The following is a 115,343-nucleotide window of genomic DNA, read 5'->3' as shown; positions in this document are numbered from 1 at the left end:
TCCATCCCGCTCTGGTACTACAAGGTCAACGCGGGCTACTCCGAGAAGGTTTCGGGCGTGGCTTACGGTCAGGACGGCGACCCGATCCTGACCGGCGTCGAGGTCAAGAAGTAATCACCCAAGCGTAGTCCGCCTGCCGATGCGGGGCTGACGGGATGTCAGCCCCGCGTTCGGCGCCTTACGTATGTGGCTGGGGGGCCCTTCCACGACATTCGCGTGCCCGTTTCGGGTCGCGGTTGCCGAGGGAGGGCCCGTCGGTTGCTGCTGTCATATTTCAACGGAGGCATGATGGGGCGCTATGTCGCACGACGACTGCTCCAGATGATCCCGGTATTCCTCGGGACCACCCTGCTGATCTTCCTCATGGTCTACAGCCTGCCCGGCGACCCCGTGGCGGGTATGTTCGGGGACAAGGGCGCTGACCCCGCGACCCTCGCGAAGATCAGACACGATCTGGGACTGGATCTGCCGCTCTGGCAGCAGTACTGGAACTACATGACCGACATCATCCTGCACTTCGACTTCGGGAACCAGATCCGCAACGGTCGCCCGATCACCGAGGTTCTGGGTGAGGCGTTCCCCGTCACTCTGCAACTCGCCGCCCTGGCGTTCGCGTTCGAGCTGGTCTTCGGCATCGGCCTCGGCATCATCGCCGGCCTGAAGGCGGGCAAGCTCGCCGACAACGCGATCCTGATCTTCACGCTGCTGATCATCTCGATCCCGGTCTTCGTCCTCGGCTTCATCATCAAGATGGTGTTCGCCTTCGAACTGGGCTGGATCGAACCGAACGTCAGCAACGACCAGTTGGTGTCCGAGATGCTCGCTCCGGCCATTGTGCTCGGCGGTCTCTCCCTCGCCTATGTGGCCCGGCTCACCCGGACCTCCATGGCGGAGAACCTGCGCGCCGACTACATGCGTACGGCCGTCGCCAAGGGTCTGCCCCGGCGCCGCGTCATCGGCGTGCACCTCATGCGCAACTCGATGATCCCCGTGGTCACCTTCCTCGGCACCGACATCGGCGCCCTCATGGGCGGTGCGGTCGTCACCGAGCGCATCTTCAACATCAAGGGTGTCGGTGGCCTCATCGCCGAGTCGATCACCCGGCGTGAAGGTTCCACCCTGGTCGGCCTGGTCACCATTCTGGTGATCATCTACCTCGTCACCAGCCTGCTCATCGACCTGCTGTACGCGGTCCTGGACCCGAGGATCCGTTATGCCTGACGTGACCAAGACCGTCCCCGCCGTCGAGGACGCCGCCGCGCTCCCCGCCGACGTCACCGCGCCGGCGAAGCAGGAGAAGGCCCGCAGCCTCTGGGGCGACGCCTGGGTCGACCTGCGCCGCAACCCGTACTTCCTCGTGGCGTCGGTGCTGATCTTCTTCCTGCTGCTGATCGCCGTCTTCCCGAGCTTCTTCACGAGCGCGTCGCCGACCAAGGGCGACCTCGTGAAGCACTTCCTCGGAAAGCCGGAGCTGGGCAGCATCGGTTCCGAGGGCTGGCTCGGCTACGACGGCCAGGGCCGCTCCGTGTACGCCCGACTGATCTACGGCACCCGTGCCTCGATCATCGTCGGCGTCGCCGTCACCGCGATCGTCACGCTCGTCGGTGGTGTGATGGGCATGCTCGCCGGATACTTCGGTGGCTGGATCGACGCGCTGCTCTCGCGCCTGACCGACATCTTCTTCGGCATCCCGTTCCTGCTCGGCGCCATGGTCGTCCTGCAGTCCTTCGTCGAGCGCACGGTCTGGGTGGTCGTCTTCGCCCTGGCGTTCCTCGGCTGGACCCAGATGGCCCGCGTCATGCGCGGCGCCGTGATCACGGTCAAGCAGGCCGACTACGTGCACGCGGCCAAGGCGCTCGGCGCCGGCACGACCCGCATCCTGCTCCGGCACATCCTGCCGAACGCCATGGCTCCGGTGATCGTCGTCGCCACCATCGCCCTGGGCGGATACATCTCCGCCGAGGCCACCCTCTCGTACCTGGGTCTGGGCCTCGCCGCCCCGACCGTCTCGTGGGGTGTGGACATCTCCACCGGTGTCGACCAGATCCGAGTGGCGCAGCACATCCTGCTGTGGCCCTCGATCATGCTCAGCATCACCGTTCTGGCGTTCATCATGCTCGGCGAAGCCGTACGCAACGCCCTCGACCCGAAGCTGCGCTAGGAGGGCGTAAAGGTGACCATCATCGACAACACCGCGACGGTCCCGTCGCCCCGCGACGGCGGCGACCACACCGGGCCGCTGCTCGAAGTCCGTGATCTGCACGTCGAGTTCCACACCCGTGACGGTGTGGCCAAGGCGGTCAACGGCGTCAACTACTCGGTGAACGCCGGCGAGACCCTCGCCGTCCTCGGCGAGTCCGGCTCCGGCAAGTCCGTGACCGCGCAGGCCATCATGGGCATCCTCGACATGCCGCCCGGCAAGATCCCGCAGGGCGAGATCCTGTTCCGCGGCCAGGACATGCTGAAGATGTCCGAGGAGGAGCGGCGGAAGATCCGCGGCCGGAAGATCGCGATGATCTTCCAGGACGCGCTGTCCTCCCTCAACCCGGTCCTCAGCGTCGGCTACCAGCTCGGCGAGATGTTCCGGGTGCACCAGGGCCTGTCCAAGAAGGCCGCCACGCTCAAGGCCATCGAGCTGATGGACAAGGTCAAGATCCCCGCCGCCAAGGCGCGGGTCTCCGACTACCCCCACCAGTTCTCCGGCGGTATGCGCCAGCGCATCATGATCGCCATGGCGCTCGCCCTGGAGCCGGACCTGATCATCGCCGACGAGCCCACCACGGCTCTCGACGTGACCGTCCAGGCCCAGGTCATGGACCTCCTCGCGGAGCTCCAGCAGGAATACAACATGGGCCTGATCCTGATCACCCACGACCTCGGCGTCGTCGCCGACGTCGCGGACAAGATCGCCGTGATGTACGCCGGCCGGATCGTCGAGCAGGCGCCGGTGCACGAGCTGTACAAGCGCCCGGCGCACCCCTACACCAAGGGTCTGCTGGAGTCGATCCCGCGCCTGGACCAGAAGGGCCAGGAGCTCTACGCGATCAAGGGCCTCCCGCCCAACCTGCTTCGCGTGCCCACCGGCTGCGCCTTCAACCCGCGCTGCCCCAAGGCCGACGACATCTGCCGCACGGAGATCCCGGCCCTCGTGCCGGTCACCGAGCAGAACGGCGCGGATCTTCCGGGCCGTCAGAGCGCCTGCCACTTCTGGAAGGAGACGATCCATGGCTGACCTCAGCAAGAACGACGAGGCCGTGGCCACCGTGGGCCGCGGTGAGCCGATCCTCCAGGTGCGCAACCTGAAGAAGCACTTCCCGCTGACGCAGGGCATCGTCTTCAAGAAGCAGGTCGGTGCGGTCAAGGCCGTGGACGGGGTCTCCTTCGACCTCTACCAGGGCGAGACCCTCGGCATCGTGGGCGAGTCCGGCTGTGGCAAGTCCACGGTCGCCAAGCTCCTGATGAACCTGGAGTCGGCCACGGCCGGCGAGGTCTTCTACAAGGGCCAGGACATCACCAAGCTGGGCGGCCGCGCGCTCAAGGCCGTGCGCCGCAACATCCAGATGGTGTTCCAGGACCCGTACACCTCGCTCAACCCGCGCATGACGGTCGGCGACATCATCGGCGAGCCCTTCGACATCCACCCCGAGGTGGCCCCGAAGGGCGACCGGCGCCGCAAGGTGCAGGAGCTGCTCGACGTCGTCGGTCTGAACCCGGAGTACATCAACCGGTACCCGCACCAGTTCTCCGGCGGTCAGCGCCAGCGCATCGGCATCGCCCGAGGCCTCGCGCTCAACCCGGAGATCATCATCTGCGACGAGCCGGTCTCGGCCCTGGACGTGTCCGTCCAGGCGCAGGTCATCAACCTGATGGGGAAGCTCCAGGACGAGTTCAACCTCTCCTACCTCTTCATCGCGCACGACCTGTCGATCGTCCGGCACATCTCGGACCGCGTCGGCGTCATGTACCTCGGCAAGATGGCCGAGATCGGTACGGACGAGCAGATCTACGAGCACCCGACGCACCCGTACACCCAGGCGCTGCTCTCCGCGGTGCCGGTGCCGGACCCGGAGGCCCGCGCGCACCGCGAGCGGATCATCCTGACCGGTGACGTCCCCTCGCCGGCGAACCCGCCGTCGGGCTGCAGCTTCCGCACCCGTTGCTGGAAGGCGCAGGAGAAGTGCTCGCAGGAGACGCCGCTGCTGGCGATCCCGCAGCGCTTCGACGGGCTCAACACCCCGGCCGCCCACCTCTCGGCGTGCCACTTCGCCGAGGAGAAGCAGGTCGTCCCGGTGCACTGACGCACCGAGTTCACCACGCGCGAGGGCGCCCCGGTCCACTACGGACCGGGGCGCCCTCGTCGTGCGGTGGCCGTCAGTAGGTCGTGGGGATGTACCGGTTGCAGGTGTCGAGGTAGGCCTTGCCCGCTTCCAGGATCATGTCGCCGGTCTTGGGGCCGACGATGCCGTCGACCTCGCCGGCACCCAGCCAGGCGTTCTGCATGTACCGGACGGCCTGGTCGGTCTTGGGGCCGAACGAGCCGTCCGCGGTGAGCAGTTCGTAGTCGAGGCCGTACCACATGATGGCCGAGTTGATGTTCTTCTGGACGCACCACACGGCGGTCCAGTTGTTCGTCTGGCCGTAGCCGACGTACGAGGCGCCCTTGGCGGCCTGGGCCGATCCGGGCAGGGCGAGCGCGGCCAGGGCCGTCGCGGCGACGAGTACACCGGTGCGGGAGACAAGCGTCTTGAGCATGGCGGCAGGAGCCTTTCGTGGAGGGGCGAGGGGTGCCGATCGGCGGGTTCACGCTCGTCGGCGGTTCGAACTCTAGGACTGCGGAAGGCTGTTGGGGTGTCCCATTCGTCCCTGGGACGTCAGGCCGTGGTGGGACGCGGGTGGCTGCTCGTAGCGTGCTGGCGAGGGGTGGTCCCTCAAGGAAGGGATGTCATGCGCACACCAAATAGAGGTCGGGGCAGACGGGGGGCCCTCGCCGCCCTCGCCGCCCTGACCCTGTGCACCGGCGCGAGCGAAGGGGTGTCGGTCGCGGCGACATCCCCGCCCGCGCCCCCGAACACCCAGGCCCCGTCGGCGGAACAGACCGAGCCCGGCCCCGGCCGCGACCGCTCGTACGTCCCCGGCGCGGACCGCGACCGCGTCCTCGGCGACGGATGGGAGACCTCCAAGGACCGGGCCTGGACGACCTCGGGCGACGCGGAGGGCTTTCACGTCCTGGTCGCCGACGAGGGCGCCGGCTTCGGCTGGCGCACCGCCGCGACCCTCATCGAGCCCGGTTTCGACGCGGACATGTGGATCGGCAACGCCTGCGTCACCGAGTCCGGCAAGCGGGCCGTCGTCGTCTACGCCCCGCGCACCTTCACCAACAAGGGCGAGCTGTTCGACCGGGGCGGCTTCACCGCCGTCGTCGACCTCGACACCGGCGCGATACGCAAGCTCCCGCTCCAGACCTCCCTCGCGTACTACAACCCCGGCTGCGGCCTCGGCGAGACCGCGGCGCTGACCCAGGGCGGCTCCCAGGACAAGGGCAAGACCCGGCTCGTACGCCTGGACGCCGTCACCGGACGGCTCGGCGGACGCACCGAGGTCGCGGGCCAGCTCACCTCCGCGATCCCGATGAAGGACGGCTCCTACGCGGCCGCCGACAGCGGCCGCGTGGTCGGCATCGGCACCGACGGCAGCAGGACCACCCTCGCCCGGACGGGCGGGATCCCGCTGCGCCTCGCGCAGGACGCGGACGGCGGCCTCGTCTTCATGGACAAGGCCAAGGACGGCAAGGCGAAGATCTCCCGCGTCGCCCCCGGCGCGAAGAACACGCTCACGCTGGCCTCCGGCCCCTGGGGCGAGCTCGGCCTGGCCCGGGGCGCCCACGGCCGTGCCTTCATCACCGGCGAGACGGCGACGGCACCCGCGAAGCTGCCCGCCGCCGTGCAGCGGCTCGCCGGGACGCCCAAGGACGCACAGGTGTCCACCCTCGGCGGTGCCGTGGTGACCCGCTCCGCCTGGGCCGACGGCAAGGACTCCCGGGCGGTCGCCCCCGCCCCGGACGGCGGCCGTGCCGTCGCCGTCGACCTCCTCGTCCGCGAGACGGGGAAGACGGCCTCCTTCACCGTCGAACCGGAAGCCGACCCCGGCCGGAACGGGGAGCAGGGCCGCGCCCTCTCACCCTCGCTGGGCAACGCGTCGGCCGCGCCCGCGAAGTCCCGGACCTCGGCGAAGTCCGGGGCCCCCACCGCCACAGCGGCAGAAGCGGCCGAAGGCTCCCCGAGCGCCACGGTCGAGGACGAGCGCTTCTGCTCGGTGCCCCGCAACGACCCGCGCAACCAGGCCGTGCAGCCCAAGCCGCGCCAGGTGGAGTGGGCCGTGGACCACGCGGTCCTCGGCAGCCTGAACAAGTACGTCTCGCGGCCCGCGAACTGGAAGAACCAGGGGATGCCGGCGTACCAGCCGCAGTCCCTCTTCCCGCCGCTGGCCCTGGAGGGCGGCGGCCGGGTCCCGGCGCAGGTGATGCTGGGCATCACCGCCCAGGAGTCGAACATGTGGCAGGCCTCGCGCGTCGCGGTGCCCGGTGTCACCTCCAACCCGCTGATCGGGAACTACTACGGCCGCCGCCTCTACAACCGTGAGGACCGCGACGACTGGGACATCCACTGGGACGAGGCGGACTGCGGCTACGGCGTCACCCAGATGACCGACGGCATGCGGCGGGCCGGACACGCCAAGCCCGGCGAGGTGCTCCTGCCGTACGACACGCAGCGGGCCGTCGCGCTCGACTACACCGCCAACATCTCCGCGGGTCTGCAGAAGCTCCAGGAGAAGTGGAACGAGACCTACCGGGCCGGCCTGAAAGTCAACAACGCCGATCCGTCGAAGCTGGAGAACTGGTACTTCGCGATCTGGAGCTACAACTCCGGCTTCTACGGGAACAAGGGCTGCTGCGAGCCCTGGGGCGTCGGCTGGACCAACAACCCCGCCAACCCCGAATACCCCAGCGACCGCAGGCCGTTCATGCTGGACACGGCCATGGACGCCGCGCACCCGCAGGACTGGCCGTACCCCGAGAAGGTCCTCGGCTTCGCCGCCAGCCCGCCGTCCCTCCTGGAGTCCCCGGGGAAGATGGTCGCCGCCTACCGGCAGGCCTGGTGGAACACCACCGCCGCCCGTGAGGCGGTCAAGCCGCCGGTGGCCACCTTCTGCGACGAGCGGAACTGGTGCGACCCCACCAAGATCCCGCTCGACCAGGGCACGAACGACCAGTACGGGCCCTGCCGCCACCAGGACGCCGACGGCGTCTGGGACTTCAAGTGCTGGTGGAACCAGCCGGTCACCTGGAAGAAGGACTGCTCCTACAGCTGCGGCAACGAGGGGATGCGCTTCGACGGCGTCCTCGCCGAGGAGCCCGACGGCACCGCCTATCCGCCCGCCTGCACCTACGGCACACTGCCCCCGGGCACGGTGGTCGTCGACGACGTCCAGGGCCAGCCGTCGGCCCGCCCGAACTGTCCGCAACCCGCCCAAGGCGGCACCTTCAGCCTGGACTTCGCCCCCGACGCGAAGGGCACCTACCGCTCGAAGGTCGACTTCCACCAGATCGGCGGCGGATACGCGGGCCACTTCTGGTTCGCCCACGGCACCACGAAGGAGGACTTCCGCGTCACCGGCACCTGGAAGCCGACCGACGCGATGCACGGCTGGACCCGCATCAAGGTGCACATCCCCGACCACGGCGCCTGGAACCGCCAGGCCGACTACGTGATCGACCTCGGCAACGGCCAGACCCGACACCGGGTCGTCAGCCAGGGCTGGAAGGCCCACACCTGGGTCGACCTCGGCGCCTTCCCGCTCGACGGCCAGGCAAGCGTCCGGCTCAGCAACGTCACCCTCGACGGCCAGGGCGAGAACGTCGCCTTCGACGCGGTCCAGTTCATCCCGACCACCAAGCCGCAGATGTCGTACGTCGCGCTCGGCGACTCGTACTCGGCCGGTGAGGGCGTCGAGAAGTACGACGGCAACAGCGACTGGAACAACAACGGAGCCAAGGACGCCTGCCACCGCTCCACGAGCGGCGCCTACTCCCGGCTGATCAAGCAGCCCGGACACACCCAGACCGTCGAGCAGGAGTCCAGGGCCGGAGCGGGGACGACGAACTTCGCCTTCATCGCCTGCTCGGGCTCCATCACCACCAGCGTCGCCGACGAGGCCGTCAGCGCCCCGCCGACCGCCGCCGACCTCGCCCGGCACACCGACTGGGGCACCGCCGACCACCACTTCGGCGAGGTGCCGCAGGTCGACCAGGGCTGGATCGACCAGGACACCACCCTGGTCACGATCTCCATCGGCGGCAACGACTCACGGTTCACCGATGTCCTGCGCGGCTGCCTGATGACGGTGAACGACTGCGAGGGCCCCGCGTACAAGCTCACCCGGCTGAACGGCGCCGTCGACCCCGAACCGCTCGTCACCTACGAGCCCAAGGTCATCAAGGAGATGCTCCCGCCGCACCTCAAGGCCGTCTACCGGGCCATCCACGCCAGGGCACCCCAGGCCCGGATCGTCGTCCTCGGCTATCCGCAGCTCTTCGACGACGAGCCGTTGCAGGGGTGCGCGGGCATCGGCGTCTCCAACCAGAAGTTCATGAACCGTCTGGGCACCGACCTCACGGACTCGATCCGCGGGGCCGTCCACGCGGTGGCGGTCGAGGGGGTCGACATCTCCTTCGTCGACCCGACCCCGTCCTGGCGGAACCACTGGGTCTGCTCGCTCAGCGGTACCGAGTGGACCAACGCGGCCGTCGCCTGGTCGCAGTCCGGCAGCTCCGGAGACGACAAGGAGATACCGGGCGCCGGCAGCTTCCACCCCAAGGCCGCGGGCCACACCGAATTCGCCCGGCTCATCAACGAGCGCATCGCCGGCGTCAGCTGACCCGGTCCGGGGGCAAGGGCCGTCCCGTACGTCCCAGGGTGCGTACGGGACGGCCCGCGACGGGATCGGCCTTGTCCACGGATCGGGCCGGTCCCTAGCGTCTGCCCCCGTCCCGGACGTCCGGACGTCGTACGAGGAGAGGTCATCGTGAGCATCAAAGCAAGAATCGGCATGGTCGTCGCCATCATGTGCACCGCACTGATGTCGCTGATCGCGGCACCCGGAGCGGCCTTCGCCGCTGTCTGCTACGACTACGGCTGCGACGGCGTCAACCCCGACAACCTGGCCTGGAACGGTACGGCGGTGACCCGCCTGGGCCCGGCGAGCAACGGCAGCGGTGTCTCGGTCGAGCTGCGCTCGGGCACCTACAACGGCAAGGTGTACGTCTGGGGCCGGATGAAGTACTCCGGGGGCAGCGACGCGCACCTCGTCCGCATCTCCGTCGACCGCTGCACCGCGGACCGTTCGCAGTGCAGCTACAACATGGGGTCGAAGGCGGGCGGCACCGAGGGATGGTCCGGGAACGTCGCGACCAACACGTACTCGACCTGGACGGGCGTCTACTACGACTCCGCCCTCATCGCGCGTGCCTGTGTGTACGACACGACCGACGGTTCCACCGCCTGCACGGGCTGGTGGTAGTCCCCCGCGCTGAAACAGCGACGGCCGGCCGAGGCGGAGCACGCCACGGCCGGCCGTCGCCGTTCGCCGCCGCCGTCGCACCGATGGGCGCCGACAACATGCATGCCTTCTGATTTCGGGTCATATTGAGCTCTAAGTCACACTTAGGGACATATGGGAGGCACTCCATGCGCGGAGCCACGCACGCCAAGTGGGCCGCTCTGGCCACAGCCGTCGCCCTCGCGGCGACCGCTTGTGGCGGCGGCGACGACAGCGGTGGTGGCGGAGGGGCCGACGGCATCGTGAGTTCCTCGTGGGGCGACCCGCAGAACCCGCTGGAGCCCGCCAACACCAACGAGGTCCAGGGCGGCAAGGTCCTCTCCATGATCTTCCGGGGGCTCAAGCAGTACGACCCGAAGACCGGCGAGGCGAAGGACATGCTCGCCGAGAAGATCGAGACGACCGACTCGATCAACTTCACCATCACGGTCAAGGACGGCTGGACATTCTCCAACGGCGAGAAGGTGACCGCCAAGTCCTTCGTCGACGCGTGGAACTACGGCGCCGATCTGAAGAACAACCAGAAGAACGCCTACTTCTTCGGCCAGATCGAGGGCTACGACAAGGTCCACCCCGAGAAGGGCGAGCCGTCCGCCACGTCCATGTCCGGCCTCAAGGTCACCGGCCCCCAGACCTTCACGGTCAAGCTCACCCAGAAGTTCTCCACCTGGCCCATCACCCTCGGCTACGCGGCCTTCTCACCGCTGCCCCAGGCCTTCTTCGACGACCGCGCGGCCTGGCTGTCGAAGCCGATCGGCAACGGGCCGTACACCGTCGACTCGTACTCCAAGGGCTCCCAGATGGCCCTGAAGCGCTGGGACGGCTACCCCGGCGCCGACAAGGCCCAGAACGGCGGCATCACCCTCAAGGTCTACACCGACAACAACACCGCCTACACCGACCTGACGGCCGGGAACCTCGACCTCGTCGACGACGTCCCCGCCTCCCAGCTCAAGAACGTCGAGGCCGACCTCGGCGACCGGTACATCAACGTCCCCGCCGGCATCATCCAGACCCTGTCCTTCCCGTTCTACGACCCGGCCTGGAACAAGCCTGGACAGGAGAAGCTCCGCCAGGGCCTCTCCATGGCCATCGACCGCAACCAGATCACCGAGACGATCTTCCAGAAGACCCGCACGCCGGCCGTCGACTGGACCTCCCCGGTGCTCGGCGAGGACGGCGGCTTCAAGGACGTCTGCGGCGACTTCTGCAAGTTCGACGCGGCCGAGGCGAAGAAGCTCGTCGCCGAGGGCGGCGGCATCCCCGGCGGCACGATGACGATCTCGTACAACGCCGACACCGGCTCCCACAAGGAGTGGGTGGACGCCGTCTGCAACTCCATCAACAACGCCCTCGGCAACAACCGGGCCTGCGTCGGCAACCCGGTCGGCACCTTCGCCGACTTCCGCAGCCAGGTCAGCACGCAGAAGATGAAGGGCCCGTTCCGGGCCGGCTGGCAGATGGACTACCCGCTCATCCAGAACTTCCTGCAGCCGCTCTACTACACCAACGCCTCGTCGAACGACGGAAAGTACAGCGACCCGGAGTTCGACAAGCTCGTCAACCAGGCCAACGCCGAGTCCGACATCGCCAAGGCGGTCGGGATCTTCCAGCAGGCCGAGGGCGTCCTCCGCGACGACATGGGCGCCATCCCGCTCTGGTACCAGAACGGCAGCGCCGGCTACTCCGAGCGCGTCTCCAACGTGACCCTGAACCCCTTCAGCGTCCCCGTCTACGACCAGATCAAGGTCAACTGACGCAGCTCGTCGGCGTACGGCCCGGCCTGGCGATCACGCGCGAGCCGGGCCGTACGCCTTCCCCACACCCCCCGGAGCCCCTCATGGGACGTTATGTGATCCGGCGTCTGTTGCAGATGATCCCGGTCTTCATCGGCGCCACCCTGCTGATCTTCCTGATGGTGAACGTGATGGGCGACCCCGTCGCCGGCCTCTGCGGCGACCGGGCCTGCGACCCCGCGACCGCCGCCCAGCTGGAGAAGGAGTTCGGCCTCGACAAGCCCGTGTGGCAGCAGTACCTGATCTACATGGGCAACCTGTTCACCGGCGACTTCGGCACTGCCTTCAACGGCCAGCCGGTGACCGAGCTGATGGCGAACTCCTTCCCCGTGACCATCCGGCTCACCATCGTCGCCATCCTGTTCGAGATCGTCATCGGCATCAGCCTCGGCGTCCTCACGGGACTGAAGCGCGGGCGGCCGATCGACAGCACGGTGCTGGTGCTGACGCTGGTCGTCCTCTCCATCCCGACGTTCGTCACGGGTCTGCTGCTCCAGCTGCTGCTGGGCGTGGAGTGGGGGTGGATCAAGCCCGCCGTCTCGCCGGAGGCCCCCTTCAGCGAGCTGATCGTCCCCGGTTTCGTCCTCGCCTCGGTCTCCCTCGCGTACGTCACCCGGCTCACCCGCACCTCGATCGCGGAGAACAAGCGCGCCGACTACGTCCGTACCGCCACCGCCAAGGGACTGCCCCGCCGCCGGGTCATCATCCGCCACCTGCTGCGCAACTCGCTCATCCCCGTGGTCACCTTCATCGGCGCCGACATCGGCGCGCTGATGGGCGGCGCCATCGCCACCGAGCGGATCTTCAACATCCACGGCGTCGGCTATCAGCTGTACCAGGGCATCGTGCGCCAGAACACCCAGACCGTCGTCGGCTTCGTGACCGTCCTCGTCCTGGTGTTCCTGCTGGCCAACCTCCTCGTCGACCTCTTGTACGCCATCCTTGACCCGAGGATCCGCTATGCCTGAGCCGTTTGAGCCGTTCGACGACGGACGCGCCATCGACCACACCGGGGCGGGCGGTCCCACGGACCTCGCCATGGAAGAGGCCGAGTCGCTGGAGAAGACTCCGGGCGGACCGCTCGGCACCGGCCCCGCCGGCAAACCCCGCTCGCTGTGGTCCGACGCCTGGCACGACCTGCGGCGCAACCCCGTCTTCATCATCTCCAGCCTGATCATCCTCTTCCTGGTGATCATCGCGATCTGGCCCCAGCTGATCGCCAGTGGGGACCCGCTCCAGTGCGATCTCTCCAAGGCCCAGGAGGGCTCTCAGCCGGGCCACCCGTTCGGCTTCAACGGGCAGGGCTGTGACGTCTACACGCGCACCGTGTACGGCGCCAGGGCGTCCGTCCAGGTCGGCGTGTTCGCCACCCTCGGCGTGACGATCATCGGATCCCTGTTCGGCGGCCTGGCCGGCTTCTACGGCGGCACCTGGGACGGCGTGCTCTCCCGCGTCACCGACGTCTTCTTCGCGATTCCGGTCATCCTCGGCGGCCTGGTCCTGCTCTCCGTCGTCACCAGCACCACCGTCTGGCCCGTGATCGGCTTCATGGTGCTGCTCGGCTGGCCCCAACTCTCCCGTATCGCCCGAGGCTCGGTCATCACCGCCAAGCAGAACGACTACGTCCAGGCGGCACGGGCGCTCGGCGCCTCCAACTCCCGGATGCTGTTGCGCCACATCACCCCGAACGCCCTGGCGCCGGTCATCGTCGTCGCGACCATCGCCCTCGGCACGTACATCTCGCTGGAGGCGACCCTGTCCTTCCTCGGGGTGGGCCTCAAGCCGCCGACCGTCTCCTGGGGCATCGACATCTCCTCGGCCTCGCAGTACATCCGCAACGCCCCGCACATGCTGCTGTGGCCCGCGGGCGCGCTCGCCATCACCGTGCTCTCGTTCATCATGCTCGGCGACGCCGTCCGCGACGCCCTCGACCCCAAGCTGAGGTAGGGACCCATGCTGCTCGAAGTGCGCGACCTGCACGTGGAGTTCCACACCCGGGACGGGGTCGCCAAGGCGGTCAACGGCGTCGACTACTCCGTCGACGCCGGAGAGACGCTGGCCGTGCTCGGCGAGTCCGGCTCCGGCAAGTCCGTGACCGCCCAGGCCGTCATGGGCATTCTCGACATCCCCCCGGGCAAGATCACCCAGGGCGAGATCCTCTTCCAGGGCCAGGACCTCCTGAAGCTCAAGGAGGAGGAACGGCGCAAGATCCGCGGCGCCAAGATGGCGATGGTCTTCCAGGACGCGCTGTCCTCCCTCAACCCCGTCGTCAGCGTCGGCGACCAGCTCGGCGAGATGTTCCAGGTCCACAAGGGCATGTCGCGGAAGGACTCCAGGGCCAAGGCCGTCGAGCTGATGGACCGGGTCCGCATCCCCGCCGCCAAGGAACGCGTCGGCCAGTACCCCCACCAGTTCTCCGGCGGCATGCGCCAGCGCATCATGATCGCGATGGCGCTCGCCCTCGAACCCGAACTGATCATCGCCGACGAGCCCACCACCGCCCTCGACGTCACCGTCCAGGCCCAGGTCATGGACCTGCTCGCAGAGCTCCAGCGCGAGCTGAACATGGGCCTCATCCTCATCACCCACGACCTCGGCGTCGTCGCCGACGTCGCCGACAAGATCGCCGTCATGTACGCCGGCCGGATCGTCGAACGCGCCCCCGTCCACGAGATCTACAAGGCGCCCGCCCACCCCTACACCAAGGGCCTCCTCGAATCGATCCCGCGCCTGGACCAGAAGGGCCAGGAGCTGTACGCGATCAAGGGTCTGCCGCCCAACCTGCTGAACATCCCGCCCGGCTGCGCCTTCAACCCGCGCTGCCCCATGGCCCAGGACGTCTGCCGGACCGACGTGCCCCCGCTGTACGACGTGACCGACTCCCCGGTGCCGCGCGCCAGCGCCTGCCACTTCTGGAAGGAGTGCCTCCATGGCTGAGGCGATTCTCGAAGTCCGGGACCTGCACAAGCACTACCCGCTCACCCAGGGCATCCTCTTCAAGAAGCAGGTCGGCGCCGTCAAGGCGGTCGACGGGGTCGACTTCGACGTCGCCGCCGGCGAGACCCTCGGCATCGTCGGCGAATCCGGCTGCGGCAAGTCGACGGTCGCGAAGATGCTGGTCAACCTGGAGCGGCCGACGTCCGGCACGATCCGCTACAAGGGCGACGACATCACCACCCTCTCGCCGAAGGCCCTGAAGGCCGTCCGCCGCAACATCCAGATGGTCTTCCAGGACCCGTACACCTCGCTCAACCCGCGCATGACCGTCGGCGACATCATCGGCGAGCCGTACGAGATCCACCCCGAGGTGGCCCCCAAGGGCGACCGGCGCCGCAAGGTCCAGGACCTCCTGGACGTCGTCGGCCTCAACCCCGAGTACATCAACCGCTACCCGCACCAGTTCTCCGGCGGCCAGCGCCAGCGCATCGGCATCGCCCGCGGCCTCGCCCTCCAGCCCGAGATCATCGTCGCCGACGAGCCGGTCTCCGCCCTCGACGTCTCCGTCCAGGCGCAGGTGGTCAACCTCCTCGCGAGCCTCCAGTCCGAGTTCTCCCTGTCGTACGTCTTCATCGCCCACGACCTGTCGATCGTCCGGCACATCTCCGACCGGGTCGGCGTCATGTACCTCGGCCGGATCGTCGAGATCGGCAGCGACGCGCAGATCTACGATCACCCGACCCACCCCTACACCCAGGCGCTCCTCTCCGCCGTCCCGGTCCCCGACCCCGAGGCCCGCGCCCACCGCGAACGCATCATCATCACCGGCGACGTCCCCTCCCCGGCGAACATCCCCTCCGGCTGCCGCTTCCGCACCCGCTGCTGGAAGGCCCAGGAACGCTGCACCCTGGAAGTCCCCGAACTGGCCGTCCCCGCGGTCTTCCGCCTCACGGACAGCCCGGCGAAACACGACTCGGCCTGCCACTTCGCCGAGGAGAAGCACGTCGTCCCCTCGGAGGACGACACGGACGGACCCGAACCCCCTCCGCAGAACGGCTTCAGGAAGCCCGAATCGCCTTAACGCGCAGGCAACTTGACGGAAGCCGTTCCGATATACGGACACGCCAAGGTGAACAACGTACGGCCGTGCGGGTGCCGTGAACCGGCCGGGGCGCACCATGTCGCCCCGGCCGGTTGCACGCGCCCCACAGGTTCCGCGGAATCGCTTGTTTCGGTTGATGGCAACCGTGAGTATCGGAATCGTGACTGTGACACGACCGGCACGTCTCACGGGCGCCGCGCTCTGCGCCGCGCTCGCCCTCATCACCGCCGTGTGGATCCTCAAGGACCTCGCCGCGCTCGGCTCACCCGTCGACCTCGCCTGGTACTGGGCGGGAGACCACCACTTCCTCATCCGGGGACGGTCCTCCACCTCCCTGATCGACCCCGTGCTGCTCGTCGTCTCCGCGGTCGCCGTCGTCGCCGCCGTCCGCTCCCGGCACGCGGCCTCCGCGCTCACCGCCGTCGGCGCCGTCACCCTCGCCCTGCGCCTGCCCGGCCTCTGGGCACCCGACAGCGGGGCCCTCGTCACCGCGCTCCTCGAACTGGCCCTCGCCGCCGGTCTGGTCATCACCGCGGCCGTCGGCCGCCGCCCCGCCACCGCCTCGTACGAGCCGCTCCCCACCCGCCCGCGCACCGGCCCCGCCGTCGCCGCCGGAGTCCTCCTCGCGGTCGGCGCGCTCGTCGTGACCCTGTGGGAGCTGTACTGGGCCGGCGAACTGCCCCTGGAGATCACCGTCGACCGGTTCATCGGCGGCCGGTCCGTCATCAAGGCGGTCCTCGCGCCCCCGCCCGGCTGGCTGTCGCTGACCCTCGTCGCCCTGTACGGCACCGCCGCCGTCTCCGCCTTCGCACGGGCCCGCCACAGCCGGGCCTTCGGACTGCTCGCCGGGGTGGTCATGACGATCGGCGGCCTCGCCGAGGTCGCGCGGACCACCCGGTACGAACTGGTCGGCCAGTTCCCGGACATCCCGACCGCCGACCAGCTGGGCGTCCTCAGCGCCTTCTTCGAGGTGCTCGCGGGCATCGCGGTGCTCGTCCTCCTCGCCGGACGCGGCGCCCCCGCCGCCGCGCCCGGTCCCTACCCGCCGACCGGGATGATGCCCCCGGCCCCGCCCTACCCGCCGCCGCCCGGCTGGTGACCCCTCAGCCCGACGTCACCCCCAGGGACCGCTTCAGGAAGTCCACCTGGAGCAGGAGCAGGTTCTCCGCGACCTGCTCCTGCGGCGTGATGTGGGTGACCCCCGACAGCGGCAGCACCTCGTGCGGCCGGCCCGCCGCGAGGAGCGCGGAGGAGAGCCGCAGCGCGTGCGCGACCACCACGTTGTCGTCCGCGAGACCGTGGACGATCATCATCGGCCGCGCGGGCACCTCCGGCGCGGAGAGCCCGTCGTCGGTGAGCAGCGACTGCGCCGCGTACACCTCGGGATCGTCCTGCGGGGTGCCGAGGTACCGCTCCGTGTAATGGGTGTCGTACAGCCGCCAGTCCGTCACCGGCGCCCCCACCACGGCCGCGTGGAAGACGTCCGGCCGCCGCAGCACCGCCCGCGCCGCCAGATAGCCGCCGTACGACCAGCCCCGGACCGCCACCCGGTCCAGGTCCAGCGGGAAGCGTCCGGCGAGGCCCTGGAGCGCGTCCACCTGATCGTCGAGGGTCGGCCCGAAGTCCCCTGCGATCGCCTTCTCCCAGGCGGGGGAGCGGCCCGGCGTGCCCCGCCCGTCCGCCACGACCACCGCGAAGCCCTGGTCGGCGAACCACTGGGAGGTGAGGTGGGCGTTGTGCGCGGCGAGCACCCGCGGCCCGTGCGGACCGCCGTACGGATCCATCAGGACCGGCAGCGGACCGTCCCCCTCCTCGTACCCCGAGGGCAGCAGCACCGCGCACGGGATCCGCCGCACCCCGGCCTCCGTGAGCCGCACCCGCGCACCGATCACCGGCTGCTGGGCGTACGAGGCCACCACCGCGACCTGTGCGCCGTCCCGCAGCACCCGCGCCACGCTTCCCGGCGCGTCCGGCCGCGCCGACACCAGGACCGTCACCGCCCCGGAGCGCACCGCACCGTGCACACCGACACCCTCGGACAGCCGCTCCGCTCCCCGGCCCGTCACCCGGTACACATGCACCTCACCCGTCTCGGGGAGAGCCGCGTCCACGCCCGCCGACGCCGAGACGAGCACGTCCTCGGCCCCGATGTCGAGCACCGCCCTGACGTGCAGCGCGGCATCGGTCAGCACCTGGTCGCCCACCGCCAGCACCCGGGCCCCACCCTCGTCCGTGAGTCGTACGAGCCGCCCGTCCGGCGCCCACGCCGGGACCCCCGGCAGCAGCTCCAGCCACACCGGATCCCGCTCCGCCCGCACGGTCGTCGTCTCCCCGGACTCCGGGTCCACCGACAGGAACAACTGCTCCCGCTGGTCCCGCGACTGGACGAGGAGGAGCGGCGCCCCGGCCCCCGACCAGTGCACGCGCGCGAGGTACGGATACCGCTCCCGGTCCCACTCCACCTCCGTGCGGGATCCGGCGAGATCCATGACGAAGAGCCGGACGTCCGCGTTGGCCGTACCCGCCGACGGGTACGCCACCGGCTGCGGCTCCCGGTCCGGATGTGCCGGGTCCGCGATCCACCAGCGCCGTACCGCCCGGTCGTCGGCGCGGGCCACGAGCAACCGGTCCGAGGCGGGGGACCACCAGAATCCTCGGTCCCGGGTCATCTCCTCCGAGGCGATGAATTCGGCCAATCCGTAGGAGACGTGCGCGTCTTCCGGAACGGCCAGTTCCCGATCGCCCGAACCGTCCGCGCCCACCACCCGCAGCGCGCCCCCCGTCACGTACGCCACCAGGCGTCCGTCCGGCGAGGGACGGGGGTCGATCACCGGCCCCGGCACCGGCAGCTCCCGCGCCGTCCCGGCACGCAGCTCCGCCGTGAACAGCCGCCCCGACAGGGCGAAGGCCGCCAACTCCACCGCCCCGTCCACCGCGTACGCCACCACGCCGGCCGAGCCCTCCCGGCTCCGCTCCCGGCGCGCCCGCTCCTGCGGCGACAACTCCTCCTCCGCGCCCGCGAGCAGCACCTCGGGGTCGGCCGCCACCCGCTCCACGGGCGCTCCGCCGTCGCGGGGCAGGTCGAGGACCCAGAGCCGGTGCGAACGGTCCACACCGGACGCGGCCCTGACGAACACGACGCGCTCCCCGTCCGGGGAGACCGAGAAGGCACGCGGAACCCCCAGGCCGAACCGCTGGGTCCGGGCGTGCTGGCGGGGAAAGGAGAGTCCGGCCGAGGGTGTGGCCGGCTGCTGTCGAGACGAGGTCATGCGGCTGAAACTAGCGCTGTGCGCCCCCCTCGTGCCTCCGTCCGCCGATCGATGCGGCCGCACGGATAGTTATGATCCGTAGCGCTAGGTGGGTATGCATCCGACGGGCATGCCCTCTGGCACATGCTGATCGACCGAACCACTCGAATATCCGACCGAAGAAGTGTGGAGGTGAACCGCCGTGGCACTCTCGATCTCCGTGGTGGTGCTGCTGGCGATCGTCGTCTTCCTTCTGATCCGGAAATCCGGGTTGAAGGCTGGACATGCGGCGGTCTGCGCGCTCCTGGGCTTCTACCTGGCGAGCTCGTCCATCGCCCCGTCCATCAGCACCCTCACCACGAACGTGGCGAACATGGTCGGCGGCCTCAAGTTCTGAAGGCCGCGGCCAAGCGGCCGTGGCCCCGGGGAGTGCAGCACGAGAGGTCACGGTCCGGTCGCTCCCGTGCCCCGACCTCGTAGGGTGGGGACATGTCCGATCTCCCCGCCCGCCGTCTGCTGCTCGTGCACGCGCACCCGGACGACGAGTCGATCAACAACGGCGCCACCATGGCCAGGTACGCGGCCGAGGGCGCCCTCGTCACCCTCGTCACCTGCACGCTCGGCGAGGAGGGCGAGGTCATCCCGCCCGGGCTCGCCCATCTGGCCCCCGACCGGGAGGACCGGCTCGGTCCCCACCGCGTCGGCGAACTCGCCGCCGCGATGACCGAGCTGGGCGTCACCGACCACCGCTTCCTCGGTGGCCCGGGCCGCTTCCGCGACTCCGGAATGATGGGCGCCGAGCAGAACAAGCGCGACAACGCCTTCTGGAACACCGACGTCGACACCGCCGCCCCGTACCTCGTCGAGGTCATCAGGGAGACCCGCCCGCAGGTCCTCGTCACCTACGACCCCGACGGCGGCTACGGCCACCCGGACCACATCCAGGCCCACCGGGTCGCCACGCGCGCCGCCGAACTGGCCGCCGACCCCGCCTACCGCCCCGATCTGGGACCGGCCCACACGATCGCGAAGACCTACTGGAACCGGGTCCCGCGCACGGTCGCCGAGGCCGGATTCGCCCGGCTGCGCGCCGAGGGCTCCGCCTTCCCGGCCGTCGCCGCGATCGACGACGTCCCCGGCGTCGTCGACGACGACCGGATCACCGCCGAGATCGACGCGGGCCCCGAGCACACGGCCCGCAAGAGCGCGGCGATGGCCGCGCACGTCACCCAAGTCGCGGTCGACGGTCCGTTCTTCGCCCTCTCCAACGACCTGGGCCAGCCGATCTTCACCACGGAGTACTACGAGTTGGTGCGGGGCGTCCCGGGCGCCCCCGCGGGCACCCGGGAGACGGACCTCTTCGCCGGGGTGACCGCATGAGTCCCAAGCCGCCCGCGAAGCCCACCGCACCGACCGCGCCCGCCGCGTCCACCGTCTCCCGCAACGCCCGAATCGCCTGGTACGCGGGCCTGGCCGTCCTCGGCGTGCTCGTAGGGACGGCCGGCGCCCTCGTCCAAGCCGCCTGGCTCCCCCTCGGCCTGATCCTCGCGCTCCTGGCGACCGCGGGCCTCTTCTACGGAGGAATGCGGGCGACGGGCACCCAGGTCGGCGTGGCCGTCGGCGGAGTCGGCTGGCTGGTCGCCGTCATCCTGCTCAGCCTCGGACGCCCCGAGGGTGACGGGGTGTTCGGCGGAGGCGTCGGCGAGCTGCTGTACCTTTTCGGCGGAATGGCGATCGCTGTGATGTGCACCACGCTGTCCCGGCTGTCGCGACCGACCCCGTGAACAGGACGACTTGACTCCGGGGACGCCCTGACTTCGGCCGGATTGCCCGTCGTCCGTCCCCCGGGGATCAGGTACGAGACGGCGGCGGCCAGTATGGTGGTGCGCGCCGCCGAACCGCCCGGGTTACACGAGCATCAGCAAGAGCGGGCGGTGGAGCCAACCGGGAGATCCTGCTTTGAGTCGTGAAACTGGTCGAGAGACTGACAGTTCGTCCTCCGGCGCCCAGGGGCGCGGTGGAGCCGCGTACCCCTCGGGTACACCGCCGTACGGATCCCGCCAGTATCCGTCGCTCCACCCCTCGCAGGACGGGCCGGAGGAGAGTTCCGCCGCGCCCGCACTGCCGGAGGAGCCCAAGACCGAGACGACGCTGACGACCCGGATCCGGATCAACATCCCGGGTTCGCGTCCGATCCCGCCGGTCGTGGTCCGCACCACGGTCAACAACGAGACGCCCGCGCCGCCGCCGGAGCCCGCGCCGGAGCCCGCTCCCGCCGCGGAGCCGGAGCCGGAGCCGGTCGCGGCCCCCGAGCCGCCGCAGGCCGAGGAGACGCCGAAGGCGAAGGAGACGAGCGACTGGTTCGCGCCCCGCAAGGCGGCGCCCCAGAGCCCGGCCCCCGCGCCCGCGCTGCCCCCGGCACCCACCCCGACCCCGAAGCCCGCTCCGGCCGCCGCCGGACCGGACGACCGGGGCACGGGCTTCGCTGGCTCCGCGACGTCCGGCGTCCCGACGGTCGGCAACACCCCGTCGAGCCGCCCGGTCACCCCGGGCAGGCCCACCGCGGGCAACCCGCTGTACGAGAGCGGCACGCCTGCGGGCGGCACACCGATGTACACGGGCACGCCTGCGGGTGGCACGCCGATGTACACCGGTACGCCCGCGAACGGGACGCCGATGTACGACGGCACGCCTGCCGGCGGTTCGCCGATGTACGACGGCACGCCCGCCGCCGGAACCCCGATGTACACCGGGACGCCGGCCGGCGGCACGCCCGCGTACCGCGGCCCGGCCGCGCCGACCGGTCCCACGACGGGCCCGGTCACCGGCACTGCCTCCCTGGGCGGCCCGCGTACGGACCCGTTCCAGGGCCGGGGCGGACGAGGCGGCCAGGGCGGCCCCGGCCAGGGCGCGGGCTCCCCGTTCCCCGGCGGAGGCCCCGGCGGAGCCCCCCGCATGTCCGACGACACCGCGATCCTCACCCCGCAGGCACCCGCGCCCACCCCCGGGCGGGGCGGACCCGGCGGACAGGGCAAGCCGGCCGACGGCAGCGGCCACGTCTCCGGGGACACGCTCACCAGCGGCATCCCCGTCGTCCCGCCGAAGGCGGCCCGCCCGAACCTCACCCCGCGCATCGAGGAGCAGACGGCCCCGGCCCCCGCGCCGCGCCCCGCCCCGGCTCCCAACCGTGCCGCCCCGGCGAAGAAGGGCCGCTCCAAGCTGGTCCTCGTCGCCGTCGGAGTCGTCGGCATCGCCGGCGTCGCGTACGGCGCCGGGCTGCTCCTCAACCACTCCGACGTCCCGAAGGGGACCACCGTCCTCGGCGTGGACATCGGCGGCGGTACGAAGGAGGAGGCCGTCAACAAGCTGGACGCGGCTCTCGGCAAGCGCGCCGGGACCCCGCTGCAGCTCGGCATCGGCGGCAAGAAGGTCCAGCTGGCCCCGGACAAGGCGGGCCTGGCGCTCGACAGCCAGGAGACCGTCCGCGCCGCCGCGGGCAGCGACTACAACCCGGTGTCGGTCATCGGCTCCCTCTTCGGCGGCGAGCGGGTCGCCAAGCCGGTCTTCCCGGTCGACGAGGAGAAGCTCGCCGTCACCCTGACCGACCTGGCCGGCACGTCCGCGTCGGCGACCGAGGCCACGATCCTGTTCGCCCCGAACAAGGTGACGCCCGTCGAGGGCAAGCCCGGCAAGGGCCTCGACGTCCAGCGCTCGATGATCTCCGTCCGGGACGCCTTCCGCGCCCAGGTGGAGACCGGCCAGATCAAGCTGGTCGAGCTGCCGGTGACGAACCGCCAGCCGAGCGTCGGCAAGGCCGAGGTGGACCGGGCGATGAAGGAGTTCGCGACGCCCGCGATGTCCGACCGCATCACCATCAGGGCGGGCGGCAGGGAGATCCAGTTCGGCCCGGCGCGGTCGCTGCCGCAGATCCTCTCCATGAAGGCCGTCGACGGCCGCCTGGTCGAGGTCTACGACACGAAGGCGATCGAGCGGCTCCTCGACGGCGCCTTCACCGGCGTCATGATCACCGAGACCGACGGCAGCAAGCACGAGGTCTCCGCCGACGACGTGGCCTCCGTGATGCGCGAGGCGCTGCTCGGCAAGACCAAGGCCGAACGCACCAAGACGATCGACCTGAACGCCAAGGGCTGACGGGCCCGAGCGGCAACGCGATCCGAGCCCCCGCCCGACACGCGTCGGCCGGGGGCTCGGCGCGTGGAACGGGCGGGGCGGGTGCCGGGGGCGGGGCGGTCACCACTCGCCTCCGTATCGTTTCTGCCTGGCGTGCAGCCAGGCCTGGATCTCCCTGGTCTCGGTGGGGGAGGCGGTGCGGAGGTCGTCCGCGCGGATCGTCGCCACGAAGTGCGTGAACCGCACCCGTCGGTGGGCGCCGTCCACGGAGATGACCTTGCCGGGACCGTAGACATCGGTGCCCGTATGGGCGACGAAGGCGCCGGGGCCGTGAGGGGTGTGCATCGCGAGCCTTTCACTCTGTGTGTTGTTCAGGTCACACAGGGGCGTGGCTCACGTTAGTCGCGACGGGGAAGCGCGCGCGACGACGCGACCGGCACGCGGTGCCGGTCATGCCGCCCGGCCCTGGCGGAGAGCCGTTCAGTAATGGGCGACGAGGACGGCGGAGAGTGCGAGGGCGCCGGGCAGGGCCTGGGCGAAGAGGATGCGGCGGTTGGCGGTGGCGGCGCCGTAGAGGCCGGCGATGACGACACAGGACAGGAAGAAGACCCGGACGTCGAAGGAGGTCGGTTCGTCGGCGATCAGACCCCACACGAGCCCGGCGGCGAGAAAGCCGTTGTAGAGCCCTTGGTTGGCGGCCATGGCGGCGGTCTCGCGCGCCATCCCGGCGTCGAACCCGGAGAAGCGACGACCGGTCTCCTTCTCCCACAGGAACATCTCCATCACCAGGATGTAGGCGTGCAACAGGGCGACGAGGGCGACGAGGATGTCTGCGGTCATCGGCATGGCCGCATTCTGCCGCCGGGGAGCCGCGGGTTGGTGCGCGTCGCCGAAATCCCCTCGTGTCTCCGCCCCTTCACCCTTTAAGATCACCCCAAGGGCGGGGTCGTAGCACAGAGGTAATGCGCCGCGATGACATCTCGGAGGACGCCGGTTCGAATCCGGCCGCCCCGCCCCCCTACACCTCGGAGGCGGCGCCCGTGCGGGTACGGATGGCCCAGGGCGTGGCGCTGCTCTCCACCGGGCTGCTCACCGGAGCGTTCGGATACGGCGCGGCCAACCTCGTTCCGACCTTCCGTGCCGTGCCCCTCGACATGCGGCTGGACTTCCACACCCGGCTGATGACGATGAACGGCATCACCATGCAGACGGCGATGGCGCTGTCGATTCTCAGCTCCCTGACACTGGCCGCCCTCACCCGGGGCCGCGCGCGGCTGGTGGCCGGCGTCGCGGGGCTGCTGGCTCTGGCGTCCTTCCTGATCACCCGGTTCGGCAACGTGCCGATCAACGGCAGGATCAAGCAGTGGGCCGCCACCTCCGCCCCGGCCGACCACGCGGAGATCCTGCACCGCTGGGAGCTCTTCAACCTCGCGCGCACGTTCACGGCCCTCGTCGCCTTCGTCCTGCTGATCGCCCTCGTCGTGAACGGGCCTCGCGCGGGCGACGCCGGTCGTCCGTAACCGGCCCCGCCGCCGCCCCTGCCCCGTCGCTCCGCCCCGCCCGCGCCCTCCTCAGGACGCGCTCGGCATCGCCGCCACCGCAGCCTCCGCGATCTTCTTCGCCTCCTGCTCGCAGGTCTCCGCCGGGTGGCGCTCGCCGCCCAGGGACACGAACACCACCAGGTTTCCCTTGCGGACGTACAGCGTGCACGTCGTCTGAGCGTCGCTCGGGCCGTCCCAGAAGGCCTCGTCCGCGAAGGCGAGGCCGGTTTCCGGGCGTTCGCCCTCCGCGTCCTCGGCGAAGTCCTGCTCCTGGCGGCGCGTGCCGTTCTCGTCCGTGCCCGCGCTGCGGCGCAGGTCCCAGCGGACCATCGCGTGCGCGTAGAAGTTCCAGCCGTCGGACTGCGGCTCGTCCTTGTCGTTCCAGGAGCAGCTGGTCTCGGCTCTGTCCGAGTAGTCGGAGTAGCTGTCCTGGTCCGGTCGTCGTTCTCCCGGTACCGGGAGTTCCGCGGCCGTCTCCGAGCAGATCGGCATCGTGACGTACAGGTCCGGCGGCCCGGAGCCCAGCCCGCCGTCCGCCTGGTACCACCACGCTCCGGCGCCGAGCACGGCCAGGGCGACCCCGGCGGCGACGAACCGGCCGGTCCGGCGGGGGCGAGGGGGCGGGGCAGCGGCCGGCTCGGTGACCCCCACCGCCATCCGCGTGGCCACGGCCGTCGGGCCCGCGCCGCCGCCCGGCGGCAGGACCACCGTCCGCTCGTGGTCACCCACCTCCCCGCCGGCGATCAGTCGGTCGATGCCCCGCTGCTGTTCCGCGATCGCCGCGTGCACCGCCGGCGGCCACTGCCGCACCACCGGCGCCGCCGCGCCCAGCGCCGCGAGGAGCTGAGCCGGGGTCGGGCGGGCCGCCGGGTCCTTGGCCAGGCACCACGTCACCACAGCGCGCAGTTCGGGCGGCACGGAGGCGAGATCCGGCTCGGTGTGGACGACGTTGTAGAGGGCCAGGAAGGTCGACGGTCCGGCGAAGGGGCTCGCCCCGGTCGAGGCCAGGGCCAGGACCGAGCCGAGCGAGAACACGTCGCTCGCCGGGGTGAGTTCCTTCCCCTCGGCCTGCTCGGGCGACATGAACGCCGGCGAGCCGACGACCAGCCCCGTCCCCGTCAGCTCGGTGAGGTGCCCGGCTCCCGCGCCCGCCCCCGCCTCGGCCGCCCTCGCGATCCCGAAGTCGATGACCCGGGCCCCGTCCTCCGCGAGCAGCACGTTCTCGGGCTTCAGGTCGCGGTGGATCAGCCCGCCCCGGTGGATCTCCTCCAGCGCCGTCGCCAGCTGCACGGCGAGCCGTCGTACCGTCTCGACGGGCAGCGTGCCGGACCGTTCCACCGCCGCGCCGAGCGACGGCCCGGCGACGAAGACGGAGGCGAGCCAGGGCGTGGCGGCCTCGGTGTCGGCGTCCATGACGGCCGCCGTGCACGCGCCGGACACCTTCCGCGAGGCCTCCACCTCGCGCCGGAACCGGGCGCGGAAGCCCTCGTCGGCGGCGAGCCGCGCGTGCACCTGCTTCACGGCGGCGAGCCGCCCGTCCGGCGCGGCGCCGAGGAAGACGCGCCCCATGCCGCCGCGGCCGAGTTCGGCGAGCAGCCGGTACGGGCCGGCCGCGCGCGGATCGGAGGGTCCCAGGGGTCGGGTCACCGGGCCGCCCCCGTCTTCGCGGCCGTCTTCGACGCCGTCACCGCGACGGCCTGCTGCGCGGCGGCCTCGGTGAGCGCCTCACACGTGCCCACGGGATAGTGGGGGCCCTTCACCAGGGCGAAGAGGTCGAGGTTGACGTCCCGGGCGTACAGCACGCAGCGGTTGCCGTCGGGCTTGTACCAGAGCGCCTCCTCCACGTAGCCGAGGGTGAAGACGCGTTCGGTGGAGCCACGGTTGTAGAACTCCTCGTGCCTCTCCTTCGCCGTCTCGGCGCCGGTGGGACCGCCCGCCTTCCCCCGGAAGAGGTCCCAGACGACGACGATCTGGTCGCCGGACCGGGTGCTCCAGGTGCACTGGTTCGACATCTTGCCGTCGGAGGCGGTCGTGGGCGGCCCGCCGTCCTTGACCGGCGTCGGGGTGAACCCGTCCGGCACCTTGAACGTCGCGGTCATGTCCCGGCAGCTCGGGAGCGTGCCCGTGTACTTGTCGGCGACCTGGCTCAGCGGCACGTTCCCCGGCGTCGGTACGGGTTCCGGCACGATCGAGTAGTACACCTCCGCCGCCCAGCCCGTCGCGGCGAACACCGCCCCGGTGACGGAGAGGACCCCGGCGGTCACGGCGGCGGCGATCCACCGGCGACGGCGCCGGGGCATGGGCACGGGTGCGGGTGCGGAAGAGCCGGCGGAGGAGTCCGGCGGAGCGGCCGGGAGCGGGTCCGGCGGAATCGTGCTCACCAAGCGCTCGATCTCCGCCGCCTGGTCGGCGATCCGCCGCTGTACGCCCTCCGGCCAGGGCCGCCGCAGCGGGGCCACCGGGCCGATCAGGGCGAGCAGGTCCTGCGGCGAGGGGCGCAGGCCGGGTTCCTTGGCGAGGCAGGCCTCGACGATCCCGCGCAGGCCCGGCGGGACTCCGTCGAGGACAGGGTCGGTGTGGGCGATGCTGTGCATGAGCGCCGGGACCGAACCGCCGTTGAACGGTGTGCTTCCGGTACAGGCCACGACCAGGGTGGCGCCGAGCGCGAACACGTCGGCGGCGGGGGTCGGGGCCTCGCCCCGGACCTGCTCGGGTGCCATGAACGCGGGGGAGCCGATGAGCGCGCCCGTGTGGGTCAGCTTGGTCACCTGGTCGGCGGCGCGTGCGATGCCGAAGTCGATGACGCGGACGCCGTCGTCGGTGAGCAGCACGTTCGACGGCTTGAGGTCGCGGTGGACGAGCCCGGCCCGGTGGATGTCGGCGAGGGCCTGCGCGAGACCGGCGCCAAGGCGCCGTACGGCCTCCTCGGGCAGGACGCCCGTCGCCGCCACCGCCTCGCTCAGCGAGGGCCCCGGCAGGAACAGCGAGGCCAGCCAGGGCGTCTCCGCGTCCGGATCGGCCTCGACGACCGGTGCCGTGTAGGCGCCGGACACCCGGCGTGAGGCGTCGACCTCCCGCCGGAACCGCGACCGGAACCCGGCGTCGTCGGCCAGATCGGCGTGCACCTGCTTGACGGCGACGAGCTGCCCGTTGGCCGCCATCCCGAGCAGGACCCGGCCCATCCCGCCCTGCCCGAGCACCGCGACCGTACGGAACGGCCCCACCTGCGACGGGTCGTTCGGCCCCCATGGCTGCATGCTGTCGTCACCCTCCCCCGAGAACGCCAGGGGAGTCTAAGGGGTATGCGGGGGAGGCGACTTGGGCGGTCTCCCCGCAGCCATCGGGCCCCGCGCCGGCCGGCTGCTCGGACTACATCTGCACCGGCAGCGCACTGCCCCGGGAGGGGAACACCATCGAGGCCTGAGTCGACGATCGGGCACCGAGGGGAGACCGGGTGGCGTGGCTCAGTTCAGCCGCGCCCGCGCCGCCTGGGCGCGGCGGCGGATCGTCGTCGCCGAGTCCGGGTCGACCGCGTCCATGATCTGCGCGTACGCCTCCATCTCCGTCGCCCCCGTCAGGAACGCCCCGCGCTGGACGAGCAGCTCGGCGCGTTCGTAGCGGAGTCTCGCCGGGTGCGAGGGGAGCAGCAGGGAGAGTTCCACCGCCCACAGGGCGACGTCGGAGCGTTCCGGGCGGGGGGCCGCCCAGGCGCGGATGTTGTTGAGGACCCGCAGCACGATGGCGCCGGGCTCGGCGGGCCGGAGCATCGAGCGGTCGAGTGCCTCGCCCGTCGCGCTCGTGACCAGGAGCTCCGCGTCGGTGCCGGTCATGGCGCGGCCGCCCGCGAAGGGGTCGGCGAGGTCGAGGTCGGCCGGGTCGCCGAAGCCGACGACGAAGTGGCCGGGCAGCCCGAGCCCGTACACGGGGGCCCCGGCCCGCCGTGCGACCTCCATCCAGACGACGGAGAGGAGGATCGGCAGGCCCCGGCGGCGCCGGAGCACCTCGTGAAGGAGCGAGGACTCCAGGCGCTGGTAGTCGGCGGGCACGCCCTCGAAGCCCTGGTGACGGCCGAGGAGCTCGGCGAGCGCGGTGGCCCAGTCGCCGGTGATCCGGGTGGCGTACGGGACGAGCCCGGCGAGGCGGTCGAGTTCGATCTCGGCCTCGTCCATGGCGTGCCGGGTGACGGTGGGGTCGGCCACCGCTCCGATCAGCAGGCAGAGCCGGGCGAGGTCGGGCCGCTCCGACCGCGCCTCCTCGGCGAACTCGCGGCGCCAGTCGGGCGGGCTGGCCGCCTCGAAGGAGCCCCCTGGCCCGATGCCCCCGGGCCCGTCCCCCTCCGGCCCGTCGCCTTCCCGATCGTCCGGCCTCCGATCGTCCGGCCTCCGACCGGCCGGTCGGCCCTCCGGCTCGTCCTCCGGCCGGTCCTTCGAGCCGTCTCCCGGCCTGTGTCCCGGTCCGTCTCCAGGTCCGTCTTCCGACCCGTGCCCCGGTCCGTCTCCCGGTCCGTCCGGTGGTGGTACGTCCTCCGTCACGCCTTCGTCACGCCTCCGCCCATCGGTAGTGGTGGTAGTGGTGATGCGGCGCGAAGCCCATCCCGTCGTACAGCGCCCGCGCGCCGTCGTTGTCCGCCTCCACCTGGAGCCAGGCCGCCGACGCGCCCTCGTCGAGGGCCTGCCGGGCGAGCGCGGTCATGACGGACGTCGCGAGGCCGCGGCGCCGCTGCTCCGGGTCGACCTCGACGGCCATGAAGCCGGCCCAGCGTCCGTCGACGACGCACCGCCCGATCGCCGCCGGTACCTCTCCCGTGCCCGCCACGGACGCGAACCACACACTCGGCCCGGACGTGAGCACCGACCGTACCGCCGGGCTCGGCTCGCCGAAGCGCTGGTAGCGGCGCAGCCACGTCTCGTCGACGGTCCGGGAGAGGCGTACGGCGGAGACGTCCGCGTCCAGGTCGCCGATCGGGGCGAGCGCCGCGATCCGCACCTCGGCGGAGACCTCGCGCCGCCAGCCGTGCCGGTCCAGGGCCGCGCAGAGCAGCTCCTGGGTGCCCTCGGCCCCGGTGGCGGTCTGCACGTACGCGGGAAGCTTCCTGGCCTCGTACCACGCGCGTACGTGCGTCAGGGCGTCGGCGATCGGCAGCCCCGGATCGCCGAGCGGGAGCACGGAGTTGGCGCGGCGGGTGAATCCGTCGGAGGCCCGCAGGGTCCACTCGCCGAGCGTCTCGCTCTCGACCGGCTGCCACGCGCGCGCGGTGGCCCGGGCCAGCTCGGGGAAGGTGGCGGAGGGGCCGCGCCGGCGGGCCGGGGCGGGCGGGACGACCTTCCCCGCGACCAGCGTGGATTCCGCGATCCGGACGCTCTCGCCGCTCTTTCGTGTGATCAGCAGCACAGAGTTGTCCCATGATGTGAGAACTCCGACCGCGTCGGTGAACCTGCCCCCCGCTGCGGGCGACTCCGTCACGTACCGAACGGAGACACGTTTTCCCACGTCAGCGCCGGTAATTCGGACCTCAAGGCGCCCTCCGCCGGTGAATTCCACAGCTTCTCCGCCCCTCCTGTTCGGATCGCCCCCAAGAACGGAGATACTAGGTGCGGGCATCGACGACGCCGCGCTCCCGCGCAGACCAGCCCTATCGAGGAGGAACGACAGCGTGACCTACGTCATCGCGCAGCCTTGTGTCGACGTGAAGGACAAGGCGTGCATCGAGGAGTGCCCCGTCGACTGCATCTACGAGGGCAAGCGGTCCTTGTACATCCACCCGGACGAATGCGTCGACTGCGGGGCCTGTGAGCCGGTCTGCCCGGTGGAGGCGATCTTCTACGAGGACGACACCCCGGAGGAGTGGAAGGACTACTACAAGGCGAACGTCGAGTTCTTCGACGAGCTCGGTTCGCCCGGTGGTGCCTCCAAGCTCGGCGAGATCGAGCGTGACCACCCCTTCATCGCCGCCCTGCCGCCGCAGAACGGCTGATCGACCGCATCTGGTCGTATCCGGTCCCGTACGGCGTCGGCCGCCGTGCGGGACCGAGGCGTTTCCCGACGCCTCCCCCGCGTACGTACAGGAAGTGAGAGCCAACCCGTGAGCGCAGTCTCTTCGCGCCTGCCCGTCTTCCCCTGGGACAAGCTGGAGCCGTACAAGAAGACGGCCATGGCGCACCCGGACGGGATCGTGGACCTCTCGGTCGGCACGCCCGTCGACCCGGTCCCCGCGCTGATCCAGGAGGCCCTGGTCGCGGCGGCGGACTCGCCGGGCTATCCCACGGTGTGGGGCACGAAGGAGCTGCGGGACGCGCTCACCGGCTGGTGCGGGCGGCGCCTGGGCGCGGTGGACTTCGCCCACGAGAACGTGCTGCCGGTGGTGGGCTCCAAGGAGCTGGTGGCGTGGCTGCCGACGCAGCTGGGTCTCGGCGCGGGCGACACGGTCGCGTACCCGCGCCTCGCGTACCCGACGTACGAGGTCGGCGCGCGGCTCTGCGGCGCGACGCCCGTCGTCTACGACGACCCGACGGAGCTCGACCCGGCCGGGCTCAAGCTGCTCTGGCTCAACTCCCCGTCCAACCCGACCGGCAAGGTCCTCTCCAAGGACGAGCTGACCCGGATCGTGGCCTGGGCGCGCGAGCACGGCGTCCTCGTCTTCTCCGACGAGTGCTACCTGGAGCTGGGCTGGGAGGCCGACCCGGTCTCCGTCCTGCACCCGGACGTCTGCGGCGGTTCGTACGAGGGCATCGTCGCCGTCCACTCGCTGTCCAAGCGCTCCAACCTGGCCGGCTACCGGGCCGCGTTCATCGCGGGCGACGCGGCCGTGCTCGGTGAGCTGCTCCAGATCCGCAAGCACGGCGGCATGATGACCGCGGCGCCGGTGCAGGCGGCGACGGTCGCGGCGCTCGGCGACGACGCGCACGTGGCCGAGCAGCGGGAGCGGTACGCGGCCCGCCGGGCGGCGCTGCGGGCGGCCCTGGAGGCGCACGGCTTCCGGATCGAGCACAGCGAGGCGAGCCTGTACCTGTGGGCGACCCGGGACGAGCCGTGCTGGGAGACCGTGGCCTACCTGGCGCAGAAGGGCGTCCTGGTCGCGCCGGGCGACTTCTACGGCGAGGCGGGGGAGCGGTTCGTGCGGGTCGCGTTCACGGCGACGGACGAGCGCGTCGACGCGGCGGTCAAGCGGCTCGGCTGACCGTCCACGACATGCGGAAGGGCCCGGGGAGCGGATGCTCCCCGGGCCCTTCCGCATGAGGGTTTCCCGGTCGGGTCAGCCGCCGAGCGGCAGACCGCCGAGCGTCTGGCCGGTCGGCAGGCCGCCGAGGCCGCCGCCCAGGGCGCCGCCGGTCGGGCCCTCCGCGCTCTCCGCGGCGGCGCCGGCCGTCTTGCCGACGACCTCGCCCGCGCTGCCGGCGGTGTCCCCGGCGACCTTCTGGGCGGCCGGGGTGGCGGTCTTGCCCGCCGCGCCGAGGCTCTTGCCGGCGGCGGGGACGGCCGTGCCGACGGCCTGGCTGCCGGTGGCGCCGACGACGCCGGTGGCCGTCTGCGAGGCGCTGTCGACGGCGGTGCCCGCACCGGCGGCGTCCAGGGCGGTGAGGCCGCCGAGGTTGCCGGTCGGCGCGATGCTGTGGTCCAGGGCGCTCGCGGAGCCGGCCGCACCGACCACGGGGGCTGCTCCGGCCGCGATGATGAGGGCGGCGCGGGCGATCCGACGGGTCAGGGGGAGGGTCATGGTGCTCCTTCGACGAGGTGCGAGGTGGTGTTCGGACGCAGTGACAACCGGCCCTGGGGAGGGAGAGGTTGCGGCGGTCTAAGGTAAAGACTTGGTAATGCGTCGTATTGTCGGGTGGGGAGGAAAATGGACGAACGTGTCATTGCGCGGGCAGCTGCCGAACCGTCACTTCCCTTGCCCCGCAAGGGGATTGGGAGTGCGGGGCGCACTGCGGAAAAGGCGGCGCGGAAGGGTCGCGAATTTCTTGGGGCGGGGACCGGTGTCATGCCACGGGCGGGTGAATTGCCGTACGGGTGATCGGTCTGTGATCGGCCGGTGATCGGCAGTCGACCGACAGTCGATCGGTCGTCGGCCGGTAGTGGACCGGCGTCGATCGGTCGTCGGCCGGTAGTGGATCGGCGTCGATCGGTCGTCGACCGACTGCCGAACGGTCACAGGCTTCCGAACGGTTACTGAGCGAGTCGCATGCGGACGCTTCCGGCGCCCGCGGCAGCCGCCCCCGAGACCTTCGACCAGCCACCGCCGGCCTCGCCCGCGCGCCACACCCGGTCCCCGTACGCGACCTCCGTGATGCGCAGCGTGTCCGCCCGCGCCACGGCCCACTGCGCCAGCTCCCAGCCGCGCCGCTCGGCCGGCCCGGCGCCCGTCGCCGTCCCCGACCCGCCGGTCGCCCGCACCGGCACCACGAGCACCGGCGGCTCGGCCGCCGACCGGCCCGCGCTCGGGCCGCCCGTCACCGCCTTCGGCGCCGCCTTCTCGCCGAAGGCGCGCACCAGCTCCGCGCGGACCTGCTCGGGATCGCCCGGCCGGCCCTCGGCGTCGCTCGACGTACAGGAGAGGGCGGCCGGAGAGCGGCCCGTCAGTGCGGCCGAGAGGAGCGTGGCGTCCGGCTCGTGCTTCGCGTACGCCTGCGGGAAACCGCTCTTCTGCACCTTCTGCGCCGCCACCGTCAGCGGCAGCCGCGAATACCCGCGGACCTTCTCCAGGCCTTCGTAGAACTTCCCCGACGAGTACACCGGGTCCATGATCTGCGCCGGCGTGCCCCAGCCCATCGAGGGCCGCTGCTGGAAGAGGCCGAGCGAGTCCCGGTCGCCGTGCTGGATGTTCCGCAGCGCCGACTCCTGGAGCGCCGTCGCGAGCGCGATGGTCACCGCCCGCTCCGGCAGGCCCCGGGTGGTGCCTACGGCGGAGATCGTCGCGGCGTTCGACGCCTGCTCAGGAGTGAATTCGTACCGGTTGTCCCCGGTACCCACAGTGCACCGGGGCGTGCCCGTACTCCCCGTCATCTGGTGGAAGGCCACGTACGAGGCGAGGCCGAGGAGCGCGGCGAAGGCGGCCGCGGAACGGGCGAGGCGGCCGCGACGGGCGGGGCGGGTGGGCTCGGACACGGGGCCCACCGTACTGGAGGCCGCGTTAGGGTCGGCACATGGCTGACATCACCCCGCTCGACACGCCCCTCGACCTGTCCCAGGACGGGGCCGCGCTCACCGCCGCCCTCGTCGACTTCCCGTCCGTCAGCGGGACCGAGCAGCCGCTCGCGGACGCCATCGAGCAGGCCCTGCGCGCCCTGCCGCACCTCACCGTCGACCGGTTCGGCAACAACGTCGTCGCCCGCACCCGGCTCGGCCGCGGCGAGCGGGTCGTCCTCGCCGGCCACATCGACACCGTGCCGATCGCCGACAACGTGCCCTCGCGGCTCGACGAGGACGGCATCCTGTGGGGCTGCGGCACCTCCGACATGAAGTCCGGGGTCGCGGTCCAGCTGCGGATCGCCGCCACCGTCCCCGAGCCCAACCGCGACCTCACCTTCGTCTTCTACGACAACGAGGAGGTCGCCGCCCACCTCAACGGCCTCGGGAAGATCGCCGACGCGCACCCCGACTGGCTGGAGGGCGACTTCGCCGTCCTCCTGGAGCCCTCCGACGCCCAGGTCGAGGGCGGCTGCCAGGGCACGCTGCGCGTGATCCTGCACACCGCGGGCGAGCGGGCCCACTCCGCGCGTTCCTGGATGGGCTCCAACGCCATCCACACCGCCTCGCCGATCCTCGCCCGCCTCGCCGCGTACGAGCCGCGCAAGCCGGTCATCGACGGCCTGGAGTACCACGAGGGCCTCAACGCCGTCGCGATCCAGGGCGGCGTCGCCACCAACGTCATCCCCGACGCGTGCACGGTCACGGTCAACTACCGGTACGCCCCCGACCGCTCCCCGGCCGAGGCCCTGGCGTACGTCCGGGAGTTCTTCGCCGACTGCGACATCGCCGAGTTCGTGATCGACGACGAGAGCCCCGGCGCCCTGCCCGGCCTCTCCCACCCGGCGGCGGAGGCCTTCATGAAGGCCGTCGGCGGCAGCGCCCAGCCCAAGTTCGGCTGGACCGACGTGGCCCGCTTCAGCGCCCTCGGGGTGCCCGCGGTCAACTACGGCCCCGGCGACCCCATCTACGCGCACAAGCGGGACGAGCACGTCCCCGTCGACCGGATCCACCACTGTGAGGCCCGGCTCCGCGACTGGCTGACCGCCTGACCGCCCGACTTCCCTCGTCCCGACTCCCGTAATTTCGCATTTCGTCACCTCTGTGGTCCTACGCTGACCGGACCAGAAGATCGTTGGATCGACGGAGGGAGCAGGCCATGGGTATCCCTGAAGGGGAGACGAAGCCGGAGGAGCAGCGGCTCGGGCCGGTGCTCAGGCGCAGGGACCAGGTCCAGCCGGGCACCACGGACCAGCGGCTGCTCGACACCGAGGGCGACTCGGAATGGGTGCACACCGACCCCTGGCGCGTCATGCGCATCCAGTCCGAGTTCGTCGAGGGCTTCGGCGCCCTCGCCGAACTGCCGAGCGCGATCAGCGTCTTCGGCTCGGCCCGCACGAAGCCGGACTCGCCCGAGTACGAGGCGGGCGTACGGATCGGCAAGGCGCTCGTCGAGGCCGGCTTCGCGGTCATCACGGGCGGCGGCCCCGGCGCCATGGAGGCGGCCAACAAGGGGGCCCGGGAGGCCAAGGGCGTCTCGGTCGGCCTCGGGATCGAGCTCCCCTTCGAGCAGGGGCTCAACCAGCACGTCGACATCGGCGTGAACTTCCGCTACTTCTTCGTCCGCAAGACGATGTTCGTGAAGTACGCGCAGGGCTTCGTCGTCCTGCCCGGCGGTCTCGGCACCCTCGACGAGCTCTTCGAGGCGCTGACCCTGGTCCAGACCCGCAAGGTCACCCGCTTCCCGATCGTCCTCTTCGGCACGGAGTACTGGAAGGGCCTCGTGGAGTGGCTCCGCGACTCGGTCGTCGCCGGAGGCAAGGCCTCGGAGCGCGACCTGCTCCTCTTCCACGTCACGGACGACGTGGAGGAAGCGGTGGCACTCGTCACGAAGGAGACGGGCAAGTAGAGGCCCACGGGGCGGGGCGGCGACGGTCTTCCGTCCCTGCCCCGCCCCCTTCGCGTGCCCGCCCGGCTACGCCAGCCCGCGCCGCGCGACGGCCGGTGCCCGGTGCCCGGCGATGGACGCCACCATGTCGAGCACCTGTCGCGTCTCGGCGACCTCGTGCACCCGGTACACCTGGGCGCCCAGCCAGGCGGAGACGGCGGTGGTCGCCAGGGTCCCGAGGACCCGCTCCTTCACCGGCCGGTCCAGGGTCTCCCCGACGAAGTCCTTGTTGGAGAGGGAAACCAGCACCGGCCACCCCGTCTCCGCCATCTCGCCGAGCCGCCGCGTCGCCTCCAGACTGTGCCGGGTGTTCTTCCCGAAGTCGTGGCCCGGGTCGATCATGATCGCGTCCCGGCGCACCCCGAGCGCGACCGCCCGCTCCGCGAGCCCCACGGTCACCCGCAGGATGTCGGCCATCACGTCCTCGTACTCGACCCGGTGCGGCCGGGTCCGCGGCTCGGCGCCACCCGAGTGCGTGCACACGAGCCCCGCGCCGTACTTCGCGGCGACCTCGGCGAGGCCGGGGTCGACCCCGCCCCACGCGTCGTTCAGGACGTCCGCGCCGGCCTCGCAGACCGCCTCGCCGACATCCGCCCGCCAGGTGTCCACGCTGATGACGACATCGGGGTGGCGCCTGCGGACCTCGGCGACGAAACCGACCGTGCGCCGCGCCTCCTCCTCGGCCGTCACCTCCTCGCCGGGGCCCGCCTTCACCCCGCCGATGTCGATGATCGCCGCCCCTTCGGCCACGGCCTGCTCGACCCGGGTGAGCGCGGGCTCGTCCTTGAAGGTCGCGCCCTGGTCGTAGAAGGAGTCCGGGGTCCGGTTCACGATCGCCATGATCACCGGCTCGTGCGGCCCGAATTCACGCCGTCCCAAGCGCAGCATCCCTTTTGTCCTCCCTCGTGTCCGTTCGCCTGCGACCCTAGCTGTCGGTGGCGCATGGCACGATCGGCACGGGACGTTTTCCACTCCGGGGAGAGGCACGCAGGTGTTCTGGTTTCTGCTCATCACGATGGTCGTGGTCGTGGCCGCGGTGACCCTGGCGGTGGTCGGCGGCGGCGACAGCGAGGTGCTGCCCGACGTGGCGCCCGAGCAGCTCGTCGACCCCCTCCCGGAGGCCCGGCCGGTCGACCGCGCCGACGTCGAGGCGCTCCGGCTCCCCGTCGCGGTCCGCGGCTACCGGATGGCGGACGTGGACGACGTCCTGGTCCGCCTCGGCGCCGAACTCGCCGAGCGGGACGCGCGGATCGCCGAGCTGGAGGACGCGCTCGCGGGAGCGGCCGCCGCCGGTGACGAAGAGGACGGCCGGGCATGACGGCCGGCGGGGCGGTCCCGGGCCCGGACGGGCGGCTGCGCTGCCCCTGGGGCCTGTCGGCCGAGGACTACGTGGCGTACCACGACGAGGAGTGGGGCCGCCCGGTCCACGGCGACGACGCGCTGTTCGAGCGGCTCTGCCTGGAGGCGTTCCAGTCGGGCCTGTCGTGGATCACGATCCTGCGCCGCCGTGAGGGCTTCCGGAGCGCGTTCGACGGCTTCCGCATCGCCTCCGTGGCCGGTTTCGGCGAGGCCGACCGCGAGCGGCTCCTCGTGGACGAGGGCATCATCCGCAACCGCGCGAAGATCGACGCCACCCTCGCCAACGCGAAACTGCTCGCCGACTGGTCCCCGGGCGAACTCGACGCCCTGATCTGGTCGTACGCCCCCGATCCGGCGGGCCGCCCCGTCCCGCGTACGGTCGCGGACGTCCCGGCGGTCACCGACGAGTCCACGGCCCTCTCCAAGGCCCTCAAGAAGCGCGGCCTCCGCTTCATCGGCCCCACCACGGCCTATGCGTTGATGCAGGCGTGCGGGCTGGTCGACGACCATGTGAAGGGCTGCGTGGCCCGGGGCGGCAAGTAGCCCCCGGGCCACTGATCCGTCCGGATCAGAAGGTGTGGACGGAGGGGGCGGTGGTGTCGTACCCCGTCTCGAACGTCGGGGCGCCGAGACCGCCGGCGCCGTCGTTCTCGTACACGTACAGCGACGAACCCTCGATCGTCCGCATGATGTCGCCGAGGCCGTCGCCGGTCACATCGCCGGTGGCGAGGAGCGGGGTGCCCGACGGCCAGGCGTACGGCAGCCTGATGCGGGCGCCGAAGGCGCCCCGGCCGTTGCCCGGGTAGAGCCAGAGGGCGCGGGAGCCGTCGCGGGCGACCAGGTCCGACCTGCCGTCCCGGTTCATGTCGCCGGGGGCCGCGAGCGCGTTCATGACGCCCCAGCCGCCGCCGACCTTCGTACGGGAGCCGAACCGGCCGCGGCCGTTGCCGGGGTAGGTCCAGAGGACACCGGCGGTGTCCCGGGCGACGAGGTCCCGGCGGCCGTCACCGGTGATGTCGCCGACCGCCTCGATCTCCTTCATGGCGTTCCAGCCGCCGCCGATACGGAGGCGGGGCTTGAACCAGCCCTTGCCGTTGCCGGGGTAGAACCACAGCACACCGGCTCGGTCGCGGGCGTAGACGTCCTCGTTGCCGTCGCCGTCGTGGTCGCCGTGGCGGACGAGCGCGTTCATGGCGTTCCAGCCGCCGCCGACCAGGGCGCCCTTGGTCCTGCCCTCGGCGTCGCGTACGCCGTCGAGGAACCAGAGCCGACCGTCCCCGCCACGTTCGAGCAGGTCGGCGACGCCGTCGTTGTCGAGGTCACCGAAGCGGGACTGGGCCGGGAGGCCGTCGGGGCGGGGTGTGGTGGCGGTGTCCCAGTCGATCCACGCCTGACCGGTCTCGACCTCCCACTGGGTGCCCCCGACCCGGATCGAACTGATCGCGTTGTCGGCACCGTACGAGGAGCCCGGGCCGAGGTCGGCACCGGCGTACTGGTGGGGGCCGACGGTCAGCCGGCGCTCCCCCGAGTAGTCGGCGTCCAGGTAGACGATGGCCCACTTGTCGCTGCGGTTGAAGTAGGACGAGATCGCGTTGTTCCAGGTGCCCAGGGAGGGCTGGCTGGTCGACACGATCTTCATCTGGCCGCCGAAGCCGGGGTCCCGGAAGACGCAGAAGCTGCCTGCGGGGCAGCGGTACTCGTCGGCCGACGCGGTCGGCGCGGAGGTCAGCATCGTGGCCAGGGCGGCCGCGGTGGTCACGGCGGCGGCGAGCGCGCGCCGGATTCCGGAGGAGCGCGTCATGGCGCGTGGTCCGTTCATGAGGAGAGTCGTAGGCGGGTCAGAAGACGAAGGTGCCGGTGCGGAGCTGGCCGAAGGACAGCGGGGCGCGGAGACTCCCGTCGCCGGTGCCGGGGTAGACCAGCAGGTAGGTGTGGCCGTCCCAGCCGAAGGGGGCGCCCGAGACGTGTGCGACCAGGTCGGGCCGGCCGTCACCCGTGATGTCGCCGAGGCCCGCCAGTTCCTTGTGGGCGTTCCAGCCGCCGCTGCCGATGAGCTTGCGGGTACCGAACCAGCCGCGGCCGTTGCCCGGGTAGAGCCAGAGCCTGCCCGCCGTGTCGCGGGCGACCAGGTCGGCCTTCTTGTCGGAGTTCATGTCCCCGGCGCCGACGAGTTCGTCGATCGCCTTCCAGCCGCCCCCGACCTTCCTGCGGGCGTCGAACCAGCCCTTGCCGTTGCCCGGGTACGTCCAGAGGACTCCGGTGGCGTCGACGGCGAGCAGATCGCCCTTGCCGTCGCCCGTCAGGTCGCCGGTCGCGGTCAGCTCCCGCAGGGAGTTCCAGCCGCCGCCGATGAGGCGCCGGGGCTTGAAGGCGCCCTTGCCGTCGCCGGGGTAGAGCCAGAGGGAGCCGGCCCCGTCGCGGGCGTAGACGTCCTCGTCGCCGTCGCCGTCCTGGTCGCCGTGCCGGGTCAGCTTCGTCATGGCGTTCCAGCCGCCGCCCGCGAGCCGGCCGGTACTCGGACTGTGCGGGACCGAGCCGTGTACGGACCACAGCTGGCCGAACGGATTGCGGCCGAGTACGTCGGCGTACCCGTCGCGGTCGATGTCGCCGAAGGCGCCCGTCGCGGGCAGGGGCGTGGGCCGGGCCTCCAGGGCGTCGGAGAGGGTCGGGTAGCGGCTCTCCCACCCGCAGAAGTCGTCCGCCTCGGCGCCGATGTCGATGGAGCTCACCGTCTTGTCGAGCTCGGGGTTCTGGCTCTCGTCGAAGGAGGCCGCGTTGTAGAGCCAGACGGAGCCCTCGGGGTCGAGGCCGGGCTTCGGGTAGAAGCACACGGCGTGCGCGTCCCACTGGTTGTTGACGAAGGACCGGATGCGGTTGTCCCAGGCCCCCAGCGACATCATCGGTGCCTTGACGATGAGCATGTCGCCCTGGAACAGCGGCTGGCTGAAGACGCAGACGGCGCCCTCCGGACAGCGGTCGGCGCCGTCGGCCGCCCGCGCCGGCGAGGACAGGACGGCGGCGGACAGGCCCAGGGCCAGACCCGCCGTGAGCGCGCCGCGCAGAAGGCGCGCGGAAGGAGAAGGACGCACGGAACCCCCCAGGTATGTGCGTACGAATGGTGAGCGGATCCTATAGACACGCCCACCACTCGTACGAAGGGGTTCCGGGGCCCGTCAGCGGCCCAGGTACGTGGGCTTCTCCTTGGCGATGAAGGCGCGGACCGCGATCGTGTGGTCCTCGGAGGAGCCCGCCAGGCTCTGGAGTTCCTCCTCCTTGTCCAGCGCCTCGGCCAGCGAGTGGTCCGCGCCGTACGCGAGGGATTCCTTCAGGGCTGCGTACGCCACCGTCGGGCCCTCCGCGAGCTTGCGGGCCACCTTCTCGGCCTCGGCCGCGAGGTCGGCCGCCGGGACCAGGCGGTTCACGATGCCCAGTTCGTACGCCTCCTGGGCGGTGATCGAGCGGGGGAAGAGCAGCAGGTCGGACGCCCGGCTCGCGCCGATCAGCCGGGGCAGCGTCCAGGACACGCCCGAGTCGGCGGTCAGCGCGACCCCGGCGAACGAGGTGTTGAACGAGGCGGTGTCCGCGACCACCCGGTAGTCCGCCGCGAGCGCGAAGCCGAAGCCGGCGCCCGCCGCGACGCCGTTCACGCCCGCCACGACGGGCTTCCGCATGCCCGCGAGCGCCTTGGTGATCGGGTTGTAGTGGTCCCGGACCGTGTTCATGGTCTCTCGGGTGCCGTTCTCGTGGTCCGCCATGAGCAGACCCACGTGTTCCTTCAGGTCCTGGCCGACGCAGAACGCCCGCTCGCCGGCCGCCGTGAGCAGCACCGCACGTACGGCGGGGTCCGCCGCGGCGGTCTCGGCCGCGTCGCGGAGAGCGACTTTCGCCGCCACGTTCATGGCGTTCATGGCCTCGGGGCGGTTGAGCGTGATGGTGGCGAGCCCGTCGCTCACCTCGTACAGCACCGTGTCGGCCATCGGGTTCCCTTCGCGTCTTTGCGTGGTTGACCAGCACAGCATGGCGGACATCACCCGCCCCGCCCATGTGAGCTGCGTCAAAGATTTGAAGGCCTCGGCCGGACGCCGAGCGGCGAAGTATCGCAGGCCGATCGCCGAAATGTGGGGTTTTGAGAGAGCGCGTTGCGCAAGCGATGCCATTCGATGTTGGTCATCGGGTCCTGCCATGCGGGATAATGACCTGGAAGCAATGTGTTCGAAGCCGGTGACGCGTGCTCCAGGTCATGGAGCTGCCCGGCCGACAAAGAGCTGGTTTCAGGAAGGGGAACAAGCATGGCGGCCATGAAGCCGCGGACGGGTGACGGCCCGCTCGAGGTGACCAAGGAGGGGCGGGGCATCGTCATGCGCGTTCCGCTCGAAGGCGGCGGTCGGCTTGTCGTCGAGCTGACCCCGGACGAGGCCGAGGCACTCGGCGACGCCCTGAAGAAGGTCGTCGGCTGACCCGACTCACCCTCGCATCCTGACCACTGCCCCGGTACGGCACGCCCGTACCGGGGCAGTGGTGTGTCCGGCGGCGGTTCGCTCACGGCGGCGGTTCTCGTACGGGGAGGTGGGGCAGGTGGGGGCGGGCGGCGCGGCGGGGGCGTCAGCCCCGGCGGACCGCGCACAGCAGGCCGTCGCCCACCGGCAGCAGGGACGGGACGAGCTCCTGGCTCTCCCGGACCGTGCGCAGCAGTTCACGGACCCGCTGGACCTCGGCCGGCTGGGCCGCCGAGTCGACCGTACGGCCGTCCGCGAAGACGCCCTCGAAGCAGACGAGACCGCCCGGTCGCAGCAGGCGCAACGATTCAGCGAGGTAGTCCAGGTACTCGAGCCGGTCGCCGTCGCAGAACACGAGGTCGTACCCGCCGTCCGCGAGCCGCGGCAGTACGTCCAGGGCCCGGCCCGGGATGAAGCGGGCCCGGTTGCCCGCGAAGCCCGCCGCGCGGAACGCCGTCTTGGCCAGCTGCTGCCGCTCCGGCTGGAGGTCCACCGTCGTCAGGACGCCGTCCGGCCGCATCCCGAGCAGCAGATAGATGCCCGACACGCCCGTGCCGGTGCCGATCTCCGCCACCGCTTTCGCGTCCGCCGTGGCCGCGAGCAGGCGCAGCGCCCCACCGGTGCCCGGCGACACCGAGGGCAGCCCTGCCTCCCGGGCCCGCTCCCGGGCCCAGCGCAGAGCTTCGTCCTCGGCGACAAAGGCGTCGGCGAACGACCAGCTCGTCTGCCGGTTGGCGGTAATGGCCCTCTCCTGTCCCCGTAGTTGACGCAACGGTGACTGTATCCGCTGTCAGCGGGAACCCGCAGATGGGACCGGGCGTTCACCAGGGGCAGGACGCGGCAGGAGGAAGCCGGGGGACCCGGTTCCAAATTCGCGTAAAGATTCTTATCCGGAGCTAACGGGCGAGGTGGCTATGGTAGGGGCTCCACTGGACACCACCAGAGCCGATAGGGGAGGTGCGGCTGCGCCTGTGGATCGGGGAGGAGTGCTTCGGCGTCTTCTCAGGTCGGCGGGTGAGCCGAAATCCGTGACCGACACCGCTGACCGACTCCGCACCACCGACTCCGCTCCCACCACCGCGACCTTCGCATCGGATGCGGAATCGCAGGCGTGGACTCCACCCACCTGGGAGGAGATCGTCAGCACGCACAGTGGCCGGGTCTACCGCCTCGCCTACCGCCTCACGGGCAACCAGCACGACGCCGAGGACCTGACGCAAGAGGTCTTCGTCCGCGTCTTCCGCTCGCTGTCGACGTACACGCCGGGCACCTTCGAGGGCTGGCTCCACCGCATCACCACCAATCTCTTCCTCGACATGGTCCGCCGCAAGCAGCGCATCCGTTTCGACGCGCTCGCCGACGACGCCGCCGAGCGGCTGCCCAGCCGTGAGCCCTCGCCGCAGCAGGTGTTCAACGACACCCACTTCGACGCCGACGTGCAGCAGGCCCTCGACACCCTCGCGCCCGAGTTCCGCGCCGCGGTCGTCCTCTGCGACATCGAAGGACTGTCGTACGAGGAGATCGCCGCGACCCTCGGCGTGAAGCTCGGCACCGTCCGCAGCCGGATCCACCGCGGACGCTCCCACCTGCGCAAGGCCCTCAAGCACCGCTCGCCCGAGGCACGGGCGGAGCGTGCCCTGGCCTCCGTCGGATGGGAGGCAGGGACAGCGTGAGCGGCACACGTCCCTCGTCACCGACCCCCGCGGAGCACCACCTCGGGGACCGGCTGGCCGCGCTCGTCGACGGCGAGCTCGGCCATGACGCCCGCGAGCGGGTCCTCGCCCACCTCGCGACCTGCCCCCGCTGCAAGGCGGAGGCCGACGCGCAGCGCACCCTCAAGAGCGTCTTCGCCTCGGCGGCTCCCCCGCCGCCCTCGGAAGGATTCCTCGCCCGGCTCCAGGGGCTACCCGGGGGCCCCGGTGAGCCGGGAGGCCCCGGCGGACCCCGAGGCCCCCTCGAAGAGCTCCTCGGCGCGGGCGGACTGAAGTCCGACGGCTTCGCCACGGCGGCCGTCGTCACTCCGCACACCCCGCACTCCCCGCACACCGGCTTCCGTATCCACGAGGTCGGCGACCGCGCGTCCGGAACCTCCTGGCGCGGGCGGCGCTTCGCCTTCGCGGCGGCCAGCGCCGTCTCGTTCGCGGCCATCGCCCTCGGCGGCACCCTGCCGCTGGAGGCCTCGGTGAACGCGAGCGCACGCGGCGGCCAGGGCACCGGCACCGCGGTCACTCCGCTGCGCGCCACCTCCACGGGCCCCGGCGGCGGCACGGCCGTCACCCGGGGCACGCGCTCCGGAGAGCGCGGCGCCCAGTCCGTCGACGGCACGCAGGTGACCCCGGGGGCCCCGTTGTCTCCCGGAGCCCCGGCGGCGCTGCCGCACGGGCCGGTGGCCGCGGTCGGCCCGGGGACGGTTCCCGCGGGCGCCGTCCCGCCGGACGCGGTGCGCTCCGCCGCCGCTCCGCTGGTGGCGGTACGCCTCCGGGACCAGGGCACACAGTCGTTCCTCGCCCTGTCCCCGTTCATACGGCCGACGGGTCCGGCCCTCCAACTGGCCCTCGGTCCCGGGCCCAGTCCGGCCCCCAGCCCGACGACCGCACCGCTCGGCTCCCACCGCTGACCCGCGACCTGGTTGAATCCAGGGACAGGGGCGCCCGACCCAAGGGGCGCGGCACGGGTCAGCGGGTTGCGGGGAGAGCATGAACAACGGGAAGCCGAACTGGTGGAGCCGGCCTTCGACCACACCGGAGGCGGCGCGGATACCCTCGCCGCCTCCGGCCGACGACCTCACGGAGGGCGTCACCGCCGTCGGCACGGATGACGCCGACGGCGACTTTCCGCTGCCCGCGCCGCAGCCGTCGGCCGGGGGCGCGGCCGAGACGTCGGATGCCTCGGCCGCCGCCGGCGTCGTGGCCGACGTGACGGACATGACGGATGTGGCGGACCCGACGGCCACGGCGGACGCGCGGGACACGGCGGTGATGTCCGAGGTCGTCGCCGACGCGCCCGTGTCCGAGGCCGCGCCCGCGTCCGAGGCCGCGCCCGCCGTTCTGCTGACCAAGGGCGAGCCTCCGGCCCCGGCGGACGAGGTCCCGACGGCGACCCTCCCGGTCACCGACGCTCCCGTCGCCGACGCCCCGCAGGCCCCGGCGCCCGCGCAGAGCGCGCCGCAGCCCCTGCACACCCCCGACGAGTACCGGACGCCGCCCTACGGTGAGCCCGGACCCTGGGCGCCCGCGCCGCCCGTACAGCGCCCCCCGGCGCACGTACCGCCGCAGCAGGCCCACGTGCCCCCCGTACCGCAGCAGCCCCAGCCTCAGCCGCATCCCCACCCGCAGCCGCACGCGCAAGGGGGCGCCGTGCCGCCGCCGCAGGGCGGGGCGCCCTGGGTGCAGTACGACCCCTGGGGGGCCGGCGGGGCCGGATTCCACCCCGCGCCCGCGAAGAAGTCCCGCACGGGGCTCGCCGTCGTGGGCGCGCTCGTCCTCGCGCTCGTCACCGGAGTCATCGGCGGCGGCATCGGCGCGTACGTCGAGCGCAACGGCGGGATCACCACCGTCGAGCTGCCGCAGGCGGACGGCGGGGACACCGACCGTGCCCCGGACAGCGTGGCCGGGATCGCGGCCGCCGCCCTGCCCGGCGTGGTCACCCTGCACGTCAAGGGCGGCGGTTCGTCCGGCACCGGCACCGGCTTCGTGCTGGACACCAAGGGCCACATCCTCACCAACAACCACGTCGTCGACGGCGCCCGCTCCTCCGAGGACATCTCGGTGACCTTCTCCAGCGGCGAGACCGCCCGCGCCAAGGTCGTCGGCAAGGACACCGGCTACGACCTGGCCGTCGTCCAGGTCATCGGCGTCTCCGGCCTCAAGGCGCTGCCGCTCGGCAACTCCGACAACGTCCGCGTCGGCGACCCCGTCGTCGCCATCGGCGCCCCCTTCGACCTGTCCAACACGGTCACCTCCGGCATCATCAGCGCCAAGGAACGCCCGATCACCGCGGGCGGCGAGAAGGGCGACGGCAGCGACATCAGCTACGTCGACGCCCTCCAGACCGACGCCCCCATCAACCCCGGCAACTCCGGCGGCCCGCTCCTCGACTCCAAGGGCCGGGTCATCGGCATCAACAGCGCGATCCGCGCGGCCGGCGGCGGCTCCGGTGACGGGGAGGGCGGCAGCGCCTCGCAGCCCGGCTCCATCGGCCTCGGCTTCGCCATACCGATCAACCAGGGCAAGCGGGTCGCCGAGGAGCTCATCAACACCGGCAAGGCCACCCACCCGGTCATCGGTGTGAGCCTCGACATGCAGTTCAACGGCGACGGCGCCCGGGTCGGAGAGAAGGGCAAGGACGGCTCCGCGTCCGTCACGCCCGGCGGCCCGGCCGCGAAGGCGGGGCTCCGGCCCGGGGACGTCATCACCAAGGTCGACGGCCAGCGCGTGCACAACGGCGAGGAGCTGATCGTGAAGATCCGCGCCCACCGCCCCGGCGACAAGCTGGCACTCACGCTGACCCGCAACGGCAAAGAGCTGACAAAGACGTTGACCCTGGGCTCCTCCCAGGGCACCTGAGTGCCATGTGGCGGACACCCGGAGGTACCCGTCCGACAGTTTCGGCGGGTACCGTGGACCGGGCCCTTGACCGGCATGAAGGAGCTACTAGGTGTTCAGCGACATAGGCGCACTCGAGCTGGTGACGCTCGTCGTCCTCGCCGTGCTCGTCTTCGGGCCGGACAAGCTCCCGAAGGTCATCCAGGACGTCTCGCGCTTCATCCGGAAGGTCCGTGACTTCTCGGACAGCGCGAAGGAGGACATCCGCAGCGAGCTGGGACCGGACTTCAAGGACTTCGAGTTCGAGGACCTCAACCCGAAGACGTTCCTCCGCAAGCAGATGGAGCAGAACGAGGACCTCCGGGAGCTCAAGGAGCTGCGCGGCAGCTTCGACCTCAAGAAGGAGATGAACGAGGTCGCCGACGCGGTCCACAGCCGCGAGCCGCAGACCTCGGCCGTCAACGGCTCCCCGGTCAACGGTTCCGCCGGTGCGGTCACCTCCGCCAACGGCACCCCGGACCTGCTGAAGAAGCAGGACAAGCGGGACGATCCGGGCACGACTGAGCGTCCTCCGTACGACTCCGACGCGACCTGACGACGGGCTGTCACCGACCCGACGCGTCCTGGTGGCTATCCTCCCTCTGTTGACGCAACGAGGAGGCGGCCGAGATGGAGACCACGAGTCGGGTGGAGGGCGTACCCACGGCCCGGCGGACCGCCGAGGGCTACCTGCGCGCACCCTTCGCCTGGTACGGCCTCGACGAGGCGTTCACCGGGCCCCGCTGGCTGATGCAGGTCGGCACGGCGGCGGACGGCAGCGTGCAGCACGGGTCGACCGGGCACGGTGACACGCCGTCCATAAAGTCGGACGCGGGCGGCGCGGAGAAGGAACGGTTCGCGATCGTCGTGACGGTGGCCGCGAGCCCCGTACGGCGCACCGGAGACGGCACCGGCGTCCTCGACGCCACCACCGTCTCCTCGGCCGCCTGGCTGGCCGGCTCCGGGCTGCTCGTCCACACCTGGCCCGCCTCGCTCGACCACGCGACGCGGGACAACTGGCTGGACCAGCAGACCGAGACGGCCTTCGAGCTGGCCGACGACCTCGGCGGCACGGAGTGGTCGACGCTGTCGCTGCCGGTGGACGGGGTGCCGGTGCCGTTCCACTACCGCGAGTCGGAGTTCGGCTGGGTCCTGGCCGGGTCCGCGGCGGGGGTGCACATCGGCGCGTACGGGCGCGGGATGAGTGCGTACGGTCTGGGGTTCTCGCAGATCAAGGACCTCGACGTCTACGCGTAGGCGCCAAGAGCGGGAACGGGAAAGGGCGCCCCCTCGGGGGCGCCCTTTCCCGGCACTCAGAACTTGTTGCGCGGCGTGATGCCCAGGCTCATGCCCGAGAGGCCTCGCTGGCGGCCGCCGAGCTTGCCGGCGATCGCGCGGAGGGCCGCGCCCGCCGGGGAGTCCGGGTCGGAGAGGACGACGGGCCTGCCCTCGTCGCCGCCCTCGCGGAGCCGTACGTCGATCGGGATCGAGCCGAGGACCGGGACCGTCGCGCCCGTGGTCTGCGTCAGACCGTCCGCGACCCGCTGGCCGCCGCCCGTGCCGAACACGTCGACCATCTCGTCGCAGTGCGGGCACGGCAGGCCCGCCATGTTCTCGACGACACCGACGATCTTCTGGTGGGTCTGGACGGCGATGGAGCCGGCCCGCTCGGCGACCTCGGCCGCCGCCTGCTGCGGGGTGGTGACGACCAGGATCTCCGCGTTCGGGACGAGCTGCGCGACCGAGATCGCGATGTCGCCGGTGCCCGGGGGCAGGTCGAGCAGGAGGACGTCCAGGTCGCCCCAGTACACGTCCGCGAGGAACTGCTGGAGCGCGCGGTGCAGCATCGGGCCGCGCCACACCACCGGCGCGTTGCCCGGGGTGAACATGCCGATGGAGATGACCTTCACGCCGTTCGCCGACGGCGGCATGATCATGTTCTCGACCTGGGTCGGACGGCCGTCCGCGCCCAGCATGCGGGGCACCGAGTGACCGTAGATGTCGGCGTCGACGACGCCGACCTTCAGGCCGTCGGCGGCCATCGCCGCGGCCAGGTTCACGGTGACGGAGGACTTGCCGACGCCACCCTTGCCGGAGGCGACCGCGTACACCCTGGTCAGCGAGCCCGGCTTCGCGAACGGCACCTCGCGCTCGGCGCTCGTGCCGCGCAGCGCCGCCGCCAGCTCCTTGCGCTGCTCGTCGCTCATCACGTCCAGCGAGACGTCGACGCCGGTGACGCCCTCGACGCCGGAGACGGCCTCGGTCACCCGCTGGGTGATGGTCTCGCGCATCGGGCAGCCGGAGACGGTCAGGTAGACCGTGACGGCGACCTTGCCGTCCGGTTCGATCTCCACCGACTTGACCATGCCGAGCTCAGTGATCGGTTTGTTGATCTCGGGGTCGTTCACCGTCGCCAGTGCTTCGAGCACCGCGTCTTCCATAGCCATACCGACGATGGTACGGCGCCGACCACCGGCCCATGAAAGGCCTGTCAACGGTCGGGTACGTCACTTCGGTGGGGGTCGCCTGTCGGGAATAGATCCCGGCGCTCCTCCAGCTCCTTGATCAGGTCCTGGAGTTCGGAGCGGATCCAGTCGCGGGTGGCCACCTCGCCCAGGCCCATCCGGAGCGCCGCGATCTCCCGGGTGAGGTATTCGGTGTCCGCGATCGACCGCTCGTTCTGCTTCCGGTCCTGTTCGAGATTGACCCGGTCCCGGTCGTCCTGCCGGTTCTGGGCGAGCAGGATCAGCGGTGCCGCGTACGAGGCCTGCAGGGACAGCGCGAGCGTCAGGAAGATGAACGGGTACTCGTCGAACTTGAGCGAGCCGGGCGCGAAGATGTTCCACAGGACCCAGACGATGATCGTCAGGGTCATCCAGACGAGGAACCGGCCCGTGCCCAGGAAGCGGGCGATCCGCTCCGACATGCGTCCGAAGGCCTCGGGGTCGTACTCCGGGAGGAGTCTGGCCCGCCGCTCGCGCGGCAGGTCGAGCCGGATGCGGGGGCCCGGCCGGTCGCGCTCCCGCTCCCGCTCGCGGTCCTGCGTGCGCTCAGCCGCCATGCCCGGCCCCCTCCTCGTGGAACTCCGTCTCCCGCCAGTCCTCCGGCAGCAGATGGTCGAGCACGTCGTCGACGGTGACCGCGCCGAGCAGCGAACCGCTCTCGTCCACCACGGGCGCCGCGACCATGTTGTACGCGGCGAGATAGCTGGTGACGGCGGGCAGCGGGGTGTCCGGGCCGAGCGGCGGCAGATCGCTGTCCACGAGCGAGCTGACGAGGGTGAACGGCGGGTCGCGAAGGAGCCGCTGGAAGTGCACCGTGCCGAGGTACTTGCCCGTCGGCGTCTCGTCCGGCGGCCGGCACACGTACACCTGCGCCGCGAGCGCCGGTGACAGGTCCTGCTGCCGGACCCGGGCCAGCGCGTCCGCGACCGTGGCGTCCGGCCGCAGCACGATCGGCTCGGTCGTCATCAGACCGCCCGCCGTGCGCTCCTCGTACGCCAGGAGCCGGCGCACGTCGGCCGCGTCGTCCGGCTGCATCAGGGTCAGCAGCCGCTCCTTGTCCTCCTCCGGCAGCTCGGACAGCAGGTCGGCCGCGTCGTCCGGGTCCATCGCCTCCAGGACGTCGGCCGCGCGCTCCTCCTTCAGCTTCCCGAGGATCTCGATCTGGTCGTCCTCCGGCAGCTCCTCCAGGACGTCGGCGAGCCGGTCGTCGTCGAGCGCCGCCGCCACCTCGACGCGCCGCTTGGGGGAGAGGTGGTGCAGCGCGTTGGCCAGGTCGGCGGGGCGCAGCTTCTCGAAGGTGGCGAGCAGGCTCTCGGCGCCCTGCCCGTGCTCCTCCAGGGAGAAGCCGGTGACCGCCGACCATTCGACGGTCAGCGCCTCGCCCTTGCGGCTCAGCACCCCGCCCTTCCCCTTGCGGACGAAGACCTTGTCGATCTCCCAGTCGCGGCGGGCGGGCAGCTGGGTGATGGCGACGTCGAGGACGGTGACCTCCTCGCCCTCCTGTCCGCCGGGCCCGACGAGCCGGACGCGCCGGTCGAGCAGCTCGCCGAGGACGAGCCGCTCGGTGGGGCGCCGTTCGAAGCGGCGCATGTTGACGACGCCGGTGGTGATGACCTGGCCGGACTCGACGCCGGTGATGCGGGTCATCGGCACGAACACCCGGCGGCGGCTGAGGACCTCCACGACCATGCCGAGCAGCCGCGGCGGCCTGCGGCCGACCCGCAGCATGGCCACGAGGTCGCTGACCCGGCCGACCTGGTCGCCGACGGGGTCGAAGACGGGGACTCCCGCGAGGTGGGAGACGAAGATCCGGGGGGCGCCTGCCGCCATGCCACGCGCCTCCTCGGTGCCGCACGAATCGAGTCATTGCAGAGCTTTGCCGGGTTCAGGCTAGCCCGTGCCGTTCCGACCCGCCCCGGCAGCGCCTCCGTACGGCTGCCGCCGGGCGCGTCACCCGGCCCGGGTACGCTGCGGTCTGCCGTCCCCACCGGCAGGCCGGCCCCCCACCCGGCAGAACCCGCAGCACAGACGGCCGCCGCCCCGGTATCCCGCACGGGCCGCGGACCGGCAGGCCCCCCCACGAACCCGAGAGGCAGCGCAGGTGACCGTTCGCACCCCGTCATCGCGTACCCCGTCAGCAGCACGTGTCGTCCCGGTCGTGCGCCTCCGCAGAGCCGTCGTGCCGCTCGCGCTCTGCACCGTGCTGACCGTCGGGCTCGCGGCCTGCGCGGCCGACCCGGACGAGGGGACGAACGGGGTGGGCAGGCTCTCCGCGCCCGAGATCGAGGGCAAGGCCCGGTCCGCGGCGGACACGGCGAAGGCGGTACGACTCTCCGGCACCCTGGTCAGCAAGGGCGACACCTTCAAGCTGAACATGCGCCTCAAGCAGGGCGGCGCCACCGGCTCGGTGACGACGAAGAACAGCACCTTCGAGCTGCTGCGGGTCGGCGACGCGCTCTATCTGAAGGCCGACGCGGGCTTCTGGACCCACGACTCCCAGGGCGGCGACAAGCCGACGGAGGCGGACGCCGAGGCCGCCGACAAGCTCGACGACATGTACGTGAAGGTGCCGCAGGGCGACCCGTCGTACAAGCAGCTGCGCGGCTTCACCGACATGGACCTGCTGCTCGCCGGCCTCATCGGCCTGCACGGCGAGAAGGTCAAGGGCGACCGGGACCAGATCGGCGGGGTCCGTACGGTCAAGGTCAAGGGCGGCGCGGAAGGCGAGGGCGGCACCCTCGACGTGGCCCTGGAGGGCTCCCCTTACCCGCTGCAGTTCGCGCGGGGCGGGGGAGCGGGCCTCGTGGTGCTCTCCGAGTGGAACAAGGACTTCCCGCTCACCGCCCCGTCGAAGGAGGAGACCCTCGACTACGGCAAGCAGCTGCCCCGGACGTAGCGCTACGTAGTGCTACGAACGCTTGCGGCGGCGCTTGAGCAGCAGCTTCGGGAGACCGGACGGCACCGGGTCCCGGGTGACGGCCGCCGAGGGCAGCGGTACGGCGGCCAGGGAGCCGTCCGGCAGCTCCGTGGTCGAGGAGCGGGGGTCGAGTCGCAGGACCCGGCACTCGCTCGCCCAGCGGCCCGTCATGGCTTCGCCGTCGGGAGCGTTGAGCCGCTTGCCCTTCAGCTCGGCGACCGCCGCGTCCCATTCCTCGGTGCCGGGGGCGAGTTCGCGTACGGCCGCGGTCCAGGCGACGAGACGGCCGCCCTTGTCCTTGCTGCGGACCGTGACCTCGGCCGTCCCGCCGTCCGCCAGACCCGGCAGCGGCTGCTCGCCGGGGCCGTCGCCGACGACGAACGCGGCGCCGTCGAACCAGACGTGCCAGAGCGCGCGGGCCGGGCCGGTGCCGCGGACCCACACCAGGCCGGACTTCTTGGTGGCCTCCTCGACGAGGGCGGACCCGAGCAGCTCTTCTGTCATGGCCCGAAGCCTAGCCGCAGCGCCGCTACAGCCAGCCGTTGCGCTTGAGCGTGCGGTGGATGGTGAAGCAGACCGCGATGATCCCGGTCAGCACCATCGGGTAGCCGTACTTCCAGTGCAGCTCGGGCATGTGGTCGAAGTTCATGCCGTACACGCCGCAGACCGCCGTGGGGACGGCGACGATCGCCGCCCACGAGGTGATCTTCCGCATGTCCTCGTTCTGCGCGACGGTCGCCTGCGCCAGGTTGGCCTGGAGGATCGAGTTGAGCAGTTCGTCGAAGCCGACGACCTGCTCCTGCACGCGCGCGAGGTGGTCGGCGACGTCCCGGAAGTACTTCTGGATGTCGGGGTCGACCAGCCGCATGGGCCGCTCGGAGAGCAGCTGCATCGGGCGGAGCAGCGGCGTGACGGCCCGCTTGAACTCCAGTACCTCACGCTTCAGCTGATAGATCCGGCCGGTGTCCGTACCGCGCGTCGAGCCCTTCGCGGCCGGCGAGAAGACGTCGATCTCCAGCTGGTCGATGTCGAGTTCGACGGCGTCGGCGACCGCGATGTAGCCGTCGACGACATGGTCGGAGAGGGCGTGCAGCACGGCCGAGGGGCCTTTGGCGAGCAGCTCCGGCTCGCCCTGGAGGCGGTGGCGGAGGTTGCGCAGGGAGCCCTGGCCGCCGTGCCGGACGGTGATGACGAAGTCGGGGCCGGTGAAGCACATGACCTCGCCGGTCTCGACGACCTCGCTGGTCGCGGTGAGTTCGGCGTGCTCGACGTAGTGGATCGTCTTGAACACGGTGAAGAGGGTGTCGTCGTACCGCTCCAGCTTGGGCCGCTGGTGGGCGTGGACGGCGTCCTCGACGGCGAGCGGGTGCAGCCCGAACTCGGCGGCGATACCGGCGAATTCGGCCTCGGTCGGCTCGTGCAGGCCGATCCAGGCGAAGCCGCCGCTCTCCCGCACCTGGCTCATCGCGCCGCGCGGGGTGAGGCATTCGCGGTCGTCGACGCGGCGTCCGTCGCGGTAGACGGCGCAGTCGACCACGGCGCTGGAGGCGGTGTGGTCGCGGGTGGGGTCGTACGAGGTGTACGTGGTGGGGGTCTTGCGCAGGGGGTGCCGCAGGCTCGGACGGACAGCGGCGCGCAGGTCACGGATCATCGACATGGGCATGCTCCTTCACGGAGAAGCCGTCGGCGAGCGTGGCACAGCCCGGAATGGGGACGTGGAGCTACGTCGTCCACAAAGCGGGCGGCACCGAGAGGTCGCGGTGACGGCGTTCGCTACAGACAGGCAAAGGCGAGATGCTCTTCCGTCGTGCGAGATGCCGGGGAGGCGGGTCCGTACGGATACGGGCCGGGAATCACCGGAAGTACGTACGCACCGGGCTCGGGTGCGGGTCGGAAGAGCGGCTGGTACTGCCCGATCGACTTCGGTCCATCGCAGCCCCACCTCCTCCGGCCGGTCCCTCGTGAGGGATGACGTGTGACGAGTAGTCGGGAGTTCGGGACTCCCGACCAGCGGCCAAGACTATCAGCCGACTGAGGGTCAATCCCTTACTTTGCCCGTTCCATACGCGCTTTATGCTCAACCCATGGGAGAAGTTCTTGCTCTGGTGGAGGCCCGGCTGCGGACGGCCCTCGGAGAACCGGACGCGCGCGCCGCGGTGACGTTCCTCGGCACGGACCGGATCGAGGTGCTCCGCTTCATCGACGGCGACCTCGTGCGGTACGCGACCCTCGGCATGTCCGCGCAGCCGATGGCCGACCCGACCGCCGCGCTCGCCGATCCGGTCAAGGGTCCGCGCGCGGAGCTGGTCCTGACCGTACGGGCCGGCCTCGCCGACACCGACAAGGTGCTGCGCCCGCTCGCCGTCCTCGCCGCGACCCCGCAGGTCGAGGGAGTCGTCGTGGCCGCCGGCGCCTCGCTCGACGTCGGCGACCCGCTCTGGCCCGGCGCCGCCTTCAGCTCGGTCCTGGTCGCCGGGTCCGGCGGCCTGGTCGAGGACCTGGAGCTGGACGAACCGATGGACCCCGTGCGCTTCCTGCCCCTCCTCCCGATGACCTCGAACGAGGCCGCGTGGAAGCGGGTCCACGGGGCGCAGGCCCTGGAGGAACGCTGGCTGGCGCAGGGCACGGACCTGCGCGATCCGCTGCGCAGGTCCGTGAACCTGGACTGAGCCGGAGCGATCGGCGTTCCGGATGTGACCGGTGTTCCGGCCGTTGGGGAACCGAGGGTGAACGGCTCGGGCCGGACGGGTGATCGTCGGTGATCGTCCTTGACGCGGGGGCCCGGGGGTAGGACCGTTGAGCCCTATGAGGGGCGAACCCAGTTGTCCGAAGTGTGGTGGCCGGGTCAGGGCGCCCGGGCTGTTCGCCGACTCGTGGCAGTGCGACGTGCACGGCTCGGTGCACCCGCTCCAGCCCGTGATCCCGCCCAGCGTCGAGGCCCTCGGCGTCGTGGTGCACCGGTCCCACGTGCCGGTGTGGATGCCGTGGCCCCTGCCCGTCGGCTGGCTCTTCACGGGCGTCGCGTACGCCGGTGACGACCGCAGCGGTGGACGCGCCACCGCCGTCGCCTGCTCGGGACCCGGACCGCTCGGCGGCATCGGCGAGCTGCTCCTGATCGCGGAGGAGCTCGGAGTCGGCCTCGGCGCCCGGTACGCCGGCATCGACGGCCCCGACCCCGGCGCCGGCATGGCCATCGACAAACCCCCGCAGACCAAGGTCCTCGCCGCCGGACGCCCCACCCCGCTCTGGCACGTCAACGGCGCCCCGCAGGACCGCGCGGTCTTCGCGGGCGAGGCGCGCGGCCTCTGGCTGTGGGCGATCGTCTGGCCCGAGCAGTCGGGCCTCCTGATGTACGACGAGCTGGTCCTGACGGACCTGCGGGACGCGGGCGCCGAGGTCGAACTCCTGCCGTGCGGTGCGCTGACACCGAGGCTGCTGAGCTGACGTGCACCCGGCCGGTCCGGCCGGGTCCTTCCGTACGGGCGTGTTCGATTCGCCCGTTATGCTGGAGCGTCCCTCGTCCGTGCCGAGTTCCTGGAGCAACGCGTCGTGCGCATCGATCTGCACACCCACTCCACGGCCTCCGACGGTACGGACTCCCCGGCCGAGCTGGTGCGCAACGCGGCAGCCGCCGGACTCGACGTCGTCGCGCTGACGGACCACGACACCACCCGCGGCCACGCCGAGGCGATCGAGGCGCTGCCCGAGGGGCTGACCCTCGTCACCGGCGCCGAGCTGTCCTGCCGCGTCGACGGCATCGGCCTGCACATGCTCGCCTACCTCTTCGACCCCGAGGAGCCCGCGCTCCTCGCCGAGCGCGAGCTGGTCCGGGACGACCGGGTGCCGCGCGCGCGTGCCATGGTCGGCAAACTCCAGGAGCTCGGCGTGCCCGTCACCTGGGAGCAGGTCGCCCGGATCGCCGGTGACGGTTCCGTGGGCCGACCGCACGTCGCCGAGGCGCTCGTCGAACTCGGTGTCGTACCGGACGTGTCGGGGGCGTTCACGCCCGAGTGGCTGGCCGACGGCGGCCGGGCGTACGTCGAGAAGCACGAGCTGGACCCGATCGACGCGATCCGCCTCGTCAAGGCGGCCGGCGGCGTCACCGTCTTCGCGCACCCGCTCGCCGTCAAGCGCGGCCAGGTGCTGCCCGAGGCCTCGATAGCCCGGCTCGCCGAGGCCGGACTCGACGGCATCGAGGTCGACCACATGGACCACGACGAGGCGACGCGCGCACGGCTGCGCGGGCTCGCGAAGGAACTGGGTCTGCTGACCACGGGCTCCAGCGACTACCACGGCAGCCGCAAGACCTGCCGCCTCGGCGAGTACACGACCGACCCCGAGATCTACGGCGAGATCACCCGCCGTGCCGCGGGGGCCTTCCCGGTCCCCGGCGCGGGGGGACCCGCCGCCTAGGCCGCCCCGGTCGCCGGCCCCTGCGGGTGCCGGACGTTTCCGGGACGCGCTGCCGGTCGGCGGGTGGGCTGTTCGGTGCGCCGAGCTCCGTGCCGTACGCCCTGTGTGCCGCGCTCCGCGCCGGTTCGCCGTCGTGCCGTCGGTCCGCCATGCTCCGTGCCCGGTTCGCCGGCGCGGTCGTGAGGTCTGTCCCGCGCCCGGCCCGCCCAGCGGCCCTCTTCTTCCTGGTCCGCCCCCTTACGGCTCCTTGCCGTGTGCGGGGTGGCGCTCTTCCTGCCCTGCCGCCGGAATCCCACATTCCGACCCGCACGGGCCACACCCCACCGTTCGCATCTCCCGCAAGGCACCCCACCGTGTTCGACGTCGCCGTCTTCGGCTCGCTGTTCCTGACCCTCTTCGTGATCATGGATCCCCCCGGGATCACCCCGATCTTCCTCGCCCTCACCTCCGGCCGCCCGGCCAAGGTGCAGCGCCGGATGGCCTGGCAGGCCGTCGCCGTCGCCTTCGGCGTCATCACCGTCTTCGGCCTTCTGGGCCAGCAGATCCTCGACTACCTGCACGTCTCCGTCCCCGCGCTGATGATCGCGGGCGGTCTCCTGCTGCTGCTCATCGCGCTCGACCTGCTCACCGGCAAGACCGACGAGCCCAAGCAGACCAAGGACGTCAACGTCGCCCTCGTTCCGCTCGGCATGCCGCTGCTCGCCGGTCCCGGCGCGATCGTCTCGGTCATCCTGGCCGTCCAGAACGCCGACGGCGCTGCCGCGCAGGTCTCCGTCTGGGCCGCCATCGTCGCCATGCACGTCGTGCTCTGGCTGACCATGCGGTACTCGCTGCTGATCATCCGGGTCATCAAGGACGGCGGCGTCGTCCTGGTGACCCGGCTCGCCGGCATGATGCTCTCCGCGATCGCGGTGCAGCAGATCATCAACGGCATCACACAGGTGATCCAGAACGCCTGACGCGCCGGGGGCGGACCCCCGGACACCACTGCGCCCCCGTACGGATTCCGCTCTTGCGAAGTCCGTGCGGGGGCGCGGTGCGTGGTGTGGACCTGACCTGTTACGAGGCCGAGGTCTCGGCGGGGCGGATCCAGATGCGCTGGCCGATCGAGGCGGCCTGCTGCACGATCCGGTTGACGGAGGCGGCGTCCACGACGGTCCGGTCGACGGGCGTGCCGTCGATGTCGTCGAGTCGCAGGATTTCGAAGCGCACAGGCTTCTCCCTTCGTCTGAGTTGATCCTCCTGGTGGAGAACTGCGTTACGTATGGGTCCAACGACATGCATCCTGCAAACATTCCTTACGCTAAGGAAAATTTTCGGATGACTAACTACTGATGGGTAGGGGGGTGTGGCGGCCGGGCCCGGAGCGGCGGAGAATGAGCCCCGTATGAACGACGCAGACACCACTCAGGTGACCGAGACCGACGCCCGCCTGCGCGCACTCGACGCACGCATGGAGCGCACCAATGAGCTCCTCCAGCGGATGCTGGCCGAGGTCGCCAAGACGCCCTCCACCCACGCCATCTTCGTCGACGCAGGTTACGTCCATGCTGCGGCCGGGTTGCTGGTGACGGGAACCGAGGACCGGCGCTCCTTCGACCTCGACGCCGAGGGACTCATCGAGGCCTTCATCGACAAGGCCCGCACGATCTTCGCCGACAGCAGACTGCTCCGCGTCTACTGGTACGACGGGGCCAGACGCCGCATCCACACCCCCGAGCAGCAGGCCATCGCCGAGCTGCCCGACGTCAAGGTGCGCCTCGGCAACCTCAACGCCAACAACCAGCAGAAGGGCGTCGACTCCCTCATCCGCACGGACCTGGAGTCCCTCGCCCGCCACCGCGCCATCAGCGACGCCGCCCTCGTCGGCGGCGACGAGGACCTCGTCTCGGCGGTCGAGGCGGCCCAGGGCTACGGCGCCCGCGTCCACCTCTGGGGCATCGAGGCCGCCGAAGGACGCAACCAGGCCGAGGCGCTCCTCTGGGAGGTCGACAGCCAGCGCACCTTCGAGCTCGACTTCTGCCGCCCCTACGTCACCCGCCGCCCCGTCACCACGTACGAGCACGAGGGCGAGCCGCCGCCCTCCCGCGAGGAGGTGCGGTTCGTCGGCGCCCAGATCGCGGCGACCTGGCTCGGCGAGCGCGGCCGGGACCGGCTCGCCGAACTGCTGCCGGGCGCGCCCTACCTGCCGGGGCCGGTCGACCAGGACCTGCTCGTCGAGGCGGAACGTTTGCTCAGCCGCTCCCTGCGCGGCCACGCCGCACTCCGGCGGGCTTTGCGGGACGGCTTCTGGCAGCACCTCAAGGCGCAGTTCTGACCCCGGCCGGGGCGGCCGCCCGTGCCCAGAAGCCGGTGAGCCGCTCCGTCAGCTCCCTCGGGTGCGACACATTGGGGGAGTGGCCGGCACCCGCCACCACCGTGCGGTACGCGCCCGTGCGGGCGGCCGCCTCCGCGAGGGCGGTCGTGGGCCAGACCATCTCGTCCGCCCCGTACGCGATGTGCAGCGGCATCCGCAGCGCGGCCAGCTCCGCCGTACCGTCCTGACGGCTGAGCAGCAGCCGCCCCGCGCCCGCCAGTTGCGCGATCCGAGTCCGCATCCAGCGCCGTCGCAGAAAGCCCGCGAGCTGCGGTGCGTCGTCCGTGTCCGGCTCCTCGCCCCGGCTGTCCAGCCAGCACATCGCCTGCCACACCCGCTCCTTCGGCAGGAACGCGAGCGAGACGCGCAGCACGCGCACCCGGATCCGCTGCGGCCTGGCGACCCGGCCGGGGCCCGAGGAGAGCAGGGTGAGGGAACGGAACGCGGCCGGGGCCAGCGAGGCCGCCGCGCGGGCCACCAGGCCACCGAACGAGTGGCCGAGCAGATGCACGGGACCGTCCCCGAGGGCCGAGGCCTGCGCCACCGCGTCGAGCGCGAGCGCCCTGCGCCGGTAGCCGGCCCGGCCCCGGGGGCCCGGCGACTGGTACTGACCGCGCCCGTCCACCGCCACGGCCCGGTACCCGGCCTCGCTCAGCGGACCGAGCAGGGCCAGGAAGTCCTCCTTGCTGCCGGTGTACCCGGGCAGCAGCAGCACCGTCCCGAGGCGCTCGCCCCGTGGCTCCGTGTCGAGCACGGCGAAGTCGCCCCGCGCGGTCACGAGGTGGTGGGCGCGGGTGCCGGGCGGCAGGACGAGGGACCGGGGCTTGCTCATGTCTGGACTGTAACCGCGTCGGCGGAGGGCGGCCCGACGCCCCCGGTCCGCCCCTCCGTCCGGCGGACGACACGACCGCGGCCCGGCCCCTGGGGAGGGGCCGGGCCGCGGTCAGGAGGATCGGGCGGGATCAGCTCTCGGGCTGAGCGGCCGCCGCCTTCTTGGTGGTGCGACGGCGCGGGGCCTTCGGGGCCTCGGCCTCGGCGGCCTCGGCGACCGGCTCCGCGACGGCCTTCTTCGTCGTACGGCGACGGGTCGGCGTCTTCGGCTCCGAGGCGTCGGGCGCCTCGGCGGCGACGGCCTTCTTGGCCGTGCGGCGACGGGGAGCCTTCGGGGCCTCCTCGGCGGCCGGGGCCTCGACGACGGCGACGGTCTCGGCGACCGGCTCAGCGACGGCGACGGCCTTCTTGGCGGCACGGCGACGGGGAGCCTTCTTCGGCTCCTCGACGGGGGCCTCGACGACCGGCTGCTCGACGACCGGGGCCGCCGCGACGGGCGCCTCGACGACCGGTGCCGGAGCGGCCTCGGCGACCGGGGCCGCGACGATGACGGTCTCGGCCGGGGTGGAAGAGGCCGGCGAACCGGCGGCCTTCCGCACCACACGGCGACGCGCGGGCTTCTTCGGCTCCTCCTCGACGACCGGCGCGGGCGCCGGCTCGACGATCGGCTCGACGACCGGGGTGGAGGTGACCGGCGAACCGGCGGCCTTCCGCACCACACGACGACGACGCGGCGCGGGAACCTCGGCCGTGACCGGGGCCGGGGCCTCGACGACGGGCGCGACGGGCTCGGCGACCGGCTCGGCCACCACCTGTGCGGCGACGACGGTCTCGGCGACCGGCTCCGCGACGGCGACGGCCTTCTTGGCGGTACGGCGACGGGGAGCCTTCTTCGGCTCCTCGACCGGGGCCGCGGCGACCGGGGCCGGAGCGTCCTCGACGACCGGTGCGATCGGCGCGGCGCGCAGGGCGGCCGCGGCGGTCTCGACCGTCTGGAACGAAACGGTGTCCTCGACCGGGCGGACACGCGCACGGCGGCGGCGCGGGGCCGGAGCCTGCTCCTGGGCCACGGGGGCCGGGGAGACGGGCGCGGCCTTCACGGCCTCCGGACGGGCGGCGGTACGGCTACGACGACGGGGAGCCCTCGGCTCGGCCACCGGGGCCGCGGCGACGGGCGCCTCCACGACGGGCGCCTCGACGACGGGCGCCGGAGCGTCCTCGACCACGACCGGAGCGGCCTGGGCGACCGGAGCGGCCTGGACGGCCTGGGCCTCCGGCGCGGAGCCCGGGGCGCCGACGCGGGTGCGACGACGACGGCGCGGGGTCCGCGGGCCGGACTCGGCCTTCGCCTCGTCCGTCACCGGCACGGTCACCGGTCCGGTCTCGACGGCGGGAGCCGCCGACGCCGGGGCGTCACCGAGCTCGCCACCGCGGGTGCGCCGGCGCTGACGCGGGGTCCGCGTCCGCTCCGGGCGCTCCTCGGTCCGCTCGACCTTGTCGGTCCTGGGGCCGCGCGCACGGCGTCCGCCGGGCTCGCCCAGGTCCTCCAGCTCCTCCGCGCCCAGACCCGCACGGGTCCGCTCGGCGCGGGGCAGGATGCCCTTGGTGCCCGCCGGGATGTCCAGCTCCTCGAAGAGGTGCGGGGACGAGGAGTACGTCTCGACCGGGTCGTGGAAGTCCAGCCCGAGCGCCTTGTTGATGAGCTGCCAGCGCGGGATGTCGTCCCAGTCGACCAGGGTGACGGCCGTGCCCTTGTTGCCCGCGCGGCCGGTGCGGCCCACGCGGTGGAGGAACGTCTTCTCGTCCTCGGGCGACTGGTAGTTGATGACGTGGGTGACGCCCTCGACGTCGATGCCGCGCGCGGCGACGTCGGTGCAGACGAGCACGTCGACCTTGCCGTTGCGGAAGGCGCGCAGCGCCTGCTCGCGGGCGCCCTGGCCGAGGTCGCCGTGGACCGCGCCGGAGGCGAAGCCGCGACGCTCCAGCTGCTCGGCGATGTCGGCCGCCGTGCGCTTGGTGCGGCAGAAGATCATCGCGAGCCCGCGGCCGTTGGCCTGCAGGATGCGGGAGACCATCTCCGGCTTGTCCATGTTGTGCGCACGGTAGACGTGCTGCTTGATGTTGGCGACGGTCACGCCCTCGCCGTCGGGCGAGGTGGCGCGGATGTGCGTCGGCTGCGACATGTAGCGGCGGGCCAGGCCGATGACCGCGCCCGGCATGGTGGCCGAGAACAGCATCGTCTGACGCTTCGCCGGAAGCATGTTCATGATCTTCTCGACGTCGGGCAGGAAGCCCAGGTCGAGCATCTCGTCGGCCTCGTCCAGGACGAGGACCTTGACGTGGGACAGGTCGAGCTTGCGCTGGCCGGCCAGGTCGAGCAGACGGCCGGGGGTGCCGACGACGACGTCGACGCCCTTCTTCAGCGCCTCGACCTGGGGCTCGTACGCCCGGCCGCCGTAGATGGCGAGCACGCGGACGTTACGCACCTTGCCGGCGGTGAGCAGGTCGTTGGTGACCTGCTGGCACAGCTCGCGGGTGGGGACGACGACGAGCGCCTGCGGGGCGTCGGTCAGCTGCTCGGGCTTGGCCCGGCCGACCTCGACGTCCATGGGGACGGTGACGCGCTCCAGGATCGGCAGACCGAAACCGAGGGTCTTGCCCGTGCCGGTCTTGGCCTGGCCGATGACATCGGTGCCGGTGAGGGCGACCGGAAGGGTCATCTCCTGGATGGGGAAGGGGGTGACGATGCCGACGGCCTCAAGGGCTTCGGCCGTCTCGGGAAGGATTCCGAGGTCTCGGAAAGTCGTAGTCAGGGTGCTGCCTCTTCTGTGGACGCGGTGCGAGGCGAACGAAGGGGGTCGTACCGTGCCGAAACTGCCGGCGCGATCGAAGAGATCGCTGTCGGGTGGCACGGGACCACTGCCGTCGCTCGAGCGTCGTACCGCTGAGGTGACCCTTCCGCGGGTCCGCCGGAAGGGCTGTCGGGCCGGAGCCGATCGGGCCACCGACCGGGCATCCTCATTCATGAGTCGGCCCACCGAATACGTCCGAACGTGCGAAAGCATGTCCGCATACTCAGCAGGCGCCTTATCACTGTACCCCGGAATCGCGCATGTGTGTTGGGAGAAATGGTGATGAGGGCACGGTCACACTGACTGACCAGCGCCTTCCCCGGGTGCGCGAGCGGGCTATTGTGCGCTCCATGGAGACGCCTGACAACGCCACACCCACCGGGATCGCCGCCAAGGACTGGGCGACGGCTTCCGCCGAGCCGCAGTACCGCGCCGCCGTGATCGACCTCCTCGGCGCCCTCGCCTACGGAGAGCTCGCGGCCTTCGAGCGGCTCGCCGAGGACGCCAAGCTGGCGCCGACCCTCGCGGACAAGGCTGAGCTGGCGAAGATGGCCTCGGCCGAGTTCCACCACTTCGAGCGGCTGCGCGACCGCCTGGCCGCCGTGGACGCCGAGCCGACCGCGGCCATGGAGCCCTTCGCCAAGGCGCTCGACGACTTCCACCGCCAGACCGCGCCGTCGGACTGGCTGGAGGGACTGGTCAAGGCGTACGTCGGCGACTCGATCGCCAGTGACTTCTACCGGGAGGTCGCGGCCCGCCTCGACTCCGACACGCGCGGGCTCGTCGTCTCCGTGCTCGACGACACCGGCCACGGCAACTTCGCCGTGGAGAAGGTCCGCGCCGCGATCGACGCCGACCCGCGCGTCGGCGGCCGGCTCGCGCTCTGGGCGCGCCGTCTGATGGGCGAGGCGCTCTCGCAGGCCCAGCGCGTGGTCGCCGAGCGCGACGCGCTGTCGACCATGCTGGTCGGCGGCGTCGCGGACGGTTTCGACCTCGCGGAGGTCGGCCGGATGTTCTCCCGGATCACCGAGGCCCACACCAAGCGCATGGCCGCGCTCGGTCTGGCCGCCTGAGGAATTCCCGTACGAGGAAGGGGCGAGCGGCGCTGCTCACGCCGCCGCTGATCGTCGCAGCCGTCGCCGTGAGGCCGGCCGGATCAGCAGCGAGAGCAGTACCGCCGCCACCGCCACCGCACCGACCAGGGTGGCGAAGAAGTGACCGGGGCCGAGGGCCCCGTGGGTGACGAGCGCGCCGAAGACGCCGCCCAGTGCGCCGGTGGCGAGGACGATCACCCGGACGGGGAGGCGGTCGGGGAGCCGGTGCGCGGCGGCCCAGGCCAGGGCGAAGCCGAGCAGGGCGGAACCGAGGGCTTCCAGGAACACTGCGAATCACCTCGCGAGGGGTGCGGGGCGGGTGGTGCGGTCGATCCCCTCCTACCCCAGGGCTCCCGAACGCAATCCTTCCGTACGCCCTGACGTGGCCATACGGGCATACGAGAGGCCCGGTGGAGGGCACCCGGGCCGGCATGGCGAACGGCCTGTGGGACGGAACCAGGGTCGGTCGGCATGGCGAAGGTCCCGTGGGACGGAACCCGGGCCGGCATGGCGAAGGGCCCGGTGGACCGTGACGGTCCACCGGGCCCTTCCCGTAGATCCTGGGCTCAGAGCGCGCCGAAACCCACGCGGCGAACGGCGGGCTCGCCGAGCTCCACGTACGCGATCTTCTCGGCCGGGATGAGGATCTTGCGGCCCTTCTCGTCCGAGAGGCTGAGCAGCTGCGCCTTGCCGGCCAGCGCGTCGGCCACTGCGCGCTCCACCTCCTCGGCGGACTGCCCGCTCTCCAGAACGATCTCCCGGGGTGCGTGCTGCACGCCGATCTTGACCTCCACGGCTATGTCCCTCCCAACGGTCAGCGTTGCGCGAATACCGCGCCGTACGCTGCACACATTAGTCGCGGGAAGGGACGTACAAGGCTCAGTCGCCGCACGCCAAGAGCGAACACGCGCGAGTCCCGTGGGGCGTCCGGGGTCAGTGGCCCTCGGCGCTCAACTGGCCGTCCACCGCGTGCAGCGGGAAGCCGGCGATGCCGCGCCAGGCCAGCGAGGTGAGCAGTCCGACCGCCTTGTCGCGCGGGATGGCGGACCCGCTCGACAGCCAGTAGCGGGCGACGACCTGCGAGACGCCGCCGAGGCCCACGGCGAGCAGCATCGACTCGTCCTTGGACAGGCCGGTGTCCTCGGCGATCACATCGGAGATCGCCTCGGCGCACTGCAGGCTGACCCGGTCCACGCGCTCGCGTACCGCGGGCTCGTTCGTCAGATCGGACTCGAAGACGAGCCGGAAGGCGCCGCCCTCGTCCTCGACGTACGCGAAGTAGGCGTCCATGGTGGCCGCGACGCGCAGCTTGTTGTCGGTGGTGGAGGCCAGGGCCGTGCGCACCGCCAGGAGGAGGGACTCGCAGTGCTGGTCGAGGAGGGCCAGGTACAGCTCGAGCTTCCCGGGGAAGTGCTGGTAGAGCACCGGCTTGCTGACGCCCGCCCGCTCGGCGATGTCGTCCATCGCGGCGGAGTGGTACCCCTGGGCGACGAAGACCTCCTGGGCCGCGCCGAGGAGCTGGTTCCGTCGGGCACGTCGCGGCAGGCGCGTGCCCCGAGGGCGTGCTGCCTCTGTCTGCTCGATGGCGCTCACGCGGCCTCCCAAAAATCGATCCATGCACGCTGTCGCGCGCGCCGCCATCGTACTTTTGGGTAACCCGGCTGTGCGCGGTGCGAACGCAGAATTTCACGGACCGGACGTCCGGGTCGACAGTCGATTCAAGATTAAACCGAACAAATCAGCGGTAGTCGTCCTCGTCCTGGGCCACGACCCGCGCCTGTTCGGAGGAGTCGGCCTCGTTCGCCGAGTCACGTTCGACATGGGTGACCGGTTCGTCTTCGCGTTGCTGCAGTTCGGTGTGCTGCTCGGCAGCGTCGGCCTCCGGAATTTCCTGGTCCAGCACGACGTCCTCTTCCTCGGCGAATGTGTCCGGATCGGTCGGATCGACAGTCATGCGGTTCCTTCCGGCATGCGGGTCGCGGTCCTCTCCGATGGCCCTCTCTTCGAGCCTAGGAGCACACGCGGCTCGCCGCATACGCACCTGTGACGGCACCCACACGCGTCGGCGCGTGATCGTCTCGTAATATTGCGCGCATGTCGTCGACCGAGCTGCCGGAAACCCGGACCGCTGCCGCGCCACCCACGTCGCGCCCCGCGCGCGCCGTCCGGGTCGCCGACGGCGAGAAGCTCCGCTCCGTGTCGCTGCCCGGACTCACCCTCACCGTGCGCTCGCGGCCGGGCGACGAGCCCGGTCTGCCGCCCGCGCTGTACGTCCACGGTCTCGGCGGTTCCTCGCAGAACTGGTCCGTCCTGATGCCGCTGCTCTCGGACCTCGTCGACGGCGAGGCCGTCGACCTGCCCGGCTTCGGCGACTCGCCGCCGCCCGACGACGGCAACTACTCGGTCACCGGGCACGCGCGCGCGGTCATCCGGCTCCTCGACTCCGCGGAGCGCGGGCCGGTCCACCTCTTCGGCAACTCGCTGGGCGGCGCCGTCGCCACCCGCGTCGCCGCCGCGCGCCCCGACCTCGTCCGCACGCTCACGCTCGTCTCGCCGGCCCTGCCCGAGCTGCGCGCCCAGCGCACGGCCTGGCCCACCGTGCTGCTCGCGGTGCCCGGCGTCGCCTCGGCCTTCGCCAAGCTCACCAAGGACTGGACGGCCGAACAGCGGGTCCGCGGCGTCCTCTCGCTCTGTTACGGAGACCCCGGGCGGGTCTCCGAGGAGGGGCTCCGGCACGCCGTCGAGGAAATGGAGCGGCGCCTGGAGCTTCCCTACTTCTGGGACGCCATGGCACGCTCCTCGCGCGGCATCGTCGACGCGTACACCCTCGGCGGTCAGCACGGGCTGTGGCGGCAGGCGGAACGGGTCCTCGCCCCCACGCTGCTCGTCTACGGTGGCCGCGACCAGCTCGTCTCGTACCGGATGGCCCGGAAGGCGGCTGCCGCCTTCCGCGGCTCGCGCCTGCTGACCCTTCCCGAGGCGGGGCACGTGGCGATGATGGAGTACCCCGAGACGGTCGCCCAGGCCGCCCGGGACCTGATCGCCGATCACGGCGGGAGCTGATCCGGGGCGTGGGACGACATAGTCGCAAGGGCTCCGCGCCCTCGGTGGCCGACACCGGGCCGCAGGCCGCCTCCGAACCGACGCCGGCCGCGGCCCGGACGCAGGGGACACCGGCCGGCCGCGCGCAGGGCACGGGACGCCGCCGCAGGACCGCGGGCGGCCCCGGTCAGGACACGGCGGGGACCCCGGCCCACGGCACCCCGATGTACGGGACGCCCGCACAGGCCGGCCCGGCGTACGGCCCGATGTACGGGACGCCCGCACAGGGCACCCCGATGTACGGCACCCCGGCGCACGGCACCCCGGTCCACGGGACTCCGGCGCACGGCACTCCCTCCTATGGCGCTCCCGGGTACGGCGGCGGGGTCCACGACACCGGAGCGCACGCGGCCCTCGGGACGCCCGCGCACGGTGTCCCCGTCTACGGGAGTCCGGTACGGGGCGGGCATCCGCAGCACGACGAGGGCTCCGCGCCCCGGCCCGAGCGGTACGCCCCCCGGCACGGGGCCCCCCGCACGGCCGTGACCGAACAGGCCGCCCCCCAGGCGCCGTTCATCCCCGGCCCCCGTCGCGAGACCCTTCCCGAGGTCGACGAGTCTTCGGGCCGGGGCGGTCTCGGCCGCACCCTCACCGGTGTCGCGGCGGCCGCCGTCGCCACCGTGCTCGCCGTCGTCGTGACCGGACAGGTCGCCGACCGGGAGGAGTCCCCGGCCGAGACCCGCGCCGCCGAGCAGCCGGACGGGCGGGCCTCGGACGACACCTCCGCCTCCCGATCCGACGACCGGGTCACCCCGTCGAGCCCGGCGCCGGCCGCCACCACCCCGCCGCCGCCGACGTACGAGCAGCTGATCGCCCGCCAGTACCCGATCGACCCGAAGCTCAAGGGCTCCGGCAAGTTCAAGGCCGTTCCCGGCTTCCAGAAGGCGCCCGGCAAGGGGAATCTGGTCCGCTACCGGATCGATGTCGAGGAGGGGCTCGGTCTCGACCAGAACCTCTTCGCCACGACCGTCTTCAAGACCCTCAACGACCGCCGCAGTTGGGCCGGCAAGGGCGAGATGACCTTCGAGCGCATTTCCAGCGGCGAGCCCCAGTTCGTCATCACGCTCGCCAGTCCCGGCACCACCGGCGTCTGGTGCGAGAAGTCCGGACTCGACACCCTGGCCGAGAATGTGTCCTGCGACTCGGCCAGCACGGACCGCGTGATGATCAACGCGTTCCGCTGGGCGCAGGGGTCGGAGACCTTCGGGCCCAAGGCGATGTTCGCGTATCGCCAGATGCTCATCAATCACGAGGTCGGACACCGGCTCGGACACGGTCATGTGATCTGCGGCACCCCCGGCGCGCTCGCCCCCGTGATGCAGCAGCAGACGAAGTCCCTGGACATCGACGGAATCAAGTGCCGTCCCAACCCCTGGGTGTACCCGAGCAGTTGACGGACGGCCCGACTGTCGGGCGACCGCATCCTGAGACGCGTGTCTCAGGAATTTCCGAACCGCGTTGACATCGTTCGCGTGTTCGTCCATATTTCTCGGCATGTCGAACCGTCACGTCGTCTCCGATCGCGCCGCCTTTGAGCTGGCGCTCATCGGCGTGGCCGGACATTCCGTCGCCGACATTCTCTGTAGCTGACGCCGGCCCGAGCGCCCGTCGGTACTCTCGCATTTCCCGTACTGCCGACGGATTTCCGCGCCCGGGTGTTCGCTCCCCGCAGGCGCGGCTTTTCTTTCTGATTCCCTGTGCTCGGCCATTCCCTTCGGATGCCGCCGCTCGCCGCTGCCTGCGTGGAATTCCCCTTCCCGTACCCGCAGTTCTCCGAGAGGTTTTCTCCGATGCGTCAATCGTCCGTCGTTTCGCGCCGCGTGGCAGCGACCGCCGTCAGTCTCGTCCTGACCCTGGGCGTCGCCGCCTGCGCGGGACCCGAGGACACCGGCGCCAAGGGCGGCACCTCCGGCAAGGCCGCGGGCGACCCGCGGAAGGGCGGCACGCTCACCGTCCTCAACGCCGAGGCCCAGACCGACTTCGACCCCGCCCGCCTCTACACCTCCGGCGGCGGCAACGTCCCCTCCCTCGTCTTCCGTACGCTCACCACCCGCAACCGCGAGGCGGGCGCCGCCGGCACCCAGGTCGTCCCCGACCTCGCCACCGACACCGGCCGCCCCAACAAGGACGCCACCGAGTGGACGTACACGCTGAAGGAGGGCCTGAAGTTCGAGGACGGCACGCCCATCACCAGCGCCGACATCAAGTACGGCATCGAGCGCTCCTTCGCCGCCGAACTCTCCGGCGGAGCCCCGTACCTGCGCGACTGGCTGGTCGGCGGCGACACCTACGAGGGTCCCTACAAGGCCGCGTCCGACGGGAAGAAGGGCAAGGGTCTCGCCTCCATCGTCACTCCCGACGCCCGGACCATCGTCTTCAAGCTGAAGAAGCCCGAGGGCGAGTTCCCCTTCGTCGCCACCCAGACCCAGTTCACCCCCGTCCCCAAGGCCAAGGACACCGGCGCGAAGTACGAGGAGCACCCCGTCTCCTCCGGCCCGTACAAGGTCGTCGAGAACGAGAACGACGGCGAGCGCCTGGTCCTGGAGCGCAACGAGCACTGGGACGCCAAGACCGACGAGGAGCGCAAGGCCTACCCGGACAGGATCGACGTCAGGTCCGGGCTCGACGAGGCCGTCATCAACCAGCGCCTCGCCACCTCCACCGGCGTCGACGCCGCCGCCGTCACCACCGACACCAACCTCGGCCCGGCCGAACTCGCCCAGGTCGGCTCCGACAAGGCGCTCGCCGCCCGCGTCGGCACCGGCCACTTCGGCTACACCAACTACCTCGCCTTCAACCCCAAGGTGAAGCCCTTCGACAACCCGAAGGTGCGCCAGGCGATCTCGTACGCGATCAACCGCACCAGCATCGTCAACGCCGCCGGCGGCTCCGCGCTCGCCGAGCCCGCCACCACCTTCCTGCCCGAGCAGAAGTCCTTCGGCTTCACGGCGTACGACCACTTCCCGGCCGGTAGGACCGGCGACCCGGAGAAGGCCAAGGCGCTCCTCAAGGAGGCCGGTCACCCGAACGGGCTCACCATCACCCTGCTGCACTCCACCGCCCAGAACCGCGCCACCAGCCCCGAGATCGCCACCGCCGTCCAGGAGGCCCTCGGCAAGGCCGGCATCAAGGTCGAGCTCGACGGCCAGGAGCCCAACTCCTTCAACGAGAAGCGCTGGAGCGTCAAGGACGCGCCCGGCTTCTTCCTCTCCCGCTGGGGCGCCGACTGGCCGGCCGGCGGCCCGTTCCTCGCGCCGATCTTCGACGGACGCCAGATCGTCACCAACGGCTCCAACTACAACCACGCCCAGCTGAACGACCCGGCGGTCAACAAGGAGATCGACGAGATCAACAAGCTCACCGACCTCAAGGCCGCCGCCGCCCGCTGGGGCGCGCTCGACAAGAAGATCGGCGAGCAGGCGCTCGACGTGCCCCTCTTCCACCCCGTCTACAAGCGGCTCGTCGGCAAGAACGTCAAGAACGTCGTCATCAGCGACTGGACCGGCGTCCTCGACATCTCGCAGGTCGCGGTCAAGTGACGTCCGTGACCTCCCTGACCGACACGCCGGCGCCCGTGGCGGGCATCCCCGCCACGGGCGCCGCCCGGCAGGTGTGGCGACGGCTCCGCACCCGCCCGGCCGCCCTCGTCTCCGCCGCCGTCCTGCTCCTGCTCGTCCTCCTCGCCGTCGCCGCGCCGCTGCTCGCCGCCCTGGAAGGCCAGAACGCGAACACGTACCACGACGACCTCGTGGACTCGGCCCGCGGCGGCGTCCCGTACGGCGCCTTCGGTGGGGCGAGCGCCGACCACTGGCTCGGCGTCGAACCCGGCACCGGCCGCGACCTGTTCGTCCGGCTCCTCTACGGCGCCCGGATCTCGCTGCTCGTCGCCGTCGGCGCCACAGCCGTCCAGATCCTCATCGGCGTCCTCGTCGGCCTCGCCGCCGGACTCGGCAGCCGCTGGGTCGACGGCGTCCTCGGCCGGGTCACCGACGTCCTCGTCGCCCTCCCGATGCTGGTCCTCGCCATCGCCCTGACCGCCGTCGTCCCGCGCGGCTTCCCCCGGCCCCTGCTGCTGATCCTCGTCATCGGCTTCCTCGGCTGGGCCGGGACCTCCCGGATCGTGCGCGCCCAGACCCTCACCCTGAAGAGCCTCGACTTCGTCGCGGCCTCCCGCCTCGCGGGCTCCGGGCCGTGGCGGACCGCCCGCCGTGAACTCCTGCCCTCCCTCGCCGCCCCCGTCATCACGTACGCGGCGATCCTCGTCCCCACCAACATCGTCGTCGAGGCGTCCCTGTCCTTCCTCGGGGTGGGTGTCACCCCGCCCACCCCGTCCTGGGGCCAGATGCTGTCGACCGCGCAGACCTGGTTCCGCGCCGACCCCTCCTACGTCCTGCTGCCCGCCGGACTGCTCTTCGTCACCGTGCTCGCCTTCACCGTCCTCGGTGACGCGGTCCGCACGGCCCTCGACCCGCGCGAGGCGAGCCGGCTGCGCGTGGGCACCCGCAAGGAGTCCCGTCGGGACTCCCCCAAGGAGGCCTCCCGATGACCCGCTTCGTCCTCAAGCGGCTCGCGGGTGCCGTGCTCGTCCTCCTGGCGCTCTCGGTCCTCGTGTACGCGCTGTTCTACCTGGCGCCCGGCGACCCCGCGCGGCTCGCCTGCGGGGAGCGCTGCAACCCGCAGCAGATCGCCCAGGTCCGCGAGCAACTCGGCCTGAACGACAGCATGTTCGTCCAGTACCTGCACTTCCTCCAGGGCATCTTCGCCGGCCGCGACTACTCCACCGGCACCTCCGTCGTGCACTGCGACGCCCCCTGCCTCGGCCTCTCGTACCAGAGCGACCAGCAGGTCACCCAGCTCGTCCTGGAGCGGCTCCCCGCCACCGCCTCCCTCACCCTCGGCGCCATGGTCATCTGGCTGGTGGTCGGCGTCGGCACCGGACTGCTCTCCGCGCTGCGCCGCGGCGGCCCCACCGAGCGCCTCCTGACCCTGCTCACCCTCGCCGGGACCGGCACCCCCGTCTTCATCCTCGGGCTGCTGCTCCTCATGGCCGTCTGCGCCTACCTCCAGTGGCTGCCCTTCCCCGGTTACGTACCGCTCGGCGAGAACCCCGAGCAGTGGGCCTGGAACATGCTGCTGCCCTGGCTCACCCTCGGCTTCTTCGAATCCGCCAAGTACGCACGCCTGACGCGGAGTTCCACCCTGGAGACGCTCGCCGAGGACCACATCCGCACCTTCCGCGCCTACGGGGTGGGGGAGCGGTCCGTCGTCACCCGGCACGCGCTGCGCGGCGCCGTCCCGCCGGTGATCGCGGTCAGCGCGGTCGACCTCGGCTCGATGTTCGGCGGGGCCGTGCTCACCGAGTCCCTCTTCGGCATCCCCGGGCTCGGCAAGACCCTCATCGACGGGGTCCGCTCCATCGACCTGCCCGTGGTGGTGGGCGTGGTCATGGTCACGGGCACCTTCGTCGTCCTCGCCAACGTCCTCGCGGACCTGCTGTACGCCGCCGCCGACCGAAGGGTGGTCCTGACGTGACCCCGCTCGTCGAAGTACGCGACCTCACGGTCGAGTTCGCACGGTCCGGCGATCCCGTCCGGGCCGTCGACGGCCTCTCCTTCAGCCTGGAGGAGGGCCGCGCCCTCGCCCTCGTCGGCGAGTCCGGCAGCGGCAAGTCCACCGTCGCCGGCGCACTCCTCGGCCTCCACCGGGGGACGGGCGCGAAGGTCGGCGGCACCGTACGGGTCGGCGGCATCGACGTCGCCTCCGCAGGCCCCGGCGAGCTGCGGCGGCTGCGCGGCGGAGTCGCCGCCATGGTCTTCCAGGACCCGCTCTCCGCCCTCGACCCCTACTACGCCGTCGGCGACCAGATCGCCGAGGTGTACCGCGTCCACGCCGGAGGCTCCCGGCGCGCCGCACGCGCCCGCGCCGTCGAGGTGCTCGACCGGGTCGGCATCCCCGACGCGGCCCGGCGCTCACGCTCCCGCCCGCACGAGTTCAGCGGCGGCATGCGGCAGCGCGCCCTGCTCGCCATGGCCCTCGCCTGCGAGCCCCGGCTCCTCGTCGCCGACGAGCCGACCACCGCCCTCGACGTCACCGTGCAGGCCCAGATCCTCGACCTGCTGCACGAGCTGCGGCGCGAGACGGGCACCGCGCTGCTCCTGGTCACCCATGACGTGGGCGTCGCCGCCGAGAGCGTCGACGAGGTGCTCGTGATGCGCGCCGGCCGGGAGGTCGAACGCGGCCCCGTGGGCGGGGTGTTGGGCGCGCCGGCGGAGCCGTACACGCGGCGGCTGCTCGCCGCCGTGCCCCGGCTTGACGGGCCGGTGCGCGAGCCGCTGGAGAAGGGGTCGCCGCTTCTCGAAGTCAGCGACCTCCGGCGGGTGTTCGGGCGGGGACCGAAGGCGGTGACCGCGGTCGAAGGTGCCTCGCTCACCCTCCACGCGGGCGAAACCCTGGGCGTCGTCGGGGAGTCCGGCAGCGGCAAGACCACCCTCGGCCGCATGCTGGTGCGGCTCCTCGACCCGACGGGCGGCCGACTCCGTTACGGGGGTACGGAGATCGGCGGCCTGTCGGAGCGGGAGCTGCGCCCGTACCGCCGCGAACTCCAGATGGTCTTCCAGGACCCGGTGGCCTCCCTCAACCCGCGCCGCTCCGTCGGCGAGTCGATCGCCGACCCGCTGCGCGTGGCGGGGGAGCGCGACGAGACCCGGATACGGGGCCGGGTGCGGGAGCTGCTCGACCGGGTGGGGCTCGACCCCGACCGGTACGAGGCCTATCCGCACGAGTTCAGCGGCGGGCAGCGTCAGCGCGTCGGCATCGCCCGTGCGCTCGCCGCCGAACCCCGGATCATCGTCTGCGACGAGCCCGTCTCCGCGCTCGACGTCACCACCCAGGCGCAGGTGACGGCGCTGCTCGCCGAACTCCAGGCCGAGCTCGGCCTCGGGCTCGTCTTCATCGCCCACGACCTCGCCGTCGTCCGGCAGGTCAGCGACCGGGTCGCCGTCATGCGCGCGGGCCGGATCGTCGAGCAGGGCACGGTGGCCGAGGTGTACGGCGCACCCGGGGACCCGTACACCCGGCAGCTGCTCGCCGCCGTCCCCTCGCTCGACCCGGTCCACGCGGCGGAACGCCGGGAGCGGCGCCGGGAGCAGCGGCAGGAGGAGCGCCAGGAACTGGCCGTCGCCTGACCCTCCGTGACCACCCTGGCGCGTAGCGCGACAGAACGCGACCGGGGTGGGAAAGTTACGTGCATTCACCCCTTCTGGTGGTGCGACGGACAACCGTCCGTCGCACCGCCGGTATCTCCGCTTACGTTCTTCCCGCTGCGAGTCGCCGGACCAACGGTGGCCGTCGTCAAGGGAGATCGGGGGTGCACTCATGCGGATCGGACTGCTCACGGAGGGTGGCTACCCGTACGCCACCGGTGAGTCCGGACTCTGGTGCGAGCGGCTCGTACGCGGACTCGGACAGCACCAGTTCGACCTGTACGCCCTCGGCGGGTCCGGCACCCCGCGGCCCCTCCCGCCGAACGCCCGCGTCGCACGCACCGCGGTCCCCGGAAGCCCCGACACGGCCGCCGCCTCCAGGAACCTCCTCGAACGGACCGCCTTCGGCAACCACCGCGCCGCCCGCCGCGCCTACGGCCGACGCGAGCGCCGCCGCTTCACCGAGGCCTTCCACCAGCTGGCGGTGGGAGTGTGCGAGGAGGGCGACACCTACGGACAGGGCGGGACCGGCGGGCAGGGCGAGACCGACGGCCCCTTCGCCACCGGCCTCTACGCGCTCGCCGAACTCGCCCGCGAGCGAGGCGGACTGCCCGGCGCACTCCGCTCCGACGACGCCGTCCGCACCCTCGAATCCGCCTGCCGCGCGCCCGGCGCACGCCGGGGCGCGGCCGCCGCCGGACTCCCCGACCACCTCGCCTTCGCCGAGCACCTGGAGCGCACCCTGCGCCCCCTCTCCCTCGACTGGTACGCAGAGGACGCGCTCGGCGCCGCCGACCTCTGCCACGCCGCAGGCGGAGGCACCACCGCCGTCCCCGGCCTGCTGGCCAAACGCTTCTTCGGAACCCCGCTGCTCGTCACCGAATACGGCGTACAGCTCCGCTCCCACTACCTCTCGGCCACCGGCGCCGACCGCTCCGCCCCCCTGCGCACCCTGCTCGCCGCCCTCCACGGCCGGCTCGCCGCCGAGATCTACCGGCAGGCCGCGATCCTCACCCCCGGCAACGCCCACGCCCGCCGCTGGCAGGAGAAGTGCGGCGCCGACCGGGCCCGGATCCGCACCGTCCACCCCGGCATGGCGGCCGACCGCTTCGCCGAGGTCGGCGAGGACGAGGAGAGCGGCGACCCCACCACCCTCGTCTGGGTCGGCCGGGTCGAACCCGCCAAGGACCTCATCGCCCTCCTGCACGCCTTCGCCGAGATCCGCGCCCGGCAGCCCGACGCCCGGCTGAGGATCGTCGCCGTGCCCGTACCGGACCCGGGCGGGGGCGCGTACCTCGCCCACATCAAGGGGCTCGCCGCCCAGCTCTTCCCCGACGAGGCCGCCGGGGCGCACGCCGTCGGCGAGAACCCGGTCACCTTCGAGGAGCTCGGCGGCCCCGAGGCGCCCACCCTGGAGGACACCTACGCCTCCGGCGCGGTCGTCGTCCTGTCCAGCGTCGTCGAGGGCTTCCCCGCGAGTCTCGTCGAGGCGATGTTCTGCGCGCGGGCCACCGTCTCGACCGACGTCGGCGCCGTCGTCGAGATCATCGGCGGCACCGGCCTCGTCGTCCCCCCGCGCAACCCCCGGGCGCTCGCCGACGCCTGCCTCGCGCTGCTCCGCGACCCCGAGCGCCGCCACCGCCTGGGCGCCGCCGCCCGCGCCCGCGCGCTCGAACTCTTCACCGTCGAACAGAACCTCGCCGCGTTCCGCGGAATCTACCTGGAGCTCCTCTCCCACGCGCCGGTGCGCCACCGCCCCGGGGACGGCGTGCCCTTCGCCCACCCCGCCGAGGCACACGTGCCGGGCAGCTGGGCGCCCAAGGCCGTGGCCGCCGGGACAGGAGCCCCCGATGCCTGAAGGAGACACCCCCATGCGCGGCTCCGCCGCCCCGACGAGCCCCGGAGCCTGGGACGCCCGCTCCGAGGCCCTCCTCGGCGCCCCCGCACTGACCCCCCGCACCGGCGGCGCCCACGACCCGCGCACCCCCGAGGAGCCCGTCGACGCCCCGCCGTCCGGGATAGCCCCGGCCCCGGGGGAGACCGCCGCGGAGCCCCTGCGGGAGGGCGACACGACGACGCCGCCGCGGCCGGACGCCGACCATGAGCCGCCCACCGCCCCGGCGGCGGCGGACGGCACACCGCGTACGGCCACCCGGCCCGGCCCGCCGGACGCGACCGGACCGGTGGATCCCGGCCCGGCAGGCGCGTCCGCCCCCCGCCCCCGGCGCGGCACCGCCGACCCCGTCAAAGTGCTCATGCTCCGGCACCGGGAGCTCTGCGCGCGCGCCGTCGACCCGCTGGAGATCGCCGCCGGGCTCGAAGCCCAGGGGTTCACCGACCGGACCGCCGCACGGTTCCGGCACCGGGACGTCTTCTCCCTGGCCGAGGAGCTGTACGCGCGCGTGCCCCGCGGCAGCGACACCGCCGCGCCCCCGGCGCCGCCGCCGCGCGACACCGACGCCTGGGCACTCGCCGTCCTCACCCCCGGCGCCGCCGCCGCGCTCACCGGCATCGGGCTCGCCGTCACCCACGGACCCGTGCGTCTCGCCGTCGGCGCGACCGGGACCCTGCTGCTCGCCGCGGCGCTCTTCCTCGCCGTCCGGCGCGGCCCCTTCCGCGCCCCCGACGGCGGGACCGTGCCCGCCGCCCGGCTCTGGACCGGATGGCTCCTGGCGTACGCGGTCGGCGGCGACGGACTCCTGACGCAGGTGCTCAGCGGGGGCCCCGACGGCCCCTGGGACCTGGCCCCCGGCCCGTTCCTGGGCCTCGCGCTCGCCGTCGCCCCCGCCGCCTGGTGCGCCCGGCTCTTCGCGAACCGGGCGCGCCGCCGGATCGCCGACAGCCGGGGCCTCGCCGACTTCGCCGCCGGGACCCGCCCGCTGCTCCTCGGCACCGTGACCCTTCAACTGCTCGCCCTCACCGTCCTGCTCGGGCTCACCGGCTTCACCTCCGGGGCCCTGGCCCTCGGCGCGCTCCTGCTCCTCGCCCGGCTCCTCACCGTCCACGGCTTCCCCGAGACGGCCGCGGCCGCCCTCGCCGCCGCCGGCGCCGCCGAGGCGCTCGCCCTCGCGAGCGTCCTCGCCGCCCGAGTCCCCGTCTCCGGCTTCGACGTGCTCGCCGCCCCCGTGCGTGCCGTCGTCGACGCCTGGGGCCCCGGGGCCGTCCCCACCCTCGTCTGCGGCGCCGCCGCGCTCGGCCTGCTGGCCCACGCGACCACCGCCCTTGCCCGGGCCTCGGCCCATGCCACCCCGTGAGAACCCGCCACCACCCCCGTCGGAGGCCGGGCGGCCACCGCACCTCCCACCCCGCCGAGCCTCCCGGCAGGAATCCGCTTCACACCCGCGGAGCCGACGCCGCGGGCGTGCCCCGTCACCTCTCTCATCACTCGCAAGGAGACCGAAGACATGACCCCGCAACCCCAAGGAACGGCCGGTCGGCACGAAGGGGCCGCACGATGAGGGTGCTACTGCTCGGAGCCAACGGCTTCATCGGCCGCTTCGTCGCCGACCGGCTCCTCGCCGACCCGGCCGTCCACCTCACCGCCCTCGGCCGGGGCGACGACGCCGACGTGCGCTTCGACCTCGCCTCCGGCAGTCCCGGCGCGCTGACCCGCTTCCTCGACGCCGTCCACCCCGGAGTCGTCGTGAACTGCGCGGGTGCCACCCGGGGCGGCGCCCGCGACCTGACCCGCCACAACACCGTCGCCGTCGCCACCGTCTGCGAGGCCCTGCGGCGCAGCGGCTGCGGCGCCCGGCTCGTCCAGGTCGGCTGCGCCTCGGAGTACGGGCCGAGCCAGCCCGGTTCCTCCACCGCCGAGGACGCCGTGCCCCGCCCCGGCGGCCCGTACGGGGTGTCGAAGCTGGCGGCGACCGAACTCGTCCTGGGTTCGGGCCTCGACGCCGTGGTCCTCCGGGTGTTCTCGCCCGTGGGCCCCGGCACCCCCGCCGGCTCCCCGCTGGGCCGTCTCGCCGAGGCGATGCGCCGGGCCATGCAGGCCGGGGACGGCGAGCTGAAGCTCAGCGGCCTCGGCGTGCAGCGGGACTTCGTCGACGTACGGGACGTGGCGCGGGCCGTGCACGCGGCCTCGCTCTCCGCCGCCCAGGGCGTCGTCAACATCGGCACCGGCCGCGCGGTCCGGCTCCGGGACGCCGCCGCCGTCCTCGCCAGGGTCGCCGGCTACTCCGGCAACCTGCACGAGCTGGACGCCCCGCACGGCATTCCGCAGCGCCCGATGATCGGCGCCCCCCGCAGCGAGGGGACCATCGCCGACCAGCTGGCCTCCGCGCCCTACCCGTACCCCGACGGCTGCGGGCCCTGGCAGCAGGCCGATGTCCGCACCGCCCGCGACCGGCTCGGCTGGCGGCCCCGGATCAACCTGGAGGAGTCGCTCGCCGACATCTGGATGGAGGCGGCGTGTCGCATCTGACGGCGACCACGGGGGCGGTGAAGGAGGCCCTGGGGGTGGGCGTGCCCGGCTACGCCCACCCACTGCTGGCCCCCGTCGAGTGGGGCGAGCTGACCCGCCCCGGGACCCCGCTGCACTGGGCGGTGCTCAATGTGGCGGAGGGGCCGGGCAGCCGCCCCGACCCGCACTGTCTGGAGGCGGCGGGGAGGCTCCGTAACGCCGGGGTCAGGGTCCTCGGGCACCTGGACGCGGCGTACGGCTCCCGGCCCTTCGGGGAGCTGGTCTCGGACGCCCACCGCTTCGTCGACTGGTACAAGGTCGACGGCTACTACCTGGACCGCTGCCCCTCGGACCGGGCGGACCTGGCCGGGGTGCGGCGGGTCACCGCGACCCTGGAGGCGGTCCTCGGCGGCGAGGCCCATCTCGTGCTCGGCCATGGCACCCATCCCCATCCGGGATACGCCGAGACCGCCGATCAGCTGGTGACGTTCTCGGGTGGCTGGGCGGACTACCGCTGGTCGCAGGTGGCCGAGTGGACGGCGGAGTACACGGAGGCGAAGTTCGTCCATCTCGTGCACGGCGTTCCGCGCACCCACCTGGACGAGGCCCTGCGGATCGCCCGCTGGCAGGGAGCCGGAACGATCTTCTTCACCGATCGTTCGGGGGCCCCGGGACAAAGTGCGCCATTCCACTCGCTGCCCGGCTACTGGGACGAAATCGTCTCGCGGATCGGACCGGGTGTCTCGGAATGAGAAGGAGCGTGGCAGTGTTACGGGGAGAACAACCGTACTGACATACCGACAACCGGAGTCCCCGTGTCGCTGCCACCCCTGGTCGAGCCGGCTGCCGAGCTCACCGTAGACGAGGTCCGCAGGTACTCCCGCCACCTGATCATCCCGGACGTCGGGATGGACGGGCAGAAGCGGCTGAAGAACGCCAAGGTGCTGTGTGTCGGCGCCGGTGGCCTCGGCTCGCCGGCGCTGATGTACCTGGCCGCCGCCGGCGTGGGCACGCTCGGCATCGTGGAGTTCGACGAGGTCGACGAGTCGAACCTCCAGCGCCAGATCATCCACAGCCAGGCCGACATCGGCCGCTCCAAGGCCGCCTCGGCGCGCGACAGCGTGCTCGGCATCAACCCGTACGTGAACGTGATCCTCCACGAAGAGCGGCTCGAAGCCGAGAACGTGATGGACATCTTCAGCCAGTACGACCTGATCGTCGACGGCACGGACAACTTCGCCACCCGTTACCTGGTGAACGACGCCTGCGTGCTGCTGAACAAGCCGTACGTCTGGGGTTCGATCTACCGCTTCGACGGCCAGGCGTCCGTGTTCTGGTCCGAGTACGGCCCCTGCTACCGCTGCCTCTACCCGGAGCCCCCGCCGCCGGGCATGGTCCCGTCCTGCGCCGAGGGCGGCGTCCTGGGCGTGCTGTGCGCGTCCATCGGCTCCATCCAGGTCACCGAGGCCATCAAGGTCCTGGCCGGCGTGGGCGACCCGCTGGTCGGCCGCCTGATGATCTACGACGCCCTGGAGATGCAGTACCGCCAGGTCAAGGTCCGCAAGGACCCGAACTGCGCGGTCTGCGGCGAGAACCCGACCGTCACCGAGCTCATCGACTACGAGGCCTTCTGCGGCGTCGTGTCCGAGGAGGCCCAGGAGGCGGCGCTCGGCTCCACGATCACTCCGAAGCAGCTCAAGGAGTGGATCGACGACGGCGAGAACATCGACATCATCGACGTCCGCGAGCCGAACGAGTACGAGATCGTCTCGATCCCGGGCGCGCGTCTGATCCCGAAGAACGAGTTCCTGATGGGCACCGCCCTCCAGGACCTCCCGCAGGACAAGCGCATCGTCCTGCACTGCAAGACGGGCGTCCGCAGTGCGGAGGTCCTCGCGGTGCTGAAGTCCGCGGGCTTCGCCGACGCGGTGCACGTCGGCGGCGGCGTGATCGGCTGGGTCCACCAGATCGAGCCCGAGAAGCCGGTCTACTAGTCGGCCCGACGGAGGGGCCCGGATCTCGACACGGGATCCGGGCCCCTTCTCGTGCCCCGCCACGGGTCACGCCCCGCTGCGAGCCGTCCCGCTGGAGCAGGTCTTGCCGTACGCGGGGACCTTGCCGTCCAGGAGGTACGCGTCGATCGTCGCCGTCACGCACGACGACGTGCCGTACGCGCCGTGGCCCTCGCCCTCGTTGGTGACCAGGACGCCGACACCCGTGCCGAGTTCCTTCGCCATCTTCTCCGCGCCCTCGTACGGGGTCGCGGGGTCGCCGGTCGTGCCGACGACGAGGACCGGGGCGGCGCCCGGGGCGCTCGCCTCCGGTGTCGCCCGCTCGCCCTTCACCGGCCACTCGGCGCACCAGCCGGCCGTGTCCCAGGCGAGGAACGCGCCGAACACGGGGGAGAGACGCCGGAATTCGGGGATCAGCGCCTTCGCCTCCGCCGCGGTCGGCCGCGCGCTGGAGTCGGCGCAGGAGATCGATCGCTGGGAGTGCGACTGAGTGGCGTAGTGGCCGCTCGCGTCACGGTCGTTGTAGTGGTCGGCGAGTTCGAGCAGGGCGCCGCCGCGACCGCCCTCGGCGTCCGCCAGGGCCGCCGTCAGGAGCGGCCAGTTGGACTGTCCGTACAGCGTCACCGCGATGCCGGTGAGCGCCAGGCCCTCGGTGAGCCGCCGTTCGCCGACGGTCAGCGGAGCACGGTCGAGCTTCCGCAGCAGGCGGGAGATCCGCTCGGTCCCGGCCTTCGGGTCCTGGCCGGTGCTCTTCAGGTAGTTGTCCAGGGCCCGCTGGAAACCGATCGTCTGGTGACGGGCGTGCCCGGCGGCGTCGGCGGTCGGGTCGACGACGGCGTCGAGGACGAACCTGCCCACGTTCTTCGGGAAGAGATGGGCGTACGTGCCGCCCAGCTGCGTCCCGTACGAGATGCCGAAGTAGTGGAGCTTCGCGTCCCCGAGCACCTGCCGGATCAGGTCCAGGTCGCGGGCGGTGGCGCTGGTCGTGGTGTACGGGAGGACCGTGCCCGAGCGCCGGGCGCATCCGGCGCCGAAGGCCGCGTTGTCCTTGAGGTACGCGGCCTCCTCGGCGTCCGAGTCCGGGGTGAGGTCGATCGTGGCCTCGGCGGTGGCCTGTTCGGCGTCGGTCCGGCAGACCACCCCGGAGCTGCGGTTCACTCCGCGCGGGTCGAAGCCCACCAGGTCGTAGCGCTCGCCGAGCGTCCCGTACTCCTCCGCCGCCCGGGGCAGGATGTCGACTCCGGAGGCTCCGGGGCCGCCGAAGTTGAAGAGCAGCGAGCCGATGCGCTCGCCCTCGCGGCCGGCCTCCTTGCGGATCAACGCGATCGGAATCGTCGCGCCCTCGGGCTTCGTGTGGTCGAGCGGCACCTTGACGGTGGCGCAGCGCCACTCCGCACCGGGCTGCTCCCCGCCGCCGTCATCGGGGGCCGCGCAGCGCTTCCAGTCGGGGCGCTGACCGGTGAGCGAGGCGGGCAGCGGGGGAACGGCGGTGGCCGAGGACCCGGCGGCGGTGGCCGAGGGCTTGGCGTCGGTGGTCGGCGGGGCCGTGCCGGGCTCGGCGGCCGGCGAGCCGTCGCCCGCGCTCGTGCAGCCCGCGACCAGCAGTCCGGTGACGGCCAGGACCGCCGCCCGTATCCGTATGGACATGTGTTCCCCCCAGGAGCCCGTCAGGGCGGCCCATCCTAGGTCGTCCCTCCGGGCTGCTTGCAGACGGTTCCGGAAGCCGGGACCTTGCCGTCCAGGAGGTACGCGTCGACCGCCTTCTTCACGCACGCGCTGCCGCTGTTGTAGGCGCCGTGGCCCTCGCCCTCGTACGTCAGCTCCACGCCGACGCCGTCGCCGAGCGCCTTCACCATCGACCGGGCGCCCTCGTACGGGGTGGCCGGGTCGCCGGTGTTGCCGACGACCAGGATCGGCGCCGAATCGGGGGCGGAGACGTCCGGGTGCTCCCAGGTCCCGGGCACCGGCCACTGCGAGCAGCCGGCCAGCGCCCAGCCCATGAAATCGCCGAAGACGGGGGAGGCCTCGCGGAACGTGCCGAGCCGCTCCTTGGCCTGGCCCAGGGTGTAGCGCTCCTTGAAGTCCACGCAGTTGATGGCGGCGTTGGCGGCCTGGATGTTGCTGTAGGAGCCGTTCTGGCCGCGCCCGTTCATCGAGTCCGAGAGGGTGAGGAGCAGCGCCCCGTCGCCGCCCTCGGCGTCGGAGAGGCCCTGCTCCAGATAGGTCCAGTACTCCTTGGAGTAGAGGGCCTGCGCGATGCCGTTGGTGGCCTGCGTCTGGGTGAGCTTGCGTTCGCCGATGCCGGCGATCGGCTCCTTGTCGAGGGAGGCGAGGAGATCGGTCACGAAGGTCTCGATCTCGGCGACGGTCGAGCCGGGCAGGGTGCACTCGTCGCCGCGGTCCACACAGTCCTGGGCGAAGTTGTCCAGGGCGAGCTGGAAGCCCTTCGCCTGGCCGAGCGCGCCTTCCTCGACGCCCGCCTCCGGGTCGACGACCGCGTCGAAGACGGCCCGGCCGACGTTCTCGGGGAACAGGTGGGCGTAGACGCCGCCGAGTTCGGTGCCGTACGAGATGCCGAAGTAGTGGAGCTTGTCGTCGCCGAGGACCTGGCGCATCAGGTCCATGTCCCGGGCGGCGTTCTCGGTGCCGACGTGCGGCAGGGCCGGGCCCGCGTCCCTCTCGCAGCCTGCCGCGTACTTCTTCTGCGCGTCGGAGAGCGTCCGCTCCTCGGCCTCGTCGTCGGGCGTGAAGTCCAGGGCGTAGTAGGCGTCGAGCTCCTTGTCGGTCGCGCACTCGACCGGTTCGCTGCGGCCCACCCCGCGCGGATCGAAGGACACCAGGTCGTAGCGGCTGCGCAGGGTCTCGTAATCCTTCGCGAAGCCGGGCAGTCCGGTGATGCCGGAGCCGCCGGGCCCGCCGAAGTTGAAGACGAGCGAACCGATCCGCCGGTCCTTGTCGCGGGCGGGGGCCCGGATCAGCGCGAGCTCGATGGTCTCGCCCTCCGGCACCGACCAGTCCAGCGGCGTCTGGAGGAAGGAGCACTCCCAGGCGACGTTCCCGGGGAGCGGGGCGGGCGGCTCCCCGCCGCCCTCGGCCGCGGACGGCGCCGGACACGGCGCCCAGGCGAGCTTCTGCGCCGCCAGCGCCGAGACCCCGGCCGAGCCGCTCGGCTCCGCCTGGTCCGCCGCCTTGTCGCCCCCGTCCGAGCATCCGGCGGCGAGCAGCACGGTCGTGGCGGTGAGCAGAGCGGCGCGCTGGGCGGCGGAGATCGGCATACGCCCATGGTGGGCCGCCGCCTCCGCCGCCGCGCGGGACGGAGGTCCATGCGGGTGGCGCCCAGGGGGTGCCCGGCGGATCAGGACCGGGCGCCGCGGCCCCGGCCCGATCCGCCGGACAGGCCCCGAGGGACTCCGCCGCTCACAGCGCTTCGCGTTTCGTCAGCCAGTTGAAGCAGATCCAGCCCGGGAGGACGGGGACCCACAGGGTCAGCAGACGGTAGAGCAGCACGGCCGGGGTCGCGACCTCGATGGGCAGGCCCACCGCCAACAGACCGAGGGTGAGCGCGCCCTCGACCGCGCCGATACCACCCGGTGTCGGGGCCGCCGAGCCGAGCGCGTTGCCCGCGAGGAAGACGACCGCCACGCTCGCGTAACTGATCGACTGGTGCCCGTGGCCGAAAGCACGGATCGAGGCGTCCAGGCAGAGCACGAACGCGGCGGTGAGCAGCAGCATCCCGCCGATGCCGGTCACCAGCTTCAGCGGCCGCTGGAGGACGTCCAGCATGCGCGGCACGACACCCGCGAAGAGCGACCGGAGCCGGGTCGACACGAACTTGCGCATGAACGGGATCGCCGTCACGACGAGCACGAGGACCGCGACCGTGAGGAGACCGGCGATGACCGTCCTCGACGGGGTGAAGGACTGCGACCGCTCCGTCCCGGTCAGATAGCCGAAGGAGAGCAGGAGCAGGATGTGCGCCCCGAGACCGAACAGCTGGGAGGCCCCGACGCTGGCCACCGCGAGCCCCGGCCGTACCCCCGAGCGCTGGAGGAAGCGGGTGTTCAGGGCGACACCGCCGACCGCGGCCGGGGCGACGATCTTCACGAACGAGCCGGCGACCTGCGCCACCACCGTCCGCCAGAACCCGACGCGCTCCGGGACGAAGCCCAGCAGGCTCATCGCCGCCGCCAGGTAGCTGACCGCCGAGAACAGGACCGCCACCGCCACCCACCGCCAGTCCGCCTGGCTGACCGTCGACAGCGGCGTCTTGGCGATCTGCGAGAGCAGGAAGTACGCGGCGACCGCGCCCGCGATCAGACTGATCAGGGTCCGCGGCTTGATCCGTTCGAGACGGACGGGCTCCACCGGCGCCTGCGGGCGGATGAGCAGTACCTGCTGACGGATCTGGGCCAGCAGATCCTCTTCGCGGGCCTCGTCGAGAGCCGTGTCGAGGGCCCGCTTCTCGGCCTTCTTGTCCGCCTTCTTCTCGGCCTTGGTCTCCGCCCGCGCGGCCGTCGGTTCCGCGGCGGCCGCGGCGGCCTCGGCCTTCGCCAGCTCCCGTTCGTGCTTGGCCGCCTCCGAGGCCGCGAGCACGGCCTCCCGCTCGCGTGCCGACCGCTCCCGGGCCAGCTTCCGCAGCGTCGCGCGCGTGGAGCGGCTCAGCGCGATCGGCTGGAGCAGCGGCAGACAGTCGGCGACGGCGTCCGGGCCGAGCACCTCGACGGCCGCGGCGACCGTGCGCTCGGGACCGACGCGCAGACCGAGGGTGGTGAGCAGCTGGGCGATGTCCATCCGCAGGATCAGATCGCCGGCCGCGATCTCACCGCCGCGCAGATCGGTGAGGATCACCCTGCCGGAACGATCCACCAGAATCGCGTCGCCCGTGAGCCGGCGGTGTGCGATCCGGCGCGACTGGAGCGCCCGTACCTGCCGCCAGGCGCTGCGGACCAGCTCGTCGGTGATGTCGTCGTCGTCGAGCGAGTCGAGGCTGCGGCCGCCGATGTGCTCGTACACGAGCATCACGGCGTCCGGTCCGAGCTCGGAGGTGGCGATCAGCTTCGGCGCGTTCGCCCCGGCGGCGATCGCCGCGTACGCGAGGAGCGCTTCCTGCTCCAGGGCCTGCCGCAGCGAGACGATCGACCGGCGGGTGGTGATCGTCCGCAGGGTGATCCGCCGCCACGCGCGGTAGAAGAAGCCGTGCGCCTGCTGCTCGCGGTCGACGACGGTGACGTCGAGCGGCGGCCCGTCCTCCAGGGTCACGATGTACCGGCGGCCCCGGTCCCCGCTGTCCGAAGAGTCGGGCACGCCCTCGGCGCGCAGCGCCGTCACGGGCCGGAAGCCGACCCGGCGCAGGCCGGCGAGGAGGGTCTGCCCGGTGGGCCGGACGTTGGGGGAGCCGACCGCGTACAGCGTGCCGTACGCCACCGTCCAGCCGATCAGGACGGTCAGGATGATCGAGAGCGCGGTGGTGTAGCCGGCCACCAGCATGGTGAACGCGTCGAGCAGCAGCACCGCCCAGAGCGACACCCGCCAGCGGGGTCTGCGGGCCATGCCGACGGCGGTCATGTACGCGATCACCGGGGCGAGGTAGTTGTGCACGGGGTCGGTGAGCCCGCCGCCGGACGCCGGCTGGGTCAGCGCGTCCTGGATGGTGCCGGGCGCGGCCTGGGCGACCCAGAGGTCGGTGGCGAGGGTGACGCCGTGCGCGAGGACGGCGGCGAGGACACCGTCCGCGATGCGCAGCCCGTCACGTTTGATCAGGCGTTCGATGGCGAAGGCTACGGGGACGAGCAGGACGGCGATGGAGGAGACGAGACCGGCGATCTTGACGAAGACATCGGGTGCGCCGCCGGCGCCCTTGTTGATGTCCTCCTCAAGGCCCGAGGTCGTCGCGTGGGCGAACGCGGCGACGGCGATGACGAGCCCGATGGCGAGCAGACCGGCGAGCAGCCGCATCAGGTCGGAGGGCCGGTGGACGCGGGCGGCGAGCAGCGGCTCGTCGCCGGAGACCCGTTCGGGCACGTCGGGCCGGGCCTCCTCCGGAGGCTGAATGTCCTGCCCCATCACCATGTCCGTCTCTGCATGTGCGTCTTGTCGTTCTCGTTCTTGCTCGCGATTTCGCTCTTGCTCTGGCTCCAGGCCTTGCTCTCGGCCGTGGTCTTGTTCGTGTATTTGTCGCTCTTGATCTCGTATCACCAGTCACCGCCCGCACGATGGTGGCACGAAGAGCCGCCGCGCGGAGGCATCAGGGCCATGTCGGTGGGGTGAGGCAGGATGGGGCGGATGAGCATGGAGGTGCCCGTGGGGGAGACCGGAGAACTGCCCGAGTACGCGGAGCGGGTGCTCGACGTCGCCGACGGAATCCCGCCCGGCCGGGTGATGACCTATGGCGACGTCGCCGAATGGCTGGGCGAGGGCGGCCCGCGTCAGGTCGGCCGGGTGATGGCCCTGTACGGCGGGACGGCCCCCTGGTGGCGAGTGGTCCGCGCGGACGGCACCCTGCTCCCCGGGCACGAGCTGAGGGCCCTCGACCACTACCGCGAGGAGGGCACCCCGCTCCGCGAGGCGGGCCGCGCGGCCGAGGGACACGTGCCGAAGATCGACATGCGGCGGGCGCGCTGGGACGGAACTCACACCTGAGGACGTCGGCCGAGGACACACCGGCCGGTCGAGGCACGGGCGGCGGCGGGCGGGGCGCACACGGGACGGAACGGGGTACGGAGTACGGCTCGGCGACGGGCCGTTTCGCGTAACGTCGACGTTCGCGTCTCCCGAGGCGACCGCGGGCCGGAGAGCCCGCCGGCCGGCCACGGCGGACGGCCGCCTCACCCGCACCACCACTCCCACCAGGACCGGCGACCCACGTGAGTACCTCCTCGACCACCCGGCGTACGCCGCCGCACCAGGGACAGCCGTACCCGGGTTCGGGACGGCAGCGGACCCCGGGCGCGTACCGACTGGTGCGTACCACGCCGGCCCCGTTGGATCCCCCTCAGCTGGACGCAACCCAACGGGAAGTGGTTGACCACGGCGGCGGACCTCTTCTCGTCCTCGCCGGACCCGGCACCGGCAAGACGACGACCCTGGTCGAGGCCGTCGCCGCCCGGATGGAGAACGGCGCCGACCCCGAACGGCTCCTCGTCCTCACCTTCAGCCGCAAGGCCGCCGTCGAACTCCGCGACCGCATGGCCGCCCGGCTCGGCGGCCGCCGCCCGCCGCAGGCCACCACCTTCCACTCGTACTGCTACGCCCTGATCCGCGCCCACCAGGACGCCGAACTCTTCGCCGAACCGCTGCGGCTGCTCTCCGGACCCGAGCAGGACCTCGCCGTACGCGAGCTCCTCGCCGGCCACATCGACCTGGAGAAGGACGGCCTCGGGAGCATCCGCTGGCCCGACGAACTGCGCGCCTGCCTCACCACCCGCGGCTTCGCCGACGAGGTACGGGCCGTCCTCGCGCGCTCCCGTGAACTGGGCCTCGGACCCGAAGCCCTCGCCGACTTCGCGCAGCGGGTCGGCCGGCCCGACTGGAAGGCGGCGGCCGGCTTCCTCGCCGAGTACCTCGACGTCCTCGACCTCCAGGGCGTCCTCGACTACACGGAGCTCGTCCACCGGGCCGTGCTCCTCGCCGAGGACGTCAGCCTGCCCGCGTACGACGCGATCTACGTCGACGAGTACCAGGACACCGACCCGGCGCAGGTCCGGCTGCTCCACGCCCTCGGGGGCGGCGGCCGCCGCACGGTCGTCGCCTTCGGCGACCCCGACCAGTCCATCTACGCCTTCCGGGGCGCCGACGTGAACGGCATCCTCGACTTCCCCGCGACCTTCGGCGGCGCCGACGTACGCGTCCTGCGCACCGCGCGCCGCTCGGGCGCCGAACTGCTCGGCGCGACCCGAACGCTCGCCCAGCGGATGCCGATGCCCCGCCTCCCCGCCGACAAGGTCCGCGCCCACCGGGACCTCACACCGGTGCGGGACGGGGGCCGGGCGGAGGCGTACACGTACCCCACGGCCTCCGCGGAGGCCGAGAACATCGCCGACCTGCTGCGCCGCGCACACCTGGAGGACGGCGTCCCCTGGCAGGACATGGCCGTCCTCACCCGAGCCGCCGCCTCCCTCCCGTCCCTCCGCCGCGCCCTCACCTCGGCGGGAGTCCCGGTGGAAACGGACGCGGCGGACACCCCGCTGAGGCACGAGCCGGCGGTGGCCCCCCTGCTGCTGGCGCTGCGTGCCGTGGCCTCGGTCGTGGGCGCCCGTTCCGCCGGAGCGGAAGGGGCGGGCACGACCGACGACGGCGCCGCACCCGACCCCGAACCGAGGGACCCCGACGCCGCCACCGGATGGCTCACCGTCGAGACCGCGCTCGAACTCCTCGCCTCACCCCTCGCAGGGGTGGACCCCGCCGACCTCCGTCGCCTGGGCCGCGCCCTCCGCGACGAGGAGCGCGCCGCGGGCAACAAGGTCCCGCCCCCCTCCGACGTCCTGCTCGCCCGCGCCCTCGCCCAGCCCGAGCGCCTGGTCGCGCACGATCCCGCGTACTCCCGCGGGGCCCACCGCCTGGGCGACCTCCTCCGCAAGACCCGGGTCCTCCTCGCCGACGGAGGCACCGCCGAGGAGGCCCTCTGGGTGCTCTGGAGCGGCACCCCCTGGCCGGGCCGACTGGAGCGCGCCGCTCTCCGCGGCGGGCCCGCCGGGCGCAACGCCGACCGTGACCTCGACGCCGTCTGCGCCCTCTTCGAGACCGCCGCCCGCGCCGAGGAGCGCGTCGGCGGCCGCGGTGTCCTCAACTTCCTCGAAGAGCTCGACGCCCAGGACATCGCCGCCGACACCCTCACCCGACGCCACACCCGCCCCGACGCCGTCCGCCTCATGACCGCCCATCGTTCCAAGGGCCTGGAGTGGAGCCTCGTCGTCGTCGCCGGTGTCCAGGAAGGTCTCTGGCCCGACCTACGGCGCCGCGGCTCCCTCCTGGAGGCCGACCGCATCGGCCGTGACGGCCTCGCCGAGCCCCTCACCCCCGGCGCCCTCCTCGCCGAGGAGCGCCGGCTCTTCTACGTGGCCGCCACGCGCGCGCGTGACCGGCTCGTCGTCACCGCCGTGAAGGCCCCCGCCGAGGACGGCGACCAACCCTCCCGTTTCCTCACCGAGCTGGGTGCCGAGCCCAAGGACGTGCCCGGCCGCCCCCGCCGCCCGCTCGCCGTCTCCGCGATGGTGGCCGAGCTGCGGGCCACCACCGTCGACCCGGAAGCCTCGCCCGCGCTCCGCGACGCCGCCGCCCACCGCCTCGCCGAGCTCGCCGCGCTCACCGACGAGGACGGCCAGCCGCTGGTCCCGGCGGCGCACCCGGACCGCTGGTGGGGCCTTTTCGAGCCGACCCGCGGCACGGAACCGCTGCGCGAGCGCGACCGGCCCGTCGCCCTCTCGCCGAGCTCCCTGGAGAACCTGGTCGGCACCTGCTCCCTGCAGTGGTTCCTGGGCCGCGAGGTCAAAGCCGCGGCCCCCGCCACGGCCGCCCAGGGCTTCGGCAACGTCGTCCACGTCCTCGCCGACGAGGTCGCCTCCGGACGTACCCCCGCCGACCTCGACGTCCTCATGGCCCGCCTCGACTCCGTCTGGGACGCCCTCGCCTTCGACGCCCCCTGGAAGTCGGCCCAGGAGAAGCAGAACGCGCGCGTGGCCCTCGAACGCTTCCTGAGCTGGCACGTCATGGACCGGGGCGGCCGCACCCCGGCCGCCTCGGAGCACGACTTCGACGTGACCCTGGAGGCGGGCGCCTACGAGGTCCGCATCCGGGGCTCCATGGACCGCGTCGAGACCGACGAGCACGGCCGCGCGTACGTCGTCGACTTCAAGACCGGCAAGTCCGCCCCCACCCGTGACGAGGTCGCGAACCACCCGCAGCTCGCCGTCTACCAGCTCGCGGTCCGCGAGGGCGCCCTCGACGAGGTCTTCGACGGGCGGCGGCCGGAGCCGGGCGGCGCCGAACTCGTACAGCTGCGGCAGGGCGCCCCGCAGAAGGAGGGCGGCGACGCCCTCCCCAAGATCCAGGCGCAGGAACCGCCGGCCGGGGAGTGGGTCGGCGAGCTGCTCGCCAACGCCGCGGGCCGGGTCCTCGACGAGCGCTTCACGCCCAGCACCGGCCAGCACTGCACGACCTGCTCCTTCCGCGCCTCGTGCAGCGCCCAGCCGGAGGGCCGCCAGGTCGTCGACTGACGAGACGGCCCGCGGCGCGGAGTAGCGGGCACGCCTGCGCGGGGTGACCCTGGTGGACAGGGGCCGGGGAAACCGCGAGGAGGCTCGCATGGCGTCCCACCGAAAGCTCCGCGCCGCGGCCGTCGTCTGCGCCGTCGCCGTCGTCGCGGGTCCCGCGCCCGTCGCGGCCTGGGCGGCGACGACCGGCGTCCCGGCCGCCGCCCCCTCGGTCGAGGCGCCCTCGCCGTCACCCGATCCGTTCGCGGACCTCACCGCCGACGAGATCGGCGATCGGGCCGTCACCGCGACGCAGTCGGCGACCTCGCTCCGGATGACCGGCCGGGTCGTCACCGAGGGACAGCCCCTCGACATCGACTTCGCGGTGAACGACCACGACGAGTGCACCGGCGTGATGAAGATCGAGGGCGGCACCGCCGAACTCCGCAAGATCGACCAGATCACCTACATGAAGGGCGACGAGGCCTTCTGGCGCGCCTCCATGGCCTCGCAGGGGATGCCCGACGCGCAGATCGACGCCACCGTCGAACTGGTCAAGGGCCGCTGGCTGAAGATCGCCCCGGGGCAGGCCGGCAGCGCCGACCTCAGCGGAGTCTGCGACCTGAAGGCGCTCCTCGCCGACCTCGACAAGGACAAGGAAGAGCGCCGTGGACTGACCCGGGGCCCCGACTCCGAGGTCGCCGGCACCCCCGTCGCGACCCTGGTGAAGAAGAAGGCCGAAGGCGAGACCACCACCGTGTCCGTCTCCCAGAAGGGCAAGCCCTACATCCTGAAGATGGTCAAGGCAGGCGGCGAGGAACCCGGCGCGATGGTCCTCTCCGACTACGACAAGCCCGTCCGCGTGGTCGTCCCGCCCGCCGACGAGACCGTGGACCTGTCCAAGCTGGACGGGGGCACGCCCGCGTGACGAGGATCCCTCGCGGGATCCGGACCGGACCGGACCGGACTGTCGGTCCTCCGCGTTAGCCTCTTTGAGGTGACCGCACACATCACCGACCCCGAGCAGCTCAAGGAGCTCCTCGGCATCCCGTTCACCCCGGAGCAGACGGCCTGCATCACCGCGCCGCTCGCCCCGCAGGTCGTCGTGGCCGGAGCCGGCTCCGGCAAGACGACGGTGATGGCCGCCCGGGTGGTCTGGCTGGTCGGCACGGGCCAGGTCGCCCCCGAGCAGGTCCTCGGACTCACCTTCACCAACAAGGCCGCCGGAGAGCTCGCCGAGCGCGTCCGCACCGCCCTCGTCCGCGCCGGAGTCACCGACCCCGACGTCATCGACCCGGACGACCCGCCCGGCGAGCCCCGCATCTCCACGTACCACGCCTTCGCCGGTCAGCTCCTCACCGACCACGGCCTCCGCATCGGCCTGGAGCCCACCTCCCGGCTCCTCGCCGACGCCACCCGCTACCAGCTCGCCGCACGCGTCCTGCGCGAGGCGCCGGGACCGTACCCCGCCCTCACCCGGTCCTTCCCGACCCTCGTCACGGACCTGCTCGCCCTCGACGCCGAGCTCGCCGAGCACCTCGTACGGCCCGAGACGCTCCACGTGTACGACTCCGAGCTGCTCACCGCCCTCGCCGAGGCCAAACTCAGCAACGCCGAACTGCGCAAGATCCCCGAGGCCGCCACCGCCCGCCGTGAACTCCTCGACCTCGTCGTCCGCTACCGCGCCGCCAAGCGCTCCCGCGACCTGCTCGACTTCGGCGACCAGATCGCCCGCTCCGCCGAACTGGCCACCACCCGGCCCGAGGTCGGCGAGATCCTCCGCGAGGAGTTCCGGGTCGTCCTCCTCGACGAGTACCAGGACACGTCCGTCGCCCAGCGGCTGCTGCTCTCCGGCCTCTTCGGCCAGGGCGACGGAGGGCAGGCCACCGGACACGCGGTGACCGCCGTCGGCGACCCCTGCCAGGCCATCTACGGCTGGCGCGGCGCCTCCGTCGCCAACCTGGACGACTTCCCCGAGCACTTCCCGCACCGGGACGGCAGCCCCGCCGACCGCTACTCCCTCTCCGAGAACCGGCGCAGCGGCGGCCGCCTCCTCGACCTCGCCAACGGACTCGCCGCCCCGCTGCGGGCCATGCACGCGGGCGTGGAGGCACTGCGGCCCGCGCCCGGCGCCGAGCAGGACGGCAGCGTCCGCATCGCCCTCCTCACCACCCACGCCGAGGAGATCGACTGGCTCGCCGACTCCCTCGCCCACCTCGTCCGCACGGGCCGCGAGCCCGGCGAGATCGCCGTGTTGTGCCGCACGGCCACCGACTTCCCCGCCATCCACGCGGCCCTCGTCGCCCGTGACGTGCCCGTCGAGGTCGTCGGCCTCTCCGGTCTCCTCCACCTCCCCGAGATCGCCGACCTCGTCGCCGTCTGCGAGGTCCTCCAGGACCCCGGGGCCAACGCCGCCCTGGTCCGTCTCCTCACCGGCCCGCGCTGGCGCATCGGCCCCCGGGACCTCGCCCTCCTCGGCCGCCGCGCCCGCCACCTCGTCCACCGGGGCGGCGACGAACCGGACCCCGAGCAGCGGCTCGCCGCCGCCGTCGAGGGCGTCGACCCGGCCGAGGTCGTCTCCCTCGCCGACGCGCTCGACACCTTCCTCGACTCCGGCGGCGCCGCCGACGACGGCCTCGCCTTCTCCGCCGACGCCAGGGTCCGCTTCGCGCGCCTCGCCGCCGAACTGCGCGCCCTGCGCAGCTCGCTCGCCGACCCCCTCATGGACGTCCTGCACCGCGTGCTCTCGGCGACCGGCCTCGAAGTCGAACTGTCCGCCTCCCCGCACGCGCTCGCCGCCCGCCGCCGCGAGACCCTCGGCCACTTCCTCGACGTCGCCGCCGGCTTCGCCTCCCTGGACGGCGAGGCGAGCCTGCTCGCGTTCCTCGGCTTCCTGCGCACGGCCGTCCAGTTCGAGAAGGGCCTCGACAACGCCCTGCCGGGCGGCGAGAACACCGTGAAGGTCCTCACCGCCCACAAGTCCAAGGGCCTCGAATGGGATGTCGTCGCCGTCCCCGGCCTGGTCACCGGCCAGTTCCCCAGCGCGCGCGCCCGCGAGTCGTGGACCTCCCAGCCCCAGGTGCTCCCGCACGCCCTGCGCGGCGACGCGGCCACACTGCCGGACGTCGACACCTGGAACGCCAAGGCCCTCACGGCCTTTAAGAACGAGATGCGGGACCACCAGCACACCGAGGAACTCCGCCTCGGCTACGTCACCTTCACCCGCCCCCGCTCCCTGCTGCTCGGCTCGGCCCACTGGTGGGGCCCGTCCCAGAAGAAGCCCCGCGGCCCCTCGGACTTCCTCCAGGCCCTGTACGACCACTGCGAGGCCGGCCACGGCGACATCGAGACCTGGGCGGAGGAACCGGAGAAGGACGCGAAGAACCCGACACTGACGGAGGCGGACGGGGAGGACGTCTGGCCGCTCCCGCTGGACGCGGAGTCGTTCAAGCGCCGCCGGAAAGCGGCGGACGATGTCCTCGCCGCGCTGTGGGCACACGTTCCGCAGGACGGTGGGGGCACCCCCGGACGACGTCCGGGGGACGGTGGGCACAACCCCCACAGCACGGCGCCCGACTCCCAGGACCCGCACCCAGAAGCCCCCTGGCCCGGGGACGGGGACCCCGCCTGGGACGAGGAACCCGTCTGGGACGAGGAACCCGCCTGGGACCAGGAACCCGTCTGGGACGAGGAGGACCTCCCCGAGGACACCCACGCGGACGCGGTCCCGGCCCCCCGCGAGGAGGCCCAGCCGCTCACCCCCGAAGACGCGAGAACCATCGCCTCCTGGGACCGCGACCTCACCGCCCTCACCGCCGAACTCCGCCGCACCCGCGCGACCACCCGTGACGTCGTCCTGCCCGCGTACCTCTCCGCCTCCCAGGTCCTCCGCCTCGCCGCCGATCCCGACGGCTTCGCGCAGGAGCTGGCCCGGCCCATGCCGAAGGCGCCGCAGCCGGCCGCCCGCCGCGGCACCCGCTTCCACGCGTGGGTGGAGTCCCGGTTCGAGGAGCTGCCGCTGCCGTTCCTCGGCCCGGAGGAGCTGCCCGGCGGGGAGGACTTCGCGGGGGAGCCGGAGATCCTCGACGAGCGGGACCTCGACGAGCTGAAGGAGGCCTTCGCCCGTACCGAGTACGCCCACCGCACCCCGTACCGCGTCGAGGTCCCCGTGCACCTCTCCCTCGGCGGCCGGGTCGTCCGGGGCCGGATCGACGCCGTCTACCGGGACCCGGAGACCGGCGCGTACGAGATCGTCGACTGGAAGACCAGCCGGGTGCGCAGCGCCGATCCGCTCCAGCTCGCGATCTACCGGCTGGCCTGGGCCGAGCAGCACGGCCTCGCGCCGGAGGACGTGGCCGCCGCCTTCGTCTACGTGCGGACCGGCGAGGTCGCCAGGCCCGCCCGGCTGCCCGGCCGCGCCGAGCTGGAGGCCCTCCTCCTCGGGGAGCCCCGGCCGGACACCGCGGAGGCCCTCCTGCCGGACGGGGCACCCCCGGGCGCCGGATAGGCTCGGGGGCATGAGCGAGACCCCGGACAGCGCCGTCCACGCCGTACGTACGTACATCGAACAGCACCGCGACGCCTTCCTCGGCGACCTCGCCGAGTGGCTGCGCATCCCCTCCGTGTCGGCGCAGCCGGACCGGGCCGGGGACGTACGGCGCAGTGCCGAGTGGCTCGCCGCCAAGCTCACCGGGACCGGCTTCACGACCGTCGAGGTCTGGGAGACCGACGGCGCCCCCGCCGTCTTCGCGGAGTGGCCCTCCGACGACCCCGACGCCCCGACGGTCCTCGTCTACGGCCACCACGACGTCCAGCCCGCCGCCCGCGAGGACGGCTGGCACACCGACCCCTTCGAGCCGACCGTGATCGACGGGCGGATGTACGCGCGCGGGGCGGCCGACGACAAGGGGCAGGTGTTCTTCCACACCCTCGGTGTCCGCGCGCATCTCGCCGCCACCGGCCGCACCGCGCCCGCCGTCAACCTGAAGCTGATCGTCGAGGGGGAGGAGGAGTCCGGCTCCCCGCACTTCCGCGCCCTCGTCGAGGCCCACGCCGAGCGCCTCGCCGCCGATGCCGTGATCGTCTCCGACACCGGCATGTGGTCCGAGACCACCCCCACCGTCTGCACCGGCATGCGCGGGGTCGCCGACTGCGAGATCGAGCTGTACGGCCCCGACCAGGACATCCACTCCGGTTCCTTCGGCGGCGCCGTGCCGAACCCGGCCACCGTCGCGGGCCGGATCGTCGCCGCCCTCCACGACGCCGACGAGCGCGTGGCGATCCCCGGCTTCTACGAGGGAGTGACCGAGCTCACCGACGCCGAGCGCGCCCTCGTCGCCGAGCTGCCCTTCGACGAGGCCGCCTGGCTGCGTACGGCGAAGTCCCACGGCATCCTCGGCGAGGCCGGCTTCTCCACCCTGGAGCGGGTCTGGGCCCGCCCCACCGCCGAGGTCAACGGCATCGGCGGCGGCTACCAGGGCCCCGGCGGCAAGACGATCGTCCCCGCCTCCGCCCAGCTCAAGCTGTCGTTCCGGCTGGTCGCCGGCCAGGACCCGGCCAAGATCGAGCTGGCGGTACGGGACTGGCTCGCCCCTCTCGTCCCGGCCGGCATCCGGTACGAGATCGTCTTCGGCGCCCCGACCCGCCCCTGCCTCACCCCCCTCGACCACCCCGCCCTCAAGGCGGTCGCCGGGGCCATGAGCCGGGCCTTCGACGGCGCCAAGGTCCGCTACACGCGCGAGGGCGGCTCGGGACCGGCCGCCGACCTCCAGGACGTCCTGGAGGCTCCCGTCCTGTTCCTCGGCATCTCCGTCCCGTCCGACGGCTGGCACGCCCCCAACGAGAAGATCGAACTCGATCTCCTCATGAAGGGCGTAGAGACGACCGCGCACCTGTGGGGCGACCTGCCCGCCGCCCTCCACACCGCCGCGCGCTGAACCCACACACCGATCCGGGGGAGTTGGAAGCACCTGTGAGCACCTTGAAGAACGCGTCAGCGGACCGCCCGATCTCGCTCACCGCTCCGAGCGGCATCGACCGCGCCGCGCACCACCGCCTCGACGAGGCGTGGCTGGCCGCCGCCTGGAGCCACCCCACGACCCGGGTCTTCGTGGTCTCCGGGGGCCAGGTGCTGATCGACGACACGGCGGACGGCACCACCGGACTCGTCATGACCCCGGCGTTCGAGGCCCCGGTCACCGAGACCCACCGCTACTTCCTGGGCACGGACGCCGACGGGGTCTCCTACTTCGCGCTCCAGAAGGACTCCCTGCCCGGCCGCATGGACCAGTCCGCCCGCCCCGCAGGGCTCCGCGAGGCCGGGCTGCTGCTGTCCGACCGGGACGCGGGCCTCATGGTGCACGCCGTGGCCCTGGAGAACTGGCAGCGCCTCCACCGCTTCTGCTCACGCTGCGGTGAGCGCACGGTCATCGCCGCCGCCGGGCACATCCGCCGCTGCCAGGCCTGCGGCGCCGAGCACTACCCGCGCACCGACCCCGCGGTGATCATGCTGGTCACGGACGAGGAGGACCGGGCGCTGCTCGGCCGCCAGGTCCACTGGCCCGAGGGCCGCTTCTCGACCCTCGCCGGTTTCGTCGAGCCCGGCGAGTCCATCGAGCAGTCGGTGGTCCGCGAGGTCTTCGAGGAGGCCGGTGTCACGGTCGGCGAGGTCGAGTACATCGCCAGCCAGCCCTGGCCCTTCCCGTCCAGCCTGATGCTGGGCTTCTTCGCCCGCGCCACCTCCTCGGAGATAAACGTGGACGGCGAGGAGATCCACGAGGCCCGCTGGTTCTCCCGCGAGGACCTGGCCGCCGCCTTCGAGTCGGGCGAGGTGCTGCCCCCGTACGGCATCTCGATCGCCTCCCGCCTGATCGAGCGCTGGTACGGCAAGCCGCTCCCCAAGCCGGGCGACGTGATCTGAGACGTACGACACGTCCCGCGCGCAGACGAAGAACCCCCGACCGCTCCGTACCGGTCGGGGGTTCTTCACGTGCCGGGCGACTCAGACGCCGAGCGCCTGCTTCACCTGGGCGAGGCTCGGGTTCGTCAGGGTCGAGCCGTTCGGGAAGAGGACGGTGGGTACGGTCTGGTTGCCGCCGTTGGCCTTCTCGACGAACGCCGCCGAATCGGGGTCCTGTTCGATGTTGATCTCGGTGTACGCGATGCCCTCGCGGTCCATCTGGCTCTTCAGCCGACGGCAGTAGCCGCACCACGTGGTGCTGTACATCGTCACAGTGCCCTGCATGGCGAGGCGCTCCTCTTCGTTCGCTGACGGGTGCCGAGAAGAAGAACGTACGCCCTGGTCCGCCCATTCCCGGAATTCGTATGACCGCGGACGCCCCCTGTGGACAAGCCTCCGCGGCAAGCTCGGCGGACCTGGCAGCATTGGGGGGTGACAGCAGCAACGCACTCCACTCTCTTCCCGCAGGTCCCGGAGACGGCCGACGCGGTGCTCGACGGGCTCGACCCCGAGCAGCGCGAGGTCGCCCTGGCCCTGACCGGCCCGGTGTGCGTGCTGGCGGGCGCCGGCACGGGCAAGACGCGGGCGATCACCCACCGCATCGCGTACGGCGTGCGGTCGGGCAGACTCCAGCCCGCCAGTGTGCTCGCCGTCACCTTCACCAACCGCGCCGCGGGCGAGATGCGCGGCCGGCTCCGGCAGCTCGGCGCGGGCGGTGTCCAGGCCCGTACGTTCCACTCCGCGGCCCTCCGCCAGCTCCAGTTCTTCTGGCCGAAAGCCGTCGGTGGCGATCTGCCCCGGCTGCTGGAGCGGAAGATCCAGCTCGTCGCCGACGCCGCCGCCCGCTGCCGGGTCCGGCTCGACCGCAACGAGCTCAGGGACGTCACCGGCGAGATCGAGTGGGCCAAGGTCACCCAGACCGTCCCCGCCGACTACCCGGCCGTCGTCGCCAAGTCCCACCGGGACGCCCCCCGCGACCCGGCGGAAATCAGCCAGATCTACGCCATGTACGAGCAGCTGAAGCGCGACCGCTCGGTGATCGACTTCGAGGACGTGCTGCTGCTCACCGTCGGCATCCTCCAGGACCGGCACGACATCGCCGACCAGATCCGCAGCCAGTACCAGCACTTCGTGGTGGACGAGTACCAGGACGTCTCCCCGCTCCAGCAGCGGCTGCTCGACCTGTGGCTCGGCGACCGCGACAACCTGTGCGTGGTCGGCGACGCCAGCCAGACGATCTACTCCTTCACCGGTGCCACCCCGGACCACCTGCTGAACTTCCGCACCCGTCACCCCGCCGCCACGGTCGTCAAGCTCGTCCGCGACTACCGCTCCACCCCCCAGGTCGTCCACCTCGCCAACGGGCTGCTCAGCCAGGCCCGCGGCCGGGCCGCCGAGCACCGCCTGGAGCTGATCTCCCAGCGCGACGCCGGCCCCGATCCCGTCTACACGGAGTACGCGGACGAGCCGACCGAGGCCGAGGGCACCGCCCGCCGCATCCGGGACCTCATCGCCGCCGGCGTCCCGGCCGGCGAGATCGCCGTCCTCTACCGGATCAACGCCCAGTCCGAGGTCTACGAGCAGGCCCTCGCCGACGCCGGAGTGCCCTACCAGCTCCGCGGCGCCGAGCGCTTCTTCGAGCGCCAGGAGGTACGGGAGGCGGGCATCGCCCTGCGCGGCGCGGCCCGCGCCGGGGGCAACGACTCCCTCCTCGACGACGTGGACGACCTGCCCGCCCAGGTCAGGGCCGTCCTCTCCACCAAGGGCTGGACCTCGCAGCCGCCCTCGGGCTCGGGCGCCGTCCGCGACCGCTGGGAGTCCCTCGCCGCCCTCGTCCGGCTCGCCGAGGACTTCGCCCGGGCCAAGTCCGGAGCCACCCTCTCCGACCTGGTCGCCGAACTCGACGAGCGGGCCGCCGCCCAGCACGCGCCCACCGTGCAGGGCGTCACCCTCGCCTCGCTGCACTCGGCCAAGGGCCTCGAATGGGACGCCGTCTTCCTGGTCGGCCTCACCGAGGGCATGATGCCGATCACCTACGCCAAGACCGACGAGCAGGTCGAGGAGGAGCGGCGGCTGCTGTACGTCGGCGTCACCCGCGCCCGGCTCCACCTCGCGCTCTCCTGGGCGCTCTCCCGCTCCCCGGGCGGCCGGGCCTCCCGACGCCCCAGCCGCTTCCTCAAGGGCCTGAGGCCGGGCTCCGGGTCCCTCGGCGCCGTCGCCTCGGGCGCGTCCGGCTCCTTCGAGCGGGGAGCCGCGGCCGCTCGGCGCGGCCCGCGCGGCCCGGTTCTCTGCCGGGTCTGCGGGGCGACCCTCACCGAGGCCGGCGCCATGAAGCTCCTGCGCTGCGAGGACTGCCCGTCGGACATGGACGAGGGTCTGTACGAGCGGCTCCGGGACTGGCGCTCGGAACAGGCCAGGGAGCTCGGCCAGCCGGCGTATTGCGTGTTCACCGACAAGACGCTGATGGCCATCGCCGAGCGGGTCCCCGCCACCGGCGGGGAGCTCTCCGCGATCTCAGGCGTCGGCGCCCGCAAGCTGGTCCGCTTCGGGGACGACGTCCTGGCCATCTGCGCAGGTGGGGAGGGCGGGGCGGGAGCCGACGAGACCTGAGGAAAACTCGTGGGAAAAATAGTTTGCGCCTGCCCCGTCAGGCCCCATAGGTTCTTAACCACGGAAACAGCGGCTTCTTAGAAGCCCTGTCTCTGTGCTGTACTTGTCCAAATACATATGAGGGTCCGGCTCGCACCCGAGCCCTCCGAGACGCCGAGAGGAGGCGATTCCACGTGATCAGCAACATCATTCAGACCAGCACCGCAGGCTCCGTCAGCGCTGCCGGCTTCGTCAGCACCGTCAAAATGACCGATCGCTCCGTCGCCTCCACCTGCTCGCTCGGCTTCTCCGTCTCGGCGTTCATTGGCACCGGTCTGTCCGTCGCCGGCCTTGCCGGTCTCGGCATGCGACCTGCCGTGGAGCTGCGCAATGAGCGACCGACCAAGGCACTGGAAGCAGGAGCAGCAGCCAAGGCCAAGGCCTATGGCTTTGCGGCGACCGGTGCCGGCACCCAGCAGCAGACGACGACGCACGACCACAAGATGTGGGCCTTCCGTGGGCTCGAACCCTGGAGTGATCCAGTCTGATCCATGATCAGACCGGCGCCTTCAGGGCCGCGGAACCCCACCCGGGATCCGCGGCCCTTTTGTTTGTCTCCGAACGAGGACGACGACACGAAGGCGCCTCGGGACAGACACACCCGGTACCAGCCGAAACCCCGGTCAACAGGCCGGAACGACCAGACGAGGAAAGACCACCGTGCAACTCGAAGCGCACGCCCCGTCCGTACCGCCTTCCGAATCGATCCCCCTGCCCGGCCTCACGGAGGACCCCGCTTTGACCCCCCTCACCACGCTCACCGCGCTCGACGACGCCATCGAGAACCTGGGCGTTCCCGTCCCCTGTCGCGCCTACGACCCCGAGGTCTTCTTCGCGGAGTCCCCGGCCGACGTCGAGTACGCGAAGTCCCTCTGCCAGAGCTGCCCGCTCGTGGCCGCCTGTCTGGCCGGCGCCAAGGAGCGGCGCGAGCCGTGGGGCGTCTGGGGCGGAGAGCTCTTCGTCCAGGGCGTGGTCGTTGCCCGCAAGCGGCCCCGTGGCCGTCCGCGCAAGAACCCGGTCGCGGCATGAGCGCCACCGGAACCATCGACCGCCCCCTCACGCACGATCCCCAGAAGCAGGCCCCGATGACCTCTTCCGCCAGCGAGCCCGCCGGCTCCGCGACCCCAGTCTTCTTCCCCTCCGCCGCGCCCACCGCGCGTCAGAACAGGACCCGTGAAATGCAACTCGCCCCAGAAGCCCTGGCCCGTGCTCATATGCACGAGCGACTGCGTGAGGTCGACGCGGAACGCCAGGCCGTGCGCCTGGTCGCCGCCCGACGCATGCAGCGCCGCGCCGAGCGCGTCTCGCTGCGCGCCCGCCGCGCGCTGGCCATGGCCGTCATGCACTGATCGAACCCGCGCCCTCAGGGGCGCCCCCGCGGGGGCCGGTCCGAACGGACCGGCCCCCGCGGTGCGTTGTCGGGCCCCCGGCCCTTCGTCGGGTTATCGTCACGAGGGTGAACGACGCCCGTACCCCCGAGGGGCCCCTCGTCTGCGCGCGCTGCGGCAAGACGGCCGACACCCTGCCGCTGACCTGGACCTGTTCGGTGGAGAACGGCCGGCGCACCTACTTCTGCGAGGACTGCGCCCGCGCCAACATCCGTGCGATCGAGGGCCGCCTCGACTCCTCCTGGTGGTGAGCCCGCCTTCCTAGGGGGTCTCGTCTGCCGGTTCCAGGAAGCCCGGCAGCCATTCCTCCAGTTCGGCCCGCAGGCGCACCGTCGCGTTCAGCTGGCACAGGACCCCGATCGTGCTCAGCGTCACCCGGTGTATCAGCAGGTACGCGGGCGGCAGGTTGAGCTGCTTGCCCAGCTGGTGGGCGGGGGAGCGGGGGTCGGCGATGCGGGCCGCCTGGGTACGCATCCAGCCGCGGGTGAAGAGGAAGGACTCCGCCTCCGCCGGCTCGATGATCGGCAGCAGGTACTCCAGGACTGCGTCCGGGTCGAGTGCCACGGACTCCTTGACGAAGCCGTCCGCCCGCAGCAACTCGTAGACGGTCTCGGCCTCACCGGCGAGCGTCATCCGCAGACAGGTGCCGATCGTCTCCGGCAGCCCGCCGGGCAGCCGGTCCACGGTGCCGAAGTCGAGCACCCCGAGCCGCCAGCCCTCCGGCCCCCCGTCCTCGTCGGGGCCGGGCAGCAGCCGGAAGTTCCCCGGGTGCGGATCGGCGTGCAGCAGACCCGTGCGCGCGGGGCCCGAGAAGAGGAAGCGGGCCAGAAGCTGGCCCGCCCGGTCCCGCTGCTCCTCCGTGCCGTCCGCGATCACCTCCGCGAGCGGGATGCCGTCCATCCACTCGGTAACCAGGACCTGCTCCGCGCGGTGCACCACCGCCGGGACCAGCACATCGGGGTCGTCGGCGAACTCCTCCGCGTGCTTCTGCTGGGCCGCCGCCTCCAGCGCGTAGTCCAGCTCCTCCGAGACCCGGTCCCGCATCTCGGTGATCAGCGGCTTGATGTCCATCCCCGGAACCAGCGGACCGAGCAGCCGGGCGAAGCGGCTCAGCTGTGTCAGGTCGGAGAGCAGGGCCTCCCCGGCGCCCGGGTACTGCACCTTCACCGCGACCTCGCGCCCGTCGTGCCACACGGCCCGGTGCACCTGCCCGATCGAGGCGGCCGCCGCCGGCTTGTCCTCGAACTCCAGGAACAGCTCCCGCCACTCCGCGCCCAGCCGCTCCTCCAGGACGGCGTGCACCGTCCGGGTCGGCATCGGCGGTGCGGCGTCCTGAAGCTTCGTCAGCGCCGCGCGGTAGGGCCCGGCCACCTCCTCGGGAAGGGCCGACTCGAAGACGGACAGCGCCTGCCCGAGCTTCATCGCCCCGCCCTTGAGCTCGCCGAGCACCTTGAACAACTGCTCGGCCGTGCGCTGCTGCAACTCGCGGGCGACGAGTTCCGCCGATCTCCCGCCGATCCGCTTGCCCAGGCCCCAAGTGGCCCGGCCCGCGAAGCCGAGCGGCAACGCGGCCAACTTGGCGGTCCGGGTGACCGCCTTCCGGGGAAGATCAGACATACGCGCCCCTCCAAAACCCAGACTGCCGTGCCGCGCAGGGCGGTTGGCCCTGCCGTGCCGCGCAGGGCCGTTACCCCGCCATTGTGTCCTGTGCGCCTCCGGCTGCCGAGGCACGCTCCCCCTCTCCGCCGCGCGCCGCCCCGCAAGGGCAGTCGGGATGCGGTCTCAGCCGCTCCGCCCGCCACTCCGACAGCGGCAGCGACACCTCCCAGCGGGTGCCCGTGCTCGCCGGGAGATCACCGTCCAGAAAGGCCAGCGCGTGGGCGGCGGCAAGGCCCGCCACCGCCGTCGCGAGGCCCAGATCGCAGGCGGGCAGCGGATGCGGGGTGCCCGAACGCCACTGGGCGAGCAGCCGGGGCCAGACCGGCTCCCGGTCCGTCCGCTCCTCCTGGAGGCACCGCGCGCACGCCGTACCGCCCGGCAGGACGAGCGGCCCGACGACTCCCGTCGCCTCAAGGACCCCGGCGTACAGGTGGGGGGTCCCGGTGGAGACCCATCGCCGGGCCGGGAGCGGATCGGGGACGTACGCGCCGAGACCGTCCCGCGGTGTCACCACGACGAGTGACAGTCCGACACCGCGGGCGCTCTCACCCGATCCGCTCGGACGGTGTGACCTCCGCCACCGGCCGACCAGGCGGCGGGCCGCCGTCGCCCGGCGCTCGCCGACGGCCTCGGCCGGCAGTCCGCCCGGGGACGTCTCCCAGGGCTCCACCCGGCCCGAGTCGACGACCTCGACCCCGCCCACCCCCGCCGCCGTGAGCAGCGCCGCCACCATCGACCCCACCCGCCCCGCGCCCCGGACCTGGACGCGCAGGGCACGCCGGGCCGCCAGGGTCCGTACCGCCCGCTCCGGCTCGGGGTGGACGACGGAGAGGGAGGCGAGGTCGGCGCGGAGCGGATCGAGGGCAGGGTCCACGGCGCCGGCCGCCGGCCCCGCCTTCCCCGGCCGCCCGGTCGAGGCGTCGGCGAGCAGCCCGGCCGATTCGAGCCGCCCGAGGAGCGCGTCGAGGCGTCCGTGCGGCAGGCCCAGCTTCCTCGCCTCCGCTCGCAGCAGCTCCGTCCCCCGGGTGCCGTCGAGGAGCCCGAGCAGCGTCCCCGTCTCCTGGTCGACCGGGTCGAGCACCACCGCGTGCGCGGGAGTGACCCCGAACTGGACGCGGCGGAGACTCCGCCAGGCCCGCCGCAGCGCCGGTTTCACCATCGGATGCATTTCCCCCGCCCCCGCATTCATGATCGACAGCTTCATGATCGACAACGGCTTTTCGCCGTCCCGATCCGAGAATGCCCCGCCGTCGTGACGGTCGCCGAAAGTTGTCCACAGGCAAGGGGATTAGTCATTCAAATGGTGTGGGGTGTGAGCGGATCGTTGCCGAAACCGCCCCGGAGGCGGGACTTCCCCCGCTGACAGCGGGTAACGTCTGGGCCGTGCCCGCCGACCCACAGCGCAGCGTGACCGACAAGCCGCACCGCGGTGCGGGGACGAGTGCGGTCGAGGTCCGCAGAAGCCCACGACGGAGCAGAACCGTCTCGGCCTACCGCGAGGGCGACCGGACCGTGGTGCTCATCCCGGCCCGGATGTCCGAGGCGGAGGAGCGCCGCTGGGTCGGCGTGATGCTGGAAAAGCTCGCCGCCCAGGAGAGCCGCAGCGTCCTCGGGGACCGAGAGTTGACCGAGCGGGCATTGCGCCTGTCCGAGCAGTACTTCGACGGCCGCGCCCGCCCCAGCTCGGTGCGCTGGGTCACCAACCAGAACACCCGCTGGGGCTCCTGCACCCCCTCCGAGGGCAGCATCCGTCTCTCCCACCGGCTCCAGGGCATGCCCGAGTACGTCGTGGACTACGTCCTCCTGCACGAGCTGGCCCATCTGCTGGTCCCCGGGCACGGCCCCGGGTTCTGGCGGCTCCTGGAGGCCTACCCCCGCACCGAGCGGGCGCGCGGCTATCTGGAGGGCGTGGTCGCCGCCGAGCGCCTGCCGCACCTCCCGGCCGCTCGCGAGGAATGACACCTCCCGCACCTCCCGGCGCTCGCGGGGAATGACACCTCCCGGCCGCCCGCGAGGAGCGACACCGCCCGTACGCGGGTGAGCGGTGTTTCCCGATTCCGTACCGAAAACGACCTGCCCTGTCTCAATGTCGCACTCACCCGTTAGCCTGGCGCGAGCATTCGCCATTCGGGATGGGGGACGGTCGTTACGCATGGCCAGGGAATTCCAACGCGGCCACAAGGCCAAGATCAGTGATCTCACCGCCGGGACCGATCTGTACATCGGTGTGCAGATCGCAGCGCCCGGGCTGAGCTTCGACATCAGCTGTTTCGGACTCGACGCGGACGAGCGGCTCTCCGACGACCGCTACTTCGTCTTCTTCAACCAGCCGAAGACGCCCGAGGAGTCCGTCCAGCTGCTCGGGGCGCAGTCCGGTGACACCGAGTCCTTCCGCGTGACTCTCGACCGCATCCCCGCCAACATCCACAAGCTGTCGTTCACCGCGACGATCGACGGCGCCGGCCAGATGTCGCAGGTCGGCCCCGGTCACCTGCGGATCGTGGCGGGCGGCGAGGAGGTCGCTCGGTACGCCTTCACGGGTGCGGAGTTCACCACCGAGCGCGCGGTGATGCTCGGCGACTTCTATCTGAAGGACGTGTGGCGGTTCGCCGCCGTCGGCCAGGGCTTCGACGGCGGCCTGGACGCGCTCCTGCGGAACTTCGGCGGCGAGGTCGCCGAGGACGAGCCCGCCGCGCCGCAGCAGCAGGGCGCGGCTCCCGGCTTCGCCCCGCCGCCGCAGGCGACGGCGCCCCCGGCCTTCGGCGCTCCGGCGGCCCCGGCCCCCGCGCCCGCCTTCGGCGCGCCCGCGGCCCCCGCACCGGCGCCCGCGTTCGGCGCGCCGCCGGCCGCGCCGGCTCCGGCACAGCCGGTGCACACGCAGCCGACGATGGTGGCGCCGATGGCGCCCGCGCCGGTCCCGCCGCCCGCACCGGCACCCGCCCCCTACGGGCAGCCGCCGCAGCAGCCCCAGTACGGCCAGGTCCCTGGACAGCCCCCGGGCCAGTACCCCGGGCAGGTGCCGCCCCAGGCACCCGGGCAGTACCCCGTCCCGGGCCAGCCCCCGTACGGGCAGGCCGCCCCCGCCCCGTACGGGCAGCAGCCGGCGTACGGTCAGCAGCCCGGCGTCCCGCAGGGTGTTCCGGCGACCGGAGCGGGGCTCGCCGCCGCGCTCGCGCCGTACAAGGAGACCCCCACCGGCGCCCGCTGGACCCCGCAGAACCAGCAGCTCATGCGGGTCGACCTGGCGATGGGCGCGACGCCCGTCCTCGCCCGGCAGGGCTCCATGGTCATGTACCAGGGCAAGGTCGACTTCTCCCACAAGGGCGCCGGCTTCACCGGCCGGATCGTCGGCAACGCCACCGGCCAGGAGATGCAGCTCATGCGCTGCACCGGCCGCGGCCAGCTCTTCCTCGCCGAGGAAGGTGCCCATCTGCACCCGATCGAGCTCCAGGGCGACGGCATCTGCGTCTCCGCGGAGAACGTCCTCGCGTTCGACGAGTCCCTGCAGTACGAGGTGCGGCGCATCGAAGGCCACGGCATCCCCGGCGGCGCCCTGTTCACCATGCAGTTCCAGGGCACCGGCACCGTCGTCGTGAAGACCCACGGCGTACCCGTGGTGCTGCCCGTCACGCCGACGACCTTCGCCGACTGCAACGCCGTCGTCGCCTGGTCGTCCGCGTCCCAGGTGATCCTCTCCAGCCAGGTGCGGCTCCGCCGCAACGCCTACCCGGGCCACAGCGGAGAGACCGTGAACCTCCAGTTCCGGGGAGCCCCCGGCAACTTCATCGTCGTCCAGCCCTACGAGGTCTGAGGGAGCCCGAAGTCATGAACCAGCAACTCGCGGGCTACGCCCCGACCCCCGTCGCGGCCCGGATGGAGAACCACGGCCGCACCATGCTCAGGGTGGCCATGGCCTCCGGCCAGGACCTCTACGCCCGGACCGGCTCGATGGTCTCCTACGAGGGGTACATCACCTACGAGCCCAACCCGCCGGCCGCCCGCCAGGTCGCCCAGCAGTGGATGACCGGCGAGGGCGCGCCCATCATGAAGTGCTCCGGCGACGGACTGCTCTACCTCGCCGACTACGGCGCCGACGTCGTCGTGATCAACCTCCAGAACGACTCCATCTCGGTCAACGGCACCAACCTGCTCGCCTTCGACGCGCACCTCCAGTGGGGCGTCGAGCGGGTCAAGGGACTCGCCAAGTTCGCCGGCCAGGGCCTGTTCAACGTGGAGATCGCCGGCACCGGCTGGGTCGCGCTGACCTCGCGCGGCACGCCGATCGTCGTCGACTGCGGCCGCGGCGACGACGAGACCTACGTCGACCCCGACGCGCTCGTCGCCTGGTCGCCGACGCTCAAGGTCAAGGGCAAGCGCAGCTTCAAGGCCTCCTCCCTCATCGGGCGGGGCAGCGGCGAGGCATTCCAGATGGCCTTCTCCGGCCAGGGCATCGTCGTCGTACAGCCGAGCGAGGACAGTACCGACCGCCTGCGGATCCGGGGCTGAGGGGGAGCGAGAACACACCATGCAGAGCCCGCTTTTCAACCACGCCGAACAGCAGAGCCAGGAGCGGTACGTCATCCAGAACCCGCAGCTCCTGCGGGTCAGCCTCACCGGGCAGGACGACGTCCTCGCCCGTAAGGGCGCCATGGTCGCGTACCAGGGACTCGTCGACTTCGACGGCGAGTACAAGACCCCGAGCCAGCGGCGGGCCCAGGCCCGCACCGGCGAGGGCCTGGACCTGATGCGCTGCTCCGGCCAGGGCACGGTCTACTTCGCCAACCTCGCCCAGTACGTCCACGTCGTGGAGATCGAGCAGGAGGGCCTGACGGTCGACAGCTCCTATGTCCTGGCGCTCGACTCGACCCTCCACACCGAGGTCATCGCCGTCGACAGCCAGTACGGGGTCTCCGGCACCGGCAAGTACCAGCTCAACATCTCCGGCCGTGGCAAGGTCGCCCTGATGACCTCGGGGCAGCCGCTGATGATGCAGGTCACGCCCGACAAGTACGTGAGCGTCGACGCGGACGCGATCGTCGCCTGGTCCACCGGGCTGCGCGTCCAGATGCAGGCGCAGACGCACAACTCCAACGTCCGCAGCCGCCGCGGCAACACGGGCGAGGGCTGGGAACTCAGCTTCCTCGGCCAGGGCTTCGCGCTCGTCCAGCCCAGCGAGGTCATGCCCCCGCAGAACGCGGCCATCGGCCAGGGCATCGCCGCCCAGTTCGGCGCCGGACAGCACGGATCCCACGCCCAGAACCAGAACAACGCCTGGAACTGAGCACCGGACAGACGTGAGGGGCGGTCGGCATGCCGACCGCCCCTCACGCGCGTGCGCTACGCGAGCCGCGCCAGCGTGCTCTCCAACAGCCGCACCACCGACGTGTCCGCCACGCCCGCCACGTCCTCGTACGCGAACCAGCGCAGGTCCAGCGACTCCTCGCTGATCTGCTCCACCGCACCGGCCGGGGCCAGCGCCGCGTACTGCACGTCCAGGTGCCAGTGACAGGGCGCCGGGATCGGATGCCGGTCGAGCCGCACCGGGCCGCCCGGCAGCAGGGTCAGCCCCGTGATCCCCGACTCCTCGGTGGCCTCCCGCAGCGCGGCCGACTCCACGGTCGCGTCACCGGGCTCGCAGTGGCCGCCCATCTGCAGCCACATGCCCAGCTTCTTGTGCAGGGTCAGCAGCACGCGCCCGCGTGAGGGGTCGACCACCAGTGCGCTGGAGGTCAGATGCCCGGCCCCGCAGGGCTTGTACATGCCGTCCGGATGCGCGTCCAGGTGCTCCAGGTACAGGTCGCGCAGCTCCGGCTGGTCCTCGTACTCCTTGAGCACGAGGACCGCGTCGTCGTGCAGAGTCACTCCTTGCCGTCCCCGTCCTCGGGGGCGTCGCCCTTGGCCGCCTCGCCGAGCATCTTGTCGAGCTCGGAGAAGTCCAGGTGCTCGCGGTGCACGAAACCGTCCGGGTCGTCCAGGTCGGTCGCCGTCGGCAGCATGTCCGGGTGCTCCCACAGACCGTCACGGCCGTCCACCCCGCGCGCGTCGGTCAGCGAGGCCCACAGCCGCGCCGCGTCCCGCAGCCGCCGCGGACGGAGCTCAAGACCGATCAGCGTGGCGAAGGTCTGCTCGGCGGGACCGCCCGAGGCCCGGCGCCGGCGCAGCGTCTCCCGCAGGGCGTCCGCCGAGGTCAGCCGCGACTTGGCCGCCTCGTGGACCACCGCGTCCACCCAGCCCTCGACCAGCGCGAGCGCCGTCTCCAGCCGGGCCAGGGCCGCCTTCTGCGCGGGGGTGTCCTCCGGCTGGAACATGCCCTGCTGGAGCGCCTCCTGAAGCTGCTCCGGGTGCGTCGGGTCGAGCTGGCCCACCGCCTCCTCCAGCTTCGAGGTGTCGACCTTGATCCCCCGCGCGTACCCCTCGACCGCACCGAACAGATGCGCGCGCAGCCACGGCACGTGCGCGAAGAGACGCTGGTGGGCGGCCTCGCGCAGGGCCAGGTAGAGCCGCACCTCGTCGGAGGGCACGCCCAGGTCCTTGCCGAAGGCCTCGATGTTCAGCGGCAGCAGCGCCGCCCGCCCGGCCGGGCCGAGCGGCAGACCGACGTCCGTCGAACCGACGACCTCACCGGCGAGCGCGCCGACGGCCTGCCCGATCTGCTGGCCGAACATGGCGCCGCCCATGGAGCGCATCATGCCGATCAGCGGGCCCGCCATGGCCTGCATCTCCTCCGGCAGGACGTCGCCCATCGCCGCGCCGACCCGCTCGGCGACCGGGTCCACGAGCTGCTGCCACGCCGGCAGCGTCGCCTCGACCCACTCCGCGCGGCTCCAGGCCACGGCCGTGCTGGCCCCGGAGGGCAGCGAGGTCACGCCGTCCAGCCACAGGTCGGCCAGGCGCACGGCCTCCTCGACCGCGGACCGCTCCGCCGGACCCACGCTGGCGTCCTTGGTGCCGTCGGCGGTGCCCTGGGCCACCACCTGGCGCGCGATCTGCTTGGCCATGTCCCAGTTCACGGGACCGCCCTCGTAGCTCAGCATCTGCCCGAGCTGCTGGAAGGCCGCCCCCAGATCGTTGGGGTTCAGCGAGCCGAACATCGCCGCGAACGGATTGTCCGCTCCGCCCTGACCGCTCGGACCGCCCATGCCGGGCAGTCCGCCGAAGCCGAACGGGTTCGCCCCGAAGGGGTTGCCGCCGCCCTGGCCACCGGACCCCTGGCCACCTCCGGCGGGGTCCTTCTTCTTGCCCTCGTCGCCGTTCTCCGGCTCCTCCGGCGGAAGGCCGAATCCGAATGGGGTGTCACTCACAGGTTTCCTCGGCTCGTAGGGCCGCCGGCCTCCTGCCGACGGCGACTGCCCGACCAGGGCCTGTCCAGACAGGCCCCGCACACCACCAGCGTAGACATCCGGGCCGGAAATGGGCTCGGTGCTCCGCCGGGCCGTGCCCTGCGGCAGGATGGACGCCACCTGGTCCGTACGCGTCATCCGTGTACGTACTGAAGACAACCGCTGGAGACGCCCGGTGAGTTCCCCAGATCCACAGGTTCGCGGAGCGCGAAACCACTCAACCCGGTCCGCCGTGCGCGGCCCCGTCGTCGCGGTCACCGGCGCCGCTTCCGGCGTCGGTGACCTGCTGACCCGGCGCCTCGCCGCCTCCGAGGAGATCAAGAAGGTCGTCGCCATCGACGAGCGCCGGGGCGAGGTCGCCGAGGCGCAGTGGCACATCCTCGACGTGCGCGACCCGGCCATCGCCGAGAAGCTGCGCGGCGCGGACGTCGTCGTGCACCTGGCCGTCGATCTCGACCTGGAGACCGACCCCGCCGCCCGGACGGCCTACAACGTGCGCGGCACGCAGACCGTGCTGACCGCCGCCGCGGCGGCCGGTGTCCACCGGGTGGTGCTGTGCACCTCCGCGATGGTCTACGGCGCCCTGCCCGACAACGACATCCCGCTCTCCGAGGACGCCGAGCTCAGGGCCACGGCGGAGGCCACCGGCGTCGGCGACATGCTGGAGATCGAGCGCCTCGGCCGCCGGGCCCCGCGCGCGCACCCCGGCCTGAACGTCACCGTCGTCCGCCCGGCCGTCCTCGTCGGCGGTACGGACACGGCGCTGACCCGCTACTTCGAGTCGCCCCGGCTGCTCGTCGTCGCCGGATCCCGGCCCACCTGGCAGTTCTGCCACGTGGAGGACCTGGTCAGCGCCCTGGAGTACGCGGCTCTGGAGAAGGTCGACGGGGAGTTCGCGGTCGGCTGCGAGGGCTGGCTGGAGCAGGAGGAGGTCGAGGAGCTCTCCGGGATCCGGCGCATGGAGCTGCCCTCCGCCGTCGCTCTCGGCGCGGCGGCCCGGCTCCACCGGATCGGGCTCACCCCGTCCCCGGCGGGCGACCTGGCGTACACGATGCACCCGTGGGTGGTGAGCGTCGGTCGGCTGCACGATGCCGGCTGGCGGCCGAAGTGGACGAACGAGGAGGTCCTCGCCGCGCTCCTGGAGGAGGTCGAGGGCCGCCACACGGTCGCCGGCCGCCGTCTGGGCCGCAAGGACGCCACGGCGGCGGGCGCGGCCGGTGCGACGGTGGCGCTGCTCGGCACGGCGGCGCTCGTCCGGCAGATGCGGAAGCGGCGGGGGATCTGACCGGGGAGGCGTGCGGCGGCCTGTAGGACCCTCCTACGGAGGCCGCCGACGACCGGTCGAAACCGCTATTCCGGGATCCCGCGCGCGTGCGGCACCATGGGGCCATGGCACCGACCTTTGGCCACCCCGGCGAGCAGGCCGCCGACGACCCGATCAAGCTCCTCGCGATCCGGGAGACCCCGCTCTCCCTCGACGAGGTCTTCCGGGCGGTCGGGGACGACGCCTCGGGCGGCACGACGCTGTTCGTGGGTACCGTGCGCAACCACGACGGCGGCGCCGACGTCGACGGCCTGGGCTACTCCTGCCACCCCACCGCCGCGGCGGAGCTGCGCCGGGTCGCGGAGAAGGTCGTCGCGAACTACCCGGTCCGCGCGCTGGCCGCCGTGCACCGCGTCGGTGACCTGGTCGTGGGCGACATCGCGGTGATCGTGGCCGTCTCCTGCCCGCACCGCGGCGAGGCCTTCGAGGCCAGCCGCAAGCTCATCGACGACCTCAAGCACGAGGTCCCCATCTGGAAGCACCAGACCTTCTCGGACGGCACAGAGGAGTGGGTGGGAGCTTGCTGACCCTTCACCCCTGGCCGGGGGCCTCCCCGGCCGGAGGCTGGGGGAGGGTGGGCGCTTGCTGAGCCGGCCACCGGTGGTTGCCGGGCCTGCAAGGCGACGCGCCGACAGGGCGTAGCCGAACGCCCGATTTGCGTAACCGGCTCCCAGGCGCCAGCGTTGACCTCACAGATGACACAGTCTGCTGATCAACTCACTGGGGATGGGAGGTCGGGATGGCAGCGCTGGCCTGGTTGCTGATTCCGCTTTTCGCAGTCGTCGGCGCGGCGATATGGGGAAGCTGGGCTTCGAGGAACAAGACCATAGGTGACGTGGCCGAACTCGCCGGTTACGCACGCTTCCGGGACGCGATGGAACGCTCCCACACCACGCCCCACGATTCCGCTCGCGTAGAGCTCGAACCGGCCGCCGCCGCCGGTGGTGTCACCACCTCGCCGTCGAGCTGACGCCCGCCGCCTCGTACGGACCGCCCCAGGGGTGCACCCACAGACGAGTCCCGTACTGTCGTTCCATGCCACGCCGCACCGCGACGATGCTCGCCTCCACCCTGGTCCTGATCTGTCTGCTCATCGCGGGCGTCCTGATCCCGGTGCCGTACGCGGAGATGAGCCCCGGCCCCACGGTCAACACCCTCGGCGAGGCCCGGGGAGAGCCCGTTCTGCACATCTCGGGGCGCAAGACCTACCCGACCGACGGGCACCTCAACATGACGACGGTCCGCGTCACCAGCGCGGACTACAAGATGAACGCCGTCGAGGCCGTCTACGGCTGGCTGGCCCACGACAACGTGGTGGTCCCGCACGACACGCTCTACCCGGACGGCAAGACCGAGGAGGAGTCGAGCCAGGAGAACGCCGAGGAGTTCAGCCAGTCCCAGGAGAGCGCCAAGGTGGCCGCCCTCAAGGAGCTGAACATCCCGGTCGTCTCCCGGGTCGTCGTCGGCTCGGTGATCAAGGGCTCGCCCTCCGAGGGCAAGCTGCACGCCGGCGACGTGATCAAGGCCGTCGACGGGGTGGCGATCACCGCGCAGGCCGATGTCGCCAAGCAGGTCGTGAAGCGCAAGCCCGGCCAGGACGTCGAGTTCACGATCGTCCCCGCCAAGGAGGCGGCCGCGGCCGAGAAGGCGCGCAAGGAGCCGACCGTCACCCGGAAGGTGGTCATCACGACCACCACCTCCGAGGAGGGCGACCGGGCCGTCGTCGGCATCCAGGCCGGCACCGACCACGTCTTCCCGTTCACGATCGACATCAACCTGGCCGATGTCGGCGGCCCCAGCGCCGGTCTGATGTTCGCGCTCGGCATCGTAGACAAGCTCACCCCCGAGAGCCTCACCGGCGGCCGCTTCGTCGCCGGTACCGGCACCATCGACGACGAGGGCAAGGTCGGCCCGATCGGCGGTATCGAGATGAAGCTGGTCGGCGCGCGCAACGCGGGCGCCCAGTACTTCCTCACCCCGGCCGACAACTGTGAGAACGCCGCGAGGGACACGCCGGACGGGCTGACCCTGGTCAAGGTGGACACCATCGACGACGCCACGAAGTCCCTGGAGAAGCTCCGCGCGGGCGACACGAAGTCCCTGCCGAGCTGCTCGAAGGGCTGACCACGCGCGCGTCACGACGAGAGGGGCTCCCGGTCACAGCGACCGGGAGCCCCTTCGTCCGTGAGAGCCGGGTCTCAGGACTCGAAGGTCGCCGCCAGGGCCTCGGCGAGGCCCGGCACCAGGTCGGGGCCGGTCAGGACCTCGGTGGCCGTGTCCTTCTCGCGCAGCCGGATCGCGGCCTCGCGCGCACCGCCGCGCAGCACCGCCACGGTCATCCGTACCTCCTGGCGGTCCGGGTGGGCGGCCACCCACTTGGCGAGCTGCTTCTCGTTGAGGCCCTGCGGGACCTGGGCCTCCGCCGACGGGGGCAGCATGAGCCGCTCCACCGTCATGGCGCAGCCGGCCACGCCCGCGGGCCAGGCGATCGTGCCGAGGAATTCGTCGAGGGGCTTCCCGCGCGGCAGCTTCTCCTGCTCGATCGGGGTGTAGGCGGTGGCATCGTCACCCAGGCCCAGCTGGGAGGCGAGCGCGGGTTCCTTGGCGCGCAGCCGTGCGGTGTCGACCAGGGCGAACAGGCGGGCCGGCTGGTCCCAGCCGAGGCCCGCCGCGTACTCGTCGATCTCGAGCACCGCGCGGGTGAGGGGGCTCGCGGCCATTGCCGGGCCGGAGGGGGAAACGTTGGACATGACCAACATCCTGCCTCCTCTTCCCCTGAACACGGGAACTAGGTAAAGCCTCAGTAAGTTGCATCAGTGGGGCTCTACGATCGCGGGGCCTGCTTTTCAGACGCATCAACATCGAGGGGCGCACGTTGGCTTTCCAGATGCCGGACCGCGGCGGTAGCCCGTCCGGGCCAAGGATGAGAGTCGGCCGGCCGTCCCGGCGGGCCCGAACCCTGCTCATGACACTCGGGGTACTGGCCGTGCTGGCCATGGCGTTCGTGATGTTCGCCGGGTTCTGGACGGACTGGCTCTGGTACCGCTCGGTCAATTACTCGTCCGTGTTCACCACCACGCTCTGGACCAAGATCGGCCTCTTCGCCGTCTTCGGTCTGCTGATGGGGCTCGCCGTCGGCCTGAACATCTGGCTGGCGTACCGATTGCGGCCGCCGCTCAGCGCGATGTCGCTGGAGCAGCAGAGCCTCGACCGGTACCGGATGGGCCTCGCGCCGTTCAAGAAGTGGGTGCTGCTCGCGGTCACCGCCCTGGTGGCGCTGATCGCCGGTGCCTCCGCCTCCGGCCAGTGGCGCACCTGGCTGATGTGGATCAACGGCGTGAAGTTCGGCCAGAAGGACCCGCAGTTCGGGCTCGACGTGTCGTTCTACGCCTTCGACCTGCCCTGGTACCGCTTCCTCCTCGCGTTCGGCTTCGCCGCCGCCGTCCTGTCGCTGATCGCCGCCGCGCTCACGCACTACCTGTACGGCGGGCTGCGGATCACCAGCCCGGGTGCGCGTGCCACCGCCGCGGCCACCGGCCACCTCTCGGTGCTGCTCGGCGTCTTCGTGTCGCTGAAGGCCGTGGCGTACTGGCTCGACCGGTACGGCCTGGCCGTGAAGTCCAGCGACTTCAAGGCCACCGGCAACTGGACGGGTCTGCGGTACGTCGACGCCAACGCCTACCTGCCGGCGAAGACCATCCTCTTCTGCATCGCCGCGATCTGCGCCGTGCTGTTCTTCGCCACGCTCTGGCGCCGCACCTGGCAGCTGCCGGTGATCGGCTTCGGCCTGATGGTGCTCTCCGCGATCCTGATCGGCGGCCTGTACCCGGCCATCGTGCAGAAGTTCCAGGTCCAGCCGAACGAGCAGGCCAAGGAAGCGCCGTACATCCAGAAGAACATCGATGCGACCCGCAAGGCGTACGCGATCGACGGGACGAAGCCCGAGAACTACTCGGGCAAGTCGACGGTGAAGGCCAAGGACCAGCTGCGCACGGACGCCGACTCGGCGGCCAGCTACCGCGTCCTCGACCCGAACATCGTCTCGCCGACGTTCCAGCAGCTGGAGCAGAAGCGGAAGTACTACCAGTTCCCGACGACCCTGGACGTGGACCGGTACGCGGGCAAGGACACCGTCGTCGGTCTCCGTGAGCTCAACATCAAGGGCATCCCGAAGCGGAACTGGATCAACGACCACTTCACCTACACCCACG

At 72.1% G+C, this 115,343-nt stretch carries 105 protein-coding genes and 1 tRNA gene (2 of these 106 running past the window's edge); 70 read left to right on the top strand and 36 right to left on the bottom strand.

The window, feature by feature from the left end; translation table 11 throughout:
• The 5 genes from OG259_RS15130 to OG259_RS15110 all read left to right on the top strand — a co-directional run.
• Positions 1-114 carry the final stretch of a peptide ABC transporter substrate-binding protein gene (locus tag OG259_RS15130; RefSeq protein ID WP_328942745.1) on the top strand. It extends 1,527 nt beyond the left edge of the window, so the window shows 114 of its 1,641 coding nt (coding positions 1,528-1,641); its start codon lies off the left edge, out of view; it ends in the stop codon at positions 112-114.
• A gap of 174 nt (positions 115-288) precedes the next feature.
• Positions 289-1,221, top strand: coding sequence for an ABC transporter permease (locus OG259_RS15125; protein WP_266900891.1), 933 nt, complete (start codon positions 289-291; stop codon positions 1,219-1,221).
• Complete coding sequence (locus tag OG259_RS15120) at positions 1,214-2,161, top strand: ABC transporter permease (RefSeq protein ID WP_328942744.1); 948 nt, start codon at positions 1,214-1,216, stop codon at positions 2,159-2,161. The genes OG259_RS15125 and OG259_RS15120 overlap by 8 nt, the downstream gene beginning before the upstream one ends.
• 12 nt (positions 2,162-2,173) lie before the next feature.
• A complete protein-coding gene (locus OG259_RS15115) occupies positions 2,174-3,232 on the top strand; it encodes an ABC transporter ATP-binding protein (protein WP_328942743.1) in 1,059 nt (352 codons plus the stop codon).
• The gene (locus OG259_RS15110; RefSeq protein WP_328942742.1) at positions 3,225-4,298 is read left to right on the top strand and encodes an ABC transporter ATP-binding protein; all 1,074 of its coding nucleotides are present in this window, start codon (positions 3,225-3,227) and stop codon (positions 4,296-4,298) included. Before OG259_RS15115 ends, OG259_RS15110 begins: the two co-directional genes overlap by 8 nt.
• A 73-nt stretch (positions 4,299-4,371) precedes the next feature.
• Here the strand turns inward: OG259_RS15110 and OG259_RS15105 are convergent, their stop codons facing one another.
• On the bottom strand, positions 4,372-4,752 hold the full coding sequence (locus OG259_RS15105) for a peptidoglycan-binding domain-containing protein (RefSeq protein WP_328942741.1): 381 nt from the start codon (positions 4,750-4,752) through the stop codon (positions 4,372-4,374).
• A 192-nt stretch (positions 4,753-4,944) separates the two neighbouring features.
• Between OG259_RS15105 and OG259_RS15100 the strand changes: the two genes are divergently transcribed.
• From OG259_RS15100 to OG259_RS15065, 8 genes are all read left to right on the top strand, one after another.
• Positions 4,945-8,934, top strand: a complete 3,990-nt coding sequence (locus OG259_RS15100) for a GDSL-type esterase/lipase family protein (protein WP_328942740.1) — start codon at positions 4,945-4,947, stop codon at positions 8,932-8,934.
• Positions 8,935-9,081: 147 nt separating this feature from the next.
• The gene (locus OG259_RS15095) at positions 9,082-9,576 is read left to right on the top strand and encodes a hypothetical protein (RefSeq protein WP_328942739.1); all 495 of its coding nucleotides are present in this window, start codon (positions 9,082-9,084) and stop codon (positions 9,574-9,576) included.
• A 167-nt stretch (positions 9,577-9,743) separates the two neighbouring features.
• Entirely contained in the window at positions 9,744-11,372 is a 1,629-nt protein-coding gene (locus tag OG259_RS15090; RefSeq protein ID WP_328942738.1) for a peptide ABC transporter substrate-binding protein, read from the top strand.
• 83 nt (positions 11,373-11,455) lie between these two features.
• Positions 11,456-12,379, top strand: a complete 924-nt coding sequence (locus tag OG259_RS15085) for an ABC transporter permease (protein WP_328942737.1) — start codon at positions 11,456-11,458, stop codon at positions 12,377-12,379.
• On the top strand, positions 12,372-13,358 hold the full coding sequence (locus OG259_RS15080) for an ABC transporter permease (RefSeq protein WP_328942736.1): 987 nt from the start codon (positions 12,372-12,374) through the stop codon (positions 13,356-13,358). The genes OG259_RS15085 and OG259_RS15080 overlap by 8 nt, the downstream gene beginning before the upstream one ends.
• 6 nt (positions 13,359-13,364) lie before the next feature.
• On the top strand, positions 13,365-14,348 hold the full coding sequence (locus tag OG259_RS15075) for an ABC transporter ATP-binding protein (protein ID WP_328942735.1): 984 nt from the start codon (positions 13,365-13,367) through the stop codon (positions 14,346-14,348).
• Positions 14,341-15,429 (top strand): ABC transporter ATP-binding protein, encoded by a 1,089-nt coding sequence (locus OG259_RS15070; RefSeq protein WP_328942734.1) that lies wholly within the window; start codon positions 14,341-14,343, stop codon positions 15,427-15,429. The genes OG259_RS15075 and OG259_RS15070 overlap by 8 nt, the downstream gene beginning before the upstream one ends.
• Positions 15,430-15,610: 181 nt before the next feature.
• Positions 15,611-16,549, top strand: coding sequence for a hypothetical protein (locus OG259_RS15065; protein ID WP_328942733.1), 939 nt, complete (start codon positions 15,611-15,613; stop codon positions 16,547-16,549).
• A gap of 4 nt (positions 16,550-16,553) precedes the next feature.
• Here the strand turns inward: OG259_RS15065 and OG259_RS15060 are convergent, their stop codons facing one another.
• Positions 16,554-18,719, bottom strand: coding sequence for a S9 family peptidase (locus OG259_RS15060; RefSeq protein ID WP_328942732.1), 2,166 nt, complete (start codon positions 18,717-18,719; stop codon positions 16,554-16,556).
• Between the two features lie 181 nt (positions 18,720-18,900).
• On the opposite strand from OG259_RS15060, the gene OG259_RS15055 reads away from it, so the two are divergent.
• The 4 genes from OG259_RS15055 (at position 18,901) to OG259_RS15040 (ending at position 22,850) form a co-directional block, all read left to right on the top strand.
• Positions 18,901-19,095, top strand: a complete 195-nt coding sequence (locus OG259_RS15055) for a hypothetical protein (protein ID WP_030207665.1) — start codon at positions 18,901-18,903, stop codon at positions 19,093-19,095.
• A gap of 92 nt (positions 19,096-19,187) precedes the next feature.
• Positions 19,188-20,078: an N-acetyl-1-D-myo-inositol-2-amino-2-deoxy-alpha-D-glucopyranoside deacetylase gene (mshB, locus tag OG259_RS15050; RefSeq protein WP_328942731.1), complete on the top strand. Its 891-nt coding sequence runs from the start codon at positions 19,188-19,190 to the stop codon at positions 20,076-20,078.
• Positions 20,075-20,482, top strand: coding sequence for a DUF6113 family protein (locus OG259_RS15045; RefSeq protein WP_328942730.1), 408 nt, complete (start codon positions 20,075-20,077; stop codon positions 20,480-20,482). Before mshB ends, OG259_RS15045 begins: the two co-directional genes overlap by 4 nt.
• 175 nt (positions 20,483-20,657) lie before the next feature.
• Entirely contained in the window at positions 20,658-22,850 is a 2,193-nt protein-coding gene (locus OG259_RS15040) for a hypothetical protein (protein WP_328942729.1), read from the top strand.
• Between the two features lie 99 nt (positions 22,851-22,949).
• On the opposite strand, the gene OG259_RS15035 is transcribed toward OG259_RS15040, so the two are convergent.
• Together OG259_RS15035 and OG259_RS15030 are read right to left on the bottom strand one after the other, a co-directional pair.
• Positions 22,950-23,174, bottom strand: coding sequence for a hypothetical protein (locus OG259_RS15035; protein ID WP_328942728.1), 225 nt, complete (start codon positions 23,172-23,174; stop codon positions 22,950-22,952).
• 135 nt (positions 23,175-23,309) lie between these two features.
• Complete coding sequence (locus OG259_RS15030) at positions 23,310-23,675, bottom strand: DUF1304 domain-containing protein (RefSeq protein ID WP_328942727.1); 366 nt, start codon at positions 23,673-23,675, stop codon at positions 23,310-23,312.
• Between the two features lie 94 nt (positions 23,676-23,769).
• On the opposite strand from OG259_RS15030, the gene OG259_RS15025 reads away from it, so the two are divergent.
• Positions 23,770-23,844: transfer RNA gene (locus OG259_RS15025), tRNA-Val, on the top strand.
• Positions 23,845-23,869: 25 nt separating this feature from the next.
• The gene (locus OG259_RS15020) at positions 23,870-24,349 is read left to right on the top strand and encodes a DUF1772 domain-containing protein (RefSeq protein ID WP_328942726.1); all 480 of its coding nucleotides are present in this window, start codon (positions 23,870-23,872) and stop codon (positions 24,347-24,349) included.
• Between the two features lie 51 nt (positions 24,350-24,400).
• On the opposite strand, the gene OG259_RS15015 is transcribed toward OG259_RS15020, so the two are convergent.
• The 4 genes from OG259_RS15015 to OG259_RS15000 all read right to left on the bottom strand — a co-directional run bounded on the left by OG259_RS15015 (position 24,401) and on the right by OG259_RS15000 (position 29,911).
• Positions 24,401-26,017: a serine/threonine-protein kinase gene (locus OG259_RS15015; RefSeq protein WP_328942725.1), complete on the bottom strand. Its 1,617-nt coding sequence runs from the start codon at positions 26,015-26,017 to the stop codon at positions 24,401-24,403.
• On the bottom strand, positions 26,014-27,627 hold the full coding sequence (locus OG259_RS15010; protein WP_328942724.1) for a serine/threonine-protein kinase: 1,614 nt from the start codon (positions 27,625-27,627) through the stop codon (positions 26,014-26,016). Before OG259_RS15010 ends, OG259_RS15015 begins: the two co-directional genes overlap by 4 nt.
• A 207-nt stretch (positions 27,628-27,834) precedes the next feature.
• Positions 27,835-28,686, bottom strand: a complete 852-nt coding sequence (locus tag OG259_RS15005; RefSeq protein WP_328947092.1) for a transglutaminase-like domain-containing protein — start codon at positions 28,684-28,686, stop codon at positions 27,835-27,837.
• A gap of 223 nt (positions 28,687-28,909) precedes the next feature.
• Positions 28,910-29,911 (bottom strand): GNAT family N-acetyltransferase, encoded by a 1,002-nt coding sequence (locus OG259_RS15000; protein ID WP_328942723.1) that lies wholly within the window; start codon positions 29,909-29,911, stop codon positions 28,910-28,912.
• 112 nt (positions 29,912-30,023) lie between these two features.
• Between OG259_RS15000 and fdxA the strand changes: the two genes are divergently transcribed.
• Positions 30,024-30,344: a ferredoxin gene (fdxA, locus tag OG259_RS14995; RefSeq protein ID WP_015035968.1), complete on the top strand. Its 321-nt coding sequence runs from the start codon at positions 30,024-30,026 to the stop codon at positions 30,342-30,344.
• A 108-nt stretch (positions 30,345-30,452) separates the two neighbouring features.
• Entirely contained in the window at positions 30,453-31,547 is a 1,095-nt protein-coding gene (locus OG259_RS14990) for a bifunctional succinyldiaminopimelate transaminase/glutamate-prephenate aminotransferase (protein WP_328942722.1), read from the top strand.
• 75 nt (positions 31,548-31,622) lie between these two features.
• Here OG259_RS14990 and OG259_RS14985 read toward each other — a convergent pair whose 3' ends face one another.
• Both OG259_RS14985 and OG259_RS14980 read right to left on the bottom strand, forming a co-directional pair.
• Positions 31,623-32,084, bottom strand: coding sequence for an ATP-binding protein (locus OG259_RS14985; protein WP_328942721.1), 462 nt, complete (start codon positions 32,082-32,084; stop codon positions 31,623-31,625).
• Positions 32,085-32,533: 449 nt separating this feature from the next.
• A complete protein-coding gene (locus OG259_RS14980) occupies positions 32,534-33,481 on the bottom strand; it encodes a hypothetical protein (protein ID WP_328942720.1) in 948 nt (315 codons plus the stop codon).
• A gap of 29 nt (positions 33,482-33,510) precedes the next feature.
• Between OG259_RS14980 and dapE the strand changes: the two genes are divergently transcribed.
• Together dapE and OG259_RS14970 are read left to right on the top strand one after the other, a co-directional pair.
• Positions 33,511-34,605 carry a succinyl-diaminopimelate desuccinylase gene (gene dapE / locus OG259_RS14975; RefSeq protein ID WP_328942719.1) on the top strand — a complete coding sequence of 365 codons (1,095 nt, stop codon included), beginning with the start codon at positions 33,511-33,513 and terminating at the stop codon, positions 34,603-34,605.
• A gap of 107 nt (positions 34,606-34,712) precedes the next feature.
• Positions 34,713-35,462 carry a TIGR00730 family Rossman fold protein gene (locus OG259_RS14970; RefSeq protein WP_328942718.1) on the top strand — a complete coding sequence of 250 codons (750 nt, stop codon included), beginning with the start codon at positions 34,713-34,715 and terminating at the stop codon, positions 35,460-35,462.
• Positions 35,463-35,528: 66 nt separating this feature from the next.
• Here OG259_RS14970 and folP read toward each other — a convergent pair whose 3' ends face one another.
• Positions 35,529-36,389, bottom strand: a complete 861-nt coding sequence (folP, locus tag OG259_RS14965) for a dihydropteroate synthase (protein ID WP_328942717.1) — start codon at positions 36,387-36,389, stop codon at positions 35,529-35,531.
• Positions 36,390-36,492: 103 nt separating this feature from the next.
• On the opposite strand from folP, the gene OG259_RS14960 reads away from it, so the two are divergent.
• Positions 36,493-36,819: a hypothetical protein gene (locus OG259_RS14960; protein WP_266896267.1), complete on the top strand. Its 327-nt coding sequence runs from the start codon at positions 36,493-36,495 to the stop codon at positions 36,817-36,819.
• The gene (locus tag OG259_RS14955; RefSeq protein ID WP_328942716.1) at positions 36,816-37,403 is read left to right on the top strand and encodes a DNA-3-methyladenine glycosylase I; all 588 of its coding nucleotides are present in this window, start codon (positions 36,816-36,818) and stop codon (positions 37,401-37,403) included. Before OG259_RS14960 ends, OG259_RS14955 begins: the two co-directional genes overlap by 4 nt.
• A gap of 25 nt (positions 37,404-37,428) precedes the next feature.
• On the opposite strand, the gene OG259_RS14950 is transcribed toward OG259_RS14955, so the two are convergent.
• The 3 genes from OG259_RS14950 to OG259_RS14940 all read right to left on the bottom strand — a co-directional run bounded on the left by OG259_RS14950 (position 37,429) and on the right by OG259_RS14940 (position 40,837).
• Positions 37,429-38,679, bottom strand: coding sequence for an FG-GAP-like repeat-containing protein (locus OG259_RS14950; RefSeq protein WP_328942715.1), 1,251 nt, complete (start codon positions 38,677-38,679; stop codon positions 37,429-37,431).
• A gap of 19 nt (positions 38,680-38,698) precedes the next feature.
• Positions 38,699-39,949, bottom strand: coding sequence for an FG-GAP-like repeat-containing protein (locus OG259_RS14945; protein ID WP_328942714.1), 1,251 nt, complete (start codon positions 39,947-39,949; stop codon positions 38,699-38,701).
• An 84-nt stretch (positions 39,950-40,033) separates the two neighbouring features.
• Entirely contained in the window at positions 40,034-40,837 is an 804-nt protein-coding gene (locus OG259_RS14940; protein ID WP_266896271.1) for an enoyl-CoA hydratase/isomerase family protein, read from the bottom strand.
• Positions 40,838-41,149: 312 nt separating this feature from the next.
• Here OG259_RS14940 and OG259_RS14935 point away from each other — a divergent pair, with 312 nt between their 5' ends.
• Positions 41,150-41,317, top strand: coding sequence for a DUF3117 domain-containing protein (locus OG259_RS14935; RefSeq protein WP_009997451.1), 168 nt, complete (start codon positions 41,150-41,152; stop codon positions 41,315-41,317).
• Between the two features lie 145 nt (positions 41,318-41,462).
• Here OG259_RS14935 and OG259_RS14930 read toward each other — a convergent pair whose 3' ends face one another.
• Positions 41,463-42,128 (bottom strand): O-methyltransferase, encoded by a 666-nt coding sequence (locus OG259_RS14930; protein WP_266896279.1) that lies wholly within the window; start codon positions 42,126-42,128, stop codon positions 41,463-41,465.
• Positions 42,129-42,270: 142 nt separating this feature from the next.
• Between OG259_RS14930 and sigE the strand changes: the two genes are divergently transcribed.
• The 5 genes from sigE (at position 42,271) to OG259_RS14905 (ending at position 47,196) form a co-directional block, all read left to right on the top strand.
• Positions 42,271-43,029 carry an RNA polymerase sigma factor SigE gene (sigE, locus tag OG259_RS14925; protein ID WP_328942713.1) on the top strand — a complete coding sequence of 253 codons (759 nt, stop codon included), beginning with the start codon at positions 42,271-42,273 and terminating at the stop codon, positions 43,027-43,029.
• A complete protein-coding gene (locus tag OG259_RS14920; protein WP_328942712.1) occupies positions 43,026-43,973 on the top strand; it encodes an anti-sigma factor family protein in 948 nt (315 codons plus the stop codon). The genes sigE and OG259_RS14920 overlap by 4 nt, the downstream gene beginning before the upstream one ends.
• Before the next feature lie 79 nt (positions 43,974-44,052).
• Positions 44,053-45,921, top strand: coding sequence for a trypsin-like peptidase domain-containing protein (locus tag OG259_RS14915; RefSeq protein WP_328942711.1), 1,869 nt, complete (start codon positions 44,053-44,055; stop codon positions 45,919-45,921).
• 91 nt (positions 45,922-46,012) lie between these two features.
• Entirely contained in the window at positions 46,013-46,495 is a 483-nt protein-coding gene (locus OG259_RS14910) for a sec-independent translocase (protein ID WP_328942710.1), read from the top strand.
• 74 nt (positions 46,496-46,569) lie between these two features.
• Positions 46,570-47,196 (top strand): hypothetical protein, encoded by a 627-nt coding sequence (locus tag OG259_RS14905; protein WP_328942709.1) that lies wholly within the window; start codon positions 46,570-46,572, stop codon positions 47,194-47,196.
• A gap of 56 nt (positions 47,197-47,252) precedes the next feature.
• On the opposite strand, the gene OG259_RS14900 is transcribed toward OG259_RS14905, so the two are convergent.
• Genes OG259_RS14900 through OG259_RS14890 form a run of 3 tightly spaced genes read right to left on the bottom strand, consistent with a single transcriptional unit; the run spans position 47,253 to position 50,273 of the window.
• A complete protein-coding gene (locus OG259_RS14900) occupies positions 47,253-48,386 on the bottom strand; it encodes an Mrp/NBP35 family ATP-binding protein (RefSeq protein WP_328942708.1) in 1,134 nt (377 codons plus the stop codon).
• A 44-nt stretch (positions 48,387-48,430) separates the two neighbouring features.
• Positions 48,431-49,000 carry a DUF1003 domain-containing protein gene (locus OG259_RS14895; RefSeq protein ID WP_266896293.1) on the bottom strand — a complete coding sequence of 190 codons (570 nt, stop codon included), beginning with the start codon at positions 48,998-49,000 and terminating at the stop codon, positions 48,431-48,433.
• Entirely contained in the window at positions 48,990-50,273 is a 1,284-nt protein-coding gene (locus OG259_RS14890) for a magnesium transporter MgtE N-terminal domain-containing protein (RefSeq protein WP_328942707.1), read from the bottom strand. Before OG259_RS14890 ends, OG259_RS14895 begins: the two co-directional genes overlap by 11 nt.
• Positions 50,274-50,601: 328 nt before the next feature.
• Between OG259_RS14890 and OG259_RS14885 the strand changes: the two genes are divergently transcribed.
• Positions 50,602-51,339 (top strand): hypothetical protein, encoded by a 738-nt coding sequence (locus OG259_RS14885; protein ID WP_328942706.1) that lies wholly within the window; start codon positions 50,602-50,604, stop codon positions 51,337-51,339.
• A 12-nt stretch (positions 51,340-51,351) separates the two neighbouring features.
• On the opposite strand, the gene OG259_RS14880 is transcribed toward OG259_RS14885, so the two are convergent.
• The gene (locus OG259_RS14880) at positions 51,352-51,864 is read right to left on the bottom strand and encodes a hypothetical protein (protein ID WP_328942705.1); all 513 of its coding nucleotides are present in this window, start codon (positions 51,862-51,864) and stop codon (positions 51,352-51,354) included.
• 25 nt (positions 51,865-51,889) lie between these two features.
• Positions 51,890-53,017, bottom strand: coding sequence for a magnesium and cobalt transport protein CorA (locus tag OG259_RS14875; RefSeq protein WP_189835799.1), 1,128 nt, complete (start codon positions 53,015-53,017; stop codon positions 51,890-51,892).
• Positions 53,018-53,444: 427 nt separating this feature from the next.
• Here OG259_RS14875 and OG259_RS14870 point away from each other — a divergent pair, with 427 nt between their 5' ends.
• From OG259_RS14870 to OG259_RS14855, 4 genes are all read left to right on the top strand, one after another.
• Positions 53,445-54,029, top strand: a complete 585-nt coding sequence (locus tag OG259_RS14870; RefSeq protein WP_328942704.1) for a suppressor of fused domain protein — start codon at positions 53,445-53,447, stop codon at positions 54,027-54,029.
• Between the two features lie 136 nt (positions 54,030-54,165).
• On the top strand, positions 54,166-54,804 hold the full coding sequence (locus tag OG259_RS14865) for a DUF6758 family protein (protein ID WP_328942703.1): 639 nt from the start codon (positions 54,166-54,168) through the stop codon (positions 54,802-54,804).
• Positions 54,805-54,909: 105 nt separating this feature from the next.
• Entirely contained in the window at positions 54,910-55,773 is an 864-nt protein-coding gene (locus OG259_RS14860) for a PHP domain-containing protein (protein WP_328942702.1), read from the top strand.
• Between the two features lie 353 nt (positions 55,774-56,126).
• Positions 56,127-56,732, top strand: a complete 606-nt coding sequence (locus tag OG259_RS14855; protein ID WP_328942701.1) for a MarC family protein — start codon at positions 56,127-56,129, stop codon at positions 56,730-56,732.
• Positions 56,733-56,832: 100 nt separating this feature from the next.
• Here the strand turns inward: OG259_RS14855 and OG259_RS14850 are convergent, their stop codons facing one another.
• Positions 56,833-56,985, bottom strand: a complete 153-nt coding sequence (locus tag OG259_RS14850) for a hypothetical protein (protein WP_086024648.1) — start codon at positions 56,983-56,985, stop codon at positions 56,833-56,835.
• Between the two features lie 175 nt (positions 56,986-57,160).
• Between OG259_RS14850 and OG259_RS14845 the strand changes: the two genes are divergently transcribed.
• Positions 57,161-58,090: an NYN domain-containing protein gene (locus tag OG259_RS14845; RefSeq protein ID WP_328942700.1), complete on the top strand. Its 930-nt coding sequence runs from the start codon at positions 57,161-57,163 to the stop codon at positions 58,088-58,090.
• Here OG259_RS14845 and OG259_RS14840 read toward each other — a convergent pair.
• The gene (locus tag OG259_RS14840; RefSeq protein WP_328942699.1) at positions 58,074-58,961 is read right to left on the bottom strand and encodes an alpha/beta fold hydrolase; all 888 of its coding nucleotides are present in this window, start codon (positions 58,959-58,961) and stop codon (positions 58,074-58,076) included. The two genes, OG259_RS14845 and OG259_RS14840, sit on opposite strands and share 17 nt — an antisense overlap.
• 130 nt (positions 58,962-59,091) lie before the next feature.
• Positions 59,092-61,680 carry a DEAD/DEAH box helicase gene (locus tag OG259_RS14835; RefSeq protein ID WP_328942698.1) on the bottom strand — a complete coding sequence of 863 codons (2,589 nt, stop codon included), beginning with the start codon at positions 61,678-61,680 and terminating at the stop codon, positions 59,092-59,094.
• A 482-nt stretch (positions 61,681-62,162) separates the two neighbouring features.
• Here OG259_RS14835 and OG259_RS14830 point away from each other — a divergent pair, with 482 nt between their 5' ends.
• Positions 62,163-62,885: a ferritin-like fold-containing protein gene (locus OG259_RS14830; RefSeq protein WP_055599553.1), complete on the top strand. Its 723-nt coding sequence runs from the start codon at positions 62,163-62,165 to the stop codon at positions 62,883-62,885.
• 36 nt (positions 62,886-62,921) lie between these two features.
• Here OG259_RS14830 and OG259_RS14825 read toward each other — a convergent pair whose 3' ends face one another.
• The 4 genes from OG259_RS14825 to OG259_RS14810 form a co-directional block, all read right to left on the bottom strand.
• Positions 62,922-63,194, bottom strand: a complete 273-nt coding sequence (locus OG259_RS14825; protein ID WP_328942697.1) for a hypothetical protein — start codon at positions 63,192-63,194, stop codon at positions 62,922-62,924.
• A 278-nt stretch (positions 63,195-63,472) separates the two neighbouring features.
• Positions 63,473-63,700: a DUF3107 domain-containing protein gene (locus OG259_RS14820; RefSeq protein WP_030207540.1), complete on the bottom strand. Its 228-nt coding sequence runs from the start codon at positions 63,698-63,700 to the stop codon at positions 63,473-63,475.
• A gap of 139 nt (positions 63,701-63,839) precedes the next feature.
• On the bottom strand, positions 63,840-64,499 hold the full coding sequence (locus OG259_RS14815; RefSeq protein ID WP_030320731.1) for a TetR/AcrR family transcriptional regulator: 660 nt from the start codon (positions 64,497-64,499) through the stop codon (positions 63,840-63,842).
• Between the two features lie 145 nt (positions 64,500-64,644).
• The gene (locus OG259_RS14810) at positions 64,645-64,860 is read right to left on the bottom strand and encodes a hypothetical protein (RefSeq protein ID WP_328942696.1); all 216 of its coding nucleotides are present in this window, start codon (positions 64,858-64,860) and stop codon (positions 64,645-64,647) included.
• A 140-nt stretch (positions 64,861-65,000) separates the two neighbouring features.
• On the opposite strand from OG259_RS14810, the gene OG259_RS14805 reads away from it, so the two are divergent.
• The 12 genes from OG259_RS14805 (at position 65,001) to moeZ (ending at position 79,609) form a co-directional block, all read left to right on the top strand.
• Positions 65,001-65,969 carry an alpha/beta fold hydrolase gene (locus tag OG259_RS14805; RefSeq protein WP_328942695.1) on the top strand — a complete coding sequence of 323 codons (969 nt, stop codon included), beginning with the start codon at positions 65,001-65,003 and terminating at the stop codon, positions 65,967-65,969.
• Between the two features lie 8 nt (positions 65,970-65,977).
• Positions 65,978-67,402: a DUF3152 domain-containing protein gene (locus tag OG259_RS14800; protein ID WP_328942694.1), complete on the top strand. Its 1,425-nt coding sequence runs from the start codon at positions 65,978-65,980 to the stop codon at positions 67,400-67,402.
• 100 nt (positions 67,403-67,502) lie between these two features.
• Positions 67,503-67,598: an Ms4533A family Cys-rich leader peptide gene (locus OG259_RS14795; RefSeq protein ID WP_328942693.1), complete on the top strand. Its 96-nt coding sequence runs from the start codon at positions 67,503-67,505 to the stop codon at positions 67,596-67,598.
• A 200-nt stretch (positions 67,599-67,798) separates the two neighbouring features.
• Entirely contained in the window at positions 67,799-69,547 is a 1,749-nt protein-coding gene (locus OG259_RS14790; RefSeq protein WP_328942692.1) for an ABC transporter substrate-binding protein, read from the top strand.
• Between the two features lie 5 nt (positions 69,548-69,552).
• On the top strand, positions 69,553-70,554 hold the full coding sequence (locus OG259_RS14785) for an ABC transporter permease (RefSeq protein WP_328942691.1): 1,002 nt from the start codon (positions 69,553-69,555) through the stop codon (positions 70,552-70,554).
• Positions 70,551-71,540, top strand: a complete 990-nt coding sequence (locus tag OG259_RS14780; protein WP_328942690.1) for an ABC transporter permease — start codon at positions 70,551-70,553, stop codon at positions 71,538-71,540. Before OG259_RS14785 ends, OG259_RS14780 begins: the two co-directional genes overlap by 4 nt.
• Entirely contained in the window at positions 71,537-73,192 is a 1,656-nt protein-coding gene (locus OG259_RS14775; protein ID WP_328942689.1) for an ABC transporter ATP-binding protein, read from the top strand. The genes OG259_RS14780 and OG259_RS14775 overlap by 4 nt, the downstream gene beginning before the upstream one ends.
• A gap of 190 nt (positions 73,193-73,382) precedes the next feature.
• Positions 73,383-75,068: a glycosyltransferase gene (locus tag OG259_RS14770; RefSeq protein WP_328942688.1), complete on the top strand. Its 1,686-nt coding sequence runs from the start codon at positions 73,383-73,385 to the stop codon at positions 75,066-75,068.
• On the top strand, positions 75,061-76,464 hold the full coding sequence (locus tag OG259_RS14765) for a hypothetical protein (protein WP_328942687.1): 1,404 nt from the start codon (positions 75,061-75,063) through the stop codon (positions 76,462-76,464). Before OG259_RS14770 ends, OG259_RS14765 begins: the two co-directional genes overlap by 8 nt.
• Positions 76,465-76,664: 200 nt before the next feature.
• On the top strand, positions 76,665-77,636 hold the full coding sequence (locus OG259_RS14760) for an NAD-dependent epimerase/dehydratase family protein (protein WP_266896348.1): 972 nt from the start codon (positions 76,665-76,667) through the stop codon (positions 77,634-77,636).
• A complete protein-coding gene (locus OG259_RS14755; protein WP_328942686.1) occupies positions 77,624-78,367 on the top strand; it encodes a spherulation-specific family 4 protein in 744 nt (247 codons plus the stop codon). The genes OG259_RS14760 and OG259_RS14755 overlap by 13 nt, the downstream gene beginning before the upstream one ends.
• Positions 78,368-78,430: 63 nt before the next feature.
• A complete protein-coding gene (moeZ, locus tag OG259_RS14750) occupies positions 78,431-79,609 on the top strand; it encodes an adenylyltransferase/sulfurtransferase MoeZ (protein WP_319309980.1) in 1,179 nt (392 codons plus the stop codon).
• Between the two features lie 66 nt (positions 79,610-79,675).
• On the opposite strand, the gene OG259_RS14745 is transcribed toward moeZ, so the two are convergent.
• The 3 genes from OG259_RS14745 to OG259_RS14735 form a co-directional block, all read right to left on the bottom strand.
• Positions 79,676-81,274 carry an alpha/beta hydrolase gene (locus tag OG259_RS14745; RefSeq protein WP_328942685.1) on the bottom strand — a complete coding sequence of 533 codons (1,599 nt, stop codon included), beginning with the start codon at positions 81,272-81,274 and terminating at the stop codon, positions 79,676-79,678.
• Between the two features lie 35 nt (positions 81,275-81,309).
• On the bottom strand, positions 81,310-82,902 hold the full coding sequence (locus OG259_RS14740) for an alpha/beta hydrolase (RefSeq protein WP_328942684.1): 1,593 nt from the start codon (positions 82,900-82,902) through the stop codon (positions 81,310-81,312).
• A 142-nt stretch (positions 82,903-83,044) separates the two neighbouring features.
• A complete protein-coding gene (locus OG259_RS14735; protein WP_443051967.1) occupies positions 83,045-85,696 on the bottom strand; it encodes a flippase-like domain-containing protein in 2,652 nt (883 codons plus the stop codon).
• Positions 85,697-85,900: 204 nt separating this feature from the next.
• On the opposite strand from OG259_RS14735, the gene OG259_RS14730 reads away from it, so the two are divergent.
• The 6 genes from OG259_RS14730 to nudC all read left to right on the top strand — a co-directional run bounded on the left by OG259_RS14730 (position 85,901) and on the right by nudC (position 96,733).
• On the top strand, positions 85,901-86,266 hold the full coding sequence (locus tag OG259_RS14730) for an MGMT family protein (RefSeq protein ID WP_328942682.1): 366 nt from the start codon (positions 85,901-85,903) through the stop codon (positions 86,264-86,266).
• 224 nt (positions 86,267-86,490) lie between these two features.
• Positions 86,491-89,838 (top strand): ATP-dependent helicase, encoded by a 3,348-nt coding sequence (locus tag OG259_RS14725; protein WP_328942681.1) that lies wholly within the window; start codon positions 86,491-86,493, stop codon positions 89,836-89,838.
• A gap of 88 nt (positions 89,839-89,926) precedes the next feature.
• On the top strand, positions 89,927-90,742 hold the full coding sequence (locus OG259_RS14720) for a hypothetical protein (protein ID WP_328942680.1): 816 nt from the start codon (positions 89,927-89,929) through the stop codon (positions 90,740-90,742).
• A gap of 69 nt (positions 90,743-90,811) precedes the next feature.
• Positions 90,812-94,321 (top strand): ATP-dependent helicase, encoded by a 3,510-nt coding sequence (locus OG259_RS14715; RefSeq protein ID WP_328942679.1) that lies wholly within the window; start codon positions 90,812-90,814, stop codon positions 94,319-94,321.
• A gap of 10 nt (positions 94,322-94,331) precedes the next feature.
• The gene (locus OG259_RS14710) at positions 94,332-95,750 is read left to right on the top strand and encodes a dipeptidase (protein WP_328942678.1); all 1,419 of its coding nucleotides are present in this window, start codon (positions 94,332-94,334) and stop codon (positions 95,748-95,750) included.
• Between the two features lie 35 nt (positions 95,751-95,785).
• Entirely contained in the window at positions 95,786-96,733 is a 948-nt protein-coding gene (nudC, locus tag OG259_RS14705; protein ID WP_328942677.1) for an NAD(+) diphosphatase, read from the top strand.
• 81 nt (positions 96,734-96,814) lie between these two features.
• Here the strand turns inward: nudC and OG259_RS14700 are convergent, their stop codons facing one another.
• Positions 96,815-97,057 (bottom strand): mycoredoxin, encoded by a 243-nt coding sequence (locus tag OG259_RS14700; RefSeq protein WP_189835709.1) that lies wholly within the window; start codon positions 97,055-97,057, stop codon positions 96,815-96,817.
• Between the two features lie 147 nt (positions 97,058-97,204).
• Between OG259_RS14700 and OG259_RS14695 the strand changes: the two genes are divergently transcribed.
• The 5 genes from OG259_RS14695 to OG259_RS14675 all read left to right on the top strand — a co-directional run bounded on the left by OG259_RS14695 (position 97,205) and on the right by OG259_RS14675 (position 101,060).
• Positions 97,205-99,382, top strand: a complete 2,178-nt coding sequence (locus tag OG259_RS14695; protein WP_328942676.1) for an ATP-dependent DNA helicase UvrD2 — start codon at positions 97,205-97,207, stop codon at positions 99,380-99,382.
• A 173-nt stretch (positions 99,383-99,555) separates the two neighbouring features.
• Positions 99,556-99,909 carry a hypothetical protein gene (locus OG259_RS14690; protein ID WP_328942675.1) on the top strand — a complete coding sequence of 118 codons (354 nt, stop codon included), beginning with the start codon at positions 99,556-99,558 and terminating at the stop codon, positions 99,907-99,909.
• Positions 99,910-100,081: 172 nt separating this feature from the next.
• On the top strand, positions 100,082-100,450 hold the full coding sequence (locus OG259_RS14685; RefSeq protein ID WP_328942674.1) for a WhiB family transcriptional regulator: 369 nt from the start codon (positions 100,082-100,084) through the stop codon (positions 100,448-100,450).
• The gene (locus tag OG259_RS14680; protein ID WP_328942673.1) at positions 100,447-100,770 is read left to right on the top strand and encodes a hypothetical protein; all 324 of its coding nucleotides are present in this window, start codon (positions 100,447-100,449) and stop codon (positions 100,768-100,770) included. Before OG259_RS14685 ends, OG259_RS14680 begins: the two co-directional genes overlap by 4 nt.
• A gap of 107 nt (positions 100,771-100,877) precedes the next feature.
• Positions 100,878-101,060, top strand: coding sequence for a hypothetical protein (locus OG259_RS14675; RefSeq protein ID WP_328942672.1), 183 nt, complete (start codon positions 100,878-100,880; stop codon positions 101,058-101,060).
• 10 nt (positions 101,061-101,070) lie between these two features.
• Here the strand turns inward: OG259_RS14675 and OG259_RS14670 are convergent, their stop codons facing one another.
• Together OG259_RS14670 and OG259_RS14665 are read right to left on the bottom strand one after the other, a co-directional pair.
• A complete protein-coding gene (locus OG259_RS14670) occupies positions 101,071-102,426 on the bottom strand; it encodes an ABC1 kinase family protein (protein ID WP_328942671.1) in 1,356 nt (451 codons plus the stop codon).
• A 70-nt stretch (positions 102,427-102,496) separates the two neighbouring features.
• Positions 102,497-103,636, bottom strand: a complete 1,140-nt coding sequence (locus tag OG259_RS14665; protein ID WP_328942670.1) for a TOMM precursor leader peptide-binding protein — start codon at positions 103,634-103,636, stop codon at positions 102,497-102,499.
• 215 nt (positions 103,637-103,851) lie between these two features.
• On the opposite strand from OG259_RS14665, the gene OG259_RS14660 reads away from it, so the two are divergent.
• From OG259_RS14660 to OG259_RS14645, 4 genes are all read left to right on the top strand, one after another.
• Entirely contained in the window at positions 103,852-104,427 is a 576-nt protein-coding gene (locus OG259_RS14660; RefSeq protein WP_328942669.1) for a M48 metallopeptidase family protein, read from the top strand.
• A 193-nt stretch (positions 104,428-104,620) separates the two neighbouring features.
• A complete protein-coding gene (locus OG259_RS14655) occupies positions 104,621-106,279 on the top strand; it encodes a TerD family protein (RefSeq protein ID WP_328942668.1) in 1,659 nt (552 codons plus the stop codon).
• Between the two features lie 14 nt (positions 106,280-106,293).
• Positions 106,294-106,974 carry an AIM24 family protein gene (locus tag OG259_RS14650; protein WP_328942667.1) on the top strand — a complete coding sequence of 227 codons (681 nt, stop codon included), beginning with the start codon at positions 106,294-106,296 and terminating at the stop codon, positions 106,972-106,974.
• Between the two features lie 19 nt (positions 106,975-106,993).
• Positions 106,994-107,749, top strand: a complete 756-nt coding sequence (locus tag OG259_RS14645; RefSeq protein WP_328942666.1) for an AIM24 family protein — start codon at positions 106,994-106,996, stop codon at positions 107,747-107,749.
• A gap of 56 nt (positions 107,750-107,805) precedes the next feature.
• Here the strand turns inward: OG259_RS14645 and OG259_RS14640 are convergent, their stop codons facing one another.
• Complete coding sequence (locus OG259_RS14640) at positions 107,806-108,330, bottom strand: NUDIX hydrolase (protein WP_328942665.1); 525 nt, start codon at positions 108,328-108,330, stop codon at positions 107,806-107,808.
• Positions 108,327-109,769, bottom strand: a complete 1,443-nt coding sequence (locus tag OG259_RS14635; protein ID WP_328942664.1) for a zinc-dependent metalloprotease — start codon at positions 109,767-109,769, stop codon at positions 108,327-108,329. The genes OG259_RS14640 and OG259_RS14635 overlap by 4 nt, the downstream gene beginning before the upstream one ends.
• Before the next feature lie 214 nt (positions 109,770-109,983).
• On the opposite strand from OG259_RS14635, the gene OG259_RS14630 reads away from it, so the two are divergent.
• The 4 genes from OG259_RS14630 (at position 109,984) to OG259_RS14615 (ending at position 113,256) form a co-directional block, all read left to right on the top strand.
• Entirely contained in the window at positions 109,984-111,093 is a 1,110-nt protein-coding gene (locus OG259_RS14630; protein ID WP_266896399.1) for an SDR family oxidoreductase, read from the top strand.
• Between the two features lie 104 nt (positions 111,094-111,197).
• Complete coding sequence (locus OG259_RS14625; protein ID WP_328942663.1) at positions 111,198-111,659, top strand: molybdenum cofactor biosynthesis protein MoaE; 462 nt, start codon at positions 111,198-111,200, stop codon at positions 111,657-111,659.
• 212 nt (positions 111,660-111,871) lie between these two features.
• Positions 111,872-112,102 (top strand): hypothetical protein, encoded by a 231-nt coding sequence (locus OG259_RS14620; protein WP_328942662.1) that lies wholly within the window; start codon positions 111,872-111,874, stop codon positions 112,100-112,102.
• 65 nt (positions 112,103-112,167) lie between these two features.
• Positions 112,168-113,256: a YlbL family protein gene (locus tag OG259_RS14615; RefSeq protein WP_328942661.1), complete on the top strand. Its 1,089-nt coding sequence runs from the start codon at positions 112,168-112,170 to the stop codon at positions 113,254-113,256.
• Between the two features lie 74 nt (positions 113,257-113,330).
• Here the strand turns inward: OG259_RS14615 and OG259_RS14610 are convergent, their stop codons facing one another.
• Positions 113,331-113,882, bottom strand: a complete 552-nt coding sequence (locus OG259_RS14610; RefSeq protein ID WP_266896407.1) for a PPA1309 family protein — start codon at positions 113,880-113,882, stop codon at positions 113,331-113,333.
• Positions 113,883-114,019: 137 nt separating this feature from the next.
• On the opposite strand from OG259_RS14610, the gene OG259_RS14605 reads away from it, so the two are divergent.
• On the top strand, positions 114,020-115,343 hold the beginning of the coding sequence (locus tag OG259_RS14605) for a UPF0182 family membrane protein (RefSeq protein ID WP_328947091.1). It continues 1,577 nt past the right edge of the window; only the first 1,324 of its 2,901 coding nucleotides appear in the window; the start codon lies at positions 114,020-114,022; the stop codon falls past the right edge of the window.

Source organism: Streptomyces sp. NBC_00250, assembly GCF_036192275.1.
Lineage (GTDB): Bacteria > Actinomycetota > Actinomycetes > Streptomycetales > Streptomycetaceae > Streptomyces.
The sequence above is the reverse complement of the archived record's forward strand: the minus strand, read 5'-3'. Positions and strand labels throughout refer to the sequence as shown.

Excerpts from the sequence above, each read along its gene's own strand:
- OG259_RS15125 (WP_266900891.1), top strand. The coding sequence starts at position 289 with ATGGGGCGCTATGTCGCACGACGACTGCTCCAGATGATCCCGGTATTC.
- OG259_RS15120 (WP_328942744.1), top strand. The coding sequence starts at position 1,214 with ATGCCTGACGTGACCAAGACCGTCCCCGCCGTCGAGGACGCCGCCGCG.
- OG259_RS15110 (WP_328942742.1), top strand. The coding sequence starts at position 3,225 with ATGGCTGACCTCAGCAAGAACGACGAGGCCGTGGCCACCGTGGGCCGC.
- OG259_RS15105 (WP_328942741.1), bottom strand. The coding sequence starts at position 4,752 with ATGCTCAAGACGCTTGTCTCCCGCACCGGTGTACTCGTCGCCGCGACG.
- OG259_RS15100 (WP_328942740.1), top strand. The coding sequence starts at position 4,945 with ATGCGCACACCAAATAGAGGTCGGGGCAGACGGGGGGCCCTCGCCGCC.
- OG259_RS15090 (WP_328942738.1), top strand. The coding sequence starts at position 9,744 with ATGCGCGGAGCCACGCACGCCAAGTGGGCCGCTCTGGCCACAGCCGTC.
- OG259_RS15085 (WP_328942737.1), top strand. The coding sequence starts at position 11,456 with ATGGGACGTTATGTGATCCGGCGTCTGTTGCAGATGATCCCGGTCTTC.
- OG259_RS15080 (WP_328942736.1), top strand. The coding sequence starts at position 12,372 with ATGCCTGAGCCGTTTGAGCCGTTCGACGACGGACGCGCCATCGACCAC.
- OG259_RS15075 (WP_328942735.1), top strand. The coding sequence starts at position 13,365 with ATGCTGCTCGAAGTGCGCGACCTGCACGTGGAGTTCCACACCCGGGAC.
- OG259_RS15070 (WP_328942734.1), top strand. The coding sequence starts at position 14,341 with ATGGCTGAGGCGATTCTCGAAGTCCGGGACCTGCACAAGCACTACCCG.
- OG259_RS15060 (WP_328942732.1), bottom strand. The coding sequence starts at position 18,719 with ATGACCTCGTCTCGACAGCAGCCGGCCACACCCTCGGCCGGACTCTCC.
- mshB (WP_328942731.1), top strand. The coding sequence starts at position 19,188 with ATGTCCGATCTCCCCGCCCGCCGTCTGCTGCTCGTGCACGCGCACCCG.
- OG259_RS15045 (WP_328942730.1), top strand. The coding sequence starts at position 20,075 with ATGAGTCCCAAGCCGCCCGCGAAGCCCACCGCACCGACCGCGCCCGCC.
- OG259_RS15035 (WP_328942728.1), bottom strand. The coding sequence starts at position 23,174 with ATGCACACCCCTCACGGCCCCGGCGCCTTCGTCGCCCATACGGGCACC.
- OG259_RS15030 (WP_328942727.1), bottom strand. The coding sequence starts at position 23,675 with ATGCCGATGACCGCAGACATCCTCGTCGCCCTCGTCGCCCTGTTGCAC.
- OG259_RS15010 (WP_328942724.1), bottom strand. The coding sequence starts at position 27,627 with ATGCAGCCATGGGGGCCGAACGACCCGTCGCAGGTGGGGCCGTTCCGT.
- OG259_RS14985 (WP_328942721.1), bottom strand. The coding sequence starts at position 32,084 with ATGACCCTCCCCCTGACCCGTCGGATCGCCCGCGCCGCCCTCATCATC.
- dapE (WP_328942719.1), top strand. The coding sequence starts at position 33,511 with ATGGCTGACATCACCCCGCTCGACACGCCCCTCGACCTGTCCCAGGAC.
- OG259_RS14970 (WP_328942718.1), top strand. The coding sequence starts at position 34,713 with ATGGGTATCCCTGAAGGGGAGACGAAGCCGGAGGAGCAGCGGCTCGGG.
- folP (WP_328942717.1), bottom strand. The coding sequence starts at position 36,389 with ATGCTGCGCTTGGGACGGCGTGAATTCGGGCCGCACGAGCCGGTGATC.
- OG259_RS14955 (WP_328942716.1), top strand. The coding sequence starts at position 36,816 with ATGACGGCCGGCGGGGCGGTCCCGGGCCCGGACGGGCGGCTGCGCTGC.
- OG259_RS14950 (WP_328942715.1), bottom strand. The coding sequence starts at position 38,679 with ATGAACGGACCACGCGCCATGACGCGCTCCTCCGGAATCCGGCGCGCG.
- OG259_RS14940 (WP_266896271.1), bottom strand. The coding sequence starts at position 40,837 with ATGGCCGACACGGTGCTGTACGAGGTGAGCGACGGGCTCGCCACCATC.
- OG259_RS14935 (WP_009997451.1), top strand. The coding sequence starts at position 41,150 with ATGGCGGCCATGAAGCCGCGGACGGGTGACGGCCCGCTCGAGGTGACC.
- sigE (WP_328942713.1), top strand. The coding sequence starts at position 42,271 with ATGGTAGGGGCTCCACTGGACACCACCAGAGCCGATAGGGGAGGTGCG.
- OG259_RS14915 (WP_328942711.1), top strand. The coding sequence starts at position 44,053 with ATGAACAACGGGAAGCCGAACTGGTGGAGCCGGCCTTCGACCACACCG.
- OG259_RS14905 (WP_328942709.1), top strand. The coding sequence starts at position 46,570 with ATGGAGACCACGAGTCGGGTGGAGGGCGTACCCACGGCCCGGCGGACC.
- OG259_RS14900 (WP_328942708.1), bottom strand. The coding sequence starts at position 48,386 with ATGGCTATGGAAGACGCGGTGCTCGAAGCACTGGCGACGGTGAACGAC.
- OG259_RS14895 (WP_266896293.1), bottom strand. The coding sequence starts at position 49,000 with ATGGCGGCTGAGCGCACGCAGGACCGCGAGCGGGAGCGGGAGCGCGAC.
- OG259_RS14890 (WP_328942707.1), bottom strand. The coding sequence starts at position 50,273 with ATGGCGGCAGGCGCCCCCCGGATCTTCGTCTCCCACCTCGCGGGAGTC.
- OG259_RS14880 (WP_328942705.1), bottom strand. The coding sequence starts at position 51,864 with ATGACAGAAGAGCTGCTCGGGTCCGCCCTCGTCGAGGAGGCCACCAAG.
- OG259_RS14875 (WP_189835799.1), bottom strand. The coding sequence starts at position 53,017 with ATGTCGATGATCCGTGACCTGCGCGCCGCTGTCCGTCCGAGCCTGCGG.
- OG259_RS14870 (WP_328942704.1), top strand. The coding sequence starts at position 53,445 with ATGGGAGAAGTTCTTGCTCTGGTGGAGGCCCGGCTGCGGACGGCCCTC.
- OG259_RS14865 (WP_328942703.1), top strand. The coding sequence starts at position 54,166 with ATGAGGGGCGAACCCAGTTGTCCGAAGTGTGGTGGCCGGGTCAGGGCG.
- OG259_RS14845 (WP_328942700.1), top strand. The coding sequence starts at position 57,161 with ATGAACGACGCAGACACCACTCAGGTGACCGAGACCGACGCCCGCCTG.
- OG259_RS14840 (WP_328942699.1), bottom strand. The coding sequence starts at position 58,961 with ATGAGCAAGCCCCGGTCCCTCGTCCTGCCGCCCGGCACCCGCGCCCAC.
- OG259_RS14835 (WP_328942698.1), bottom strand. The coding sequence starts at position 61,680 with ATGACCCTTCCGGTCGCCCTCACCGGCACCGATGTCATCGGCCAGGCC.
- OG259_RS14830 (WP_055599553.1), top strand. The coding sequence starts at position 62,163 with ATGGAGACGCCTGACAACGCCACACCCACCGGGATCGCCGCCAAGGAC.
- OG259_RS14810 (WP_328942696.1), bottom strand. The coding sequence starts at position 64,860 with ATGACTGTCGATCCGACCGATCCGGACACATTCGCCGAGGAAGAGGAC.
- OG259_RS14805 (WP_328942695.1), top strand. The coding sequence starts at position 65,001 with ATGTCGTCGACCGAGCTGCCGGAAACCCGGACCGCTGCCGCGCCACCC.
- OG259_RS14795 (WP_328942693.1), top strand. The coding sequence starts at position 67,503 with ATGTCGAACCGTCACGTCGTCTCCGATCGCGCCGCCTTTGAGCTGGCG.
- OG259_RS14790 (WP_328942692.1), top strand. The coding sequence starts at position 67,799 with ATGCGTCAATCGTCCGTCGTTTCGCGCCGCGTGGCAGCGACCGCCGTC.
- OG259_RS14780 (WP_328942690.1), top strand. The coding sequence starts at position 70,551 with ATGACCCGCTTCGTCCTCAAGCGGCTCGCGGGTGCCGTGCTCGTCCTC.
- OG259_RS14770 (WP_328942688.1), top strand. The coding sequence starts at position 73,383 with ATGCGGATCGGACTGCTCACGGAGGGTGGCTACCCGTACGCCACCGGT.
- OG259_RS14765 (WP_328942687.1), top strand. The coding sequence starts at position 75,061 with ATGCCTGAAGGAGACACCCCCATGCGCGGCTCCGCCGCCCCGACGAGC.
- OG259_RS14760 (WP_266896348.1), top strand. The coding sequence starts at position 76,665 with ATGAGGGTGCTACTGCTCGGAGCCAACGGCTTCATCGGCCGCTTCGTC.
- OG259_RS14745 (WP_328942685.1), bottom strand. The coding sequence starts at position 81,274 with ATGTCCATACGGATACGGGCGGCGGTCCTGGCCGTCACCGGACTGCTG.
- OG259_RS14740 (WP_328942684.1), bottom strand. The coding sequence starts at position 82,902 with ATGCCGATCTCCGCCGCCCAGCGCGCCGCTCTGCTCACCGCCACGACC.
- OG259_RS14735 (WP_443051967.1), bottom strand. The coding sequence starts at position 85,696 with ATGGTGATGGGGCAGGACATTCAGCCTCCGGAGGAGGCCCGGCCCGAC.
- OG259_RS14730 (WP_328942682.1), top strand. The coding sequence starts at position 85,901 with ATGGGGCGGATGAGCATGGAGGTGCCCGTGGGGGAGACCGGAGAACTG.
- OG259_RS14720 (WP_328942680.1), top strand. The coding sequence starts at position 89,927 with ATGGCGTCCCACCGAAAGCTCCGCGCCGCGGCCGTCGTCTGCGCCGTC.
- OG259_RS14710 (WP_328942678.1), top strand. The coding sequence starts at position 94,332 with ATGAGCGAGACCCCGGACAGCGCCGTCCACGCCGTACGTACGTACATC.
- OG259_RS14700 (WP_189835709.1), bottom strand. The coding sequence starts at position 97,057 with ATGCAGGGCACTGTGACGATGTACAGCACCACGTGGTGCGGCTACTGC.
- OG259_RS14680 (WP_328942673.1), top strand. The coding sequence starts at position 100,447 with ATGAGCGCCACCGGAACCATCGACCGCCCCCTCACGCACGATCCCCAG.
- OG259_RS14670 (WP_328942671.1), bottom strand. The coding sequence starts at position 102,426 with ATGTCTGATCTTCCCCGGAAGGCGGTCACCCGGACCGCCAAGTTGGCC.
- OG259_RS14665 (WP_328942670.1), bottom strand. The coding sequence starts at position 103,636 with ATGCATCCGATGGTGAAACCGGCGCTGCGGCGGGCCTGGCGGAGTCTC.
- OG259_RS14655 (WP_328942668.1), top strand. The coding sequence starts at position 104,621 with ATGGCCAGGGAATTCCAACGCGGCCACAAGGCCAAGATCAGTGATCTC.
- OG259_RS14650 (WP_328942667.1), top strand. The coding sequence starts at position 106,294 with ATGAACCAGCAACTCGCGGGCTACGCCCCGACCCCCGTCGCGGCCCGG.
- OG259_RS14645 (WP_328942666.1), top strand. The coding sequence starts at position 106,994 with ATGCAGAGCCCGCTTTTCAACCACGCCGAACAGCAGAGCCAGGAGCGG.
- OG259_RS14625 (WP_328942663.1), top strand. The coding sequence starts at position 111,198 with ATGGCACCGACCTTTGGCCACCCCGGCGAGCAGGCCGCCGACGACCCG.
- OG259_RS14620 (WP_328942662.1), top strand. The coding sequence starts at position 111,872 with ATGGCAGCGCTGGCCTGGTTGCTGATTCCGCTTTTCGCAGTCGTCGGC.
- OG259_RS14615 (WP_328942661.1), top strand. The coding sequence starts at position 112,168 with ATGCCACGCCGCACCGCGACGATGCTCGCCTCCACCCTGGTCCTGATC.
- OG259_RS14610 (WP_266896407.1), bottom strand. The coding sequence starts at position 113,882 with ATGTCCAACGTTTCCCCCTCCGGCCCGGCAATGGCCGCGAGCCCCCTC.